Origin of the sequence: Paenibacillus sp. FSL R7-0273, from assembly GCF_000758625.1 — a bacterium.
GTDB lineage: Bacteria > Bacillota > Bacilli > Paenibacillales > Paenibacillaceae > Paenibacillus_AQ.
The window spans coordinates 6940858-7056200 of the sequence record NZ_CP009283.1 but is presented as its reverse complement, the minus strand read 5'-3'; the positions used below and the strand labels follow the sequence as shown (position 1 = coordinate 7056200).

The window sequence follows — 115343 nt, the reverse complement described above, 5'->3', positions numbered from 1 at the left end:
GCAGCGCCGTATAATATGTCCATAATCTTATTTCAGCAGGAGAGAAGGACAGCCGTATGACCGTTATTATTATAATTGCAGCGATAATTCTTGCGCTGATTGCCGCTGCTTATGCCGTCATGAGCCTGTATCCGCCCTTTGGCGGCCGGGCCTCCAAGGCCGAGCAGGAGCAGCGGAGCCGTTCGCTCCAGTACCGGCAGGGCAGATTCGTGTATCCCTTTGAAACGGCCGCACCCGAGAGCAAGACGGAGGGCGGTCTCTCCATCCTGAGGGACTTCATCAAGGGCAATCCCAATTCCAGGCCGAAGCAGCCGCTTCAGCCCCAGCCGCTGCTGACCGGCTCGATCCGGCAGGTCCGAGATACCCGGGCCACCTGGTTCGGCCATTCGGCTGTGCTGCTGGAGATGGAGGGGGCAGCTGTTTTCCTTGACCCGATGCTGGGCCGGGCCCCCTCCCCGTTTCCGTTCATCGGCGGCAAGCGCTACAGCAGCCGGCTGCCGGTTGAGCTGAACGAGCTGCCGCAGCTGGATGCCGTTGTGCTGTCCCATGATCATTATGACCATCTGGATTACGGGACAATCCGCGCGCTGCAGCAGAAAACGGCATTGTTCATCGTGCCGCTTGGTGTAGGTGCCCATCTAAGACGATGGGGAATAAGCGCGGAGCGTATCCGTGAACTGGACTGGTGGGAGGAGGCCTCCGTGGCCGGGCTGACGCTTACCAGCACACCGGCAAGGCATTTCTCGGGGCGCAGCCTGCTGGACCGCAATTCTACACTGTGGTGCTCCTGGGTTATACAGGGCGGGCAGGACAAGGTGTTTTTCAGCGGGGACAGCGGCTACGGGCCGCATTTTGCGGAGATCGGGCAGCGGTACGGCCCGTTTGATCTTACGCTGATGGAATGCGGGCAGTATGACCAGCGATGGGCGGATATCCATATGATGCCGGAGCAGACCGTCCAGGCGCAGCTCGACCTGCGGGGCAGGCTGATGATCCCGATTCACTGGGGCGCCTTCACCCTTGCCATGCATGACTGGACTGATCCTGTAGAACGGGTGCTGCGCGCTGCGCAGCAGCAGGGGCTGCGGCTGGCTACGCCGAGAATTGGCGAGCCGGTTCAAGTAGGCACTGAAATCTACCCTTCTATTCCCTGGTGGAGATGAGGCAGAAGCTTCGGGGACAGCGGTATGCTACAATAGATACTCATGGCGCATCCCCGCGCCATTTCAGATGATGCAATGCTAAGGAGTGAATGAACATAATGAGCGACAAAGTAAACGAACAAGAGCTGCTGGAGGTACTGGCCGCCAAAACCAAGGTGGACCCCAAGCTGATTAAGCTGGTGCTGAAGCATGAGCAGACCTTTATCAATAATGCCAAGGCCGACAGCAAGGGCGAGGTTGATATTGATAATGATGATCTGGTCGATTATGTGACTGCCCAGCGCGATGTAAAGCTGGACGAGCTGACCGTTGAAACCATCCTTGATGCCGAAATGGATTATCTGATGGACAAAGGTCTTGCCGGCTATATTGACTAGGAACGCACCACCGGGCCAGGGGGCTGCTGCAGAGCCGTAAATTCTGGAGTTACTGCAGCTTTCCTGGGCCGTTTTGTATGGTGTATTTAGCTCTTTGGAATTAATTATAAAGTTTATTTTGCTTTTGGAAACGTTATGTGATATGATGTTGTTAATCATAAATTTAACCCTTAATTCACATATTGTAAAAGGTTATCATTTGTGCGTATGAACCTTTTCCAATGTGTGAATTTTTATTTGTTCGTACAATACGTAAGAATAAAAGGACATGTGTTAAATAATCTATTGGAGGTAATACAAATGCAAACAGGTACAGTTAAATGGTTCAACGCAGACAAAGGTTTCGGTTTTATCGAGGTTGAAGGCGGAAGCGACGTATTCGTACACTTCTCCGCAATCACTGGCGAAGGCTTCAAGTCTTTGGACGAAGGCCAACGCGTTGAGTTCAACGTAACTCAAGGCGCTCGTGGACCACAAGCCGAAAACGTTGTAAAACTGTAATACGCTGACAAGCGAAGAAGCTGTCCTTAACATCTGTTGAGGGCAGCTTTTTTTTGAAGGATAGGATGGTATTATACTTGGGGAGGGTTTATTCATGTATTTTCGCAAAAAAGCTCAGGAAGATTTACCGCAGGAGTCTACAGCTATCTGGTCATGTACGAAAGAGGGCTGCACAGGCTGGATGCGTGACAATTTTGCGTTTCAATATGTCCCGACCTGCTGGCAATGTAATTCGCCGATGTCCCGCAGTATGAAAATCCTGCCTATGCTTGTGAACAACAATCACGAAATGAAGGCAATCAAAAAGGGCATTTCAATCAAATAAGCCGCAAACCGGCAGGCCTGTTCCTTCTGAGGAGCAGGCTTTTTGTGATGATTATTGACATTAGTGGCGTACTGGACCATGATTGGAATATGGAATATATATGATATTAATAGCAATAAATACAAATCTCGAAGGTGAACCTGCGTGCTCTCTTAAGTTAGCTAAGGAAGGGGGAGAAGCTGATGTTTATAAAGGTTGCAGTCAGAGTACTGCTGGGAATGATGATCGTATTAAATGTGGTGATGGTCAGATTCCACAATCCGCTGCTGCTCGGTAGCTCTTTGGCGCTGGGCGGGATTATTATCTGTCTGGACCTCTACCAGGAGTTTACCCGGAAGAAGCTAATCACGTACATGGCGGGGGCTGTCCTCTTAGCTGTATTGTATGTGGCGATGGACCAGGGCTGGATTACGGCGCTTACTTTTATATAAGTTCTCCGATATGTCTTTAATTAAAGGGCTGGGAGGAGAGCATGAGAAACGGAACATTTCCTCATCCTGTATAATAATCTGCTGAAAACCGTACCGGACGGCCAGCTCTTCAAGTCTGGAATCTGCGGGAATCGGGTCATGGGCAGGAAGATAGCCAATCCGCGCATGATGCTCCTTCAGGCCTTGCCTTGTGCGTGAATGGGCAATCATAAAGGCTCCGCCGGATTTCAGGCAGGAAGCTGCGTTGGCAAACAGCATATCCAGTTTCGTAAAATGGGGGATGCTGTTATAAAGCAGAACGTAATCAAAAGGCTGCCCCCCATCAAAAGGCTTCTCGAAATCGACAACCCTCAGCTCTGCTTCCGGATAGTTATGGTGTAATACTGCAAGCATAGCAGAGGAGATATCGACAGCCATATAACGGGCTGGGAGGATACCAAGCGATTGCAGGGCTGCGGGGACAACGCCGGTGCCGGAGGCTACATCGAGCAGGCTGTTACCGGACTCCAGGCCAAGCATCCGTACTACCTTTTGTGCCAGAGCAATATCCCGGTCAGAGTTGCTCCAGTCTGCTGCGAGTGAATCGAACTGTCCAGCTGCGGTTTCTTCGGGGGAGTTCATGGTTATCATCCGTCCTTACCGTTTGATATATGTAAATATGGAATTTATTATATACGCAAAAAAGCGGCCCGTCAGGTACATACACCTTGGCGGGCCGCCTTGTGTTTATAAATCAGTGAGCTGCGGCAGGTGAAGGACTCACCGGCTGCGCGTCAGCATCATGCTGGATCAGGCCGTGCTTTTCCCAGGCTCTGCTCTTCCAGCGGAAGTACATAATAACGGCTCTGACCCACTCGTCAAAGGCAGTGGCAATCCAGACCCCGGCCAGTCCCATATTCATCTGGAACACCAGCACGTAGCCGAGCGGCAGGCTCATGCAGACCATGGAGATCAGGCCCATGTACACCGGGAACTTGGCGTCGCCGGAGGCGCGCAGGGAGTTAATAATAACCAGATTGCAGGTGCGGCCCGTCTCCAGGAAGAAGCTGAGCAGGATGACCTGCGCACCCATCATTATGATGGTCTCATTATCAGTGAACAGCCCAAACAGCGGAACGCGGAATGCAATGACAATTACATCGATTACGACGGTGACGAGCAGGGCCCATTTTACACTGGTGAATACCCGGCTGTAAGCGGCCTTCGTCTGCCTGGCTCCTACCAGGTGGCCGACAATAATGGAGGTTCCCATTGACACAGCTACACTGAAAAGATAGATGTAGTTGGAGATATTCAGCGCGTACTGGCGGGTAGCCATGGCCTCGGCACCAAGATAAGTGATGTAGAGCGTGAACACGAGCTGGCAGGACTGATAAGTGATCGATTCAAAAGCGGCCGGTATACCGATTTTGAGGATTTGCATTACGTATTTTTTGGACAGGGAGATATAGTAGCTCCACTTGACCTTTACTTCCATGATCTGATAGAGCAGCAGGAAGAACAGGACAAGGCAGATCAGCCGGCTGACTACCGTAGAGATGGCAGCGCCCTGCACACCGAGTGCGGGTAAGCCGAAATGCCCGTAAATGAGAATATAGTTACCTATCACGTGGATCACATTCATCAGCAGCGAAACCATCATCGTCTGCTTAGTGAAGCCGTAGGTACGGATAGTGGTGGCCAGCGCATTCAGCAGAGCCTGCAGAAAAATCCCGCCGCCGACAATATTCATATACACCTTGGCATGCGCAAGAATATCACCCTGCACATTCAGGGCAGTCAGCAGATGGCCGCCGAATAAAAGCAGCACTGCACTGAGAACAATACCTACGAGCAGGTTAAGTGTGACGGCATTGCCGGTTACATTTGCAGCCTCCAGGGGCTTCTTGGAGCCCAGGTACTGGGAGACGACGATGGCCGCCCCGTTACCGATAACACTAAGGATCAAAATAGCCATGGTGATGATCTGATTGGCTGCTCCGACCCCTGATACCGCATCATCCGACACGGAGCTGATCATAAAGGTATCCACACTGCCCATAAGCATGAACAGGAATAATTCCAGGAAAATCGGCCAGGTTAGCTTAATAAGATTGAACTGTTGGTCTTTCGTTTTCATCTATACACCTCTTCGGATCATTGCTGTCGCACAAGTTTATTTCCAAACCTAATGTATGTTAGCACAGCTTTTATGAAATTGCAGTATTTTTCACGAAAATAATGAAAGAATTGGTGTAATTTCTTTCAATGCTGCCAGTGTGCGGGGCCGCTAGGCATCCAATAGTATCCTCCGGGTAACTACATCACGCGAAAGTGCCTACTTCCTTTTTTGACTGTATGAACTTACACTAAGTCCAGAACTTACAAAACTATACCGAAAAAGGAGCTACTATATATGAAATTGCAATTAGCGCTTGATCTTGTTGATATCGCCGGAGCCAAGGAAATCGTCTCGGAGGTTGCTGAGTTTATTGATGTGGTAGAGATCGGTACTCCGATCGTTATTAACGAAGGGCTGCATGCGGTAAAAGCGATCAAGGATGCTTTTCCTGCGCTGACGGTGCTGGCTGACCTGAAAATTATGGATGCCGGCGGTTACGAGGTGATGAAGGCGGCAGAAGCAGGTGCTGATATCGTAACGGTGCTTGGCGTATCTGACGACTCCACCATTAAAGGCGCTGTAGAGGAAGCTAAGAAAACCGGACGCGAGATCCTGGTTGACCTGATCAACGTTAAGGATATTGCCGGCCGTGCTGCCGAAGTAGATGCGCTTGGCGTTGACTATGTCTGCGTTCACTCCGGTTATGACCATCAGGCTGAAGGTAAAAACTCCTTTGCTGACCTGCAGGCGATCAAAGGTGTGGTTAAGCAGGCCAAAACAGCCATTGCCGGCGGCATCAAGCTGAGCACTCTGCCGGAAGTAATCGCAGCCGGACCTGATCTTGTCATTGTAGGCGGCGGAATTACCGGGGAGAGCGACCAGAAAGCAGCAGCAGCTGAAATGAAGCGCCTCGTTAGCCAGGGCTAATCGCTATGGATACTGCGGGCTACGCACAGGAGATTGTAGGAGAGCTGCAGCGTTCGGCGGCGGAGCTGGATGCAAGCGGAGCGGAGCAGTTCGCTGAGCTGCTGCAGCGGTCGGGCAAGATTTTTGTGGCCGGAGCCGGCCGCTCGGGCCTGATGGGCCGGGCCTTTGCCATGCGGCTGATGCATGCCGGCCGGGCGGCGTATGTCGTCGGCGAGACCGTGACTCCGGGAATCGAAGCCGGCGATGTGCTGGTGCTCGGCTCCGGCTCCGGCGAGACGAAGGGCCTGGTCGCCATGGCCGAGAAGGCCAAGGCTATCGGTGCGGCAGTCGCGCTGGTCACAATCGCGCCGGAGTCCACACTTGGCAGGCTGGCCGATTACACCGTGCAGCTGCCGGGTGCAACGAAGGAGGCCAGCGGGGAGCGGGCCACCATCCAGCCGATGGCTTCGCTCTTTGAGCAGACGCTGCTGGTGTTCTATGATTCCGTCATTCTGCGCCTGATGGAATGGACCGGCCAGACCACCACCCAGATGTTCGGCAACCACGCGAACCTGGAATAGAAATAACGCCTGTCCGGTATCCGGACAGGCGTTATTTGCTTTGTTTGGCAGACGCCGGGTGTTTAGGGCGGATGCCGTACTTTTTAACTTAATTGCACTTTGTGCAACTAAAACGCCTGTTTTTTGGCCCTTTGCCACTTTAGCTGCACTTTGTGCAGCTAAAATGGCGTTGAAAGCTGATTTTGAGCATTTTAGGCAGATTTAGTTGTACGGAATGCAGTTATGCGGCTGGTGCGGGTAAATGAGCTAGGAATAGATGTACAAAGTGCAGTTAAATGCAGCTGAGTGTAGCAAGAGCAGTACGAGTAGCTAAATGTAGTTAAGTATAGCTAAGTAGAGCTATGGTGACAGCCGCGTTACCGGATCTCTCTACGGGAGCTTGCTGAGCAACCTGAGTGGAGGTTTGCCAACGCAGGCTAACGATAATCTAACGATAATCCAACTAAATAATCACTCCCCGGAGTCTGTGCAGGACAGCGCTTTAAATCCGCTCGTTCCGCCACCCATTTCTCACTTTACTTCTTTCTTCACCTCAGCTTAACGCTTCAGCAGATCCTCGCGGATCGGTGTGAATGCATCCAGCAGCGCTGAGTCAGCCTCAAGCGCAGTAACGCCGTGCTTGGCGCCTGACGGGATAGCGATACTCTGGCCGGCTGATACGGTATGCTCTACTCCGTCGATGCGGAAGATGAAGCTTCCGCGCAGGCAGTAGCTCATCTGCTCATGCGGATGGCTGTGCTCGTAGCCCTCGGCACCCTTCTCGAAATGAACCTCCATCATCATCAGGCTCGCCGCCGCGTTCAGGATGCAGCGTTTAACTCCCGGCTCCGCCGGTTCCCATACTCCAAGGTTACTCATAATAAATTGCCTCCTTTAAGGTTTAAGGTCGGAATGATTGTATTCAGTTCAATAGCTTGGCGGTATTCTACGTCCATATTCAATTCTATTGTATTTCATACAGCAGAATTGAGAAATAGTGTTCAAATGAGCGCTGGTCAGCTTTATTGCGGAACAGCCATCCGGATTGCCCCCGGTTCAAGAATAAGGATTCCGGCAGCAGCTTCTTGTGCATGCTCAAACGCTTGAGCTGCCGCGTCTTCGCCGCCTGCCGCCGCGCCAAGCACGCGGAGCGCCGCGCCGCCCGGAACGCGGACCCGGCGGGTCCCGCCGGAGCCGTTGAGGGCGGCGACGCACCAGCCGCCGTCCGCGCGGCTGAGCTTATACAGCCGCACACCGTCAGCGGCGTCCGCTGGCTCCAGCGCCAGCGGCTCCAGCCGGAGCGCTGGTGTCCCTTCGTCGTGCGGCTGCAGCAGCACGACGAAGTCCTCGCCGGCGCGGCCGTGCACGCGGAAGTGCTGCTGCGCAGCCAGCGGGTAAGCACCGCCGACAGCGCCCTCGCCGGCAGTGACGGCCGGGCGCAGCGGCTCGGCGATCTGTGCATGGAGCCGCATGCCGCCGAGGCCGGCGGCGTCAATGGCCTGCTCCGTAATCTCTGCACCGCTGCTCAGCGTATGCAGATTCCAGACGCTCGCGGCGGCCGACTCAATCCGGTCCCAGACCAGGTAGGCATCGAAGCCTGCCTTGATGTACAGGAAATGCCGCTCATACTCGCCGGCGTGTACATCGGGGATGAGGCTTCTTGCATAATCCAGCTCCTCCGTGAAGCTGACCTCCCGGCAGACGCTTTTCAGCGGGCCGTCTGCGTAGCCGCCGGAGCCGTCAGCGAACTGGACAATATTATGCGCCGCACCGGATACATACCAGTGCCGGTCCCCGTTGTAATAGCCGCCGGTTCCGGCATCGAGGGTCAGCGGAACCCCGTTCGCCCAGATGGAGAAATGGCCCTCATCATGATGGGCGTGATAGGTCAGCGGGGATGCCTCGTAGATGGCATAATACTGCAGGTTCTGCTCCCCGCTGCGGAAGATGACATAGCCGATGCCCGGGTAATGCACGGAGCCGAGCTCCGGCATCTGCTCCGGCAGCTCCGGCTGCGGATAGAGCAGCGCGACCAGCGGCAGCGGGAACGCGCCGGTGTCCTGGACCGGTGCGCCTCCGCGCTTCCAGGTCCAGACCATCTCCGCCGCGAGCTGCGGGTCCTCCTCCGTGTAGAACGGGGCGGCGTAGCCGAGCAGGCGGAACCACTTCTCCTGCACGTTGGCATCACCGACGGCCGGGGTCAGCAGAACGGGTGCGCCGTCCGCACCGCCCTGGATCACGTCCTCTGCCGTCACGATGCCGAGCAGGAAGCGGTACATCGCCTTGACCTTGCCGCGGGCGAAATAATCAGTGCCCTTCAGCCGCTTAAGCAGCACGAAGAACAGGAAATAACGGTGCAGCACCGCGCCGTGGTACCGGACATTCTCCGGCCATGCCCCGTCCCCGTCAACCACCTCCGCCAGCTGCCAGTCCACTACGGAGCAGGCATGCTCCAGATAAGCGGCACTCTCCGGCTCCTGCGGGAAGAGTAGGGCGTAGACGCCGAGCCCGGTTGCCCGGTCGGCATTCCAGTTGCTGCGCATGCCGCCCTTCTCATCCGGAAAGGTAGGGAGATCGAACCGGTAGTAGGCGGTATCCATCATCATCGCTGCGATGTAGCGGAGATTGGCCAGCAGTGATTCCGACTCCTCGGCCGAGACTGCTGCACTTGCGGCAATCTGGTCATAGATAACCGATACGGCAGCCAAGCCCCGGCCGATATGAACCGCACCGTAGGTGTCATCGTCATGCCAGCCGTCCCTGCGGAAAATATCCATGCCCTGCCGCATATCAGCCAGCATATACTGCAGCTTACGCTTGGCCAGCCCGGCATACCGGTCTTCGCCTGTTGCCATATAGAGGTTGGCATCTGCACCGGCCGCCTCAAGCAGATAGGCCCAGTTGGTCAGCGTGTGCCGGTTAAAGAGCGGCGAGAGCAGCTCTGCGTCCAGCGGCTGCCCTGCAGCATCTATAAACACAACGCCGGCAGCAATCCCGCCGTTAACCATTGGCGCTTCCAGACTCAGCTCGGTCTGGATGCCGTAATAGTCGCCGGCCGATACCGGCAGCAGCTCCTCATAGCGCAGCACCGCCAGGCTGTCCTCCGCTTCGTTCCGGATGCGTACGCACCGGACCTCTTCCTCCGCTGCGCCGTCCGCCGGCGTTACGCCGGAGGGCTGCAGGCCGCTCCCGCCGCCGGGCAGCTGCTCCAGCCGGATATTACTGCCGATTCCCGGCTCCTGCGTCCAGCCGTCAAGCCCCTGCCGGAGGCTGCCGTTCTGAAGCGTGACCGGCAGGCCGAGCTGGGAATGCGTCAGCCGTACGCCGCCGATCCGGGCAACGCCCCGGCCCCGGATATGCACGGACAGCTTCAGCATGGCTGCCCCTGCCGGGGCCCTGAAGACGAACGGCTCGACCCGGAACACGCCGAGCCGGTGAAGCGGGGCCGCTGCCTCGCGCGCGGCAAACTGTCCCGACAGCTCCCGTTGTCTGGCGAATTCCTGCGCCGCTGCCGGCAGCTGGTCTATTCTGCTGCGGATTCCGTCCAGCTGATCGTGGTTATAGCAGCCGAAGGGGCGGGCTGCAGCTGTGCTTTTATATGCTGAGCTCATCGTTAAATGTAAGCCTCCCTTGTTCATCCGATTGTATTCGCAATCTGCTTTCTTCCATAAGTATAGCTGTACTGCGGGTTCATCAGGGATGGACAAACAGGCACAGGGGAGGGGACAATCCGACTTATTTTACAACATAAGAAAAGTGAATTTCTCCCCCTTACCGCAGTCGCTTTCTCCCTAACGGTCTTTCTGCGCAGGGACGTATCATTAGGATATAAGCGCAAGCCGAATAGACAGGAGGAACAATCAATGAATGGAACGAAACGTCAAATAAACGCCTGGACCTTTGTTGCGCCCAGCCTGATACTGACACTGATTTTTGGGGTATATCCCGTTTTCTGGGCTTTAAAGTACATGTTCTATGATTATCAGGGCTTCGGCACGCCGCTCTTCATCGGTCTGGACAATTTTGAACGTCTGTTCCGCGATAAGGATTTCTGGCATTCGGTAGTCAATACCTTTATCTACGCAGGCGGCAAGCTGATCATTACGATCCCGCTTTCGTTCATCCTGGCAGTGATTCTTAACCGGGCTCTGAAGGGCCGGCAGCTGCTGCGGGCGATTTATTTCATGCCTACCGTAATCAGTGCTTCGGTAATGGCGATTGTATTCTATGTTATTTTCAACTCCTATAACGGTATGGTGAACCAGCTGCTGCTGGGCGCCGGCATTATATCCTCTCCAATTGACTGGCTGGGTGCCAAATATGCCTTACTGACTGCAATCATCATTGCCATCTGGGGAGCGATCGGGAACTATATGCTGCTCTTTATCGCAGGCCTGCAGAATATTCCCGAGGATCTTTATGAAGCGGCTTCCATCGACGGGGCGGGCCCGCTGCGCAAAATGTGGAGCATCACCGTACCTATGCTGGGACCCGTGCTGCAGATGATTATCATGCTGGCGATCACCGTATCGCTGAAGGGCTACGAGAGCATTATGGTACTGACCGAGGGCGGACCTTACGGCAAGACGGAAGTCATGTACCTCTATCTGTATAAGCTGTTCTTCCCGGTTTCGAGCGGAGGCTCAAGCATCCAGCAGTTCGGCTACGGTAGTGCGGTCGGCTTCACAACTGCGGTTATCGTCGGGCTGATTACCCTGATCTACTTCTACGTTTCCAAGAAACTGAATGATATCTATTAAAAGAGAGGAGAATGAACAGTGAGCACATTACAAGCGGATACAAAAATAACTTCATCTCCTGCCAGTACAATCAAGTCAAAAGCGCTGTTGTCGCGGGTACTGCTGTGGATTTTCCTGCTGCTGGTTGCGGGCTTCGCCCTTTTTCCGATCATCCTTGCCTTCTTCGGGTCGCTGAAATCCAATCTGGAGCTGACCACAGGCACGACGCTGCTGCCGAAGGAGTGGAAATTTGAAAACTTCACCCAGGCCTGGACCTCGGCTAATTTTGCAAGGTTCACCTGGAACAGCATGTTCATCAGTACCTTTACTACAATAGGCACTTTGCTAATCGGAACAATGGCAGCCTATGCGGTAGCGAGAGTGGATTTCTACGGAAAACGGGTGTATGTGGTTATTCAGTCCTGCACCCTGTTCATTTCGATCGGTGCTGTTGTGCTCCGCCCGCAGTTCGATCTCATGGTTGCGCTTAATCTGCAAAAATCGCTCTGGGGCGTCATCATCATCCTGATCAGCGCCCATGCGACGGCCTTCTTCATGCTGATCGGCTTTGTACGGGCCATCCCGAAGGAGCTTGACGAAGCTGCGTTTATTGACGGCTGTAACTTCTATAGCGTATACTTTCGGGTTATCCTGCCGCTTCTGACGCCGGCCCTGGGTGTAACCGCACTCTGGACCTTCCGCGGCGCATGGAACGAATACATCCTGCCGCTGGTCTTCACGATGACCCAGCCTGCGCTCCAGACACTGACTGTAGGTCTGGCCGGACTGAAATACGGCGTCGGGGATGCGGCCCAGCCGCAGCTAATGCTTGCCGGTGCATGCTTGTCCATGCTTCCGATGATTATCGTTTATATTTTTGCCAACAAATCATTTATGCAGATGACGGCTGGCTCTGTTAAGGGCTAAGGCTGATACGGCGATTGTCCGGGCAGCCAGCCGGTGAAGGATGTGGAATCATGCTGAAGGCCTGGCTGTACCGGACCTCACTCAAAAAAAGAATATGGCTGTCATTCACCCTGCTGACCGTCTTTTGCATCTCAATAACCGGACTGGGGGCCTACTCGATTGCTTCGAGGGCGATGGAGCGCAACTCCACCGACCTGAACCGCAATGTGCTCAACCAGTCGGTCAATGTGCTTGACCAGAAGCTGAAGCAGATTATTGTGGCCTCCTCGACCATTATGCTGAGCGATGCCTACAAGCAGACCATAAGAGATATACAAGCGAATAATACAGACCGGTACTTTGCGAATTTCTCCGTGCTGCAGAACCCCTTTACCCAGGCGGAGCTGACGGAGAATTCCATTGAATCGATCCTGATCAGTACGCCCGGCGGAGATTTCTATTCCGCCGGTAATCTGCGTAGAACAGCGACTCCATTTATGGAGTCTTTGCTGTATCAGCGGATAAGGGAGAACCCGGAGTCGAACTGGGTGGAGAGCCATCCCGACGAGCTGTTTGCCGGCAAGCATCAGGTGATCTCTCTGCTGCTGCAGCCGCTGACGGAGAATTATGTGCCCGATGTATTCCTTGCGGTCAATGTGAAGGAGGATATTCTCGAGGATACCGTCAGCGGAGGCGCCAGCCTCGGCAATGCCAAATTCATGCTGTTGAACAGAACGGGAGACAGTGTCTTCGGGGATAGCGAACGGCCGGAATGGTCGCGCTCGGCTGATTTTATGGACCGCCTGCTGGAAGCAGACAGCGGCAACTTCGAGTACCCGGCGGCAGGCGGCACCATGCTGGTCAGCTATGCCGAGTCGGGTTATGCCGATGACTGGCTGCTGGTCAGCTACCTGTCCAAGAAGGAGCTGCTGGCGCCTGTCCGCAGCATCCAGTGGCTGGTAGTAATGATTATGGCCGGCTGCATCGTGATAGCCCTGTTGCTGTCCAGAACCCTGTCCGCCCTTTTGCTCGGGCCCCTGTTGAAGCTTCAGAAGACCATGTCGCGGGTAGAGCAGGAGGATTTGGGTGCCCGCTTCGAAAGCCCGTTCCAGGATGAGATCGGCGACGCCGGGCGCAAGTTTAACCAGATGCTGGACCGGATCGGCGAGCTGATCGTTGAGGTCAAGGATACGGAGAAGGAAAAGCGCAAGGCGGAGATCAAGACGCTGCAGGCGCAGATAGAGCCTCACTTTTTATATAACACACTCAATACAATCTTCTGGAAATGTGAAATGGATGAATATGAGGATGTGAAACAGATGGTGATTTCGCTGTCCGCCCTGTTCCGGCTGGGCCTGAACAACGGGCAGGAGATCACCACGCTGGGCCGGGAGCTGGAGCATGTGCGCCAGTACCTGAACCTCCAGCAGCAATGCTACGAGGGGCTGTTTGATTATACAATAACCGCCGCTCCGGAGCTGCTCGACCTGCCTGTGCTCAAGATCATTATCCAGCCGCTGGTGGAAAACTCCATTCTGCACGGCCTGAAGGAGCTGCGGGGCGGAGGGCTGATAACAGTCGCTGTGACCAGAGAGGATGGACAGCTTGTAATCCGGGTCACCGACAACGGGGCAGGCATGGACGCGGACAAGCTGAACGCAAGACTGAAGGAGCCTGTGAGCAGCGGGGGTTATGCGCTGACCAATATCTGCAGCCGTCTGCAGATCTATTACGGCAAGGAGGGCGGACTCTTGTTCCGCAGCAGCCCGAATACCGAGACCGAAGCGGTTCTCTCATTCCCATTGGAAGGTGGAGTTTATCCTGAAGCACGCTGAACCTGTTAAGTTATGCATAGTTGATGATATTCCGGCTGTTGTCCGGGGCCTGTCGCAGCGGATTCCGTGGGAGGAGCACGGTATTACAGTGGCCGCCACAGCGGCCAACGGTGAGGAGGGCCTGGTGGAGATCCGCAAGCACCGGCCTGATATTGTCCTGACCGATATCCGTATGCCCTTCACCGACGGGCTGGCGATGATGCGGACGATTCTGGCTGAGCAGCCGGAGATTAAGCTGATTTTCCTGACGGGCTATTCCGATTTCTCATATGCCCAGGAGGCGGTAAAGCTCGGGGCGTTCGACCTGATCGTCAAGCCGTTTACCCGGCCGCAGGTGCTCGAATCCGTCCTGAAGGCCAAGGAGGTGCTGGAGCGGGAACGCTCGCAGGCCGAGCAAATGCGGGGGATGGAGCAGAAGCTGCGGGAGAGCATGCCTTATCTGCGCCAGGAATACATGCGGCTCCTGATCCGTTACGGCAGCCGGCAGCAGCATCTGAGCCAGCAGTGGGATTTCTATGCGATTCAGATGAAGCGCAGCGGCTTTTGCGTGATGGTAGCGGAGATTGACTTTTTTGCCGACCGGACGGCTTCAATGCCTGTATCCGAGGTGGAGCTGATCCGCTTTGCGGTGCAGAACATTCTGCAGGAGACGATTGCCGCCTACACGGAGGGCATTGTGTTCCGCGAGCATGTGAATCAGTTCGTAATTGTCATGAATCCGCCGACTGCGCTTGATGCGGAGCAGCTTGCTGAGAAATGCCGCGAGAATGTCTGCAGGCATACCTACCAGACGGTGTCGATTGGACTGGGCGGCGGCGTTGAGGAGGCCGGACAGCTGTCGGTATCCTATGCCCAGGCCATGTCTGCGCTGACGAATACCTTTTTGACCGGGGGCAACAGCGTCTACCGCTATGTGGAATCGCCGGAGGCAGATGCCGCCCTTCCCAGATACTCCTATGATAAAGAGAAGGAGCTGCTCTACTGTCTGCGCTCGGCTAATCTGGCCAAGGCGGAGGAGCAGCTGGACGGGATCTGGAGCGAATGGGTCAGCTCTCCTGTCCTCCCTGATCCGGCTATCGTCAAAACCATGTGCCTGGAGCTGGCCCATTCTATTCACCGTGTCTTTTCCGACAAGGCCTCGGACGCTGAGGTTAAGACGCTGGAGAAGAAGCTGGCCGAGATGAACGGAGCGGCTTCCTTTGAGGAGCTGCGCAGGCAGATCCGCGATTTTTGCAGCCAGGGCTGTGCCTATGTGCAGATCCGCCAGACGAGCGATGCCCGTGTGCTGGTGGAGCGGGCGATCGCCCACATCAACGGCAATCTGCACCGCAACCTGTCAGTTGCTGATTGTGCACGCGAGGTGCATCTCAGCCCAAGCTATTTTTCCAACCTGTTCAAGAAGGAAATGGGCATGACGCTGGCCCAGTATATTATCAGCCGCAGAATGGAGAAGGCCAAGGAGCTGGTGCTTGAAGGCATGCAGGTGCAGGATATCGCTGTTTCGCTCGGTTATGAGGACCGGCCTTATTTTACTGAGCTGTTTAAAAAATATACCGGGATGACCCCCACCGACTTCCGTTCGAAGTACAGTTCAGCCGTACAGCGAGGAAACAGTGATTTCGTCTCCCCTGAATAGTTGTTTTCCCCTTCACTCACAACAGGGCAGTCATTTTATACTTTTTATATGAAATGAATGCGATTACAAACATAAAGGGAGGTTTTTTAGATGAAAAGAAATCAATGGATGCTGGCTGGTGCTTCACTGCTGCTGGCGGGTTCACTGGCCGGTTGTGCATCTTCCAATAATACAAACGCCGAGGCGGAAGAGGGTAATGCCGCTGCCGGGCAAACCAAGCTGGTCTACTGGTCGATCGACCGTCATGATTCCGATTTTATTGAGCAGAAAATCAGTGAATACGAGGGGCTTAACCCCGATGTAGATATCGAGTTCAAGGTGATGGCTGATAACTATGCACAGTCCGTGGATATTGCCTTCTCCAGTAAACAGGCGCCGGACATCCTGCGCGTGGATACAGGCAACGTGCCGACTTGGGTGAAGAAGGGCTATCTGGAATCCTTCGACGATTACATTACGCCGGAGATGAAGAGCCGGTTCGAGAGCATTCTGATTAATGAAAAGAACACCGTTGACGGTAAAATCTACACTCTGCCGAATATCGGCCAGTTCTGGCGCCTGATCTACAACGTTGATCTGTTCGAGCAGGCCGGCATTACCGAGCCTCCGACTACACTGGCTGAGATGGTTGAAGATGCCAAGAAGATTACCGAGGTTGGTAAAGCGAGCGGCGCATATGGACTTGCCGGTAACTTCAAGAGCGGCAGCGGCTTTGAGCGTATCGCTCATCCGATTACGACTCTAAGCAAGGCAGAAGGGCAGGAGGGCTTCAACTTCCAGACCGGACAATTCGACTTCGGCATGTACAAGGAAACCCTTGAGGCACTGCGCCAGATCGTTGAGGACGGCAGCATGATGCCGGGCTCGGAATCGCTTGATATTGACCCGCTGCGCGCACAATTCGCCCAGGGTAAAATCGGTATGTACTTTAACCACTCTGTAGAACCAAGCGTATACAAAACCCAATTCCCGACCGAAATCCGCTGGGCTGCAGCACTGCCGCCGACTATTGACGGCCAGCAGAACGGCGCAAGCCAGGTTATTTCCGGCAGCTACCTGGCAATGAGCAAGGATTCGGCCAACAAGGAAGCAGCCTGGAAGTTCATTGAATGGATGTACAGTGATGATGTGCAGACTGCTTACCAGGAAGGCGGATACGGCGTATCTGTTATCCCTTCTGTCGCTGCTGCTGCCAAAGCTCCGGATATCCCGGGCATCGAGTACTTCCTGCCAACCAAGTTTGACGGAATCTATCCGGCCACTCCATTCGGTGCTACTGAAGGACGTCTGGAAGGAACCAAGAAGATGGACGTGTTCAACAGATACATCTTTACCGGCGGAGACCTGGATAAGGAAATTCAGGATCTGAACACCCGCTACAACGCGGCGCTGGAAAAAGCAGTCGCTGCAGGAGACACTACAGTTGAAGCACAGCCGGACTTTAATGCAGCTAATCTGCAGGGAAGCCTGGTTATCGAGTAAAATCAGTTTATTAGACCGCAGGCCTTGAGCCTGCGGTCTTTGTGTTTGGTGAGTGTGTATGGCGATTGGTGTCTGGCAGCGGCGGGCCGGATGTCTGTGCGGATATCCGTATGGATGGCGGTGATGTGCGGGGGCCGGGTGTTTTGTAGTATGATAGGTAAGAAGGAAAGGGGGCCGCCTGCCTTGGCAACGGAAATTAAAGACCGTATTAATCTGCAGGAAATTAACTGCGAGAAGGAGCTTACGCTTGCCGTTATCGGGGGCAAATGGAAGCTGATTATCCTGTGGCATCTGGGCCTTGAGGGCACCAAGCGCTTCAGTGAGCTGAAGAAGCTCATCCCCCATATTACGCAAAAAATGCTGACCAACCAGCTCCGTGAGCTGGAGGAGGATCAGCTTGTGCTGAGAAAGGTGTATGCCGAGGTCCCGCCGAGAGTAGAATACTCTTTGACGGATTACGGGCAAAGCCTGCTGCCGGTGCTTCGGATGATGTACGACTGGGGTAAGGATTACGGGAACAATGTGGTCTGGAAGAATAACAGCCAGGCTGGAGAATAGCGCTGTTATCCGGTGAACGGGCAAGCTGTCGCGTTAGTGTACAGGATATAGATATAAATAATGGAGGGATTGTTCGAGATGCCGCAAACTGATTATCGTCCGTTATTGGACTCGTATGCATTTAGTAATGGAATTACCCTGCGTAACCGCGTGGTTATGGCACCTATGACGAATTTCTCTTCCAATGAGGATGGCACGGTCTCCGGACCTGAGCTTGAATATTATATCCGCCGCTCCAAAGGCGCCGGTATGGTTGTTACAGCATGTGTCTATGTAAGCCGGGGCGGCAAGGGCTTCCCCGGGGAGTTCGGCGCTGACCGCGACGAGCTGATCCCGAGCCTGCGCCAGCTGGCTGCGGCGATTAAGGGCGAGGGCGCCAAGGCCGTGCTGCAGATTTTTCACGGGGGACGCCAGTGTCCGCCGGAGCTGCTGCCTGACGGCCAGACCGTCAGCGCCAGCGATGTTCCGTCAGAGCTGCCGGGCGGCGGGCACGGACCTGTGCCGCGCACGCTGACTGATGAGGAGATTCAAGTGATTATCGCCGATTTCGGTGCAGCGACCCGCCGGGCCATTGAGGCCGGCTTCGACGGCGTTGAAATTCATGGCGCTAACGGCTATCTGCTGCAGCAGTTCTTCTCGCCGCATACTAACCGCCGCGAGGACCGCTGGGGCGGAAGCCTGGAGAAGCGCCTGAGCTTCCCGCTCGCCGTTCTGCGTGAAGTGAAGCGTGTGGTGGACGAATATGCATCCACCCCGTTCATTGTCGGCTACCGTTTCTCTCCGGAAGAGCCGGAAACACCGGGAATTACAATGGCTGAGACCTTCGCGCTGATTGATGCGCTTAAAGAAGAGGGACTCGACTACCTGCATGCCTCGCTGATGGAGCTGTGGTCGCTGCCGCGCCGTGGTACAGAAGATGAGCGGCCGAGAATCGAGCAGATTGTCGACCGCGTGGGCGGTGCCGTGCCGGTCATCGGTGTCGGCTCGCTGTACAAGCCGGAGGATGCACTGAAGAGCCTGGACACCGGCATTGAACTGGTGGCACTCGGCCGCCCGCTGCTGATTGACCCGGACTATGTGCAGAAGCTGGCCGAAGGCCGCGCCGCCGACATTGCGACCGAGCTGGATACGACAGCCCAGGCCGAGCTGGTTATCCCTGACCCGCTGTGGGGGGCCATCTCCCGTCCGACGGGCTGGCTGCCGCTTAAGGGATAGAGCGCTCAAGAGGCGTGCGTGCAGCGTGGCCGCTTGGGTGTTATGACAACGATGGCGGCCTGGAAGTGCACCGTTAAAGGGAAAAATCCCTTTAATGTCGCTGTTGGCGGCCCGGGAGTGTTGAATTAAAGGGAAAAATCCCTTCAATGGTGCTATTGGCGGCCCGGAACTGTTGAATTAAAGGGAAAAATCCCTTTAATGGAGCTGTTGGCGGCCCGGGAGTGTTGAATTAAAGGGAAAAATCCCTTTAATGTCGTTGTTGGCGGCCTGGAACTGTTGAAATAAAGGGAAAAATCCCTTTAATGGAGCTGTTGGCGGCCCGGGAGTGTTGAATTAAAGGGAAAAATCCCTTTAATGTCGCTATTGGCGGCCTGGAACTGTTGAATTAAAGGGAAAAATCCCTTTAATGTCGCTATTGGCGGCCTGGAAGTGTTGAATGAAAGGGGAAAATCCCTTTAATGGAGCTGGCGCCGGCGCTGGATGGCACGCTACTCTAGTCTCAGTGCAGGTGACCCGGCATAACTCTCCCCTGGTTCCTAGTTTCCGCCAGACTTAGTCTAAGCGAGAACAGGCGGAAAGAGATGGAGCCCTCCTCCAGAAAGTAAATAAGCATAAAAACAGCCCCCGGCTGAAAGCGTCCGCTTTTGCCGGGGGCTGTTTTATATCGCTAACAGGCGCTATACATCTGGAATTCCTGCAAAACTGCTGACTACCACGGCTACCATACCTGTCACAGTTACCGCGCATGCGTATCTGCTACAGCAACTGTCAGATTACTTTAACTAACCGGGATTTGGCCTGCCTGCCCTAGCTGCTGTAATTTGTGCAGCTCGCAGCAACAGCCCAAGTACTCTGGTCCACTCAACCGCCGAAGCAGTCGTAATCGCCGTACCGTCGTAACCGCCGAAGCCGTCGTAACCGCTGTAGCCGCTGTAACCGCCCAAACAGCCTCCACCCGCTTGGACTGAAACTAACTACTAATGCAATTACGGCAACATTCCCGCATCAGCAGGCGGCATCACAGCAATCTGCCGATCCCAGCCGCGGTTAGGCTTTTTCCTCAAACAGCCTGGAGATTTCTACGATTACATTTACAGCCTTGAGCATGACATCGACTGAAGCATACTCGAATTTGCCGTGGAAGTTCTCCCCGCCTGTAAAAATATTCGGCGTAGGCAGTCCCATATAGGACAGCTGCGAGCCGTCGGTACCGCCGCGGATCGGGCGGATTACCGGTGTGATGCCGAGGTTCTCCATCGCTTCGTGGGCGATATCGACGATATGGCGGACAGGCTCGATTTTTTCGCGCATATTGTAGTACTGGTCGTTCATTTCCAGCAGCACATTTTCATCGCCGTAGGTGGATTTGAACTCGTCGACAATGGCGGAAATATTCGCTTTACGGTTCTCAAAGCTTGCACGGTCAAAGTCACGGATGATGTAGGCCAGCTTGCTCTGCTCCGCCGTTCCCTGCATGGAGATCAGGTGATAGAAGCCCTCATAGCCGTCTGTGAATTCGGGTGCTTCGCCGGCTGGCAGTCTGAGATGGAAGGCCATCGCGATTTTGGAGGAGTGGACCATTTTTCCCTTTGCGGTTCCGGGATGGACGTTGACGCCTTTGAAGGTGATTTTGGCGGCGGCGGCGTTGAAGCTTTCATATTCCAGCTCGCCGAGCGGTCCGCCGTCTACAGTATAAGCGTAGGAGGCGCCAAAAGCGGCAACATTAAACTTGTGCGGTCCGCGTCCAATCTCCTCATCGGGAGTGAAGGCTACGCGGATTTTGCCGTGCTTGATTTCGGGGTGGGCAATCAGGTAGGCCATGGCGGTCATGATTTCGGCTATACCGGCCTTGTTGTCTGCGCCCAGCAGCGTGGTGCCGTCAGTTGTAATCAACGTATGCCCCTTGTATTCAGGCAGCTCCGGGAAGCTGTCCGTCCCCAGAACGATATTCAGCTCCTTATTCAGCACAATATCGCCGCCGTCATAATTTTCGACGATTTGGGGCTTCACGTTAGCTCCGGTAAAATCCGTAGCCGTATCCAGATGGGCCAGGAATCCGATTACCGGCACTTCCTTGTCAGTGTTCGCAGGCAGGGTAGCCATTACATAGGCATGCTCGTCCACGGTAACTTCCGTTAATCCCAGCTCCTGCAGCTCGTCCACCAGCTTGCGGGCCAGCTCCATTTGCCCCGGGGTGGAAGGGCAGGTATCGCTATCCTCATTGGATTGGGTATCCATCTGCGCATACGACACAAACCGTTTAATCAGTTCATCTTTCACAGGTAAGTCAGCTCCTCTTCATATAAAAACATATTAAGTACAGGGTGCCCCATACATAAGCCTGTCATTTGCCGCACAAACAGGCTGTCCGGAGTTTGCCGGTACAGCCGCTTCAGCCTGCCGCAATACTCGCAGTACTATATTATCATGTTCAGGGCGGGGACTCACCTTTTGGAGGGGAATAGCCTGAACGGACATTTCTCCTGCTCAATCCTGCCCGCCCGGTGAGCCGCTTCCGATTAGAGAGGCCGACAGCAGATAGCGTTCCGGTGCCGGACCGGCATAGCCGAACGGATAACAGGTGATCAGTGTAAGCACAGGTGTACTGCTCGGCTTGATCGCTCCCCGTTCCTCCCCGTCTACGATAATGCTGCCGGTTACCTCGTAAACGAAGGTTCCCTTCACCGTCTCTACCTCAATTAAGTCATGCTCCTTGAGCCTGCCGATTCCGCGGAACACGGTATCCCGGTGCCCGGCAAGTACGCTGTTGCCGTCTGCACCGATCGCTGCGCTTCCTGCATAATGCCCGGCGCCTTTTTTTAGCTGCGCCCGCTCTGTGCCCTCAAGAATAGCAACCCGCCGGTCCAGTGCAGGAAAATAAATCTCCCCGATAAGCTCACCATCAGCATATTTTGCCGGGGTACTCTTTGTTTGCACCGGCAATGTCACCATCCCCGGAGGCAAGGGGGTCTCATCCTCCGCTTGAATAGCAGGAGCTTGGGCTTCCTCCCTCTTTTTATCCCAATCCTCGAGCGCTTGGCTTGCTTCCGCAGGAGCTTTGACGATCTGCAGTACCGAATACAGCAGCACACACAAAGAGAGCACGAAGATCAGGCGGACGGCGGCAATGACAATCCCCGGGCGCTGCTTCATACTCTCTCCTCCAGCCTTTGTTATTTCTTTGAGTTCAGTCTGCGCAGCAGGATAATGCTTAGGATGGCAACTGCCATGCTGATCAGAATGAGGTTATACCATGGCTCAGCCGTGTCAGGCAGTTCATCACCGCCATTTGGCCCGGAGAGCGGAAGCTCTTCATCATCGATTGCGGTTTCCCCGTCAGACGAAGGGGCGGGTGTACTGCCGTTATCCGCGTTGCCTGTGTCCGGAGTCGGCACGGCTTCACCGTTATTTCCATCCTCTCCGCCCAGCGGAACAGGAGGATCTGTTACAGTCACCTCAACGGTTCCGGCCGTAGCCGATGGGGAGGCCGATGGTGAAGCTGAAGGCACCGGAGTCTGAATGCCGCCAGGATAAGCAGTGACAGCAGGTGTGGCTGTAGCTTCAGGCGTGCTGCCAGGTCCGTCAGTCGGTACCGGAGAAGCGGAGGCACCGGGTGTAGGACTGGCTTCGGCGGAAGGTGCAGGTGATGCCGAAGGCTGCGGACTAGGTCCGGCAGTAGGCTGCGGAACAGCAGAAGCCGTGAAAATAAAAGTAACACTGACGGACTTCCCCTGAAATTCATTGCCCGCCTGTATCGGGAAAATGACATCCATCTGTATGGATTCCTCAGCCTCTCCTGCTAATGAGCCGATTGCCACTCTGCCCTCAGCCTTGCTCATTACTCCCGAATAGAGCGTTACTCCCTCTTTTTGCAGCGTCATCTCCAGAATATTGTACAAATCGGCATCTCCGGATAGAAATTTGAAGTCTACAAAATAATCAATGGCCTGTGATCCCTCATTAACCATCGTGTACGCTGACGAGCTTTCATCTCCAGGCTGCATATTGTTCATCACTGCTGTGCTTGTTGAATGCGAGTTAACTGTGAGCTTGATGGTATCCTCTGCGCTTACTCCGCCGGCATGCCAGACTACTCCGGTTATAACCAGCAGGATATACACGCCAATCAGGGCGATATGCCCCTTTTTCTTCATCCGCCGACGCCCCCTTCTTCTCGAAAACCATGCTGCATGCCGCAGCTCGACAAAAAAACGCCCATAATTCGTAATTTCCCCACTGCTTGTCGAAAGAAGTGGTATTTTGAAGTACTACTATATTGGCAAGTATCTGAATACGGATTCGTTAAAAGAGTAAGGGGAGGCTAATATGATCTATGTATGTTCGTTATAACGAATAATTACAGTATAATCAATAAAGTTAACAATTAAAAACACCTTTTGAAGCCTTGTAACCGCAAAATCAGAATAAAAACGTTAATAAAACATTGTTATCGCCTAATTACTATGTATTATTAAATATTTCTTTAAAAATCATGAATTTCAGTGTGTGTTATTGAGAACGGATAATGGTTGTATTACAAAAAAACAAGACAGTTATCCGGACGGATAAAATACCCGCCCCGGTATAGCTGTCTTGCCGGGTTAATTGAAAAGATCTGCAGATTTAGTTTTCTTTGATAAGCTCAGCCACCAGCTCATACGAACGCAGGCGTGCCGTATGATCATAGATCTGGGAGGCGATGATAAATTCATCGGCCTCCGTTTCTTCGAGAATTTGCAGAAGACGTTCCTTGATAGCATTCTTATCCCCGGCAATGGAGTATTTCTGCTTATCCAGCAGAAGAGCTCTTTCCTGCGGCGACCACAGCGGCTCCATATCATCCACCGGAGGCTGAAGCTTGCCTGTGCGGCCGCGGATAATATTCAGGAACTGCTGCTGCTGTGAAGTAGCAAGCCAGCGTGCGGCGGCTGTAGTATCTGCGGCGGTAACCCCAAGTCCGACCATCACATGCGGCTTGTCGAGCACAGCCGACGGCTTGAAGCTGGTGCGGTATAAGTGCAGCGCAGGCAGCAGGTAATCCGGAGCAAAGTGGCTGGCAAAAGCAAACGGCAAGCCCAGCTGTCCGGCCAGCTGCGCGCTGAAGCCGCTGGAGCCGAGCAGCCAGATCGGCACGTTCAGTCCTTCGCCCGGTGTAGCGCGTACCCCGAGCGGGCGTGATCCGGCACCGTCCGGATCGAAGTAGGCCCTGAGCTCGCTGAGCTGCTCAGGGAATTCACTGCCGTCACTGCCCAGGCCGCGCCGCAGCGCTCTCGCTGCTGCCTGGTCAGAGCCGGGGGCTCTGCCGAGGCCGAGGTCGATGCGTCCGGGGAACAGCGACTCCAGTGTCCCGAACTGCTCGGCGATCATCAGCGGCGCGTGGTTGCTGAGCATAATTCCGCCTGAGCCGACGCGGATGCTCTTGGTTCCGGCAGCTACATGCCCGATAACGACAGAGGTCGCTGAGCTGGCAATACCGGTCATATTATGATGCTCCGCCAGCCAGTAGCGCTTATAACCCCACCCTTCGGCATGACGGGCCAAATCTAGTGTATTTTGCAGTGAATCCGCTGCTGTTCCGCCCTCTACAATCGGAGCAAGGTCCAGCACAGAAATCGGAATATCCCGCAGTTGCTTCACAATAATCCCTCCAAGTATGAGAATTAAGCGATTTATAAGCTTTCAGCAGTATTTGCAGCTGTAAATAAATCTACCCGAAAAGTATAACATGAAATAATAATATTTACACACTTTAAGTAAGTTTGTGGCGGCGGGAAAGCGGGGAATTGGTGGCGAACCGGGATTTGAATGGGGCAAATCAGAATAAGCAGGGCGTACAGAACAGGCAACTGATTTGCCAAAGAGGGCGGCCCGCTGGAATCATCCGCAGAAATCACGTGGAGAATAGCCAACATGGGTAAGCCTTTCATAAGCCCTGTATTCGTCCGTCAGCCATACTCCAGTACCACAAAGACTATTTCCCCATATTTATGTAAGCGCTTAATTTATTCTCTTGTCAATTTACGGAAGCCCTGCTATAATCGCCTTGAAAAGCTTTTCTAAAAAAAGGAAGTTAGTCCATGAAACCAACGATAAGAGATGTCGCCAGAATGGCAGAGGTATCAATCAGTACAGTATCCAGGGTCATGAATGCGCCGGAGACCGTCGTACCAAGTAAACGCAACAGGGTTATTGAAGCTATCAAAGAGCTGAAGTATCAGCCCAATGCGTTTGCGCGCGGATTGATTTACAAAAAGTCCTTTACATTAGGGCTGCTGATACCGGATATTGAGAATCTGTACTTCGCCGGTTTGATCCGCGGAATGCAGGATGCCTGTATTAAGCTCGGGTACAGTCTGATGATCTGTAATACAGACCGTGAGCTGGAGCGTACCCTGTCTTACATGGATACGTTGCATGAGAAGCAGGTGGACGGAATTGTGTTCGCAAGTGATGTGCTGTATCCGGAGTATTATGAGAAGCTTACGGATTGCCGGATTCCGTTTGTGCTGGTATCCTCTCACTCCGATGAGTTCGAGGTGCCTTCCATCGAGGTGGATGATGAGCTGGCTGCCTATGACGCAGTAAAATTCCTGATCGAGCTGGGGCATAAAGAGATCGGCATGATTGGCTTCAATCATGATAACTCAGTATCAGGACCGCCGCGTGCCGCCGGGTTCGTCAGAGCGCTGACAGAATGCGGGCTGGAGCGGAATGCCGGAAAGATTAAGTATGCCAATCACCGCTTCGAGCAGGCCTATCAGGCTGCGCATGAGCTGTTCAGCGATTATCCGGAGCTTAGCGCCGTATTCTGTGTAGCAGATGAGTTTGCAATGGGCACGATCTCGTACCTGAAGGACCGCAATATTCTTGTACCGGGGCAGGTGTCGGTTGTCGGATTCGATAATCTGCGGATGTCCGGGATGTTCATTCCGAAGCTGACAACAATTGCGCAGCCGATCTACCAGCTGGGCTACCGGGCTGCCGAGAAGCTGCATGAACTGCTGACTACAGGCAATGTTGCTGTAATGAAAGAAAAAATGAAGCATAAGCTGATTGTAAGGGAATCCTCAAGGGAAAGGTAGCATGGCTTGCATAAATTGGTATAACAACGATGCACTTACTGTATATACGTAGTTCCGGCTATCTCCATCCAATTATGAAAAGCTTTTCAAGGCGAGCTAATCCTTACCTACACAATTGAAAACGCATACACGGAAAAGGTGAATTTAAGAATCCATTAAAACCATTCAGTTTATTCTGAAAACCTTTGCAAGGAGGTGGATCAGCAGCCGGACAACGCGGATTCCGGGGAAGTTGGAGCATAATGCAATCTCTAAATATGAATATAAGGGGATGTATGTACAATGAGAAGAACTCCAGGACGCAAGCTGCCGCTTGCAATGGTGCTGTGTTTATCGTTCACCATGATGCTAAGCGGCTGCGGCGGAAATAACAGTAATAATGCGGCGCCGACTAATAGTCCGGCTGCAACGGAAGCACCAGCTGCTGATAACAACAAAGATACGACAAATAATGCAGATTCTGCAGCAACTGGATCTCCGCTCGAGCTAGCGATGAAGGGCGAATACAAAGGAACCAAGGTCACAATGTTTGGGCCGTTCGTGGATGCCGACCAGGTGAAATTTGAGAGCAGCATCAAAGAGTTTGAAGAGAAAACCGGAATCGATATCCAGTATGAGGGCTCCAAGGAATTTGAAGCGACCATAAACATCCGTGTTGACGGCGGCAATGCGCCGGACATCGCCGACTTCCCGCAGCCGGGACTGCTTGCTTCCATTGCCAAGACCGGCAAGGTGGTTGACCTGACAGGCGTGCTGGATCAGGAGAAGCTGAAGGGCAACTACAATCAGAGCTGGCTGGATATGTCCACGATGGACGGCAAGGACGGCAAAATTATGGCCGGGATCTGGAACCGCAGCAATGTAAAGAGTCTGGTCTGGTATCCGAAAAAGCAGTTTGACGATGCAGGCTACACTGTCCCGCAGACGTGGGATGAGCTGCTGGCCCTTACCGAGCAGATTGCCAAGGATGGAGATCCCGCCTGGGCTATCGGTATTGAGAGCGGTGCAGCAACAGGCTGGCCGGCAACGGACTGGGTAGAAAATATAATGCTGCGTACAACATCGCCTGAGAATTATGACAAATGGGTTAGCGGTGAGCTGCCTTTTACCTCTCCTGAAGTGAAAAATGCCATAGAGGTGATGTCGAAGATTTGGCTTAACGAGGACTATGTCTACGGCGGGACTAAATCAATTGTAACCACCGCATTCGGTGATGCTCCGAAGCCTATGTTTGATAATCCGCCAAAAGCCTGGTTTAACCTGATCGGTAACTTTATCACCAGCTTTTTCCCGGAAACGGCCAAGGTAGATGTAGATTATGACTGGTTCTACCTGCCGCCGATTGATGAGCAGTACGGCAAGCCTGTACTCGTAGCAGGTGATATCTACGCCATGTTCAACGACCGTCCGGAGGTGCGTGCGGTTATGGAATTCTTCACTACCGGTGAATCCATTAAGTCCTGGGTGCAGTCGGGCGGGGTGGTTGCTCCGATGAATGATGCACCGCTTGACTGGTACCAGTCAGAATCTGACCGCCGGATGGCGCAGCTGGTGCAGGAAGCCTCAACCCTGCGGTTTGACGGCTCCGACCTTATGCCGGGCAAGGTGGGTGCAGGTACGTTCTGGAAAGGCATGACGGATTATGTGAGCGGTACAGCTACACTGGATCAGGCACTGGAGCAAATCCAGTCAGGCTGGAATAACTAGGTCAGGTGCAGCAGAAAGGCTATTAATGACGAAGAGGGGCAGACAGCAGCGCATTGCAGCCTGCCTCTCTTTTTCTTCTTATTAGGAGGAGCTAATATGGATGCACAAATAAAAGCAAAGCCAGGCGTTACAAGTACGCAGGCCAGGCAGACAATCAGTGTCAGGGCTATTCTTTTATCACTGGGTGTGCTGCTGGCGAACATTGTGGTGAACGGGCTGATCTTCCTCTTTTTCCGTGATTCCACGCTTAACCCGCTGGTTACTGCTGTGCTGGCTGTGCTGTGGGGCGTGCTTGGCGTTTATCTGATCTATTACACCCTGACCTGGGCGGCTGAGCAATATCCGGATCACATCCGCAGGAGGGTGCTGCCGTTTGTTTTTGTCGGGCCGGCGGTGTTGATTCTGGGCTGGCTGCTGATCCTGCCTGCACTGCGGACGCTGTACCTGAGCTTTTTCAATGCCTCCTCTGAAAAGTTTGTGGGCTTTGGCAACTACGCGGCGATCTTCAGTGACCGGCTGATGGCTACCGCGCTGCGCAATAACCTGCTGTGGGTATTTGTCGGAACGCTGGCCTGTGTGTGCCTGGGGCTGCTTATTGCCATTCTGGCCGACCGCAGCAGCTACGAAAAAATTGCCAAATCCATTATCTTCATGCCCATGGCAATCTCTTTTGTGGCCGCAGGGGTTATCTGGAAATTTGTCTACTATTATCAGCCGGGCGATGAGCAGATTGGACTGCTGAATGCAATGGTCACCTTTTTTGGCGGTGAACCGCAGGCCTGGACGAGTATGCTGCAGCCGTGGAACAACTTTTTCCTCATCATCATTCTGATCTGGATGCAGACAGGGTTTGCGATGGTTATTTTCTCGGCGGCGATCAAGGGGGTTCCCGACGATATTCTGGAGGCCGCACGCGTTGACGGCGCCGGTGAGATCAAGATTTTTTTCGGCATAATCATACCGTTCATTTCTACCACCATCCTGACGGTGACCACCACCATTATTGTGTTTACATTGAAAATATTTGACGTCGTCATGGTGATGACGGGAGGTCAATACGATACAGAGGTTGTTGCGACACAGTTCTACCGGCAGTTTTTCATGTACCGCAATTTCGGGTACGGCTCGACGCTGGCTATTGTGCTCCTGATCGCCGTACTGCCTGTTATTCTCATTAATTTGCGCCAGTTCCGTAAGCAGGGGGGATTCTAAATGGTGGGGAAAAAGAAAAGAAAAGGCGGAAAAACGCTCGTTAACATCGTCCTCGGCGTAATCTGCTTCCTCTGGCTGCTTCCGACACTGGGGCTGTTTATTTCCTCCTTCCGCCCGGCGGCGGATATTCTGCAGACCGGCTGGTGGAAGGTGTTCCCCCATCAGGAATGGACGGCAGGCGAGACGCTGCAGCTGTCCAAGGAGGTGGATCTGCGCGAGCCGATTGAGGTGAACGGCAGGACCTACAGCGATGATGAGCTAAAAGCGGGCGTGAAGGCAGAGGACAGCCGCCTGATCTGGGAGAACCGCAGAGCACGTACAGTTAACGTGCAGGAGCAGGGCTGGAAGACAACCCCTGAGCTGACGCTCGACAATTACAACAATGTGCTGTCCGGCAAGGAGTATAAGCTCAAGGAAGCCGACGGCAGTGAGACAACGCAAAAGGGTACGGGCTTATCCCAGGCCTTCTGGAATACACTGACGATTGCTGTGCCGGCTACCGTTATTCCGGTGCTGATTGCCTCTTTTGCCGCGTATGCCTTTGCCTGGCTGCGGTTTCCCGGCCGCAAAACGCTGTTCGTCATCATTATTGCGATGCTGGTTATTCCGATTCAGGTTGCCCTGATTCCGGTGCTGAAGGATTACACGGCGCTGGGGCTTAACGGCAGCTATCTCGGGATCTGGCTGGCGCATACCGCCTTCGGCCTGCCGCTGGTTACATATTTCATGTACAACTTTATCAGCCAGCTTCCTAAGGATCTGTTCGAGTCGGCGTTTATTGACGGTGCCAGCCACTTTACCATTTTCAGCAGGCTGATTCTGCCGCTGTCCGTGCCGGCACTCGCTTCGATTGGTATTTTCCAGTTCCTCTGGGTGTGGAACGATTATCTGGTGTCGCTGATCTTTATCGGCAACCAGCCGTCGGTGCAGGTCATGTCGATGAAAATCGCCGATCTGGCCGGCTCGCGCGGCAACGACTGGCATCTGCTGACTTCGGCCGCCTTTATCTCCATGCTGATGCCGCTGGCGATTTTCTTCCTGCTGCAGAAGTATTTTGTCCGAGGGCTGATGGGCGGCTCCGTGAAAGGCTAACCGTGAATGGAGGAGAAGGACTGTCATGAAGATGAAGCCGTATGAGCATCCGCCTGCACTATACCCGTACCGGGAATGGAGCCTGGGCGAGGATACCTATGAGGAGGAGTATAATCAGCGCAGCGAGAGCGTGTTCGCGCTCGGCAACGGCTATATCGGGATGCGCGGGAACTTCGAGGAGGGCTATCATGGAACGGCCGGCACTACGGTTGCCGGCAATTACCTGAACGGGTTCTACGACACCGAACCGGTCGTCTATCCCGAGGGGGCTTACGGGCTGCCTGAAGTTAACCAGTCGATGCTGAATGTGACCGAGGCGCGGATCATAGAGCTGGAGATTGAGGGGTATCCCTTCCGGCTGGACAGCGGGAAGGTACACAGCTGCCGGCGCTGGCTGGATATGCAGACCGGCCTCCTGCACCGCGAGGTCGAGTGGGAGTCGCCCGGCGGGCAGCGGGTGAAGCTCGCGATCCGGCGGATGGTCTCGCTGCGGCACAAGCATCTGGCCGCAATTGATTACGCCGTAACGGCGCTGAACTTCGCCGGCACGCTGCAGTTTGTCTCCGCGCTGGACGGGGAGATCCGCCGGTCCGAGGCCAGCGCTGATCCGCGGCTCGGGTCAGGCGGTGCCCGGCCGAGCCTGCTGCTGGAGGACAGCGGCTATGAGGAAGCCGCTGGGGTATTATGGATGCGGCAGCGGACGCGGCATACGCGCTTTGTGCTGTACACGGCGGCAAGCCACAGGCTGCAGGCGGCGTCGGGCCGCGGGCTTGCGCCGCAGCTGGACGGCCAGCGCATCTCGGCCGGCTATACGGCCGGGGTGCAGTGCGGGGAAACCGTTATATTGACCAAATATATAACGTATTACACCTCGAAGGATTACCCGGAGGAGGAGCTGCAGGATCGGAGTGCTGGTGTACTGAAGATGGCGGAAGGCTGCGGGTTTAACGGACTTGCGGATGAACAGCGCGCGTATCTTGATCAGTTCTGGGCACATACCGATGTGGAAATCAAGGGTGATCCGGCGCTGCAGCAGGGCATCCGCTTCAATCTGTTTCAGCTGCTGCAGTCCACCGGCCGGGACGGTGTGACCAACATCGCAGCCAAGGGACTTACCGGCGAGGGATACGAGGGGCATTATTTTTGGGACACGGAAATGTACATGCTGCCGTTCTTCACCTACACTCAGCCGGAGATTGCCCGGAAGCTGCTGGAATTCCGCTATGCCACGCTGGATAAGGCCCGGGAGCGGGCAGCGGTGCTGTCTCAGAAAGGGGCGCTGTATCCATGGCGCACCATTGACGGAACCGAGAACTCGGCTTATTTCCCGGCGGGGACGGCCCAGGCGCACATTAATGCCGATATTGCCTACGGGATTAAGCAGTATGTGCAGGCAACAGGGGATGTGGAGTTCCTGGTCAGCCGGGGGGCGGAAATCCTGTGTGAAACCTCGCGCTTCTGGACAGACCTGGGGTACTTTAATCCCGCGCGCGGCGGAGCCTTTTGTATTAACGGAATCACCGGGCCGGATGAGTACACAGCCATTGTTAATAACAACGCCTATACAAATCTGATGGTCCAGGATCAGCTTATTTATGCTTATGAGACAGTCCTTCTGCTCCAGCAGGAGTATCCGGCAGATTACGCACGGCTTCGCCAGTCCATCGGCTTGACTGAGGGGGAGGCGGAAATGTGGAGGGAGGCCGCTGACCGGATGTTTATCCCGTTTGATGAGCAGCTGGGCATTTACGCTCAGGATGATACGTTCCTGAGTAAGCGGAGATGGGATTTTGAGCAGACGCCTGCAGATAAATACCCGCTGCTGCTGCATTTTCATCCGCTGGTCATCTACCGCCATCAGGTATTGAAGCAGGCGGATCTGGTAATGGCCATGTTCCTGCTCGGAGACAAGTTCCGTCTGGTCGATAAAATCCGTAACTACCAGTACTATGAGCCGCTGACGACTCATGATTCTTCGCTGTCGCCCTGCATACACAGTATTATTTCGGCGGAGATCGGCGACCTGGCTGCAGCTTACGGCTACTTCGACCGTACGGTACGGATGGACCTGGATGACATTAACCGCAACGCAAAGGACGGGCTGCATATGGCTGCAATGGCCGGTTCCTGGATGTCGATTGTGAACGGGTTCGGCGGCCTGCGGCAGGTTGACGGTACGCTGTGCTTTGATCCGGCACTGCCGGAGCAGTGGCAGAGCTTCCGCTTCAAGGTTACCGCCCGCGGCCAACTGCTCGACGTCTGCATCGGCAGCGAAGCGGCGGTTTATACGCTGCTGGAAGGCAGCGGGCTGCAGATCAGGCACCGCGGCCAGCCTGTGCTGCTACAGCCGCAGCAGCCGGTAAGCCTGCTGCTGGCCCGGCAGCTGGAGGCTGTGATCTTCGATCTGGACGGCGTAATCGCCGGTACCGCCGGACTGCATGATCAGGCCTGGCAGGTGCTGTCCGATAAAAAAGATGCCGGCTGCAGGCAGCTGCTGGAGCAGCTGACGCCAGCCGATCTCCTGCCGGGAATCCTGGAGCTGCTGGATTCCCTTGCTCAGCGGGGCATCGCCTGCGGGCTGGCCTCGGCCAGCCTGAATGCGCCGCTGCTTCTGCAGCGGCTCGGTATCGGCAGCCGGTTCCAGGCCATCGCCGATCCGGCGGCGCTGCAGAAGGGCAAACCCGATGCGGAGATTTTCCTCACCGCAGCGGAGCTGCTTGGAGTCCCGCCGCAGGGCTGCATCGGCATTGAGGCTGCGGCGGCAGGCATCGCCTCCATCAAAGCCGCCGGCATGCTGGCCGTCGGCATCGGCAGCCGGGAGCAGCTCGGCGCAGCCGACCTGCTGCTGCCTTCTACCGCGGAGCTGACGGTAGAAAAGCTGCTGGCGCTGTTCGGTAGGAAGGTATAGCAAAGAGTCCCTCTTTACCCGCCAGACGGGGTGCAGAGGGATTCTTTGCTTTCTTCCGGAGTTGATTTGACTGGAAATTCTAACGGGAACAGCTGGTTTATGCTCTGCTGGAATACTGTGGCTGCCGCCAACGCCCCCGTCCATTTAGGTGGAAATACGCCACCTAAAAACGGAATTTCCGGGCTATATCAGTTTTAGTTGGATTTTTGCCATCTATTTCGGAGTTAATCTCCCTTTGATAAAGGGATGTAAGGTATTAGCTTGCTATTTTCCACTTAATCTCTAATTCTAGGGGTAGTCTGAATAATTAGGTTGCGGAAATCCGCTTAATTGCCCGTGAGGTTATCAATTTGACTAAAATGCAGGAGTCGGGCGGATCTATTTCGGAGTAATTAAAAGACACGGATATTAAGGCAACCACTCCTAATAATTAGGAGTGGTTGCTCGGTGTACGACTAAAGATCGTATGCTGTCGAAATAAACAGCAAGGTGTCAAATACTCGGTTACTCCCGATCAAAAGCGCTCATGAGCTGCAGGGACGGATATCCGGCGTATTCAAGCATAGCATTCGATTAATAATAGGCATTACAAGCGACAGATCTGCTCTGCTGCCATCAACGCCCCGCTGCCATCATCTCTAACCGTTACCCGGCTGCATCATCCCTTAGGCCGTCTCCCCTGCCTCTAACTCAACCGGCAGCACGTACTTGGCGGAGACCGGTGCGCCGTGCACCTGGCGGAGAATCAGATCGACGGCCAGCTTGCCCATGGCCTCGATGGGCTGGCGGATGGTGCTGAGCGCAGGCCCGAGCATGCTGCGCAGGGCGATGCCGTCATAGCCGACAATACGCACATCCTCCGGCACCCGCCGGCCATGCTCCCGGCAGGCCTTGAGTGCATACGCCGCGATGATATCACTGCCGGCAAAGATGCCGTCCGTGCCGGGCTGCTCGCGGAACAGCTGATCGAGCAGCCGCTCATAGGCCCCGACATCGAAGCTGTTGTCATCCGTATGCAGCAGCGTATACGGGATATGCTGCGCCTGCGCAGTAGCGGCAAACGCCTCAAAGCGCAGACCGGACAGGATATTCAGGCCGGGATGGCCGCCGATATGGGCAAGCTGCCGGCAGCCTTTGTCAATCAGGAGACGGGTGGCCAGCACGCCGCCCTGATAGTTGTCGGAGCAGACGTAAGGAATGGCGGGCGAAATCTGCCGGTCAAAGGTGACCAGAGGCAGATTCATCTGCTGGTAGGCCTCCACCTCCAGCGTGTGGCTGCCCATAATGATCCCGTCAACCCGGCTGGCGCGCAGCATATCGATATACTCCAGCTCCTTTTGCTTATCCTGCTGTGAGTTGCAGAGCAGGAGCTTGCAGCCGCTGTGGTAGGCGTGCTCCTCAATATAGCCGGTAAGCTCCCCGAAAAAAGGATGGGCAACGCTGGGGATAATCAGTCCGATAATATTCGACCTTGAACGGCTGAGCGAACGGGCCAGCTCGTTAGGGCGGTAATTCAGCTCGTCCATGGCCTGCAGTACCTTTTTTTTCAGTTCCTCGCTTAAATATCCCCTGTTGTTCAGCACCCGGGAAACGGTGGTGACCGAGACGCCCGCTTTTAGCGCCACGTCCTTAATTGTAGGCATGGTAAGCCTCCTGTCCTGAGCGGTTCTTAGCAGCTTTATTTTATCGTGCTGCCGGTGCCGGTGTCTATTTACGGGCCGCTTTCCAGCGCTGTTGATACATAATATAGATTGTCCGCAGATTCTCCCGTTTTTTGTATATTTTCTAGTTCTATATATCTAGCTATTTACGCTATTCTTTATTTCAAAAATTAGTGTTTCACCCTATAATTAAATATAAGAAAGTCACCGGTTACCGCAGAATTGATCTACTCCCATAAGCCTATACATAAGCAGCATGTCCCGAACTGAGCAGCATTTAACATTTTCCCGAGTGAAAGAGAATGGGGAAGGGGCCCGCCCGAATGAATTATTGTCGAAGCCTTCCGTTTTTTAACTTTGAGATGGATGAATGGGAGTGTGAACATGGACGTAAGACAAATCAATCTCAAGGTGTTTAACTGGCTCGTGCTGCTTATTTTGCTCTGCGGAGTGTTCGGTCAGCCTGAACAGGCAAGGGCAGAAGAGCTGCCGCCTCCCAATGTGCTGGTGCTGCACTCGTATCACAAAGGATTTGCCTGGACGGACGAGCAGGGAGCCGGCATTGAGCAGACGCTTAAGAATGCGCCCGCACAGCCGCTGATTTACAGTGAGTATATGGACTGGAAGCGTTACCCCGGCCAAGACAATCTGGAGCACTTCTATCAGACCATCAAGCTGAAATACCAGTCTGTCCATATCGATGCGATCATGGTTACGGATGATGCTGCGCTGAGCTTCGCACTGAAGTACCGCGGTGAAATTCTGGACAATGCACCGGTCATCTTCAGCGGTATTAATGAGCTGGGGGTGGAGAGCCTGGGCGATCCCGGCAACATTACCGGTGTAATTGAAGAGATTAACCCTGTCAAGACCATCGAAATGGCGCAGGAGATCAATCCTGATATTAAAAAGGTATACATTTTATATGACAATACAGAAAGCGGGCTGTCCACCGGCACAATGGTCAAGGAGCAGCTGTCCGCGCTGGACCCGGAGCTGCAGCTGTATCCCATGAACCGCTTCTCCAAACAGGAGATTATCGACCAGGTATCGGCTCTTTCGTCTGACAGTATCGTGCTTATGACTACATATTATAGCGATTCGACGGGGCGCACAGTAGAGTTTGACCGCTTTTCAGGCGAACTGGGTGAGAGCAGCAGTGTTCCGGTATATCATATCTATGATTTTGGCCTGAATCACGGTGCCTTCGGCGGCAGCCTGATCAGCGGCATGATCCAGGGGGAGACTGCAGCCGGTCTGGCCGTACGGATTCTGGAGGGCGAAAGGGCTGATGCGATCCCTGTGGTGGATAACAGCAGTGTCCGTAATGTTTTTGATTACAATGAACTGCAGCGGTTCGGAGTTTCTGCCGCACAGCTTCCGGAGGGCAGCGAGATTATTAACAAGCCGTTTTCCTTTTACGAAACGTACAAGGTGCTTGTGCTGAGTATTATTGCGGCCTTTGCCGTGCTGTTATCCTTTATTCTGATACTGCTGTTCTATGTACAGCTTGTGAAGAAGATCCGCAGCAATCTGGAAAAAAGCAATGAGCGCTTCGCGGTGGCGACCTACGGCTCGGATGCAGTGATCTGGGATGTCGATATGTCGAGTATGACCTATTATTTCTCGGACAGCTGGTATGAGCTGCTCGGCTACGAACGGGATGAGCTAAAGGAGGCCCGGAAGGGCTGGATGGAGCTTGTCCACCCTGAGGATGCCGATGATGAAAGCCGGCAGCGTGCCAATCATCTGGAAGGCCGCAGCTCCTATTACTACAGTGAATTCAGGATACGGAGCAAATCTGGAGAGTACAAGTGGCTGCAGACCAGGGGCAAGGTGCTGCGCAACTCCGGCGGCGGCTTCGTCCGGTTTGCCGGCTCCATGGTTGATGTGACCGACCGCAAGGGCTATGAGAGCAAGCTGCAGATGAGCTATCAGGAGCTGGAGTCCACCTATGAGGAGCTTACCGCCCTGCAGGATGAGCTGCTGGAGCAGTACAACAAGGTTGTGGAGAATCAGTCGCTGCTGCAGACGAGTGAAGAGAGGTACCGGATGCTGGCCTACAACGATGTGCTTAGCGGACTCCCGAACCGGCTGTCGCTGACGGAGGCGCTGGGTCAGTTCATCAAGGAGCAGACCGGCGGTCATGCTGCCCTGTTTTTTCTCGATATAGATAACTTTAAATATATAAATGATACACTGGGGCATACCTTTGGCGATGAGCTGCTTGTAAAAGTAGGGGAGCGGCTGCTGAAGCTGGGGGATGGCCGCAGCAAGCATTTCCGGTTCGGCGGAGATGAATTCGTCATTCTGTTCCAGGATAACAGGGGCTTCAGTGAAGTTGTTGCTTATGCAGAATCCCTGGTGCAGGGCTTCAAGGAGCCGTTCGAGCTGCATGCCAGCGTTGTGCATATTTCGGCCAGCATCGGCATCGCCCAATATCCGGAGAACGGGGGAAATGCGGAGGAATTACTGAAGAATGCAGATATAGCCATGTATAAGGCAAAGGAAGCCGGCAAAGGAACCTATGTCGTCTACGGACGGGATATGCAGCAGCATTTCGACGAGCGGATGGTTATAGAGACGCATCTGCGCGGCGCGATCACCAATCAGGAGCTGTCGCTGCATTATCAGCCGCTGGTGGATACGGCTTCCGGTGAAATCTGGGGGTTTGAGGCGCTGATCCGCTGGAACAGCCCGGTGCTCGGCTTTGTTTCACCGCTGTCCTTCATCAAAATTGCCGAGGACTGCCGGCTGATTGTCCCGATCGGGGAATGGGTGCTCCGGACAGCCTGCCGCTTCATAAAAGAACTGAACGGCAAAAGCCATGGAGGCTACCATGTCTCTGTGAATATTTCCGTTATCCAGCTGATGCTGGAGGATTTCACGGATATGGTGCTGGGCATTCTGCAGGAGACGGGCCTGCCGCCGGAGTGCCTGGAGCTGGAGATTACAGAGTCGATCTTCATGGAGTCGTTTGAGGAGATCAGCTCCAAGCTGGAGGCGCTGAAGACAAGAGGAATCGGCATCGCGCTGGATGATTTCGGGACAGGCTATTCCTCCCTCAGCTACCTGAAGCAGCTGCCGATTACAACACTCAAAATCGACAAATCGTTCATCGACAGCATCGATACACCTAACAATATGTCGCTGGCCCGCTCAATTGTCACCATCGGGCATGACATGGGGCTGGGCGTCACGGCTGAAGGAGTCGAGACACCGGAGCAGCTCGCTTTCCTGGAGCGGACCCGCTGTGACAAGATTCAGGGCTACTTCATCAGCAAGCCGATCCCGCAGAAGGATGTGGCTGAGTGGGTGAAGGAGCGGCGGGTAGGTTAGGCACGGGTTAAATGAAAAGGCTGCCGTCTCCGGGAAGAGACGGCAGCCTTTTATACATGCGTGACTTTAGAAGCTATGCTATAGCTATGCAGCAGCTCTAGAGGGATTGAGGTGCAACCGCCTCGGCCTCGATCTCAATCAGCAGCTGGGGATCAATCAGCGCCTTGACCTCAACCATGGTGGCAACCGGCTGGATGTCACGGAAGAATTCGCCGTGTGCCCTGCCGTATTCCTCCCACTTCGAGATGTCCGTAACATACATTCTGGTCCGGACCACATGGTTCATGCCGGCCCCGAGATCAGCCAGCGCCTGCTCAATGGTCTGCAGAATGAATTTGGTCTGCTCATAGGGATTGCCGGCAAAGGCAACTTCTCCATTCCGCATAGCGGTTGTACCGGCTACCTCTATCCGGTCCCCGATTCTTAAAGCCCGGCAGTAGCCCACGGATGATTCCCAGGGTGAGCCTGTAAATACCTGCTTGCGTTCCATTCCTGCATTCCCCGCTTTCCGTTCAATTGCGTTATAATCCAGCTACTTCAAAAGCCTGCGCACCAGACTGACCTTGTTGCCGTAAGGCGGATAGACGATGCCCGGATCAATCTTCGCGCTTCGTTTCACAACACTCTTGCGGTGTGAGAACAGGTCAAAGCTATGCTTGCCGTGGTAACCGCCGATACCGGAATTCCCCACACCGCCGAACGGAAGACGGGAGCTGGCGACATGGCTGATCGTATCGTTCACACAGCCTCCTCCGAAGGAGACATTGTCCAGCACCTTCTGCTCCGCCTGCTTGTCTTCGGTGAATAAATACAGCGCAAGCGGCTTCGGCCGCTCCTTAATATCGCTGATTGCCTCCTCCAGCGATTCATATTCCAGAATCGGCAGCACCGGCCCGAAAATTTCATCCTCCATGGAAGCATCGCTCCAGACAGCCGGATAGATCAGAGTCGGTTCAATATATAATTCTCCGGCATCCGCTGCTCCGCCCATAATCACCTTAGAGCGGTCCTTCTCAATCATCCCGGCTATCCGCTGGTGCTGCCGTTCATTGACGATCCGCCCGTAGTCCGGATTCTTCAAGGCATCCTCTCCGTAAAAGGCAGTAATCTGCTGCTTCATCAGACTGATCAGCTTTGCCGCAACCGAACGGTGAACCAGCAGGTAATCGGGCGCGATGCAGGTCTGGCCGGCGTTGATCAGCTTGCCCCAGACAATCCGCTTTGCCGCTGTTTCCAGATTGGCGCTTTGGTCAACAATGACCGGACTTTTGCCGCCCAGCTCCAGGGTTACGGGTACAAGCTGCTTGGCGGCAGCCTCCATAACGATTTTGCCGACCGGAACGCTTCCTGTGAAGAAAATATAGTCGAATTTGGCGTGAATCAGCAGATTGGTCGTTTCCTTCTCGCCCTGGATAACCCGGACATAACCGGGCTCAAAGGTTTCCCTGATCATGTCTTCAATAACTGCCGCGACGGCCGGTGTGCTCTCTGACGGCTTCAGGACGGCACAGTTGCCGGCGGCGAGTGCCCCAATCAGCGGCTCGATCAGCAGCTGGAACGGATAATTGAACGGGCCGATAATAAGCACGGTGCCGTAAGGCTCGCTGAGGATCAGGCTTTTGGAGGGAAACATATGCAGCGGTGATTTGACCCTGGCGGGCTTGGCCCAGCGGCGCAGATGCTTCATCATATAGCTGATGCTCTCCAGCGTGAAGCCGATCTCCGTAGCATAGGCCTCGAATTCGCTCTTGTGGAGATCCTTGCGGAGCGCTTCTATAATTTGTGGCTCATACCTGCGGATAGCGTCCTTCAGCTTCTGCAGCTGGGTGACCCGGAAGGCAGGGTCTTTCGTTGTTCCTTTATCAAAAAACTCCTTATGCTCAGCCAGTATCCGGCCGATGCTTGATGCAGTTGCTTCAGACATTGTGTATCCCTCCATAATATGTATCCGGATGGTTATTTGTCCGGGCCGGCGTTCTGGCTGTCGGTACGGATAAAGTCATGCATCGCCTTCCGGTTAAGCAGCGTTATGCGGCTGCCCTTGAATTCGATCCAGCCCGTGTCGCGCAGATAGCCCATTTCACGCGAGAGTGACGGACGTGCGGTGTTCAGATGCTCCGCCCATTCCTTGCGGCTGAACGGCAGGCGGATATGGTCTGAGGCCTGCTGCACTGCCTGCTCCAGCAGGAAATAAATCATCCGCCGCCGCAGGGGGCCTGCGGACAGCATCTCGATTTTGCGGTTGACGAGCACCAGCCGCTCGGACAGATTCTCAATAAAACGGGTCAGGATGTCCGTATCGGCAGAGAACAGCCCCAGCAGCTCCTGCTTGCTGATGAACATGATCGCGCAGGGGCCAGTGGCCGTGACGGTGGCCGGAACGAGATTCTCCTTGCGGAACAGCACGGCTTCACCAATGGTCTGTCCCGCACTCAGATGAGCGATGGTCACACCGCTGCCGGTCGGATGGGTTTTCTGTACCTCTACCCTCCCCGAGAGGATGATGCCGATCCGGTCTGCAGTATCCCCTTCAGCGAAGATCAGCATATTTTTCTGGTAGGAAGCTACCGTATAGATCATTTTGTGCAGGAGGAGCTCCAATTCTTCCGCGGACTTGCCCCGGAACAGCAGACAGGACTGCAGGACGGCAGGATCAGGTATCATTGGCTTCCTCCAAATTTAAATTTAATCGGTAACATCCGTTACCGATTGTATGGCGAAAGTCTACTACAATATTCAGTAACTGTAAAGGCGGGACGAACGGTGCCCTGCCAGCGAGACAATACTAATATTGAGGGAGTGAGCGCCAAGTGAGCAGCATGTTTTGTTTTCAATGTCAGGAAGCGGCGAAGGGAACAGGTTGTACCATTCAGGGAGTATGCGGAAAGACCAGTGAGGTAGCCAATCTTCAGGACCTGTTGATTTACACGCTCAAGGGAATCTCCATTTTTGCACGCAAAGGCCGGGAGCTTGGCATGACTGATTCCGTTACCGATAAATTTATTATAGAGAGTCTGTTTGCAACAATAACTAACGCCAATTTTGTACCTGAAGCCTTCACGTCCAGTGTCCGCAGAGGGCTTCAGCTCCGTGAACAGTGGAGCAGCCGGCTGAAGCTGGCCGGAGCGGCAGCAGAGCTTGCTGATCATGATGCGGCGACCTGGACGGCTGAGACAGATGAAGAGCTGATTGCCAAGTCAGAGACCGTAGGCGTTCTGGCGACAGAGCATGAGGATGTGCGTTCCCTGCGCGAGCTGCTGACCTACGGGCTGAAGGGGATGGCGGCTTATATGGAGCATGCGGCGGTGCTGGGCTTCGGTGATACAGGCGCACATGCTTTTATGGAAAAAGGCCTTGCTGCAACGCTGGATGACAGCCTGAGTGCCGGTGAGCTTACCGCTCTGGTTCTGGAATGCGGCAAATTCGGCGTCGATGTAATGGCTCTGCTTGATCAGGCTAATACAACCACCTACGGCAACCCGGAAATTACCAAGGTTAACATAGGCGTAGGCCGTAATCCGGGCATTCTGATCAGCGGTCATGACCTCAAGGATATGGAGGAGCTGCTGAAGCAGACGGAAGGTACCGGGGTCGATGTGTATACGCACAGCGAGATGCTGCCGGCGCACTATTATCCTGCTTTTAAGAAGTACAGCCATTTTGTCGGCAACTACGGTAATGCCTGGTGGAAGCAGAACGAGGAGTTCGCCAGCTTCAACGGTCCGATTCTGATGACTACGAACTGCATCGTGCCGCCTAAGGACAGTTATAAAGACCGTCTGTATACAACAGGCAATACCGGCTTCCCGGGAGTGCAGCATATTCCGGCTGGTGAGGACGGCAAGAAGGACTTCTCGGCGATTATCGCCCAGGCCAAGGAATGCGCTGCTCCGACAGAAATCGAAACCGGCGAAATTGTCGGCGGCTTCGCACATGCGGCGGTTATGAATGTGGCGGATCAGGTGGTTGAGGCGGTGCAGACCGGGGCAATCAAGCAGTTCTTCGTAATGGCGGGCTGTGACGGCCGGATGAAGAGCCGCAATTACTACACCGACTTTGCTTCCGAGCTGCCGGGTGATACTGTTATCCTCACCGCAGGCTGTGCGAAGTATAAATATAACAAGCTGGATCTCGGCGCAATCGGCGGAATTCCGCGTGTGCTGGACGCCGGCCAATGCAATGACTCCTATTCCCTTGTTGTTATCGCCCTCAAGCTGAAGGAAGTGTTCGGCCTGGACGATGTCAACGACCTGCCGATTGCCTATAACATTGCCTGGTATGAGCAAAAGGCTGTGATCGTGCTGCTGGCCCTGCTGCATCTGGGCGTAAAAAACATCCATCTCGGACCTACACTGCCGGCCTTCCTGTCGCCTAACGTGGTTAAAGTGCTGGTCGATAACTTCGGTATCGGCGGCATTACAACGGTTCAGGAGGATATGGAGCGGTTTATGGCCGTTGTATAATTCATAGTTATGTAAAAAGCCTATAGCAGCCCCGGCCGGAATCCGGCGGAGCGGAGCTATAGGCTTTTTGGTGTCTGCTCTTACGGCAGACGGTAGAATGCAAACGGCTCGCCGCTGCGGAACGGACGGCTCACCTGCTCCAGCCGCTCCAGGGTCTCCTTGTCCAGCTCCAGGACGGTGCTGGACAGGTTCTGCTGGACCTGACCGGCCCGGGTAGCACCGACAATGACGGTGGATACGGCTGGCTGGTGCATGAGCCAGGCCAGTGACAGGGCGGTAGGTGTGGTGCCGAGCTCGTCAGCTATCCGGCTAACCTCATTGCCCAGCTCAATCCGTCCGGGGCTGAGAAAACGGCTGAAGTTCGGATCGGTCTCTGCGCGCGAACCGGCCGGAGCCCCGCCGCTGTATTTGCCGGTCAGAATCCCGCCGGCAAGCGGGAAATAAGGGATGATGCCCAGTCCCTGGTCCTGACAGAGCGGAAGCAGCTCGTTCTCGGGCGTGCGGTCAGCGAGTGAGTAGCTGCACTGGATCGAAGTGTATCTCATATAGTTCCGCGCTTCACTGATGCCCAGTGCCTTCATCAGCTCCCAGGCGGCATAATTGGAGGCGCCGATGTAGCGGACCTTGCCTGAGGAGACCATATCATCAAGGGTACGCAGTGTTTCCTCAAGCGGGGTGTAGGGGTCAAAGGTGTGGATCTGATACAAATCCACATAATCCGTCTTAAGCCGGCGCAGGCTGCCTTCCAGCTCCAGCATCAGGTGCCGGCGCGAGGAGCCGCTGCTGCCGTCTGCCCGCGGCAAGCCTGCCTTGGTAGCCAGCACCGCGTCCTGGCGTCTGCCTTCCAGCGCCAGCCCGATAATCCGTTCTGATTCGGTACCGGCATAAATATTGGCAGTGTCGATAAAGCTGATGCCCTGATCCAGGGCGGTATGGATAATCCCAATCGAGGTTTTTTCATCGGCACGCTTGCCGAACGCGTTGGTTCCAAGGCCCAGGGCGGATACCTGCAGCCCGCTGTTGCCTAAACGGTTGAATTTCAAGACAGTCACTCCTTTGAATGGTTTAGTGACGGGTTCAGCCCGCCGTCTTCCGCGAACAGCTCCAAAGCAGTATCAATCAGCAGCCTGACGGCAATCGAGGCTTCCTCCAGTGAATGGACGGCAATATGTACATCGCGGTGGGCATCCGGTGAGAGCTCACGGACGATGACATTGCCGGGCGGTGCGAGCAGCGAAAGCTCTGAGAGCACTCCGACAGCCAGCCCCTCCTTGATCATGTTCAGTGCCGTACTGTAGCTGTTGACCACATATTTTACATTAAGCTCGCTGTCAGCCCGTTTGAACAAATCAATCACAGGGGGCTCATAGCCGGCCCGGCAGATCATCATCGGCTCCTGCTCCAGATCCTTTACATGGACAATGCTGCTGTGACCCAGGGGATGGCCTTCAGGCAGCACGGCATAGAGCTTCTCCCGGAACAGTGGTATCGTCTCGAACTCCTCCAGCGGCGGAATAATCAGCCCGACATCAATCTGGCGGGTCTCCAGCCACTCCTTCACCTCAGCTACCGAGCCCTCATGGACAGAAATGTCTATACCGGGATACCTGTCCGTAATGGAACGGATGATCTTCGGTACAAAGTACGCAGCGGCAACCGGAAAGGCGCCGATCCTGATGAGGCCCTTTTCCAGCCCCTTTTCTGCTGAGACCTCCTGCTCCACTTTGTTGAACCCGCCGAGAATTTCCCGGAAAATGATCAGTACACGCTTGCCCACCTCGGTAAGCATCAGCCCGCTGCGGCGGTCACGCAGCAGCAGCTTGACATCAAGCTCGGTCTCCAGGGCGGAAATGGCCCGGCTGACCGCCGGCTGGGTCATGTTCAGCTCCTGGCCGGCCTTGGTGAAGCTGCCGGTCTCGGCAATTTTGACAAATAAAAGAATCTGGTTATTGTTCATAACAAATATGGTATGCCCCTCATGATTATAATGCATTTCAATTATGAATACGGATATTGTATCATTTGGATTGACTAAGAAACAAGAGGTGAACGCAATGCCGCAACGCAATAAAACAGTTATACTGCTTACTTTTCTGGTGATCGTCTGGGGCATCAACTGGCCGCTGTCCAAAATCGCCTTAACCTATGCGCCGCCGCTGCTGTTCGCCGGTATCCGTACCGTAATTGCCGGGGTCATCCTGATTATAGCCGCACTGCCCAGATGGAGGCAGCTTGAGTTCCGGCGGCTGTGGCCCGTCTATCTGGCTTCAGCTGTGCTCAGCATTGTCTTTTATTACGGATTCCAGACCATTGGCCTGCAATATGTTCCCTCCGGCCTGTTCTCGGCCATAGTCTTTCTGCAGCCTGTACTGCTGGGCATCTTCGCCTGGATCTGGCTGGGTGAGAGCATGTATGGGCTGAAAATATTCGGCCTGCTGCTTGGCTTCTCCGGGGTAGCAGCGCTTAGCATCGGCGGATTTACCGGCAGCATCTCGGCAGCCGGGGTGCTGCTGGCACTGGCCAGCGCACTGTGCTGGGCCCTCGGTACCGTGTATATGAAACGGAATGCTGCCCGGGTGGATATGCTGTGGCTGACTGCCATGCAGATTATGCTCGGGGGACTGATCCTGCTGGCTGCCGGATCGGTTACAGAGAGCTGGTCGGCAATTACCTGGAGCAGCGCCTTTATTGTAAATACGCTGTTTATCGCCGTATTCGTTATCGCACTCGGCTGGATGGTTTACTTTAAACTCATTAATGAAGGAGAGGCGGGAAAGGTAGGCTCGTATACCTTTCTGATTCCGCTGATTTCAATCGGCTCAAGCGTGCTGATCCTGCATGAGCATGTTACGCTCAACCTGATCGCAGGCATGCTGCTTATCGTCAGCAGTATCCTTCTGGTGAATGTGAAGCTGGGGCGCGGCAGGAGAAAGCGGCCGGCAGGCGGGGAAGAGCTGCACCAAACCGCAGGATAACGTAACTAAATAACTCAGCAAAGTGTGGTCTTACGGGACCACGGTCCTTATTAATAAACAAAGGAGCCTGCAGGCTGCCCTCCGGGGCATTCTGCAGGCTCCTCTCTTATTAGCTCTGATTTCTTAACCGCAGGCTCTGGGCGGTAAATACGCCCGCCTCCGCCGGTTCATCAATTTCTGCGGTATAGCCGCCAATGTGGATGCTGGTGCCCGAGATTTGCCGGGCAGTGACCTTAAGCCCGGCTGTCAGCTGCGTTTTCTCCCCGCCGAAGGACTCGGCCAGCTGCAGGGTGATGGATTGGCCGGCCTCTACCTTGGAGCCGCAGCATACCGACTGCGCCATGAGAAATCCGACATTACCCGCTGCCAGCAGGGTGCTGCCTGCAGCGCTTTCCCCGTGAATATAGAGGCTGCCTCCCGACTGGAGCAGACTGTCCTCTGCCCCGGAAATATCAATCCGCACATTTCCTTCATGCATATGGAATACTCCATCCCGCAGCTCCTCCAGCAAATCCAGAAAAGTTCCGATTATATCATCGTTAATAAATTCGGTGAACTGCCGGGAGTGCAGGAATATCTCCAGCATATGCTTCAGCTGGCCGGTATCCACAGGAGCAGCCGGCCTGTCGCCGGCAAGAAGCCCCTGCAGCCCGCGTATCATGCCTGGAAGATGGGCATATTTGCCCTCCAGGAGGAGCAGCACAACCAGACCGTATTTCACCGGCTGCTGCCGGGAGCGGAGATTCTCCTCCAGCATCCGTGCGGCACTCCTGAGCAGATTAAGCTCTGCTATCAGCTGATCGGGGGACTGGTACAGCCGGTGCTGTCTTGCCCCGCAGTCACCGCAGTAAATATGGCTGTCCGTAACCTTGCCGCGGATGACTATGCTGCCGGTGGCGGCAATGACGGCATGGCGGACGTCGCCCGTTATGTATATGTTTCCTAATGCTTCTATAGTGGAATGCTCACTGATTCCCTGCGGCGCAATGATATCTCCAGCAAAAACAAGCGTCCCGTCAGCAGTTGTAGTACTTTCCGATATAACGTGAGTGTCCGGAAAATCAATCCGCATAGCCGGAGTGTCCCAGCCTGTAAACCGCGGGCGGCCCTCGCGGTTCGCTACAATATCCCCGCCCGGAAGCAGAGAGAAGCAATCGGAGGGGAGAAGGGTGATATCCTCCGGCTGCAGGGGCGGGAGAACACCGCCGAACACATCGTAGCCGGGCATTCCTTCCTGCGGAGGCAGCTTGCGGGCCAATATTTCGCCTGTCCGGACCTGGAAGACTGCGGCTGCGGGACAATCTGCATCAGGCTCCGGACAGTCTGCTCCGCTTGTGCCGGAGGCCTCATTTAAAGAGAGCCGGGCCACAGGCTCAAGCCGGCCGTTTCTTCCCGGCAGCGGAGCTTTACCCATAGCGATACAGACCGGCAGATAGGTCGGGTTATTCAGCTCTGCGTATAAGGCAGGGATATTCAGATTCGGCATGAAATAGCTTTTGGAGAAGTCGGCTACAATCTGATTAACGGTCAGCTTCGAGAGCAGCAGGTTATAGTTCGGTTCAGCCCGGACACAGACCTCAGCCGAGGCGGGGCAATTGACCAGCTTCCAGGCATATTTCTCTACACGGTAAAGGGTAAAATATGCGCTTAGCCCGTCCTCGGATACGGTAATCTGATACTGCGGCTTCTCGCTGATCTCCCAGCTCAGCTGGTCAGCTGGAGTAACCGCGGCTGGCTCGGTTGCTTTAATCCGGTTAATTCTGAGGACAACAGGGTGAATGGCAGAGATGACGGCAGCTTTACCGCCCGGTAAAGGGGGAGTGATAAATATCTGATCATTCTGCACAATAATTCGCCCGTTCTTCTCCTCTTGCCCGGCGGCTCCGCTTGGCTGCCTGGAGGTGAAGGAGGAGGATGCAGGATCAGAGGCACTGAAGGCAGGTACGGCGCTGAACGCATGCCGTGGCTGATCAAGAGTGTGGTGCGGCATAGTTATAACCTCGCTTTTTTCGATTATCAGAAACCGGCAGCCTGGCAGCCATAAATGCGGAGCACGCATCCTTAGGCCCATTGCTTTGCGTCCTGCCCTTTCGGACAGTTTGCCCTTATACATGAGACCATGATAAACATTCAGTATGAGGTCCTTTATTCGACCACGCTCGACAGAGAAGAATTTATTACTGGTACTATAGTACTGAATTTTAGAGGTTGCTGCAAATAAACTTAATTCTAATACTTGTGCAGCGGGTTATCAACTGTAAATTTGTCTAAAAATCACAGCCGGAGTAGGGTGTAATAGCAGACCGTGGGGCTTTATCTCCAATAGATACCGGGACACAACAAAAAACTCTCCCCGGCTTACAGCTTGTGGGAGAGTTTTTTGTTGACAAGGGGGAGGCTGCTGGCAGCCTTGCTTCTCGCCGGCAGGGGGCTGGCAGAAACAGCGACATAACCGGCTTGTTCAATAACATCCAGTACCCGGTTCAAATGGGAGAATACAGCGCCCAGATCGCGGATTGCTGTAAGTGGACAGTGCCCCTGCAGCTCCGAGAACCAGGACAGCTGAAGCTCCCGGGCCTCCTGCAGGCATTCCGGAAGCGGGCGTCCGGCTTCAGCGTCTGACAGCACCTTGGCCCCGTACAGGGCGATGCAGTCGGCGGTAGCTGCCATAACCTCGTTCATCCGGTCGGCAGCGGCATAATGTGCAGGCAGCAGGGAGAGCTCTTCGGCAATCTCCTGGACATAAAAGTGAACCTTCTGCAGATGTGCAGTAGCCTTGGCCAGCCCGTTCATCTCGTTGCGGCAGGGATAATGCGACAGAGTGTACAGCAGCTCCTTCTGCAGGCTGCTGCTCTTTGCCAGCAGTCCCGCAGAGCGCTTCAGCGTGTCACCGGCCGGTTCCCCGGTTCTGCGTCCTGCAGCGAGTCCGCTGAGCGAATCAGCGAGCAGCAGGCTGCCTTCGAGGGCCAGGCCCTTTACCTTGGCGAAGCCTTTGGGAGGAACAATAATCATATTAATCAGCAGGGCAATTAATACCCCGATCAGAGTCTCGGCTAATCTCCATACAACATACTGATCATGGTAAAAGGTAAGCGCGAGCACTGACGTTACCCCGACCTGGGAAACGGCCTGAACATTAATCCGGCAGGCGGTCGCAATACCGATGCCGAGCAGCAGGATCAGCAGAAGCGAGACGATGCCAATGTCCAGGAAGCGGCCCACGATCAGGCTCACCGCTCCGCCAAGCACAATGCCGAGCAGCCGGTAGCAGCCCTTTTCCAGTGAGGCTTTGACTGTGCCCTGTGTAATCAGAATGGCGGCCAGCGGTGCGAAGTATAAATACTCGTCGCCGTACAGGCCATGGACAGCCAGCCAGGACAGGGAGGCAGCCAGTGTAATCCGTATCATATATAGGGATAATCCGAATTTTTCAAGGCGGTCTTGTAACCCCTCGTTCATCTCAGTCATCTTCTTTCGTAAAAAGAGAAATTTGCAGGCTGTTTTCAGCCGCTTTCATTATAGCATCTCAGGCCGGGCGTGCAGGCGCTATATTTTACGAACTTGTTAAGTTTACGGCTGAGTTTTTACAATGTACGTTATCGCATATATGGGATTCATCCGATATGCTATATAATATGAAATGTTGTCGAAGCAGGGGCGGAATTGTCGGTGCGGGCGGAGCTTCGCCGGAGGACGCCGATTGCGCCCTGTGAGATGAGGGTAAAATAGGTTGTATTACATAAGGTAAGGAGGTTGTTAGCTATAGCTACCCCGGAAGGCACTATTATTTCTTTTGACCAGGTTACTAAGCAGTATGATGATGAGGAGGCCGTGTTAAAAGGCGTCAGCTTCGAAATCGAACGCGGCAAATTCTATACACTGCTGGGCCCGTCGGGCTGCGGCAAGACCACTATTCTGCGTCTGATCGCCGGCTTTGCCGAGCCGACCGAAGGCTCCATTTATCTGAACGGTAAAATGATCAACCACATTCCCGCCAACGAGCGGCAGGTTAATACTGTATTTCAGGACTATGCCCTGTTTCCGCATCTGAACGTGTTCGAGAATGTGGCCTTTGGACTGCGGATTAAGAAGCTCAAAAAGGATGTAATTACGCAAAAGGTTCAGGAAGCGCTGCGCTTCGTTAACCTTGTCGGCTATGACCAGCGTGCGATTAATGAAATGTCCGGCGGCCAGAGACAGCGGGTGGCGATTGCCCGTGCGATCGTCAATGAGCCGCAGGTGCTGCTGCTGGACGAGCCTTTGTCCGCGCTTGATCTGAAGCTGCGTACTGAAATGCAGTATATCCTGCGGGAAATGCAGCAGCGGCTCGGAATTACATTTATCTTTGTCACGCATGACCAGGAGGAAGCGCTGGCGATGTCGGACTGGATCTTTGTCATGAACAAAGGAAAAATCGAGCAGAGCGGCACACCAAACGATATCTACGATGAGCCGATCAACCGCTTCGTTGCCGACTTCATCGGGGAGTCGAATATTGTACCGGGTGTTATGATCGAGGATTATCTGGTGGAATTTAATGGCCACCGGTTTGAATGTCTGGATGCCGGGCTGCGGCCGAATGAAGCAGTGGAGATTGTCATCCGTCCGGAGGATCTGGAAATTTCCACGCTGGAGCAGGGCAAGCTGAAGGTGCGCGTAGATTCCCAGCTGTTCCGCGGCGTGCATTATGAAATCAGCTGCTACGATGAATCCGGCCACGAATGGCTGGTCCACTCTACCCGTAAGGCGGAGGTAGGCAGCGAGATCGGGCTTTATTTTGACCCGGAAGCGATTCATGTTATGCGCTTCGGCGAAACGGAGGAAGAATTCGACAGACGTCTGGAAGCTTACGGCGAGGTAGAGAGCCATGACCAATAAGGGCCGGTCGTATTATCTCATCCCTTATTACTTATGGATCGCCTTGTTCGTCATCGCACCGGTGCTGCTGATTATCTATTATTCCCTGTTTGATCTGGACGGGAAGCTTACACTGGATAATTACGTGAACTTCTTTACACCGGTATATATGAAAATGATGCTGAACTCCTTCTGGTATGCGTTCCTGATCACAGCGTTCTCGCTGCTCGTTGCGTATCCTGCAGCTTATCTGCTGACCCGCACGAAGCACAAGCAGCTGTGGCTGCTGCTGATTATCCTGCCTACCTGGATCAATCTGCTGCTGAAGACGTATGCGTTCATCGGTATTTTTGGCACCTTCGGGCCGGTTAACAGCCTGTTTGATGTCCTGGGCATCGGGGAGCAGCAGATTTTGTTCACCGGTTTCAGCTTTGTGTTTGTATCGGTGTATATCTTCATTCCATTTATGATTCTGCCGATCTTCAGTGCCCTCGAGGAGCTGAATCTGTCACTTGTAGACGCTGCCCGCGATCTCGGCGCCTCCGGGTGGACAACGTTCCGCCGGGTTATTTTTCCGCTGACAATCTCCGGGGTGCGCTCCGGCTGTATGGCGGTATTCATTCCGGCGCTGTCGCTGTTTATGATTACGCGTCTCATCGCCGGTAACCGGGTGATTACGCTTGGCACTGCCATTGAACAGCATTTTCTCGTTACGCAGGACTGGGGCATGGGCTCGACCGTTGCCGTATTCCTGATTGTCATTATGGCGCTGTTCATGCTTCTGACCGGCAGCTCGCGGAAAGGGGTGCGGCATGAAAAATAAAAACGGTCTCGCCAATATCTATCTGGTGCTGGTCTTCGTTGTCCTGTACGCACCGATTTTCTATCTAATGTATTATTCGTTCAACAGCGGCGGGACGATGCATAAGTTCGAGGGCTTTACGCTCGATCACTACCGGGAGGTGGTGCAGGATACGCGCCTGATCATTATTGTGATCAATACGCTCGTTATCGCGCTGCTCTCCTCATCCATCGCCACTGTTATTGCGGTCATAGGTGCATTAGCTATTCACCGCAGCCGCAGACGGCGCTCGAAGAACGCTTTGCTTTCGCTGAATAATGTCCTGATTGTCAGTCCGGACGTTATTATCGGGGCTTCCTTTCTGATCCTGTTCACGATTGCCGGCATTCAGCTCGGCTTCACCTCGGTGCTGCTCTCCCATGTGGCGTTCAGCATCCCGATTGCCGTGCTGATGATTCTGCCGCATCTGCAGGAGATGAGCCCGACGCTGACCGATGCCGCCCGCGACCTCGGGGCAAGCCGGATGAGTGTGCTGACCAAAGTGATTCTGCCAATCATTAAGCCGGGGATTTTCAGCGGATTCTTCATGGCGCTGACCTATTCGCTGGATGACTTTGCGGTAACGTTCTTCGTCACAGGGAACGGCTATGCTACGCTCCCTGTCGAAATCTATTCCCGGGCCCGGCAAGGGGTATCGCTGTCGATCAATGCGCTGTCGACCCTGATTTTCCTCTTTACCATTCTGCTGGTTATCGGCTACTACTTCCTGAACCAGCGTAAGAGCAAGCCGGCCGCTGCTGTAGCGGAGCCTGTGGCGGAAGCGGGGGTGCCGAGATGAAGCAGCTGGTAAATGCTTTTCTGGCGATTCTGCTGGTTGCCTTCGGCCTGATGTTCCTGGCCTCGCGCCTGAACTCGGCGGAAGGATATACCGGGGGGAATACGCTGACGATTTACAACTGGGGCGATTATGTGGATCCTGAGCTGCTGGAGCAGTTCCAGGAGGAGACGGGAATCACGGTCATTTACCAGACCTTTGATTCCAATGAAGCGATGCTGACCAAGGTGGAGCAGGGCGGAACGGTCTTCGATGTGGTAATCCCATCCGACTATGCCATCGCCAAGATGCGCGAGGAGAATCTGCTGCTGCCGCTAGATCACAGCCTGATCCCGAATCTGGCCAACATCGATTCCCGGTTCATGGACTTGTCCTTCGACCCGGGCAACGTGTACTCTGTGCCGTATTTCTGGGGAACGGTAGGTATTATCTTCAACCCTGATCTGACCGGGGATATTGATTTCAGCAGCTGGAATTCCCTGTGGGACAGCAGGCTGCATAATGATATTTTCCTGCTGGACGGAGCACGTGAGGTCATGGGCATGGCGCTGAACAGTATGCACTACTCGGTCAACGATACCGACGAGACGCACCTGCAGGAGGCGCTGTCCAAGCTGAACAAGCTCTCGCCTAACGTGAAGGCGATCGTCGGTGACGAGATCAAGATGCTGCTCGCCAATGAAGAAGCAGCTGCCGGAATCGTCTGGTCCGGCGATGCCTCAGAGATTATGGATGAGAACGACAAGCTTGATTATGTAGTCCCTGAGGAAGGGTCGAACAAATGGTTCGACAACATGGTCATTCCGAAGACGGCAGCCAATGTAGAGGGGGCGCACCAGTTCATCGACTTCATGCTCCGGCCTGAGGTCGCTGCCCAGAACGCCGAATACGTGGGGTATTCCACCCCGAACGTTCCCGGACTGGCACTGCTGCCGGAGGACATCTCCGGCGACGAACGCTTCTACCCGCCCGCCGAAATCACCGACCGCCTGGAGGTCTACGACAACCTCGGCAAGCGAATGCTCGCCCATTACAACGAGCTGTTCCTGAAGTTTAAGATGAACAAGAAATAAGGACTGGATCAACAGGCGCCTGATCGCGGTATAACCGCGGTTGGGCGCCTGTTTTGGGTAGGCGGGACTGGGAGCTGGGGGGGGAACCCCGGAAGCCCGGAAGCCCGGAAGCCCGGAAGCCCGGAAGCCCGGAAGCCCGGAAGCCCGGAAGCCCGGAAGCCCGGAAGCCCGGAAGCCCGGAAGCCCGGAAGCCCGGAAGCCTGGAAGCCTGGAAGCCTGGAAGCCCGGAAGCCCGGAAGCCTGGAAGCCTGGAAGCCTGGAAACCTGGAAACCTGGAAACCTGGAAACCTGGAAACCTGGAAACCTGGAAACCTGGAAGCCCGGAAGCCTGGAAGCCCATACCCCGTACCCCCGTATCCCCTCCCTCCCATTGCTTATTTAGTTGGAAAAAGTTCACTTAATTAGCCAGTAAACAGCTCTCTGAAGAGATTAGTTGGAAAAAGTACATCTAATCTAGCCGTATAAGCAAGAAAGATGGAAAGTAGCCGGATTAGGTTGCTTTTTTCAAACTAATTGTCCAAAAATCGCAAAAAGCAGAAAAATAGATTACCTTTTTACACTTAATGCTCCCCAGTGGAGGGTGATGCGGCGCCGAAAGTAGTGTGTTAAAGAATGTGTGCTCCACGTGAGCCGGATGATTGTGATGTTGTTGAAGCCTCGCTATCTAGATAGTGGCAGTCAGCTGGGCAGAAGGATTAGTTGGAAAAAGGTCACTTAAATAGCCAGTAAACAGCTCTCTGAAGAGATTAGTTGGAAAAAGTACATCTAAACTAGCCTTATAAGCAAGAAAGAGAGGAAGTAGCCGGATTAGGTTGCTTTTTTCAAACTAATTGTCCAGAAATCGCAAAAAGCAGAAAAATAGATTACCTTTTTACACTTAATGCTCCCCAGTGGAGGGTGATGCGGCGCCGAAAGTAGTGTTATGGATGTGTGCGCTCCCCTGTGGAGGGTGATGCGGCGCCGAAGGTAGTGTGTTAATGGATGTGCGCTCCACGTGAGCCGGCTCTGGTGTGATGTTGATGGAACTTCGCTATCTAGATAGTGGCAGTCAGCTGGGCAAAAGGATTAGTTGGAAAAAGGTCACTTAAATAGCCAGTAAACAGCTCTCTGAAGAGATTAGTTGGAAAAAGTACATCTAATCCGGCCGTAAATGCCAGAAAGAGAGGAAGTAGCCGGATTAGGTTGCTTTTTTCAAACTAATTGTCCAGAAATCGCAAGAAGCAGAAAAATAGATTACCTTTTTACACTTAATGCTCCCCTGTGGAGGGTGATGCGGCGCGAAGGAGTGTGTTAATGGATGTGCGCTCCACGTGAGCCGGCTCTGGTGTGATGTTGATGGAACTTCGCTATCTAGATAGTGGCAGTCAGCTGGGTAGAAGGATTAGTTGGAAAAAGGTCACTTAAATAGCCAGTAAACAGCACTCTGAAGAGATTAGGTGGAAAAAGTGGATCTATTCTAGCCGAATACGCTGGAAATAGGGAAAGTAGCCGGATTAGATTGCTTTTTTCAAACTAATTGTCCAGAAATCGCAAAAAGCAGAAAAATAGAGTACCTTTTTACACTTAATGCTCTCCTGTGGAGGGTGATGCGGTGCCGAAAGTAGTGTGTTAATGGATGTCTGCTCCACGGGAGCCGGCTCTGGTGTGATGTCGATGAAACTTCGCTATCTAGATAGTGGCAGTCAGCTGGGCAGAAGGATTAGTTGGAAAAAGGTCACTTAATTAGCCAGTAAACAGCTCTCTGAAGAGATTAGTTGGAAAAAGTACATCTAATCAAGCCGTATAAGCAAGAAGGATGGGAAGTAGCCGGAATAGGTTGCTTTTTTCAAACTAATTGTCCAGAAATCGCAAAAAGCAGAAAAATAGATTACCTTTTTACACTTAATGCTCCCCTGTGGAGGGTGATGCGGTACCTAAACTAGTGTGTTAATGGATGTCTGCTCCACGTGAGCCGGTTAGTTAAAGTAATCCAGAACGCCATGGGCCAGCTCGTAACGGACCACCCGCTCCTGATTGCCTCTGCTGGAAGGGAGCAGCCAGCCTTTATCGCAGAGACTGCGCAGTGTGCGGACTGCAGATTTGTAATTTACGTCGAAATGCTGCTCAACGTCCCGGGGGCGGATGCTTCCGGTCAGCTGGATGGCGAGGCGGAGGGTCTCCTGCTCCATAAGCTGCAGACGTGAGGCGGGAGCATCAGTAGTCTGATATCTGCCCAGGAACATCTGGAGCAAGGTCATGCATAGCTCGGGATGCTGATCGACATCATCATACGCAAAGGAGATAACGCGGTACCCCATCGCCTGCAAAAAGGTTTCGCGGTTAAGCTCGTTACAGTATTTAACGCGGTCCATGTCACGCACATGGGATGCATAGCCCTTGATCTCGATGAGCAGCTTGATGTAACCGGGAAGCCAGGCGAAGTCGGCAAAATAAGATCGGCCGCGCCAGTCCGTTACCTCATATTCAGGATGCAGCTTGGAAAAATCGCCTCTCAGCGGCCACCACACATTGCGCAGAAACAGCATTTCCGCATGCTGATGTCCCCGTTCCAGCCGGCCCCGCCGCTCTCCTGAGGGCCTTTCAGCCAGATGGTTCCCGATAAATTGCCGGTGTGCGTCTTCAAATAACAATAAGCTCACTCTCCCCGTATAAATAGAAAACGTCCCGGCTCCCCCAAAAAGGGTTAAGCCGGGACGTTCTTCGTCTCGTTGCAGTCAGTATAAGCTAATTTGCAGCTTTTGGAAAGGATAAAGCGGATAAATACAGGAATTATTTGATACCGAGCCTCATCCGGTAGCTGATCATGACTGGCAGAGTACGGCCGTTGAAATAGGCTTCGACTGCAGCGGTAAAATCGGCGATACCCTCGTTCAGCAGGGTGGACCCCAGCTTAAGTACGGTTTGCAGCCCGCCCTGGCTGAGCATCAGACCAACATAGCGCGCTGCGTCGCAGGCCTCGGTATTATGGAAGACAATCTCCCGGGCAAAGGTAAAGCGGCCGCTGCCCTGAATTCGCGCCAGATGCCCTTCCTTGTCCCATTTATGAGCGCGTTCGCCCTCAGGCTGAAGCTCAGCCAGCAAACTGTCGGCGGAGGTAATAAGGCGGTTGTATCTGTTCTCGATATCGGCCTGCAGGACCAGCGGCCAGTCACAGTCGTAAGCCGCAAAAACACCGCCGGGACGCAGACAACGGGCAATCTCCTGCAGGGTGCCGGACGGCTCCATCCAGTGAAAGGACTGTGAGCAGGTGATGATGTCGACGCTGCCGGCCTCAAATGGCAGCTCGGTGGAGTAGCCTTGCTGAAAAGAAACGGACTGTATGCTGCTGTCCAGCTCCAGCTTCTCTATGGCCTTACCGAGCATGTCGGGATTGGGCTCAATGCCGACTACAGCATCTGCGGCGTCCCTCCAGAGAAACGTGGATAATCCCGTTCCGCAGCCGATGTCGGCGACGGTGGAGGGCTTTCCGCCCAGATAATTGCTTAATAAGCTTACTATAATTGGCGGAGCCTCCGGACGGTAACGGTCGTATTCATTTTGAAAGCCTAAGAAACGGTCAATATTCTGCTTGCTGTTGCCGGCAGGAATCATTAAATCCTCTCCTATCGATAATGAATACATGAATTAAAGACTGTTAGATCAGGCGGTGCACATGAGCCGGTTCTGCAAAAGGGTACTGCAAAATAGTGCAGTAACCGGTGCGGATAGGCAGTGCAGACAGGCTTATCTGCGGACTGCGCATTAGGCTGGCTGCAGATTAACGCAGCAGCTCCGGAGCAACCGCAGGTACAAGCCCTTCGGCAGCTGCGCGGTTCAGCAAGGCAGAGATCGCGGCATAGCCTTCCTCGCCGAGGTCCATGGAGAACCCGTTTACATACAGGTCGATATGCGACTTGGCCACCTCGGGCGATAACTCCTGGGCATGGCTGAGTACAAATTCGCGGCAGCCGCTGTCAGCAGGATGATCCCAGGCGAACTGCAGCGAGCTTCTGATCCAGCCGGCAATGGCTTCGTCATCAAGATCGCGCCGGGCAATGATTGCTCCCAGCGGAATTGGCAGTCCGGTATCGCCTTCCCACCAGCTGCCGAGATCGGTCAGCAGGTTCAGGCCGTAGGAGCTGTAGGTGAAGCGGGCTTCGTGAATAACAAGTCCGGCATCAATCCGCCCGTCCCGGACTGCCGGCATGATCTCATCAAACGGCATGACGACAATCTCGCCGGGACCGCCCGGCACCTGCTGTGCGGCCCATAGCCGGAACAGGAGATAAGCCGTGGAGCGTTCGCTCGGTACGGCTATGCGGCGGCCGGACAGGTCCTCCGGCCGGCGGATCGTACCCTGGCCTCCGGCTGTGAGCACCAGCGGGCCGCAGCCGCGGCCGAGTGCGCCGCCGCAGGGCAGCAGCTTGTACCGGTCGAGCACCCAGGGGAGGGCGGCGTAGGAGATTTTGAGCACTTCGGGTCCGGTGCCGTCGGCGGCCAGCCCGTTGGTAATATCAATATCCGCAAAGGTCACGTTCAGCTTAGGTGCGCCCGGCACCAGCCCGTGCGCCAGAGCGTAGAACACAAAGGTGTCGTTCGGACATGGGGAAAAAGCAATGTTCAACTGATCTGTTGTTGCTGGCATTACAGCACCTCCAATAGTATAGCGGCGGCTGCCGCTAGCGCGTCCAGCGCTGCAGGGATTTGCCACGCGGCCCGGTCGCGCGGGCCGACCGGGTTCGAGATCGCGCGCAGCTCCAGCGCCGCGATCCCGAACCGCTGGGCGGCCACGGCGACCCCGTGGCCTTCCATCGCCTCCGCGACGGCACCGGGATGCCGCGCGGCAAGGGCGGCGGCCGTTCCGGCGGTGCCGGTCGCCGTCGATACGGTCAGCACAGGACCTGTGCTGACCGTAAGGCCGGCCGCTGCAAGCGCGGCCGCAAGGGCCAGGGCCGTGCCGTGCGCCGCCGGCACGGTGTTGCTGCCGAAGCCGAGCTCGGCAGCGCTGCGGAAGCCCTCCGGCGTCTCGGCCCCGAGGTCGGCGGCAATCATCTCGCTGGCGACGGCCAGCGACCCTAAGGGCGCCAGCCCGGGGAACCCGCCGCCGATCCCGGCGCTGATGACGCAGCCGTAGGCACCGGCTGCAAGGGCGGCGGCCGTGCCGGCCGCTGCCGCGGCGGTGCCGGCGCCCGCCGCAATGACCTCGAACCTGGTGCTGCCGCCCAGGCCGCGCAGGACCGCTTCGCGCTCAGCCTCGACTGCCGTCACGATCAGCACGCGCGGCGCAGGGGGTTGTCCTGCCGCTGCCTGGCCTGCGGCAGTTCCGGAATGGGATTGAATAGATCTGTTCAAAAAGAGGACTCCTTCCATATAAGCGAAATAAGCAAATAAGAGGTATGGGCAATTTCCGGTTATTTAATGTATAGGTACAGCGGGCTTCAGGCTCCGGTCTGCAGCAGCCTGCACATCACTGCCGTTTCCAAAAGGATACGCCGTTTTGAAAGGCAGGTCAAACGAGTCTGTTTTATTTTGCAGCAGGCTGTTGACAATAAGAAGTAGATGGGTTATATTTATCTCAACTTAAAGATAATTAACTTAAAGATAAGCGGGCTGGAGTGATCGACCTCCGGGCGGCTGGCAGCATGAACAGATTGGAGGTGTACATGATGAGCGATTACAATGAACTTATAAGCCGTACAACCGGCACTGCTGACCTGGATCAGGCGGCCTCACTGAAGCTGTTCGTTGTGTTATCCAAAGCCTATAAGAGCCTGATGGATCACGCGGTGAAGGATATGAAGAGCCACGGCCTGGCATCGGCTGAATTTATGGTGCTGGAGGTACTGTACCACCGGACACGGATTCCGCTGCAGCAGATTGGCGAGAAGATTCTCGTAACCAGCGGGAGCATTACCTATAACATCGACAAGCTGGAGAAGCGCGGGCTTTTGAAGCGTGTACCCTGTGATGAGGACCGCCGGGTGACTTATGCCGAGATTACGGAGGCGGGCCGCGAGCTGTTTGACGATATTTTTCCCAAGCATGTTGCCTCCATTCACGGTCTGATGGGCGGGCTTAACGAGGAGGAGAAGCGGCAGACAACGGAGCTGCTCAAAAAGCTTGGCAAAGGCGTGTAGAAGGATCAAGCCTCTAACGGGGAACGGTCTTATTAAAGCTTTTGCCGGGCAGCCCTGATTATATAAAAAGAGATAAGCAAAAATTTTTTATCATATATCTTAAGGTTAAGATAATTAAATCGAAGAGAATGGAGCGTGTTTAATATGGTTAGTGTAGGATTATTGTTACTTAGATTGGTAATTGGTGTTGCTTTTATCGGGCATGGTGCGCAAAAGCTGTTTGGCTGGTTCGGAGGATACGGTCCCAAAGGAACGGGCGGCTGGATGGAATCGATCGGTATTAAACCTGGGGTAGCAATGGCAGTGGCAGCCGGAATCATGGAGCTGGCTGGCGGGATTATGTTCGCAGCAGGTCTGCTGACCCCGGTGGCGGCAGTGCTGATTGCAGCTACAATGCTCGGTGCGATTATTAAGGTTCATGCGCCGAACGGATTCTGGTCAACCGCTAACGGCATTGAGTTTCCGCTGACAGTATTGGTAGTTGCAGTAGCCGTTGCGTTAACCGGGCCGGGGGCGATTTCGCTGGATGCACTCTTTTTTAACTAAAAACTAACCTATAAGGAGCTGGATATAATGACACTTCAAACCGCTGGAATTCACCATATTACCGCTTTTGTCAGGGATGCGCAGCAGAACGCTGATTTTTATGCCGGAATTCTTGGACTGAGACTTGTAAAAAAGACGATTAATTTCGATGTGCCTGAGGTCTACCATCTCTATTTCGGGGATGAGCAGGGCTCCCCGGGTACCATTATCACCTTCTTCCCCTGGGCAACCGGACGCAAAGGCAGAATCGGCGGCGGCCAGGTTGGAGTAACCACCTATGCTGTGCCGGCCGGCTCACTCGGCTTTTGGGAGCAGCGGCTGGCTGATTACCGGATCCCGGTGACCAAGGTAACGCGGATTGCGGAATCGTATCTCTCGTTCGCGGATTATGACGGCCTGCGGATTGAGCTGGTGGAACGGGAGGAGGGTGCACTCAGCACCTGGTCCTTCGGGGGTGTGCCTGCCGGGCATGCGATTAAGGGCTTTGGCGGGGCTGTGCTCTACAGCACCAATCCTGAACGGACAGCCGATACGCTGACCCGCACGCTTGGCCTTGAGCAGATTGCCGAGGGCGACGGTTATATCCGTTACCGTTCCTCCGCAGACATCGGCAACATTATTGACCTGAAAAGTACCCCGGTGCCGCAAGGCGGCGGAGGCACAGGCACCGTGCATCATATCGCCTGGCGTGCCAAGGATGATGCCGAGCAGCTTCAATGGGGGAATATCGTGCAGCGCCACGGCTATCAGCCGACCCCGGTGCAGGACCGCCAGTATTTTAATGCGATTTACTTCCGCGAGGAGGGCGGCATCCTGTTCGAGATTGCGACCGATCCTCCGGGCTTTGCCCGGGACGAGGAAGCTGATAAGCTGGGTGAAAAGCTGATGCTGCCGGCGTGGTTTGAGCCAAACCGTGCGGTAATTGAAGCGAAGCTGAGTCCATTCGAGATCCGTGAAGTGGAGGTGAACCGGGTATGATTCATATTTTTAAAAAAGGTACAGATGCCAGCCAGCCAACTTTAGTCTTATTCCACGGTACGGGGGGCAATGAGCACGATCTGCTTCCGCTGGCGGAGATGCTGTCTCCCGGCTCTTCGGTGCTGGGCATCCGCGGGAATGTGCTGGAGAATGGAATGCCGCGCTACTTCCGGCGGCTTGCCGAGGGGGTATTCGATGAGGAGGACCTCATCTTCCGTACCCATGAAGTGAAGCAGTTCCTGGACAGCGCTGCGGAGCAGTACGGCTTTGACAGCAGCAAGCTTGTAGCAGTCGGCTACTCCAACGGAGCCAATATCGCCGGCAGCCTGCTGTTCCACTACGGGCCTGTTTTCCGCTCCGCAGTGCTGCTGCATCCGATGGTTCCGCTGCGGGGGCTTGACCTGCCTTCCCTTGCAGACACTGCAGTCTTCATCGGCGCCGGCACCAATGACCCGCTGATCCGGGCTGAAGAGACCCGGGAGCTGGAGCAGCTGCTGCAGGGAGCAGGGGCTGAGGTTGCCACCCACTGGGGCAATCAGGGCCACCGCCTGAGCACAGCCGAGGTCGAAGCAGCCAGAAGCTGGCTGGGGCAGCAGGGCAAGGGCAACTAAGCTCGGGTGAGCAGGATGCTTGCGTAGAATGCTGCGGTGCAGCACCAGTAGTTCCAGTAACACTAGTAACACCAGTAACATATTGCTTATGACACAACTGCCTGCGGGGCCGCCGACATGAGGATTTGAGACTCATGGGAGCTCCTGCGGGCGGTTTTTGCATATGGGATCTTTGAATGAAAAGCCTGAGTAACCCCGCTACCGAAGCCCCCAAAGGGAATTTTCCCACTAACAGAGCACAATTAGCCCATCGCTGCTGCCAGTAAGGGGATTTTTCCCACTAACGGAGCACAATTAGCCCACGGCCGCTGCCAATAAGGGGATTTTTCCCACTAACAGAGCACAATTAGCCCACGGCCGCCGCCAATAAGGGGAATTTTCCTACTAACGGAGCATATTTAGCCCACGGCCGCTGCCAGTAAGGGTATTTTTCCCACTAACGGAGCATATTTAGCCCACGGCCGCTGCCAATAAGGGGATTTTTCCCACTAACAGAGCACAATTAGCCCACGGCCGCCGCCAATAAGGGGATTTTTCCCCTAACGTAGCACATTCAGCCCACTCCTCCAACTTCCCCAGCCTGCTATAGGCATACCCGCAAGGTCGGTCCCGCTGCTCCTCTTTCTGGACCCGTACCTGAGCATGAACATCCCCCGGTAGCATTTTGCCCAAGACTCTGCTATGATTTTAATCGTAACAATTACTATTAAATTAAAATCAGACTGTAAGTCTAAGGAGCATACTATAAAGTGAACAGCAGCAAAAAAAACAACAGCCAAGCCCGGCTGCCCCGGGCCAAAGGCCTTGATATGGCGAGTGTGTACACGCCGAAGGAATGCGCACGGAAGGCGAAGCACATTGTGCTGAGCAGACAGAACCGTAAGATCGTGGATGAATTCATTACGATTCTCGGCATGAAGGAGCGGTTTGCCGCGGCTGACGTGCCCCTGCCCAATAAGCTGGTGATGTTCGGCCCTCCCGGCACGGGCAAAACGCTGACAGCCTTTCACCTGGCCCGCCAGTTGGACCTGCCGCTGGTGCTGGTCCGTCTGGATACGGTGATTCACAGCCATTTAGGGGAGACGGCCAGCAATGTGCGGAAGGTTTTTGACTATGCTGCCGGGGTGCCGTGCGTGCTGTTTCTCGATGAGTTTGATGTGCTGGGGCGGATGCGTGACTCCGGGGATGAGGTGAAGGAAATGGCCCGTGTCGTGAATACGCTGCTGCAGTGTCTCGATGAATTCGCCGGGGATAGTGTGTTCATTGCCGCAACGAATCTGGAGGAGGAGCTGGATCCGGCGGTGTGGCGGCGCTTTGACACAAGAATGACATACTCTGCTCCTGATGAGGAGGGCAGGCGGGAATATGTCGGTCTGCTGCTCAGCGGTGAGCAGGATACGCCCGGGCTGGCGGAGAAGACAACGGAGCTGCTGGCCGGCTGCAGCTTTGCCGATATCGAACAAATGGTGCTGAAGGCCAGACGCAAGGCGATTATAGGAGATGCTGCATTGGATTACGGCCTGATCCGTGAAGCTTACGGTGAATACAATCTCGTCAGGGTAAAATAAGCGTTCGTGAGAACCGGCAGGAGGATATGACATACAGTGTAATTTCCCTAAGACCCCCTCGAGGGTCTTTTTTGCGGATTTTGTGTGGCAGGCAGGGTTCGGCTCGTGCGCTTCCCGGAAAATAGCATTGAACACTCCGGCTCTCATCAGTTAGTATGAAGATTACTAAAAACAGGCCGTAAAGGCTGCTGCAGAAAGGTTGGCGTCACTGTAACATGATTAGAGAAAAAATGGATGGCCGCATGCTTGCGGCAGAAGGCCCCTCCCGCAGCCAGCGGCTGCAGCTGGCTGTTATTCTGGGTGCGATTGCTACAATCGGCCCGTTGTCAATCGACATGTATCTGCCGGCGCTGCCGGAGCTGGCCCGGCATTTCGAAACCAGTGCAGCGCTGGTGCAGCTTAGTCTGACCTTCTTTCTGCTGGGGCTGGCCTCAGGGCAGCTGGTAGCCGGACCGCTTAGCGATGTGCACGGACGCCGGGGTCCGCTGCTGATCGGCATGCTGATTTATACCATAGCCTCCCTGCTGTGCGCCTTCAGCCCGTCCATCGGCATGCTGATTGTGCTGCGTTTTATCCAGGGGCTGGCCGGCTCGGTGGGCGTGGTTATCTCCCGGGCTGCGGTCCGTGACCTGTACAGCGGCTCGGAATTAACCAAATTCTTTTCACTCCTGATGATTGTGAACGGGCTTGGGCCGATTCTTGCGCCGATTATCGGCGGGCAGCTGCTGAGAGTAACGACCTGGCAGGGCGTGTTCGTGGTGCTGTTTGCAGCGGGGCTGCTTTTTTGTGCAATGATTGTGCTGCGCCTCCCGGAGACACTGCCTAAGGAACGCCGTGTAAAAAGCGGCCTGAAGGGCACGCTTCTGACCTTCCGCAGCTTGCTCCGCAACGGACGGTTTATGGGCTATGCGCTGTCCCAGAGCTTTGTAATGGCGGCGATGTTCGCCTATATTTCCGGGTCTTCCTTTGTGCTGCAGAATATGTTCGGAGTATCACCGCAGATGTACAGCCTGATCTTTGCCGTGAACGGCCTCGGCATTATTGTTACCGGTCAGATTGCCGGCAGATTATCCGGGAAATACGGTGAGCGTAAGCTGCTGGCCAGCGGCCTGCTGCTCTGTGCGCTGGGCGGGGCTCTGCTGCTGATTGCAGTTCTTGCCGGTGCGGGTCTATGGCCGATTCTTATCTGCCTGCTGGCTGTTGTCTCCAGCGTCGGGATGATCAGCACAACGACCTTCTCGCTGGCTATGCAGGATCAGGCGGAGACGGCCGGCAGTGCATCGGCGCTGCTTGGACTGCTTCCGCTGCTGATGGGCGGCTGTGTCGCTCCACTGGTCGGCCTCGGCGGTGAAGGGACGGCGGTGCCGATGGCTGTTGTCATCGCCTCGGCCGGCCTTTTGTCGGTCCTGTCGTATCTTCTGCTCTGCAGAGGCGGCAGGGGAGGGCGGCGATGAGCCGTAAGGATTTTACCGTACTGCTGCTGCTGGCCTTTGCCTGGGGCGCATCGTTTCTGTTTATGCGGATTGCCTCGCCTGAGCTTGGACCGGTGTTTACGACCGAGCTCCGTGTAGCGCTGGCTGCAGCGGCTCTGCTGCTGTATGCCAGGATAACCGGCCGGCAGCTGGGGCTGCTCCGGCACTGGAAGCCCTTCCTGCTGCTCGGCGCCCTGAACGCCGCACTGCCGTTCACGCTGATCTGCATGGCCGAGCTGGAGCTGAATGCTTCACTGGCAGCGATTCTTAATGCCACTACCCCGATGTTTGCAGCGCTTGCCGCCTGGGGCATCAAGAATGAGAAGCCCGGTCTGTCCAAAACGGCCGGGCTGATTATCGGCCTTGCCGGCGTAGCCGTGCTGGTCGGCTGGAGTCCGGTGCCGCTTGCCGGCAAAACGCTGCTATCCGTGCTCTATTCGCTCGGCGCTGCGCTGGCCTACGGCTTCGGCGGCTTGTACGCCGCGCGTGTCGGACGCGGACTGGCACCGCTGACGCTGGCTGCCGGCCAGCAGCTTGGGGCCGCGATCGTGCTGCTTCCGCTGGCGGTCATCTTTGCCCCGCGGCAGCTGCCGTCCGCTGCTGCCGTCTACTCCGTCCTCGGCCTTTCCCTCGTCTGTACGGCTGTTGCCTACCTGCTGTATTTTTACCTGATCCAGAGTGTGGGTGCGGTAAAGACGGTCAGCGTTACCTTTCTGGTGCCGGTGTTCGGGCTGATGTGGGGCGCCATTTTTCTGAAGGAGCCTATTTATGTGAACACACTGGCAGGACTTGTGATCATTCTGCTGGGTGTCATGCTGATTAACCGTAAATCCCGGCCGGCTGCGGCTCCGGATATAGAGAGAAGGGCGTAGCCGCCCGCTCAGCCTCCCCTCATTTTCAGCAAACTTTCAGCCCGCTTTAAGCTTACATTTTGGCAGGGGGTATATAGTGAAAGGTGAAAGGGGGACAGGCATGAATATTTCATCCGCAGCATCCACAGCTTCCGCTTCCTACACCACCTCCGGCGCTACTGATACCAGTGCTCTCGAGAAGCAAAAGGCGAAGCTGGAGGCTGACCTCGACAAGGTCGAAGCCGGCAGGGACGACGAGAAGACGAAAGAAACCAAAACGAAGCAGCTTGAGCAGCAGATTAAGCAGATTGAAGCCCAGATCGCCCAGAAGTCCAAAAGCAGCAGTTCTTCTGCGGCTGCCGGAAGCTTACCTGCTGACAAGCCCTCAGACACCAATCTGCTGAAGGCTGCCAGCGCAGCACAGATTGCCGCAGCTACAACCGACAGTGCAGGCAGATTCGATATTCGGGTCTGAGCAGGCACCTGCACCACATTAAGCTATTTCAGAAAAGAGGACATCCTTTGCCGTGAGGGAGGTCCTTTTTTTTTGTGTAATGTTTTTTGTTAACAGTAAAATACAATTTTGTCCTCAGATGTGGATAAGTTGTGCATAACTCTGAGGATAAATGACCTGAACCTTACCCTCTCCAAAGGGAAGCTATGCAGTATCCTTTGCAAATGTTAAAATTATGCTGTGAAAAAAGTTACGATCTGCAAGGATTTAGCAAGTGCCACAACGAGCCGGACTGGGTCCGGTGCTCCATTTAACTTCCAAGCATTAACTTAACAGGACGATACGGCAAAAAGGGGCTGAGTCTATGGACATGGCGGTTATGGATATTATTGAGAAACGCAGGTCGGTTCGCACCTATGAGACAACTCCGATCGGGGCGGATGTGCATGCTTCTGTTATGGAATATCTGCAGCAGGAGGATAACAGGCGCGGACCCTTCGGCGGGACCTGCGGCATTGAATGGGTGTGGGCGAAGGGGGGAGGCGATGACGGGAAGGCCGTCAAGCTTGGTGCCTATGGCGTCATCCAGAATCCGCAGGCCTATCTGGCGGGAGTGGTCCGCAATGACCAGACGGCGCTGCTGGAGTTCGGTTATATTTTTCATAAGCTGATTCTGTATGCTACAGGGCTTGGCCTCGGGACGTGCTGGATCGGCGGGACGTTTAACCGCAAGTCATTCGCACGCGAGCTGGCGCTCCAGCCGGGGGAGATTATTCCCTGCATTACACCGCTCGGCTACCCGCGGGAGAAGCAGAGGCTGCTGGATGCGACTATGCGTTACGTGGTCAAAGCCGACCAGAAAAAGCCGTGGCGGGATTTATATCATGATGCCGGCTTCGGAAGCCCGCTGGCCCCGGAAGCCGCCGGCAGGCTGGCCGCTGCGCTGGAGATGGTCCGGCTAGGCCCTTCGGCCTCCAATAAGCAGCCGTGGCGGATTGTGCTGTCCGGAGACCGGCAGCAGGCTCATTTCTACTTGCAGCATACGCCCAATTACAGCGGGAACAAGCTGGGGTTTGAAATGCAGCGGATTGATATCGGCATTGCCGCCTGCAATTTCGAGCTGGCCTGCCGCGAGCTTGGCATAGCGGGTGCATGGACAGTATGCGATCCGCAGCTGGGTGCCATCGACCAGCATACGGAATATATGCTGAGCTACAAGCTCAGCTGACCCGGGAGAGCCACCACAGCCCGGCCGCCACTAGAACAACATAAGCCAGCGCCCTCGTATCCGCAGAACGCCAGCTCAGCGGATACGAGGGTGTCCTGGCTTTTTTCGGATCGTAGCCGCGCGAATCAACAGCGGTAGCCAGCTCATCCCCCATACCGATGACCAGGATGAGAAGCGGCACAATCAGCATGCTGATCTGCCGCGGGGTCCAGCGTGTAAGGCCGCGCTGCGGCTTGCCGCGCGACTTCAGCGCCAGCTGCAGCTGGCTGAGCCTGCCGAGAATCCAAGGCACGAACTGCAGCGTGACCGATGCAGCCAGCGACCAGCCGCGGGTACGGATGCCAAGCCGCTTTAGCGGAGTAAATGCCCACTCCAGCGCTTCACGCAGCGGTGCGCCGGAGGTGGTCTCGGTGAACAGAAAGCCGAGGGCAATCAGCAGCAGAAAGCGCAGCACGCTCTGCCCGCCGCGTACTATTCCCTCAGTGCTGAAGCCGACCGGTCCAAGCGTGAGGTCCGGGGAGGTCCAGTCCAGGGCGGACAGCAGCCACAGGAAGAGGAACATCAGCAGAAAAGGGCGGAAGAACCGCAGCGTCCGGCTCCAGGGAACCGCCGCTGAGCCAATCAGCCCGGCGGCCAGGACGGAGGCCAGCAGCAGCGGAAGCGGGCTGTCCATGCCCAGCACGACCAGCGAGCCGAGCAGCATCCCCAGCCACTTAACCCGGGGGTCAAGCTCCTGCCAGTATAATTGGCGGCGGGGAATGGTCCGGCTGCCAGGCCGGGCAGTCCCGGCGGCGGCTGCGTCAGGAAGCGGGATCAAGCTGCCGGCAGCGGCTCGTGAAGACGGAACGGGCGGAATGCTGTCTCCGCCGGGAGCGGCCAGCGGCAGCTGCTCCAGCTCTGCCAGCAGCGCATCCAGGCTGTCCGGCTGCTCTGCCAGCAGCCCCTGCCGGCGGAGCCGTTCCCCGATGCGCGAATAGGCAGGCGGTTCCAGCCCGGCCGACCGGAGCAGCCGGTGATCTGCCGCAAGCGGCGCTGCGGGTCCCTTATAGCAGACGTACCCGCGGTGCATTACGACGGCCTGGTCAGCCAGCGGCAGCAGGCTATCCAGCTCATGCGTGCCGATAATCAGGGTGATGCCTCCGTCCCGCAGCTGCTGAATCAGCTGCAGCAGCGATTGTGCTGCTGCTGGATCAAGTCCGGCAGTCGGCTCGTCAAGAATCAGCAGCTCCGGCTGCAGGGCAAGGGCGGCGGCGATGCACAGCCGCCGCTTCTCCCCGCCGCTGAGCAGAAAGGGCGACCGCCCGGCGTACACCTCATAGGGCAGGCCGACTCTGGACAGGGCACTGCGGACACGCTGTGCCCGCTCTGCCTTCGGGACGCCGTGCTGCTCCAGACCGTATTCTATTTCTTTATGTACACTGCCGGAGAATAGCTGGGTTTCAGGCTGCTGGAAGACTATAGCTGTGCTGGCAGCAGCATCTGAAGCCCCGCTGTAAACAATGCTGCCTGCAGAAGGCTCGGCCAGCCCGGCCAGCAGCCGCAGCAGTGTCGACTTGCCGCTGCCGGTGACACCGCACAGGACAGTCAGTGTGCCGCTTCGAATCTCCAGGTTAACATCCTGCAGAGCTGCGGCGGCATCATACAGGAATGAGACCTTTTCGGCTGTTATGTTCATAGCACAGCCTCCAGTTCCTGCTCGTTAAGCGGCAGCAAGCTGAGCGGCCAGCCGCGTGACTGCAGCAGCCGGCCGATGCGGACAGCCGGCGGCGGCTCCCAGCCCAGCAGCTCCGGGAGTCCGGAGCTGTAGAACAGGGTGCGGGGATCCCCGTCAAAGCGCAGTATCCCCTCCTCCATCACGGCGACCCTTGGGCTCTCCGCGAGCTCCTCCGGCCGCTGGGTAACCCACAGCACCGTTGTCCCCTGCTGCCACAGCTCCCGGGCCAGCTCCAGAATATGAATCCTTCCGGCAGGGTCCAGCATAGACGTTGCCTCATCAAAGATAATCATATCCGCCTGCAGGGCCAGACAGCAGGCCACAGCAAGCCGCTGCCTTTCTCCCCCGGAGAGGGTGACGACATCATGGCCTGTCTTATGGGCAAGGCCCACCTGCTGCAGCACGCGGCGGATCTGGGCATCCATCTCATCCCGGGCCAGCCCGCGGTTCTCCAGCCCGAAGGCAACATCCTCATAGGGGGTGGAGCCGATGTTCTGGGATTCGGGATTCTGGAATACAAGCTGGATATGCTGCTTCACGGCTGTGCGGTTCGCCGCAGACCGGAGATCAAGACCGGCTGCGTGCAGGCTGCCGGCGGACGGTATATTGAGGCCGTTGAACATCCGCACCAGAGAGGACTTGCCGCAGCCGTTCGCTCCGGTCAGAGCGACCCATTCGCCGCGGGCGATATGTATGGAAATTCCCTGCAGTACCGGAAGCCTGCGCTGGCCGTCCCGGTATGAGAAGGTTATATTTTGCGCTGTAATCATCGTTATACCTGCTTCCTTGACACCGTTAGTCTGCAATTGCTCTTGATTATAGCAAAAATATAAACATTGATGTATACAGACCGGGATGTTAAAATAACCCCACAAAGCGGGGCCTCTTATGGCTGCTGTGTCAGGACCTTTGCAGGGACCCCCGAAAACCTATACATTCATTACTTCTAAAAAAAGTGGGAGGACCTACCGCCAATGAAAAAATGGACGACCCGCGGCCTGATCTTCAGCGCATTATTTGCCGGAGTCATGATTGCACTCAGTTTCCTCAAAATCTATCTGCCGATTTCGGCTGTGCCGATTACGCTGCAGACACTGGCAGTGATGCTGGCGGGTGCGGTGCTTGGAGCGCGCTACGGAACGCTGGCTGTGCTTATTGTTATCGGCCTTTGTGCAGCCGGATTCCCGGTTATGGGCGGCAGCGGTGGAGTAGCCGTACTGGTGGGGCCGACGGCGGGCTATATTTTCTCCTGGCCGGTTGCCGCCTTCCTGATTGGCCTGTGCTCCCAGCGTATGAAGCAGAATAAATATACGTTTCCCAAGCTGGCAATTGCCAACATTGCATTTGGCGCACTGCTGGTCTATCCCGGCGGTGTATGGTGGCTGGCGCATTCTACAGGAATGGATTCCTTCTCCAAGGCGCTGACTGCAGGAATGTGGCCGTTTATTCCGGGCGATCTGGTCAAAGCGGTCCTCTGTGCAGGCGTTGTAACAGCTGTACGTCAGGTGTATCCGATCGAGCGGATCCTGAACAGCGGCAGCGAAGGCTGGGCTGAGGGCGACCATCCGACGGTCAGCCGCTAAGTGGAGCTTTGAGCCCGCAGGGCTTACCGGATCACAAATAGAAGCGGCCGCCGTCCCGATCAGGACGGCGGCCGCTTCTGTTTCGTTATTAATGCTTTTCTGCGCTGTCAGCGCTCTGCTCCTGCTCCGCATCCTCCTGGTCCGGCAGCGCCCAGACGGATACACTGCCGCCGTTTACCGGAAATACGGCCCAGCCGTCCTCACCGATGGTTATAGTCTCCTCGCGGTTACGGGTGACATCCTCCCAGACCTCCCCGGCCCGTTCCTCACCCAGGAACATCCGTTTCTCACCGTTATCGCCGTTTGAGATCACTACTGCACAGCCGGAGCCGGGCAGCTCCTCCACACCCCGGCGCACCCAGCCGATGGTGTTGGGATGATCGAAATAATCATCCTGATCGCCGTAGGCTTTGTGATACCGGGTATAGAGCAGCGGATCAATGGCAGCCTTCTTCGGATCAACCGGAGTCGGGCCGCCAATTCCATAGTAATCGCCATAGAAGACAACAGGGTAACCGTCACGGCGGAGCAGAATGAGCGCGTACGCGCTTTGCTTGAACCAGTCGCCAACCCAGGATTCCAGCGCCTCATGAGGCTGTGAATCGTGGTTGTCCACGAATGTTACGGCATTCAGCGGATGGGTCTGGACCAGCGTATCCTCAAAAATTTTCGTCAGATCAAAATCCCGGCCCGCCAGTGAAGCGGAATAGAGCTTGTAATGCAGAGATACATCGAACAGATCGATCTGGTAATCAACTGTATTGAGGAATTCGCGGCAGGCTTCAAGATTTGAATTCCAGAACTCGCCGACGATATAGAAGTCCTCGCCGCGCTTTCTTTTCATTTCCTGGGCGAACTCTTTAATAAATTCATGGTTGATATGCTTAATGGCATCCAGCCGGTAACCGCTGCACTGCAGGGTATCAACCAGCCATTTCCCCCAGTTCAGCATCTCCTGTTTAACATCCTCATGGAGGTAGTCAATGTTGGCGAACATCAGGTAATCGTAATTTCCGAATTCATCGTCCACATTCTGGTTCCAGGCCCTGTTCTGGCCGTTGATCCGGAATACGCCGGTCCGGCCTTCTTTGGCGTCAAAGTCGGTGCCGTTAAAATGGGTGTGATCCCATTTGAAGGCGGAATACTCCTCGCCGCGTCCCGGGAAGGTGAACTTGGTCCAGCCCTCAATCTCAAAGGGCTCAGAGATATCCTTGTTGCGGTCATTCGGGTCCACCTCAATGACCTCGAACACCTCTGTCTCATCTGCACCGGCTTTATGATTCATGACGAGATCCACATAGACCGCGATGCCGTTCTTCAGACACTCGGCGATCGCCTCGACCAGCTCCTGCTTTGTGCCGTATTTGGTCCGGATCGTGCCCTTCTGGTCAAACTCGCCCAGATCATAGAGATCGTATACGCCGTATCCGGTATCCTCGCCGGAGACGGCTTTAGTTACAGGCGGAACCCAGACCGAATCAATATAGGCCGCCTTGAGATCCGGGGCCATCTCAGCCAGCCGCTTCCAGTGCTGCCCGTCCGCTTCCACATGCCACTCAAAAAACTGCATCATCGTATGGTTTCTCTTCATCTCTATAACCTCCTATATATGTAGACCGGTATTCAGTTAAACAGGTCCAGCTGAAGCGGGGCCAGGCCGCCGTCAATGCCGAGCAGCGACTGCAGCTCTTTGGCATTGGGGGTAGCGTCACCTGCGGAGTTATTGTTGAAGACCACGTACAGCTCGCGGCAGCTTTTTTCCAGCTCCAGCAGGCGGTCCCGCCATTCCGTCAATTCTTCTGTGCTATAGCGGTACAGGTAGCGCAGCTTGCGCCAGTCGGGGTGGCTGCTCTGGTTCCAGCCCTGGACATTGCGGCCGTGCAGCCGGATATACGTGATATCGGGATGGGTTGCCGCAGGCACGATGGGGATGGAGCCTGAGCCCGCCTGCGGCTCATCGGCTACGGTATGAATCCAGCCTTCACGTTCCAGAAAGCCTAGTGTTCTGTCGCGCATTTCCGGGCTGTACCAGGACTCATTGCGGAATTCCACCGCTGACGGAACATCCAGCATTCGCTCTTTGACCTCGCGCAGGAAATCTACATTTTCCTTGGTGCAGTCAAACCAGGGCGGGAACTGGAACAGGGCCATAGCCAGCTTGCCGGCCTCCCGCACAGGAGCGATGGAATGATGAAACGCTTCGTACATCTCACCGGTGGAATCATAGTAGTTCTTTTTACCGCGCAGATGCCCGGTCATTCCCTGGTAGGCTTTTACGATAAACTGGAAGTCATCCGGAGTCTGTGAGGCCCACTTCACATAATTCCGGACCGGCTGTACCGCATAAAAGGAGCTGTCGATTTCCACGATGGGAAAATGGGCGCTGTAGGCAGGAAGGCGTTCTGCGGGCTTGATTTTGCCGTACAGCTCATCGTGGTCACCGAAGCCGGTTAGCCCGATCTTGATCATCGCATGGTCCTCCTTGCAGTGGTCTTGTTACAGGAGTGAGGAGATTAGCTAGTTCTTATTAAACTGAAATTGTCCTGCTGCAAACAAGCGGGCTGATTAATGACTGTAAATGAGGCAGCATGAAGGCAAATGGGGCGGCATAATGCCGGTATCCGGTATATCGCTATGGGTGCTGTTATCGCCAAAAGATTGCAGGGATATACTCCGCGGGCTGGCCCGGATTCAGCTTGAATATTGTTACACAGGAGGAAGCGTTGAATGGAACACAGATTTGACGCAGGACAGCCCCGTTCCAAGTGGAACGGGGCTGTCCTGCGTCATGCCTGCGGGCCTGCTTCTGTCAGGGTCTGAAATGTGTAATTGCCGCTCCGCTGGACAGGTGCACAGCGTTGCGTCCGGCACGCTTGGAGGTGTACAGGGCATGATCGGCTTCAGAGAGCAGCTCCTCCAGAGACAGGGCCGGCGGACAAGCCTCCACTACGCCGAAGCTGGCTGTTACATTAATCTGGCCTGATACTGTGTACATCGGGCTGCGCTCCACATCACTGCGGATCTGCTCGGACAGCAGGGCAGCCTGCTTCAGCGGAGTATCCGGCAGGCACATTACAAATTCTTCTCCCCCGTACCGTCCGAATACATCCCCTTCACGGATATGCCGGGCACATACGCCTACAACATGCTGGAGTGCCATGTCGCCGTACTGGTGGCCGTAACGGTCATTGATGCTTTTGAAAAAGTCGATATCCAGCAGAATAATGGAAAGGGGACTTGTCCTGTCCAGCGCCTGTGTCAGCAGCCCGCGGCTTAGCTCCATGAAATGAGTCCGGTTATAGATATTGGTAAGGCTGTCGATTGTGGCAAGCTGCTGGAGCTTCTCCTGAAGCAGGGTCCGTTCGGTTACGTCAATCAATACGATCATCCGCCCGGCAGGCTGGCCGTCCTTCTTGAGCACCGGAGACGAGCGGACCTGATAATAGCAGTTGGTTCCGCCTATATTCCAGGCCAGCTCCCGTTCCTCGCTCAGCAGCGGGTCGGCATTCATCACGTAATCTACGGCATCCTTGCCGGCAGGAAGAAACAGCTGGGCCAGAGAACGCCCGATTGCAGAAGAGTCCAGGCCCTCCATCATCCCTGTGGCAGCCCGGTTATAGTCAATCAGCAGATCAAAGCGGTCGGTAACGAGCACCCCGTCACGCATGCTCTCGAATAAGTTTTCACGGGCAATGGGGGCGGCGGTCAGCATCCCTCTGGACAGAATAGCCCAGAAATACAGGGTTGAGGTCACGCTCATAATGACCGGTACAGGGTCCATGCCGTAAGGGGTCTTGTCTATTAAATAGAGGAATGCGCCGAGGGCCGGCAGAAACTGCCCGATGAAGATGGTGATCATCTGCCGCCGGTATACCCGCTTCATCCGGTTCCACTGCCAGAGGATCAGGAGCATTCCGGCAAGCATAGAGCCGAAGGTTACGCTGCCCTGCACGATATACCAGGGGCCCATCACGATATCAATCAGAGGAGAAGGCGCATCCTCCCGGAAGATCATCGATTTGTAGAACAGATGATGATACTCGTTGGTCCATACCAGCAGGACGGAAATGATGGGGACGGCGAAGAGCGGAATCAGCAGCTTTTTGTTAATCAGGCGCTCCAGTCCCACGAAATGCATAATCATGAGAAGACTGCAGGGGGCAATAAAAGGCATTCCCAGATATTCGACCTTGATCCAGAATCCGATTTCCTGCATGGAGTTACCCGACAGCTCAAGGGCAAAGCCGAAGGTATAAACGGCAGAGAAAAAAGAGCTGCATATAAAAGCTCGGATCCCGGCAAAATCGGTCTTCTTATAGTAAGCGAACAATGCAAGGAGTGCATTCAGCACTCCGGATATAGAAACAAAAATAATATAATTTGATATTAAAGATCCCATGCTGCAGGCCTCCTCACAGGGTAGGCGTCAATTGCCGGTTCTGCTACAGCGGGCCGCAGCCGTTAGTAAAAGGAATGAACACCGGCGAATTTTCTCCTATATTATCAAGGACGTACATAAATAGTATCACAGTTGGCTGCGGTTGACATTCAGCCTTCAGGAGTGAAATGCCCCACTTCATTATATCGGCACAAACCGCAATCTTTAATAATCCAAATTGCCGCCTAGACAAAGTGACGGAATTTCACAGGTGCTATTTTACTTTTTGTCTAGTGAGTGTCCGGGAAGTGGAGTGTATTATGTTAGTTAATCCTACACGGACGCTTAATTCGTTTCTCTAAATTAAATATTATGTTATGTTAATTAACACTAACTAATCCGATTCAGGAATAAAGGGGGAGCTGGACATGTCACTTGTAGCGGCAAAGATTCCTGAAATACAGCTGGAAGATGTCGAAATGCGTTATCAGACAGAAACGGCAGATGTGCTGGCGCTGCATCAGGTAAGCCTTGATATTGCCAAGGGGGAATTTGTTTCTTTGCTGGGCCCGTCAGGCTGCGGCAAAACAACACTGCTGAGACTTATGGCAGACCTCCTGACACCGACTGCGGGCAATGTCACTGTAGCAGGAAAAAGTGCCAAGGAGGCGCGGCTGGCCCAAAAATACGGAATTGTGTTTCAAAGCCCGGTGCTTTACGACTGGCGCAAGGTGAAGCACAATATCACCCTGCCGCTGGAGCTGATGGGTGTCAAAAAGGCGGCCCGTGAGGAAAAGGCGCTTGAGCTGCTGGAGCTTGTCGGGCTGCAGGGCTTCGCTGACAAATATCCGTGGCAGCTGAGCGGAGGCATGCAGCAGCGTGTGGCGATTGCCCGTGCCCTCTCCATGGAGCCGGAAATTCTGCTGATGGATGAGCCGTTCTCGGCGCTGGATGAGTTTACCCGCGAACGGCTGAATGAGGAGCTGCTCTCTGTCTGGGCCAAGGTGCAGAGCACCATCGTATTTGTAACCCATAGTATACCGGAATCGATTTTTCTATCGGACAGAGTGTTCGTGCTCTCGCCGCATCCGGGCAGGCTGTCTGCTGTTGTGGATATACCGCTGCCGCGTCCGCGCACGGCAGAGATGCGAAACAGCCCACAATTTTTTGAGCTGATCGCCCGGATCCGCGACAGCTTTGAAGGGGTGTAGGGATGAAGGCGAACAGCTTGCTGCGCAGCCGTCACCTGCCGCTGCTTGTATGGATCTGCGGCCTGCTGGCGGTCTGGGAGGCGGTCTCCTGGCTGCTGCTGCATGTGGTGCAGACGCCGCTGGCCCAGTCGAAGCTGCCCTATGTCCATGAAGTGGCAGCAACCTTATGGAAATATAGCGGAACGCTGCTGAAGGAGGGCGGAGCAACCTTCGGCAATGCGGGCATAGGCTTTCTGATTGGTGCCGCCGCCGGCGTGCTGCTGGCTGTGCTGATGAGCCTGTCCAGGACGATCGAGCGGCTCGCCTTTCCCTACGCGGTTGCTTCGCAGATGATCCCGATTCTGGGCCTTGCCCCGATTATCTACGGAATCGTCCGCGATGAACAGGTGTCGCGCGTTATTATCTCCGGGTATATCACCTTTTTTCCGGTTGCGCTGAACATGCTGCGCGGACTGCGCAGTGTCGATCTGTCGGCGGTGGAGCTAATGCATTCCTATGCAGCCCGGCCTTGGGCCGTATATTGGAAGCTGAAGCTTCCGGCTGCGCTGCCGGGATTGTTCAGCGGCCTCAAAATCGCCGCCCCGCTCGCCGTAACGGGAGCTATTCTGGTCGAGCTGATGGGTGCGCAGCACGGTATTGGTGTCATTATGCTGCGCAATCTGTATTACGGGCCCTCCCACACTTACATGTTCTGGTCCACAGTGGTGGTCGGTGCACTGCTGGGTATCGCCAGCTACTGGCTGATAACGCTCATTGAACGGCTGATAGCGCCATGGCAGCCTGAATTCCGGTCAAAGGGAGGCGACCGCTGATGAGGAGCAGTTCAGTGCAGGAGCCCTCGTATCTGGCTGCTGCAGGAGGAGACAGTCCGGCTTCATCTCTTATAACAACGAAAGAAAATGAGTATTTAGCTTCTAAGAAGCAAAGAGGGCGGCGGTATTTGTTCAAATGGCTTAATCCCGGAGTGATTTTACCGCTGGCCGCGGGTGTAATCTTCCTGCTCCTGTGGGAGCTTGAGATGTTTCATAAACTGTTTGATCTGAAAAAATACCAGCTCCCGCTCCCGTCGGCGATCTGGGAGGCGATGCGTGAGAATTACAGCCTGCTGCTGTCCTACACCGGCTATACCCTGACTGAGGCGGTGCTGGGTATGCTGATCGGCTCAGCCTGCGGCTTTCTGATTGCGCTGGCGGCAACCGCCTGGCCGCGCTGGGGCGGCGGCAGCTTGACCCTGGTGGCGGCGCTTAATGCAGTGCCGATTGTGGCACTGGCGCCGATTATGAACCTGTGGTTCGGCGACGGCATCGGCTCGCGGGCGGCTATCGTTACCGCAACCACAATGGCGGCAATGGCAATCAATGCCTACAAGGGGATGTCGGCGGTAGATCCGCTGGCGCTGGATCTGATGCATTCCTATGCGGCCGGCAAGCCTGCGGTATTCCGGCATTTGCGGATTAAGAACAGCCTGCCGTATGTATTCACGGCGCTCAAGATCAATGCGACCGCAAGTATGATTGGAGCTATTGTCGGCGAATTTTTCTTTTCCTCGCGGGGGCTGGGTTATCTGCTCTCCAATTCCATCAAGGTGGCCAAGATGCCGCTGGGGTGGTCGTGTATTGTGCTGGCGGCTGTTGCCGGTGTTATCTTCTATCTGGCTGTGGAACGGCTGGAAAAGGTGTTTATCAAATGGCATCCTTCCCAGCGTTCATAGCGTCCTTCAAGCTGTTACATCCGGAATCCGCGTAAGGGAGACAGAGAATCTGCACGCGGACCGTATGCATATAAGCACCAAGATAGTAACCATCCTGTGCTGTGTGGTACTACAAACTCAAATGGGTAGGGGGAGTTGCGTGTGAAGAACGGGAAAAAGGGTAGGTTTCGCGGCGGACTGCTGCTGGCTTCAATGATCATGATCCTCTCTCTGCTGGCAGGCTGCGGAGGCGGCAACAATACGAACGCGCCGGCGGCAGGAGCAAATGGAGCGGCGGAGGCCTCTGCATCTCCGGAAGCGGGAGCGCCGGCCGCGCCGGCGGCAGAACCGGTGACAGTTAAGCTGCAACTGAAATGGGTGCCCCAGGCACAGTTTGCCGGTTATTTTCTGGCGCAGGATAAGGGGTACTATGCTGAAGAGGGGCTGAATGTTGAAATTTTGCCGGGCGGGCCGGATATTGTACCTGAACAGCAGGTGGCCGGGGGTTCGGCAGACATTGGTGTGGACTGGGTAGCAAGTCTGCTGACCAGCCAGGAGCAGGAAATGCCGCTTGTGCAGATTGCGCAGATCTATCAGAAGAGCGGGCTGGTGCTGGTGTCGAAGAAGGATGCGGGTATTAACGGCCCGGCAGACCTGAAGGGCAAAAAGGTCGGGAACTGGATGGGCGGCAATGAGTTCGAGCTGCTGGCGCTGTTTGACAAATACGGGCTGGATTCGAATAAGGATCTGAATTTTACGAAGCAGGGCTTTACGATGGACCAGTTCCTCGGCGGTGAAATTGATGCGGCTTCAGCCATGACCTACAACGAATATCAGGTTGTGCTGGAGTCAGGCATTAAGGCCGAGGAGCTGAATGTCATCGATATGAACAACGAAGGGGTGGCCATGCTTGAAGACAACCTCTTTGCCAATTCAGAATGGCTGGAGGACAACAAGGAGACGGCAGCCAAGTTCGTCCGCGCCTCGCTGAAGGGCTGGAAGGATGCGATTGCTGATCCGGAGGCTGCCGTAGACAGTGTTATGAAGCTGGCTGAGGAAGGCAGTACAACCCGTGAGCATCAGCTGACGATGATGACTGAGGTCGCCAAGCTGATTCAGCCGGAGGGCTTTGATATTGCCAGGCTGGGGTATACCGATGCTGCGGCCTTCCAGCAGACGGCAGATATTGCCCTCAAGTTCGGGGTAATCAAAGAGGCTGCCGATGTAAGTGCAGCCTATACGAACGAAATTGTTGAAATGGCAGCGCAGTAAGGCTTCCGCTCATAAATAACCCGCAGATGACCGCCTTACCGGCGGTCATCTATTATCATCAGGGATAAGATCAAAGGAGAGGTGAGAGGCGATGTCTCTGGTATTGAGGCAGGCGGAGAAGGTCAGGAACTATGTGAACGGGATATGGACGGTATCAGCCTCCGGGAAGGAAGAGGAGGTGTTTAATCCTGCTACCGGCGAGGTGATCGCATATGTCCCGCTATCAAGCAGGGAAGAGGTGGATGCTGCGGTGCAGGCAGCGGCAGAAGCGTATAAATCATGGAAGAGGATAGCTGTCCCCCGGAGGGCCCGCTATTTCTTCCAGTACCAGCAGCTGCTGCAGCAGCACCGGGATGAGCTGGCGGAGCTGATTACGCTGGAGAACGGCAAGAACAGGGAAGAGGCGCTGGGTGAGGTGCAGCGCGGCATTGAATGCGTGGAGTTCGCCTCAGGAGCTCCTACGCTGATGATGGGCAGCCAGCTGCCGGACATTGCATCCGGAATTGAATCCGGAATGTACCGCTATCCCTTAGGGGTGGTCGGCGGCATCGCCCCGTTTAACTTTCCGATGATGGTGCCCTGCTGGATGTTCCCGCTGGCGGTTGCCTGCGGCAACACCTTTGTTCTGAAGCCGTCGGAGCGGACGCCGCTGCTGGTTAACCGGCTGGCGGAGCTGTTCGCCGAAGCGGGGTTCCCGCCGGGCGTGCTGAATGTGGTTCACGGTGCGCATGAAGTGGTGAACGGCCTGCTTATGCATGAGGAGGTAAAGGCGGTGTCCTTTGTCGGCTCACAGCCGGTGGCGGAATATGTCTATAAGCAGGGGACGGCTTATGGCAAGCGTGTGCAGGCGCTTGCAGGTGCCAAGAATCACTCGATTGTGCTGCCGGATGCCGACCTGGACAATGCTGTGAAGAATATTACTGCGGCTGCCTTCGGCTCAGCAGGTGAACGCTGTATGGCCTGCTCTGTTGTGGTTGTGCATGAAGCCGTCGCCGATGAGCTGGTCAGCCGCCTGCTTCAGGCTGCTGACAGCCTGAAAATCGGGGACGGCAGGGAAGAGGGCGTGTTCCTTGGTCCGGTCATCCGTGAGGCGAATAAGGAGCGGACGATCCGCTATATCGAAACCGGCATCAGTGAGCAGGCTATGCTGGTACGCGACGGCCGGAAGGATAGCGCAGCAGCAGGTGCAGGCTATTTCCTGGGGCCGACGATCTTTGACCATGTGCAGCCGGGGATGACCATCTGGCAGGATGAGATTTTTGCTCCGCTGCTGTGCGTTGTGCGCGTCAGGGATCTCGCAGAAGCGATAGAGATCACGAACCGCTCGCCGTTTGCCAACGGCGCCTGCCTCTATACGGACAGTGCCAGGGCGGTCCGTGAGTTCCGGGAAGAGATTGACGCGGGAATGCTTGGGGTTAATCTCGGAGTGCCAGCACCGATGGCCTTTTTCCCTTTTTCCGGCTACAAGAAATCCTTCTACGGTGATTTGCATGCCAACGGGCGTGACGGCGTGGAGTTCTACACACGCAAGAAAATGATTACTGCACGTTATTAGCGTTCAATCAAAAACAGGATTTGGAGAGGAGTGCCTGTCATGCAGAGCCTGGGTAAAGAGAGCGAAGCGATCCTCAAGAAGGATCAGCGTTATTTATGGCATAACATTACACCCTACAGTGAACAGAGTCCCCCGATGATTGCGGCTTCGGCCAGCGGGTCGTGGGTTACTGATATAGACGGGAATAAATATCTGGACGGCATGTCCGGGCTATGGTGCGTAAATGTCGGATACGGCCGTAAGGAACTGGCCGAGGCTGCCTATAATCAGCTGCTCAGCCTGCCTTATTTTCCGCTCACCCAGAGCCATATGCCGGCGGTTGCGCTTGCCGAGAAGCTGAATGAGTGGCTGGAAGGCTACTATGTGATCTTCTTCTCCAACAGCGGCTCGGAAGCGAATGAAGCAGCCTTCAAAATCGTCCGCCAATACCACCAGCAGACCGGGCAGCATTACCGGAGCAAATTCATTGCCCGTTACCGCGGCTACCACGGCAGCTCGCTCGGAGCGCTGTCGGCAACAGGGCAGGCGCAGCGCAAATACAAATATGAGCCGCTCGCTGCCGGCTTCCTGCATGTGGCTCCGCCGGACAGCTACCGCCGCCCCGCAGGCATGTCTGTGGAGGCGTTCAATCTGCAGTGTGCCCAGGCCATTGAGGACACGATTGTGTGGGAGGGGGCAGAGACGGTTGCTGCAGTAATCATGGAGCCGGTTATTACCGGCGGCGGCGTCATTGTGCCGGAACAGAGCTATCTGGACCGGGTGCAGGAGATCTGCCGCAAATATGGCGTGCTGCTGATAATGGATGAGGTCATCTGCGGCTTCGGGCGCTCCGGACGTAAATTCGGCCATCAGAATTTCGGAATTAAGCCGGACATCGTCACTATGGCCAAAGGGCTGACCAGTGCTTATCTGCCGCTGTCAGCAACTGCGGTACGCAAGGATATCTATGAAGCCTTCAAGGATAACAGTGACGGCTATGGTCATTTCCGCCATGTGAATACCTTCGGCGGCAACCCGGCGGCCTGTGCACTGGCCCTCCGTAATCTTGAGGTTCTGGAGCAGGAGCAGCTGGTGGAGCGTGCCGCTATTCTGGGCCAGAGGCTGCACAGCGGATTGTCCGGTCTGCTCGGGCACAGGCTGGTCGGGGATATCCGCAGCTTCGGGCTGATAGCCGGCATTGAGCTGGTTGCGGATAAGAGCAGCAAACAGCCTGCTGATCTGGATATTGTCAAAGGCATTATTGCTGAATGCAAGGCTAAAGGTCTTATAATCGGCAAGAACGGAGATACCGTAGCCGGCTTCAATAATGTACTGACCCTGGCGCCGCCGCTTTCCTCCACAGATGAAGATATACAGTTCATTATTGATACGGTCACAGCTGTGCTGAACGGGGGCTGGGGAGCGTAAGCTTCTCCGGATACAGCAGCTGGTAGGCACGCAAGGCAACCTGTATGGAGATGCGGTTCTCGGGCAGCATGAAGTCCTCGCCCAGCAGCTCGGTGATTTTGTCCAGCCGGTAGTATAGCGATTGTCTGACAATGAACAGATTGCGGGCGGCAATCTGCTTGGACCCGTCATGGTCGAGGAATACGCGCAGGGTCAGCATAAGCTCGCTGCCCTTGGACTGGTCATGGTCAATCAGGGGGCCCAGATAGCTGCGGATAAAGTTCTCCAAGGTTTTGCCGTCATTGAGGTTGAGGAGGAGCTGGAATACGCCCAGTTCCTCATAGAACAGCACAGGCTTCTGATAACAAGAGTAAAGGGACAGTGATTGTACGGCTTCCTGATAGCCGGCATACGCCTGCTTCAGGCCTTTATGGGACTTGCTGACTCCGGTGACGAGCTGCAGGTCCTTCAGCTTTTCGTCGGCCCGGATATGCTGCAGTGCGTCAAGCGCCTGCTGCAGCCGCAGCTTGCCGGGGAGTCTGGACTGGATGTCGAGTGCGATTACAGTAAGGCGGTTGTTCTTGAGGGTGATCAGCGGCCGCAGGGAGTATTTCTCGAAGAGGGATCTGATGATAAGCGAAAGGTGGAAGGTGATGGATTCCCAGTCGTTCTCCGAGCTGTTCCATTTGACATCGCGCGGGTTCTCGATTTCGATCAGGCAGACCCGGTAGCTCAGCTCGTTCACGACATTGAAGTCCGGCCCGACCAGGCCTTTGAGCCGGTTATCATCCTCTATGCGTCCGCTGATCAGCTCATCGACCCACAGATTCTCAGAGAACAGCTTGCGTTCCTCCATATACCGGGTGCGCAGCAGCTCCTGGGCGATTGAAAGGGAAGCGGAATCAAGCAGCAGGCAGTCAAATTCCTGCGGCTTGTGATTGCTGACCATCATGATATATGCCCAGGTCTGGTCGAGCGCGCCTACCGGCTTCAAGGCAATCATCCGGTGTCCGAATTCACGGGTATAAGGTGCGGCGTCCGGCTGTACGCCCTCAAGCTCCTCTCCCAGCGATTCGAAGAAGCCCAGCAGCGGGAGCTGCTCATCCGGGGGAAGTGCAGGGAAGAACAAAGGCTTGCCCTGCAGCTGCATGTAGACGATTTGGGTGCGGGTGCTTTTGCATAACAGCTGCAGCACCTTCAGGGTGCCTTGGGAGGTCAGGGTTAGCCGGTGGAATTCACGGGAGATGCTCTCAAGCTCCTGAAGCATCCGGTGGTGGCGGTTGATAATGAGGGAGTGCAGATCGAGTGTAATGTCTACGAAGCGTACTGTGCGGGTGAATACGATCAGCGGAAAATCGTGGCGCCCGGCAAGGTCGATCATCTCCTGCGGAATTATGCTGAAGTAAGCACCGAGCTCGATGCACAGGCAGGCCGCATTTTTGTGAATCAGATTGTGCATAAAGGCCAAGGCTGCGCCGGTATCCGCGCTGGCACCCATGCCTGTAGTCAGAATCATCTCCTCGCCATGGATCAGACTCTCGAAGCTGGCGCTCTCCAGTACATGCACCCAGCGCACTGCCCGGTTCAGCCCGTTTTTTCCGCCGATAATCTCGGCCTCTGCGAACAGCGGCCGTCTCAGCGCGTCGCGGACAGTAAATACAAGTTCCCAATCCATATGCTTTCCCCCTCGCTTATATATCCTGCTAATGGCTCCGGCGTAAAAAATACACTTTTGAAATTAGACAATGTGTCTAATGTAACAAAAAAACGAAATGGATATAGTTTGAATATAATATGTCAGGAAACATGACCTAATATAATGGGCGTGAACAGTTTTATCAGGTTTTAAGTATATTTTACAGCATTTCGTCTAAAGTGTAAGCAGAATTTTAAGGAGATTATCGTAATAATGTTAATAAATATAACATCAATGGATACCAAGGCTATTATTCAAAGGGAGGGATAACTGATGGAGCACACTTCTCCGTTAACTGCATTTACACCTGATATGTTCATGCGCAATTTCGCCGAGGCGGAGCCGGGACTCAGCCGCAAGGGTGCGGTCGAAGAGTCTAACCGCTGTCTCTATTGTTATGATGCGCCCTGCATCAAGGCCTGCCCTACCGGTATTAATATTCCTTCTTTTATCAAGCGGATTGCCACTGACAATCTCAAGGGCTCAGCTATGACCATTATGGAGTCTAATCCGGTAGGTGCCAGCTGTGCGCGGGTTTGTCCGACTGAAGAGCTCTGTGAGGGGGCCTGCGTGCTGAATGATGCCTCGGCGCCGATACAGATCGGGCTGCTGCAGCGTTATGCTACGGACTGGGCCGTCAATAGCGGTGCTCAGCTGTTCAAGGCCGGTGTGCCTAACGGTAAAAGGGTCGCTGTGATCGGCGGCGGTCCGGCCGGCTTATCTGCTGCCAGAGAGCTGGCGCGTGAAGGCTTTGCTGTAGTGGTGTATGAGGCTAAGCAGCTGGCCGGCGGGCTGAATACGCACGGCATCGTCTCCTTCCGGCTTCCGCAGTCCATATCGCTGTGGGAGGTGGAGCAGGTGGAGAAGCTGGGTGTGGAGATCCGTACCGGGGTCAAAATCGGCGTTGATGTTACGGCAGAGCAGCTCAGGGGTGAATATGACGCCATTGTGCTTGCTGCCGGAATGGGCTATGTCCCGCCGCTCGGGATTGAAGGGGAGAAGCTGTCCGGTGTCTATGATGCCATTGAACTGGTGGAGACGACCAAGACGGGTATCCCAACGCTGGAGCTGATGGGACAGCGCGTTGCAGTTATTGGCGCAGGCAACACTGCGATCGATGCGGCGACCTGCTCGGTGAGGCTCGGGGCAGCTAATGTCAAAATGGTCTACCGCCGCACCCGCAGCGAGATGACCGCTTACGACTTTGAATACGAATTCGCCAAGCAGGAGGGCGTAGAATTCAGCTGGCTGACACTGCCGAAGCGCATTGTCGGCGATGAGCTGGGCAATGTAACCGGGCTTGAATGCGTACAGATGAAGCTGACCGGGGAGACGGGCAAGGACGGGCGGCTGACACCGATGCCTGTTGAAGGCTCGGAATTCATAATGCCGGTCGATGCTGTGGTCATAGCAATCGGGCAGAAGCGGCGGACCGGTCTGATTGAATCCCTCGGCCTGGAGCATGACCGAGGCGTGGTCAGCATTGACCCGAAGACGGGCCGGACCTCAGATCCGATGATTTATGCGGCGGGCGATATCGTCTTCGGCTCAGGCAACGGTGAGGCAATGGTGGTATCGGCAGCCCAGCAGGGTAAGGATGCGGCCTACGCGATAGTGAAGCAATTATCCGGTCTGCAGGACAGCGTGGTCGGTTCTGCGGTATAACCGCTGCCGCCTCTGCCTCTGCCGGACAGACAGGAAGGAATATGCAGTGCAGGCCCGGCGGCTATCCCCGGACTACATATGACAGGGAGGGAACAACTATGGCAGATCTGCGAATTGATCTAGCAGGAATTAAATCACCCAATCCGTTCTGGCTGGCCTCAGCGCCGCCTACCAATACGGGCTATCAGGTCCAGCGGGCTTTCGAGGCCGGGTGGGGAGGCGCGGTATGGAAGACGCTGGGTGATCCGATTATCAACACCTCGTCGCGTTTTGCAGCGGTTCATTTCAACGGGCAGCGCGTGGCAGGATTCAACAATATTGAGCTGATTACGGACCGTCCGCTGGAAGTGAACCTCAAGGAAATTTACGAAACAAAAAAGAGATTCCCTGATCATGCGGTGATTGCCTCCCTGATGGTGGAGCCGAAACGGGAGAAGTGGCATGAGATTGTAAAAAGGGTGGAGGCTGTCGGGGTTGACGGGCTGGAGCTCAACTTTGGCTGCCCGCACGGCATGGCCGAGCGCGGCATGGGCGCTGCCTCCGGGCAGCAGCCTGACCTGGTGCAGGCACAGACGACCTGGGTGAAGGAAGTGGCGACTACACCGGTAATTGTGAAGCTTACGCCCAACATTACGGACATTACCGTGGTTGCCCGTCATGCAGCAAAAGGCGGCGCAGATGCGATCAGCCTGATCAATACGATTAACAGCCTGGCCGGAGTGGACATTCACAGCTGGAATACCATTCCGCATGTCGGCGGCCAGGGCGCTCACGGCGGCTATTGCGGCCCCGCAGTCAAGCCGATTGCCCTGAGCATGGTGGCTGAATGTGCCCGCGACCGCGGTGTCGGCATACCGATATCGGGGATCGGCGGCATTTCCACCTGGCAGGATGTAGTCGAGTTCATGCTCATGGGTGCAACCGGCATCCAGGTCTGCACGGCGGTGATGCATCACGGCTTCCGGATCGTGGAGGAAATGATAGACGGCCTCAACAACTATCTGGATGACAAGGGGCTTGCTTCGGTAACAGAGCTGACCGGCAAATCGGTGCCGAAATACTCTAACTGGGGTGACCTGGATCTTAATTATAAAGTCGTTGCGCGAATCAATGAAGACAATTGCATTAACTGCAACAAGTGCCATATTGCCTGCGAGGATGCCTCGCATCAATGTATTGATATGCTCACGAATGCTGACGGCAAGGCGGTTCTGCAGGTGCGTGAGGAGGACTGTGTAGGCTGCAACCTGTGCTCGATTGTCTGTCCGGCTGACGGTGCGATAGATATGATTGCGCTGGACAGCGGGGCAGCGCCGATGACCTGGAACCAGCGGCAGCAGGTAATCAGCACCCTGAACGGCTCATATTCAGAAGCGGAGGTGGTCTAGGATGGCGAAAATCATCAAAAACGGCACTATCGTCACTGCTGCAGATACGTATACTGCGGATATCCTGATTGAGAACGGAATTGTAGCCGGGATCGGCCTGAATCTGGAAGTGCCGGGTGCTGAAATTGTGGATGCTTCCGGCTGCTATGTATTCCCCGGCGGGATTGATCCGCACACCCATCTGGATATGCCTTTTGGCGGAACGGTTACCGCCGATGACTTCGAGAGCGGGACGATTGCTGCTGCCTACGGCGGTACAACAACCGTAATTGATTTCTGCCTGACTACCAAGGGCCAGCCGCTGCAGAGCGCTGTGGATACGTGGCACAACAAATCGCAGGACAGGGCTGTGATTGACTACAGCTTCCACCTGATGGTATCCGAGCTGAATGACCGGGTGCTTGGCGAGCTGCCGCAGATTATCGAGCAGGAGGGCATTACCTCGCTGAAGGTGTTTATGGCTTATAAGAATACCTTCCAGGCTGATGACGGCGTGCTGTTTAAGACGCTACAGGCCGCCAAGCGGGAGGGTGCGCTGGTAATGGTCCATGCCGAGAACGGGGATGTCATTGAATACCTGGTGGAGCAGGCGCTGGCTGCCGGAAACACAGACCCGATCTATCATGCGCTGACCCGGCCGCCGGAGCTGGAAGGTGAAGCTACCGGGCGGGCTGCTTATTTGACAGAGCTGACGGATTCACAGCTGTACGTTGTGCATGTAACCTGCGCTGAAGCGGCGTGGAAAATTGCCGAGGCCCGCAAGAAGGGGCTGCGCGTCTACGGCGAGACCTGCCCGCAGTATCTGGTGCTGGATCAGACGGCGCTTGAGAAGCCGGACTTTGAGGGTGCCAAATATGTCTGGTCTCCGCCGCTGCGTGAGCAGTGGAATCAGGATGTGCTGTGGGATGCGCTGTGGAACGGCTCGCTGCAGACGATCGGCTCGGACCAGTGCTCGTTCGATTTCAAAGGGCAGAAGGAGCTTGGACGCGGTGATTTCTCCAAAATTCCGAACGGCGGGCCTACCATTGAGGACCGCTTCAGTCTGCTGTACTCGGAGGGGGTGCAAAAGGGCCGAATCTCATTGAATAAGTTCGTCGATATTATCTCTACCTCCAGCGCCAAGCTGTTTGGCCTGTTCCCGCAGAAAGGGACGATCGCCATCGGCAGTGATGCCGACATTGTCATCTTCGATCCGTCTGCAGAAAGAACCCTTTCGGCTGCAACCCATCATATGAAGGTGGATTACAATGCATTTGAAGGCCTCGAGGTCAAAGGTGAGCCGGTCTCTGTCCTGAGCCGCGGCGAGTTTGTCATCCGTGACAAGCTGTTCGTCGGGCAGGCAGGGGCAGGCAAGTACCTGCACCGCAAACGGTTCGAGGCAGAAACGGCGTTTCCCGTCAAAGCAGAAATCAGTGGAGGAGTGGTCTGATATGTCAGCATATGAGGAGTTTGATAAGGAGCGCCGGGCTGTTGACGGACTGCTGCAGCGGGGCTATGGAATTATGAATATCACAGAAGACCTGGACGGAGCCGAGGTGACTTTTGTCCGTAACGGCTCGGAAGGTAATCCCGTGAAGCTGCTGCTGCTGACTGCGGATGCGCGCAAGCATGTGGCTACAGTCGTTTTTGCCGGCGGCAAGCCAGCAGCGCTGATTGAGGCGCCGATCTGAGGGAAGAACTGGGAAGCTGCCGTTTCCATCCACACCCGGGTGCGCCGGAAACCGGCAGCTTCTGTATGTAAGTAAGGCCTATTTCGGCTCGCCGGCTTGCTCCTCGTACTCTTGCCTCAGGATGGACATAATGACCATGGAGTCAAAGGAATCCCCGTGTTTAACCGCTTCACGCAATATCCCTTCTACTTTTAAGCCAGCAGCCTCATACACATGCCGCGCCTTAGAGTTGAATTCTTTTACATCCAGCCATAGACGGTGCGTCTCCGTATTGTTGAAGATCCAATCCTTGAGCAGTGCGAGCGTTGAAGTGCCATAGCCGCAGCCCTTTATATCAATGACGATCCGCAGGAGGCATACGGACAGATTAGGGTCCTGCAGCCCGGTGAGAATAACATAACCGGCCGGCTGCCCGGTTTTATCCTGGACAATCAGATGCAGGATGTCTTTATCGGTAATAGCTGCAGAATGCTTGTCCCTGCCCCATTGTCCGATATAGCGTTGGTTAGGCTCATCTTGCTCAGCGGCCAGCACGAAGTCCAGATCCTGCTGTGCAGTCAGGCGGAGATCCATCTGTTGTGAAGTGATTAGCATCTGTACCTCTCCTCTCATATAAGGTGTAAGGCTAAGGTGTAAGCCCGAAATATAAGAATACAGTACAGGAAATTCACAGGCATGCCAACACGCAAAAAAAAGGCCTTTCCCCGCCCGGAGGTACAGAACGGAGAAAAGCCTGATTAGTCATGATACAATCCGGTTATATAAAATAAATAGGATTCCGGGCAGTTATACATATGATCCATTTTGCTATATTAAGCCAGGCGGTTAGCCTTGGCACTGGAGCCCATCGAGTATACGGAAACTTGGGGAGTAGGGACAATAGCTACCGGTTCGGAAGCGAGTACAGTGATGTCCGGAGAGTAGAGATAAAAGCTGTTGCTGGCTTCTGACGTTCTGATCCGGGTGAACTCGTTGGCCAGGCTGATGGTTGAGGAGCCGGCAAGTGTATGCTCCTTCACACGGAGCTTAAAGGTAACCAGAGTCTGATCCACAGCGGGGATCTGGGCCTGCTTCGAGTTGGCTTCCACCTGGATATCGATTCCGCGCATGGTGGTGTTCATTCCGAAGTAAATCCCGCCGTCGACCGGGTTCACAAAATTATACTGAAAAATATTGCCGACCTCGTTGCCCGGTGTAAAGGCGGAGTCGCTGTAAGCCGATTGCACGAGATACTCTGCGTTATCAAAAACCGCACTGTCATACTGTACGATAAAATTCATATAACTATAACCACGGTCATTCGGAGCGAAATTCCGCAAATTCACGAGTACCGTCACTTCGTCCCCTGGCGCATAGGCGGTCTGGTCGGTTGTAACCTCAACAGACATAGCAGGTGGTGTATTGTCTATGGTAACCTCGCGCATCATGGAGAACATAAGGGTGAGAAAATTCGATCCTTTAAAAGCTTTCTTGAAGCCCAGCCATCCGTTCATGTAACAACCTCCATATACTCGTGTGATACTTCCGGTGTGTGATCATTGCTGTGTAAATCAATGGTACTATTTGTCACTGATAAAACACTGATAAAAAGTCGAAGTTTGACGTAAACAATCGAAATGATACCGCTTTATACGAATAAATAGCGAAAAAAACAGCCCGGCAGGCAACTGCCGGGCTGTTTTGCAAAAAAATATGAGAGCTGTAAGCCTGCTGCTGATAGCTGGCTGATAACGCAAGAGCTATGTTCCAAGGCGCTGATAAGCCTCAAGGAACCACTCCGGAAGCTCTCCGCCCATTTCGTTTCTGTACGAGTCGCGGAATTGAGTAAAGCGCCGCTGGGCCCGCAGCGGCTTGCCGATCTCATAATAGAGGGCAATAATCTGCAGGGCATAGCTCTCCTCCAGCGGCTCAAGCTCGGCCAGCCGAAGAGCGTATTCTTCCGCTTCATACTGTCGGCCGGAGTGAATCAGTCCTTGCGTAAGCTGCTCCAGCAGCTTCAGATAGAGCTGGCGGTACTTATCCCGGACCGGATAGATCCAGAGACTGTCCAGAGCCTGCAGAAGCTCCCCCTTATACAGCGAAGAAGCATCACGCAGGCTGTCCAGGTTATTATCCTGCAGCGCTGCAAGCGCGGCCTCCTGAAAGAGGTCGGCATCCCCCTCGATGCCCCTGGCCTCCAGGCGGTAATTTTCCCGGTCAGAGGTCAGCCCGATCATGTCGCCGAGGGCGGCGGTTTTTAAGGTTTTGCGGATCTGGTAGACGGTGGTATGCAGATACTGCTTGCCCTTCTCGTAATTCCACTGCGGGAAAACATCATTCAGAATAACACTGACACTGCCTTGCCGGTGAATCCATAAATAGGCGAACAGCTCCTCTGCCTTGTGTGTGCTCCACTTAACGATACCTAGCGGACCGGTCAGAATGTGGCCGCCAAGGGATCGGAAATGCGCGCTTGGGCTGGTCTGCCCGGGCTGCCCGGACTGCATCCGCTTGGACAGGAATTTGGACCAGGTCTTGAGCAGCCTGGGCGGGTCTACCGGCTTCAGCAGATAATCGGCTGCTGAAAGGTCGAAGGCCTCGACGGCGTAGCTCCGGTAGGCGGTAACGAATACGATCTCTGTATCCGGCGAGAACGGCAGAAGATTCTCGGCAAAGGCAAGCCCGGACAGCTCGGGCATTTGGATATCAAGAAAGATCAGATCAGGCTTCAGCTCCGCGGCGGCAGTAAAGGCCTCCCTGGGATTATCAAAAACATGGATTGAGGCAATGTTTTCACATTGCTGCAGAAGCTCGCGCATCTGTTCCAGCGCCGGCCATTCGTCATCTACAACCATTACAGAATAATTCAGGAGACCTCACCCTTCCACGGTATTCTTATGCGCACTTCAATTCCGCTGTCTTCGCCGCGGGTAAGCAGCAGCGGATGGCCGAATTGCTTCAGCAGGCGGCGGTTAATATTTTTTAGCCCGATCCCTGTACCTTGACGCGGGGATGAGCGGTAATCGTCTAACATCCAGGAGGCCAGCTGCTCGTCGCTCATGCCCTTGCCGTTGTCGGAGACGGTAATGACTATATATCCGTCCTGCAGGCTGGTGCTGAGGACGAGGGTGCCTCCGCCGATTTTTTCCATTAGTCCGTGCCGGACAGCATTCTCCACAATCGGCTGTACAATCAGCGGCGGCAGGGTAAATTCGGAGATCTCAATATTGTACTGAACACTCAGGCGCTTGCCGAACCGTGCCTGCTCCAGCGACAGATAAGCTTCGATCAGCTCCAGCTCCTTCTCAAAGGGAATAGCTGTTTCCTGGTTGCTGAAATCAAAGCTTCCGCGCAAAAAGTGGCTGAGGTCATACAGCAGATGCCGTGTCTTCTCGTTATCCCGTGTGCTCATCCATATAATAGTGTTGATGGAGTTGTACAGGAAATGGGGTTTTATCTGCGCACGCAGCATGGCGATTTCCGAGCTGAGCCGCTCTGCCACCGACCTTCTCAGCTCAACGAGAGTTTTAACCCGGCCCTTCAAATCGCTCCAGGCATAGGGCTTGTGGATAAAATCATTGGCTCCGGCCCGGAAGGCGGATTCATTGAAATGGAGCTGCTGTCCGGCAGTGGCCATAAGCACAGGCAGATCCAGCGGGCTGAAGGTCTGGCGGATGATTCTGCACAGCTCAAGACCCGACATTTCCGGCATCATCACATCGATAATACACAGGTCGAAATTACGGTCGCCGGCAAGAAGAGCCAGTGCCTCTTTACCGCTGCGGATGCTGGTGATCATATAATTCTCCAGTGACAGCAGATTGGTCAGTGCCTTGAGGTTGGCGTAATCGTCGTCCACGACCAGTATCCGCGGAGTATCCGGGCCTGCCTCCCCGCTCCAGCCGGGCGGGGTCAGCGGGATGACCGGATATTTCCAGTCGTCGTCCATAGCTTCCGGAGACGGCTTGACCGGTGTGAGCAGCAGCTCACGGTTATCCGGCTCTGCCGCCGCAGCTCCAGGCTGGCTGACCGGGATAGAGAAGGTGAAGGTGCTTCCCCGCCCGGCTGACGACTGTACCCTGATGCTGCCGCCGTGCAGCTCGACAAGCTTGCGGGTAATGGCCAGACCCAGACCAAGCCCTCCGCTCTCCAGCGAGTCCGCTTCATTGACCTGCTCGTAATCGCGGAATATACTTTCCAGACGCTCCGGCGGTATTCCTCTGCCTGTATCGGTAACGGAGATGGAGAGGGTACCCGACTGCTGCTCCGCTTCAAATACCACACTGCCCCGGTCGGTGAATTTGAGGGCATTGTCGAGCAGGTTGTACAGAATCTGCATCAGCCTGTGCTCATCTGCCTCAATCAGATAGACGCCGGGCGGGATGCGGTTTTTGATGCGGATATCCGGCTTTATATTTAGGAACTGGAAGACTTCAATAACGATATTGGCGATTCCCTGAATATCGACCTGCTTCCAGTGCAGGGTGATCCGCTGCTGCTTAATCTGCTCATAATCGAGGATATCCCTGACCATGAATGCCAGCCGTCTGCCGGTTCCGAGAATCAGGCGCATATCCTCGCGCTGTGAGGAGCTTAGCGGGCCTCCGCTGCCCTCATAGAGTGATAAAGAGATATTAATGATGGCATTCAGCGGTGTACGCAGCTCGTTTGAGGTTTTTAGCAGGAACTCATCCTTGTCCCTGTCCTTGCGCGCAAGCTGCTGGGACAGCTGCTTGATCGTCTCATAGGCATGGGCTTGCCGCGCGGAGAGAAACAGGCCCTCGGCAATGATGAAGATGGGTCCGGACACCGGAGGGATGGAGTAAAATCCTGTACCCAGCATAAGGTTGCTTGATACCGAGAGCGTGAACATGATGGCGGCAATAACGCCAATCATCAGGTAAAAGGAGCCGGTTTCCCGCTGCAGCGCCGCTCTGGCCATAACATAGAAGGTATAGATAATAGAGATCATACTAAAGATAATCAATATATCAGAGGCTCTGGAGTAAAAGCGGACAGAGCTTACCAAAGTGAGAAGGCAGAAGCCGATGGAATAGATAAAGGTGATCCTGCGGAATAGCCGTGAATACAGTGCAGGAAACAGGGAATAGGTATAGCTGGCTACGAACGAAAAGCCGACCACGCCGGTTATCAGCTGTAATTTGCTGAACCATTCATAGGAGATCGAGGGGTAGATGTCAAAGAGCAGCTTTTCGCTGTGTGTAAGCATATAAAAGGTAATCGTGAAGCAATACATCGCCAGCAGCAGCGAGGAATAGTCTTCTTTGCGCTGCAGGCCCTGTCCCAGGAAATAGACTCCGATAAAAGCGAAGCCTGCCACCAGCACAATATCATATATCTTGTTGCGCTGATCCAGTGCTGCTACAGCTTCTGGTGATCCGATACGGATGGACTCTGCAATTGCCCCGCTGTTATACGTGAAATTGGAGGCGTGAATAATGACTTCCGCCCGGCCGGTATCGCTGCTGAAGGTAACAGTGTAGGGCTGGTTGCGGGGCTTCGTGGCCTGCTCTGACTGTCCGGCAATCCCGCTGCCTCCGAGCGGCTCGCCATCAATAAAGAGCTGGCTGGCATTGCGGATATTGTTCACCTTCATGGCGAAGCCGGTGCTGTTCAACGGCAGCTGCAGCTGCAGGCGGTAGGAAGCAAAGCCGTAACGGCTGAACTCCTTCTGATTCCATGTTCTCCAGCTTCCGGGAACGGAAATATAGCTGACATCATCCTGCGGGGAGTCTGAGGGCTGAAGCAGCTGATTCCAGTGGAATTCCCATTTGCCGTCCAGCTTATAGGTTGAGGTATTATCAAAAGTACAGCCGGATAAATCTATAATGCCGGGTTTTGGCTGAACGCACGAAGCATTGCTGCTGCTAAGCAGGGGATATACTGCTGAGGCTGCGAGCAGGCAAATGCACAGCAGGCCCAGGGCTCTTGTGGCCAGCAGCCTGAAATCAAACAGTTTCATATAGACCTCACTTGGTAGGATGGAACTTTTCGTAAATTCCGCATCATTCGTCAATAATTTCATCATAGCCCTGCCGGCTTCCGCTTGTCCAGTCACAAGCACCAAGAAAAGTGTTGTATAATTGAAGCTCACGGCTTGAGAAATTCAGCGTTAGATGAGGAGAGGGCAATTGATGTATTTACTGGATGTGTCGTCATGGCTGACGGAGGAGAGGCTGCGGATTCTGCTGGAGCAGTACCGGACGCTGGGGCCGCTGCCCGGAATCGGGCTGACATTTATGAAATCCTTCGTTCCGCCGCTGCCGACAATCGCGATCGTTGGGCTGAACGGGGCGGTATACGGCTTATGGCTCGGCTTTTTATATTCGTGGCTGGGGCTGGTGGCAGGCTGTACGGTAACCTTTCTCATTATCCGCAAGATCGCCTCTCATCCCTACCTGCAGAAATGGTCACGCAGGCCAAAGGTAGCCAAAAGCATGACCTGGGTGCGCCAGAGCGGCTTCAGTTATGTTTTTCTGCTCAGCCTGTTCCCGGTCGGCCCGTTCGTGGTGATTAATATGACCGCCGGGCTTGCCGGAATGCGCCTGCGCTCCTATCTGCTGGCGATATGTGCGGGGAAGGCGATTATGGTGTTCGCTGTTTCTTATATCGGCAATGATGTGCAGCGGTTTATCCGTAACCCGTGGGAGATCATCTATGTGGTGCTGTTTATTGCGGGCTCCCTCTGGTGTGTAAAGGCTATCGAAGCCCGGTTTGCCCGGGCCGCGGCAGACCGGTTACACCGAGAATAGGCTCCGGACCGCAGCCTCTGTCTCTGTCTGGCCTGAACGATGAACCCAGCTGTTCGTTGCGGCGGTATAGCTGTAATCGCTGCTCCATTCCATCCCGGATTCAGTCAGGCTCTGCACTGCTGCTACCATTCTGTCAATTTCGGCATCTGTCATTATGGGGTGGAGGGAGAGGCGGACCCAACCGGGCTTGGAGGACTGGTCACCGGCATGCAGGTCCTGGACGATCTGCTCCGACTGCTTATGGTCAAGCCCCAGCAGATAGTGGCCGTAAGGACCGGCACAGGAGCAGCCGCCGCGGGCCTGGATGCCATAGCGGTCATTCAGCAGCCTGACGGCAAGATTATAATGGACCTTTTGTAAGGTGAAAGACACAATGCCATGACGCTCGGTCTGTCCGCCGGCCAGGATGGAGCAGCCGGGAATTCGTGCAAGTCCGGATAAGAGCCGTGTGGAAAGCTGCTGCTCCCGCAGCTTCATCCATTCACCGCTGCCGTTCATCCGTTCCTTCAGCTGTATACAGAGCGCTGTGCGGATGGCTTGCATAAACCCTGGTGTTCCTCCGTCTTCACGGACCTCAACGTCAGCTATGTAACGGCGCCCGCCCCAGGGATTGACCCAGACGACTGTTCCGCCGCCGGGCTCATCCGGAAGCCTTCCGCTGCAGAGCCCGGCATCAAACAGCAGCACTCCGCCTGTGCCGGGACCGCCGAGAAACTTGTGCGGAGAGAAGAAGATGGCGTCAAGCTTCTCCAGCGGGGAAGAGGGGTGCATATTAATGGCTGAATAAGGTGCACTGGCGGCAAAATCAACAAAGCATACCCCGCCGTGCCGGTGCATTACGGCGGCGAGTTTGTGATAAGGGGTCTCTATGCCTGTTACGTTTGAGCAGGCGGTGAATGAGCCGATTTTGAGGCGGCGGCCCCGGTAGCGGGCGAGCAGCACTTCAAGGGCGCCGGGGCTGATGTTGCCGTCCGCCCCGGCCGGGACGGTGACGACATCGCCGATGCCCTCCTGCCAGGGCAGGAGGTTGGAGTGATGCTCCATATGACTTACGAAGATGACCGGGCGCTCCTCCGGGGGACAACGGAAGCTCTGGCGCTGCCATTCGGGCAGCTTCAGGCCCATCAGCCGCTGCAGCTTGTTGACTGCACCGGTCGTGCCGTTGCCGCAGAAGATGAGGCAATCATCCTCATCAGCATGAACATGCTGCCTAATCATGCGCCGTGCTTCATTGTAAGCCAATGTCATGGTCAGACCCGTGGTGTTGGAGTCGGTATGCGGATTGCTGACATAGGGGCCGAATGATTCCTGAATCCGGCGTTCGATCGGCTCGTATAGACGCCCGCTGGCAGTCCAGTCGGCGTATAGCAGCGGCTTTCGTCCAAAAGGTGTATTGATCTGATGGCAAATGCCGATGGTATGCTCACGAAATACGGCAAAATGTGCCGCAAGGTTAGCAGGGGCCTCCTCCAGGAAGGCATGGTTATTGCTTGGCACGGACAATCCCTCCATCTAAAGCCGGTTATTTCCTGCTGACACCGGAGCCGGAGACGTGCTCCGGCTGTGTCACTACGGCTCAGTATATGCCCGGCAGAGCAGATAGGTTAAAGCCCATGCCCGTTAAATAAACAGCTGCATGTCGCTTTCCAGCGCATCCTTCAGGTAGGACGAGGCATCCATGATCTCAACCTCCGGCAGCAGCTCCTCCGGCTTGAAGCCCATAATCTCCAGGGACAGCTTGCAGGCGTAGAATTTGATTTTCTTTTTGCGGGCGCCCTTCAGAAAGTGGATCAGCTTCGGTGCGCCTTTATCCTCCATCATCTCCTCCAGCATCAAGCGGCCCAGGCCGCTGAAATTCATGTGCGAGAGCGGAAGCTGCTGCGGCCCTTTTGGAGTCATCACATCCATCAGCTTCTCATACAGGCTTTTATCCTCCAGCGTCATTTTTTCCGGGTCCCGGACAAGAAACAAACCCCAGAAGGCAAAAAACATCGTAACCTCAACCTCAATATCCCGCGCGGCATTAGCCAGAATCAGTCCGGCCATCGCTTTGTCATATTCACCGCTGAACATCAGCAGGTTTAATTTTTTGGTCATCCCTGTGTACCTCCGCTGTCTTAGAATGTAACTAGTATGCTTGCAGCGGCTGCGGCCTATGCCCGCCGTCACAAAGATGTACCTTGCAGGCAGGTGCTTAGCGGGCCGCAGGGCAACAAAAAAAGCTCCCCGGCGGGAGCTTGATAACAGAGCTGCGTTAATTACTCTTGGGAGCTGTCCTGTACAGCGGTATCGCTCTCAGCAGGACGGCGCATGTCATAGTGGCGTGCGGCCCACCAGATGCTGCCGGTGAACAGCACAATCAGTCCGAGGATAATGGCAAACCGCCAGTCGCCGGCTTTGAAATTCAGCTGCAGGACGGTCAAAACCAGTGCAACCTGTGTCCAGACCAGTGTTCTTTTACGGAAGGCCGTTATATTTCCCTTCATGGCGGGCATGCCGCGAATAATCCGGTAGGCAAGAACGGCCAGAATCAGCGCAAAGATGATTGTACCGGTCAGCTCTGAGTTGGTAAACGCATTCATTTTTCTCGAAATCCTTTCGGGTTAACTTCCTGCTGCATCGCGCAGCCCAAGCTTATTATAGCGGTAAGCGGCCGTTTTACCAAGAGGAAAGGCAGACCAGGGCTAATAAAAAAAGCAGACCGGCTACAGAGCCAGCCTGCTGACGATTTCCTCGGCCGGCAGCGGCGGGGAAAAGTAGAAGCCCTGAATATGCGGGCAATTATGGCTAATGAGGAATTCCAGCTGTTCAAGCGTTTCTACACCCTCGGCAATCAGGTCGTAGCCCAGCTGTGAGGCCACATACACAATGGATTTGATAATCGTCTCGTCAATGGAGCTGACGCCGATTCCGGTGATGAAGGTGCGGTCGATTTTAATCTTGTTAACCGGAAAGTGCTTAAGATAGTTGAGCGATGAATATTTGGTGCCGAAATCATCGATGGAGACAATAATGCCGTGATCGCGCATCTGCTGCAGCAGCGGATAATGCTCCTCCAGCAGTGCCGTGCTCTCGGTGATTTCGAATTCGAGCACCTCGGTGTCCAGGCCGTAACGGTCAAGCACGGACAGCAGATTCTCGATCAGGTTGCGGTTGTAGAACCAGCTGTTGGATATATTGATTGAGGTCCGCAGCAGCGGCATGCCCAGCTTCCGCCATTCACAGAGCTGGCGGCATACCTCGCCGATAATCCAGTCTGTCAGCTGGATCATCAGCCCGGCCTCTTCGACGGCGGCGATGAACGTACCGGGGCCAATCAGCCCCTTCTCAGGATGCTTCCAGCGGACCAGCGCCTCCAGGCCGATCGTTTTACCGGTAACCGCGTTAATCTGCGGCTGGTAATGCAGCACGAATTCCTCCCGCTCCAGCGCAGAATGCAGGTATTTCGCAATCATAGTCTTCTGCTCGAGCTTCTCGCGCAGCTCCCAGTCAAAGATGAAGTAATTGCGATCCTCCTGCGACTTGGCCTGATACATTGACATGTCGGCGAACTTCAGCAGATCATCGGTGCTGGAGGAATGCTCCGGATAGAGTGAAATGCCGATGCTTGTAGACAGGCTCAGATGTGCCCCGGCTATCAGCAGGGTCTGTGAGATCAGGGTGCTGATCTGCCCGGCGATTTCCGGAATGCGCTCCTGCGGCAGGTCGGAGAAGACCATGACGAATTCGTCGCCCCCGGTACGCGCGAACAGCTGGAAGGGCAGGCGGGCAGCTTTAAGCCGGCCGGCCAGCGTCTTGATCACCTGATCACCGATGGAATGCCCTAGCGTATCATTGATTTCCTTGAAGCGGTTCAGGTCAAAAAAGAACAGGGTATAGGTCTGCGTCGGCTCCGAGCATTGCAGCAGCCGTTCGAATTCGTCCATAAAGTAGCGCCGGTTCGGAATGTCGGTCAGGCTGTCATAATGGGCGAGCTTCTCGTAGAGCTTCTGGGAAATGCTGAGGTCCCGGGTCCTGAGATTGACTACACGCTCCAGCTCATGGTTGAACCGGTTCTGATGCCAGTAGAAATACAGGATAAAAGCGACAATAAGCAGGCAGGCGAGATCTATCCAGAGGATGCTTCGGAATATCTCCCATTTTTTTTGTGCCGGAAACAGGGTCCCCATCAGCCAGTGCTGGTTATAAATATCAATCGGAGTGCTCACGACTTCCCCGGCAGCCTCATCCTGCTGTCCGAACAGCAGAGCCTGGTCAGTGTTCATAACGTAGATGGAAGAATCGAGCGACTGGAGCTGGTCAGCAATGTCCTCAACGGTTACTGTAGCTGAAACGATGCCGTGAAAAGTGTTGCCGTTATATACGGCCTGTCTGATGACCATGCCGTACTGGCCCTGAGCCAGTGTACGGGGCCCGTCAATGGTGATGCTGCGAGTGCGGATGGTTTCCTGGATCATGCCGGAAGAAGAGAGGGCAGAATCAAGCAGCAGGCTTTTGTTCAGAATCGAGGTGTTGCCCGAGAGCGGATAGAGATAACGGATGACCCCGTCCGGCGCAATCATAAGGTTAAGAACATTCCGGCTGGAGTTGTTATAGGCTGTATTCAGGTATTGGTTGATAAGAGCGGGCTCTGCGTCAAAGCCTACCGTTTGAATGAAGGAGCTTATTCCTTTGACAATCGATACTTTCTCTTCAAGATTTGAGGTTAGCGTGACGGCTTGTGAGGATAAATCGGCTTTTTCAGCCCGGTATTCCCGTTCTACCGATATGGAATAGTAATAGAAGAGAGAAAGCTGCAGCACGGCCAGAAAGCCGAGGATGATCGTTAAAGGCTTTTTATTAATGAAAGCCATGGAGTGCCTCCGATATAAGAAAATTCAACATTCTATAGCAATTTGGGCAAAGTGGTTCCTGCACCACCGTCAAATGTCGAGATATGTCGTAGGTGTCTCTATAGCATGTCATTTTTTGTGTATTTGTGCAAGGAAAAACCTTATAGCCTGGCGGTAAAACAACAAAAACGGATAAATACGGTCCGCCTAAGGGCAGCTTGTATTTATCCGTTGCTCTTGCAGGTGTTGCTATATAAATTTCAGTAAAGGCAGCGTCAGCTTATTTCTTGAAGATACGCAGGGGTGCGCCGACCGGCAGGAAGGTGCGTCCGAAATGGGCGTTGAGCACGGAGGCCCCGCAGCCGTAGAAGGAAACCGCAGCAATTGCCATTTCTGATACCGCAGCAAGCTTGTGGAAGAATTCTGCACCTACGCCGAAAGCATCCATGGAAAGGCCGAGGAACAGGAAGTCAATGAGAATAAAGATGATCAGCAGGACCCGGTTGGCTTCAACTGCGCCGATGGTCATGAACAGGGTGAAGATCAGATATCCGAGGAAAACAAAGCCGAGCTGCTTAGGGTCTACACCTTCAGCGAGCGTGGCGCCGAATACGCCGAGCTTGATCAGCCAGCTTGCACCCATGCCGAACCAGAAGAAGGCGTAAGCGCCGAAGGCGGTCATGCCAAAGGTGTTATTGTGCTTGGCATCCTGGATGGAGGCAAACAGCTGGGCGAAGGCTCCGAGGAAGATGGCCCACGGAATAGCGTAGCTGAGTCCTGTTGTAATTTCTAGCTTTTGTGAAGAAGCGACCAGGGTGACGATAGCAAGTCCGAACAAGCCGATGGCGCTGGGATCGGCGGTGACGATTTTGACGGATTGCGTGGATTGGGATTGCGCTGACATAGCAATTAAAGCCTCCAATTTTCAAAAGTGTTCGCATAGGATAACAGCACCCGGTCCGGGTGCTGTTATCAGCTTGCCTATCATATCATATCGCCAGGAGCTTGCCTATAAAAGAAGTATTGATTTTTGGGCGCTATGCTCCGTATTCAGGCTAAAAATGCATAAATATTCACAGCTTGCAGAGGCTTGCTGATATAGTAGCCCTGAAGCTCGTCGCTGCCCAGCCTGCGAAGCAGATCGAACTGCTCTTTAAGCTCGATTCCCTCAGCCACTACCTTCAGCCCGAGATTGTGGCTAAGCTCGATGATGGTCTTGACGAGCACATCTCCCTGAGGCTCAAGCGTCATCTCCGAAACGAAGGAACGGTCAATCTTGATGATATCCACCGGGAAGCGGCGCAGATAGCTCAGTGAGGAGAAGCCGGTGCCGAAATCGTCCAGCGAGATGCGGAAGCCGTAGCCTCTGAGCTCCTGAAGGGAGGACAGAATATGGTCCCCTGACACGAGCACGCTCTCGGTGATTTCCAGCTCCAGGCTGGAGCTGGGCAGCTCAAACTCTTCGAGCAGGGCCAGCAGCAGCTGGGACAAGCCGGGCTGCATCAGCTGCACTGCTGAAATGTTGACGGCTGCCGTCAGCTCCAGCCCGTCCTGGCGGAAGCGGCGCAGGTCAGAGCAGACCTGGCGCAGTACCCAGCTGCCGATGCTGATAATTGAGCCGCTCGTTTCGGCGAGCGGAATGAACTCGGCAGGGGAGACCGGGCCGTAGGAGGGGCTGGTCCAGCGCAGCAGGGCTTCCAGCTTGGTGACCGTCAGGCTGTCTGCATCCAGGATCGGCTGGTAATGCACTTCAAATTCCTCATTCACCGCTGCGGACAGCAGCAGCTGGGACAGCACCTTCCGGCGCCGTATGCTCTCCTCCAGCTCCTCCGAGTACTGGAGAATGTTGTTGCGGCCGGATTCCTTCACATGGAACATCGCCAGGTCGGCCTGCTTGACCAGATAATCAGCGTCTTCACCGTTCTGCGGGTATACGCTGACGCCGATGCTGGCTGTATTGTAGAGCAGATGTCCTTGTATGCGGTGAGGCATGGAAAGAGCCTCCTGTATACGGGACAGCTGGGCTTTCAGGCTGTCCGGGTCAGGGGCGTCGGCAAGCAGTATGGTGAACTCATCCCCGCCGAGCCGGGACACAACATCATGCTTGCCGATGACCCTGGAAATCCGGAAGGCAATCTCTTTTAGCATTGCATCACCGAAATCATGGCCCAGCGTATCATTAACAGTCTTGAAATGATCCAGATCAATGAAGACAAGTCCGATCTGTCTGCCGGTGTCCCTGGCTGAGGCAATGGCTTCATTGAGCCGGGCAAAAAACAGCGAACGGTTAGGGAGCTGCGTCAGCGGATCAAGCATGGACTGCAGCTGCAGCTCCTCCTGCGCCTGCTGCAGGGAGTCAATCATCCGGTTAAATTCATGCTCGACCTCGCTGAATTCATCGTCTCCCGAGCTCTTCACCCGGATGCTGAGGTCCTTGCTGCTGCCGATGGCCCTGATATTCCGGACAAGCACAGACATTCTGCGGAGAATGAAGTGTCTGACGAAGACCAGGCTGGTAACGCACATCAGCAGCGTCCAGAGCAGGAAGAACTTCCGGAAGCTGAGCACAGATTTCAGGCCGCTCTCATAAATCTCCCGCGGCTGCTGCAGTGTGATTTCAAGCGCCGGATTGCCGAACAGGTCGCTGACCACGGAATGGATGGACATCATTTTGTCTGAATCCAGACGGGTCCATATCTGTTCGCCGTTGCTCTCTGCCGGCGCTGAAGAATCAATAGCCGTCATCCGGAGGGTGGACCGTGCCTCGTCCCAGATCCGCGATATCTCCTCCTGATGCAGCATCCGCCCGGCTAAGGCAGTGCCGATTACCGGCTTATCCCCGCTGTTGTTAATGATGGGGGACAGAGTGAGCAGCATCGGGCCGCTCTTAAGCAGCACAATACCGGAGCGGCTGTCATTGCCCTCCGTGAAGCCGGCCAGCCGGCTGTTAATAAGTCTTAATAGCTCAAGGTATTCCGGAGTCAGCCCGGAGACTGCACCGGTATCCGCATTATAGACGCCCCCGTACCGGAGCTGGCCGGAAGTATCGAGCAGGGCAGCCATATCAAATTGATTCACTGCGTAGGTTGCCGGACTGAAATTGCTCTCCAGATAAGCCTGCTGTTCTTCTTCTGCCGGTGGCGCCTCCTGCATGAAGCGGTAAGTATCATCCCAGGTTGAATATTTCAGCAGCCCCGTCTTCATCGTCTGCAGCTCGCTCTGATAGGAAGAAATCACGTTATCCAGCTTACTCCGCAGCGCTGCTTCATCCAGCTCCTCAAAGCGGTTAAGCAGAATAAAGTGCAGGAGCATATAAGTGACACCTAATCCGAACAGGCTCACAGCAACGATGAAGATTATTATTTTTCTGCTCAGCTTCATGTTGCTCCCCTTTAGTAGTTATAGACTTTTATAGGAAATAAGTACCACCTTATCCAGTGTACCATGATTAGGTAATATTTTGCAGCGTATTTATCGCTCAAGTGTCGAAATTTGATGTATAATATTCTTGCAATAAAAATAATCACATATATTTATAGAAGGAGATTTCTTTGGGCATGGATAAATGGTTACTATTCAAGAAGATTACACGGTTTGGGACGATTCCCGTGATGCTTATTCCCGTAGTTCTGGGGACAGTTGGAGCATTCGTATGGGATGGGAGCTTCCATCCGTTTTTGTTTGTTATAACACTTATCGGCGCTGTAGCCGCGCATTTGTTCTCCAACATGGTGAATGATCTGTGGGACTTCCGCAATGGAACCGATACGGAAGCGAAGAATACGCCGGGAATGGTCTCGACGAATTCCGGTTTTTTGTCAGGCGGACTTATGAAGGAATCGCTGTTTGCTCTAATGACCTGGGGACTTCTGGCACTGGCCGTGGCCTGCGGTCTGATTCTCAGCATTGCCAGCGGCTGGGAGACGCTCTGGTTCGTAGCGGCCGGGGCGCTGATTGCTTACTTCTATGTAGCGCCGCCGCTGCGTTTCGGATACCGGGGCAAGGGCTACAGTGAGTTCGCGATTTTTATCGCATTCGGAGTAATGCCTGTACTGGGCTCCTATTTCGTACAGACAGGCGAATTCAGCCTGAAGCCGGTGCTGCTGTCCGTTCCGGTGGGGCTGCTGACGACGCTGCTGCTGTTCAACCACCATTTCCTGCACTGGAGAGCGGACAAGCAGGCCGGCAAGCGAACGCTGGTTGTGGTCTGGGGCGAGCGCAGAGCGCTTGTATTCTCCCGTGTACTGCTGTTTCTCTCTTATGGCTCGCTGTTTATCTGCGTCCTGTCCGGCGTCCTGCCGGTTTACGCGCTGCTGGCGCTGCTGACTGTGTTCACGCCTCTGCAGGTGTACCGGGGGCTGGAGCCGCAGAATGCTTCCCTGGCATATCTGCCGCTTATGGGCGCTTCCCAGCAGGCTTCCGTACGCTGCGGTATAATTATGGCGCTGGCACTGCTGGTTCAGGGCCTTATCTAATCTTTTACCCAATCTGATTACAGAAAGCGGGATTGAATATGGATAAAAATAAACAAAATGCTGAACAGCTGCAGCTGGTTCCGGGCAGCCAGACTGTACTTGGTGATTTTCATACTATTCTGTCGGAGGGTAAGGTGTGGAAAACCGGCGGCTTCGCACTGCCTGACGGCTCCTTCTGGGCTTACCGTGAGCCTGAGGCTGTAGTTATTGTACGTAACGGCTATCTGTATGTACGGGCACAGCTCAGCCGCCAGCATAACCAGGTGCAGATCCTCGATAACGCCAAGCATATGTATTATTCGGCGCAGCCGGTGGAGATTCCGGAGGAAGGCGAGATCAGCTTTGAGCTGCAGATCCGTGCCCGCACACAGGGGACGGCCCCGGGGGATTTATATGACGGGTATGTCTCGCTGAATCTGCTTGACTTCACGACTGGCGCTGCGCTTGATTTCTTTGCCGGCAATGACAAATATGCCAGTGTGTACGGCATTCTGCCGTTCCCGGGTGTTCAGGTGCCCGATACGGGCGGAACCAAATACTTCTGCATCTTCACAGAGGCGGAGGACTTTAAGCCGCGCGAATTCAACACCTATCGAATTACGTACCACCGCGGCAATGACGAGGCTGTGTTCTATGTCAACGGCAAGGAGGTGCGCCGTGAGCAGAATGTACCGGTCAAGTTCAACAGCTTCACGGTGGCTCTCGGCATTATGACAGAGAAGGATCTGACTCCGGAGGGCAGCGTGTCGGCACACGGCCAGACCGTTATTGCCGAATGGTCCCCGGTGACCGTTACAACAACTGCGCGATAAGCTGTATTTTTGAAAGGATAAGGATGGGTTGCGGTGAATGTAAGGAGCTTTCTGCGATTTGTTGAGCTGCCGACAAAGGTGGCCAGTATGCTTCCGTTCCTGCTGGGGACGCTGTATGCGCTGTACCGGTTCGAGGATTTTTATGTTCTGCGGTTTCTTCTGATGCTGGTGTCCCTGCTTAGCTTTGATATGGCGACGACAGCCATCAACAATTACTATGATTTCAAAAAAGCGTCCAAAAAGCACGGCTACGGCTATGAGACCCATAATGCGATCGTTCACTATAAGCTAAAAGAAGGCACCGTGGTCGCAACCATTGCAGTCCTGCTCCTTCTGGCGGCAGGCGGGGGAATTGCCCTCGTCTCCCAGACGGGGCTGCTGGTTTTTCTGCTGGGCGGACTGTCGTTCCTGATCGGTATCCTGTATTCGTTCGGGCCGATTCCGATTTCGCGGATGCCGCTGGGCGAGCTGTTTTCCGGGCTGTTTATGGGCTTTGTCATTATCTTTATCTCGGCATACATCCATTCAGACCAGAGTGTGGTTACGCTGCTCCTGCGGGACGGCTGGATTGATCTGCACGTTAACCTTATTGAGGTGCTGTATATCTTCTGGTTCTCGGTCCCTGCAATTCTCGGGATTGCCGGCATTATGCTGGCCAATAACATCTGTGACATCGAGGATGATCTGGAGAACCGCAGGTACACCCTGCCGGTCTATATCGGCCGCAGTAATGCACTGCTGCTGTTCAAGCTGCTCTATTACGCTTCTTTCCTGGATATGGCTGTTCTGCTGATCCTTGGGGTCCATCCGGTGCTGGTGGCGCTTCTGCTGATCACGCTCGTTCCCCTGCGCCGCAACATTGCCCTGTTCCATGAAAAGCAGGAGAAGGCGGCAACCTTTATACTGTCTGTCAAAAATTTTGTGCTGATGAGTACGGCAAGGATTGTTGTGCTGGCAGCTGCTGTGGTCCTGGGGCTATTGAATATTGGATAGTAACGCAGTTAGTGATGATCCTTAATCTATGATATGGTGTCAGTAGATATATTCACATTCTTACTCTTATTCTTATAGAAGGAAGGTGTGCATCTATGACGCAGAAGCTTAGATGGGGAATACTCGGCTGCGCCCAGATTGCTACAGGCTCTGTCATGCCGGCGATTCAGGAATCAGAGACTGGAATAATAGAGGCGGTAGCCAGCCGGGGGCTTGAAAAAAGCAGCAGGGTGGCAGCAGAATTCGGCATCAGCAAGGCCTATGGCAGCTATGAGGAGCTGCTGGCTGATCCCGGGATTGATGCAGTATATATTCCGCTGCCCAATCACCTGCACCGCGAGTGGGTGATCCGAGCAGCGGAAGCCGGCAAGCATGTGCTGTGCGAAAAGCCGATAGCGCTCAGCAGCGCCGAGGCGGAGGAAATGGTGGCGGCGTGCCGCACCGCAGGGGTGCACCTGGCTGAGGCCTATATGTACCGGCATCATCCGCGGATTGCCCAGCTGCAGGAGATTATCGCCCGTGGCGACATCGGTGAACTGCGCGGAATCCGCGGTGCCTTTACCTATAACGATGCCGGGGATAACACGAATATCCGCTTCAAATCGGCGTGGGGCGGCGGCTCGCTGTATGACGTCGGCTGCTATCCGCTCAGCGCGGCGAGGCTGCTGTTCAACGCAGAGCCGGAAGCTGTAACAGTGCAGGCGGTGTTCTCGCCGGAGCATGATAACGTGGACATGATGGCCTCCGGGCTGGTTGAGTTCCCCGGGGGCGTGGGCCTGACCTTTGACTGCGGGATGTGGGCCTACAACCGCCAGCTGCTGGAGGTGCTCGGTACCGAAGGAATGATCGAGGTTCCGATGCCGTTCAACGCCAGGTTTGAGGATGCTGATTTCCTGGTGTACAAAGGAACGGAGGTAAGCCGGTTTGCCGCAACCGGCGCGAACCCGTATGTAGCCCAGGCGGATCACTTTGCTGCCGCCGTCAATGGCGGCCGGCCGGTTGTAGCTGATAATGATCCGGTGCTTAGCATGAGGCTGATTGAAGCCTGCCTCGACTCCGCCCGGCGGCGTCAGCGGGTCAGCCTGCTGTAGTCTTGGGTGTACATTAAAAACCCTCCGTATTCCGCGCTTTCAGCGGATACGGAGGGTTTTTTGGCGAGTCGGGTCTGTTTACACGGGACTGAGCAGAACGTCATCCCCGTCGTCATCGCGGTTGAACGCCTCGCGGTCGAATTCGCCTTCGGAATTCGCCACCAGCAGCGCGGTAACGGATGTTCCGGTAGCGTTCACTGCTGTGCGGCCCATGTCGATGAGCGCTTCAACACCGGCAACGATGGCCAGGCCTTCAAGCGGCAGTCCCAGTGCAGTCAGGACGACTGTGGTGGAGATAACAGCCGGACCGGGAACGCCGGCTACACCGATAGACGAGATAATGCTGACCAGCACCAGCGTTATGTAATCCGTTAAAGTGAGCTGAATGCCGTACACTTGTGCAGTGAACACCGTGACAATTGCGGGCCAGACGCCGCCGCAGCCGTTAAAGTTGACGGATGCGCCGAGCGGAGCTACGAAGCTGGCAATCCGCGGTGAAACGTGCAGCCGCTTGGTGATAACCTCCAGGTTGACCGGCAGCGTGGCATAGCTGCTGCGGGTTGTGAAGGCGACGGTAATCGTCGGATAGACCTTGCGGAAGAAGCGCAGCGGGTTAACCTTAACCACCAGCAGCACCAGACCGCCGAATACGAGCACAAAGTGCAGAATCAGCGCCACATAGGAAGCGACAATGACACTGCCAAGCTCCTGCAGCGTCTCCCAGCCGTAGCGGGCTGTAATTCCGGCAATCAGGGCGAACACGCCGTATGGGGTCAGCCGGATTACGAATTTGACAACCTGATGAAGCACTGCGGTCAATGATTCAATCAGATCACGCACCGGCTTGACGGCTTCGGGCTTCTTGGAGCCTACCTTAATGATGGCAACTGCCACAAAAATCGCAAAGATCAGCAGGGGCACGACCTTGCCTGTTGCGGCCTCATTGACCGGGTTGGAAGGCACGAGATCCAGAATGACCTGGGAGAAGGTCGGGATTTCCCGGGCGGTGAAGCCTTCAGGTACAGCCTGCTGGATGCCTTTACCGGGATTGAAGATAAGAGCAATGACCAGCCCGATGACGGAGGCGATACCGGTTGTTCCAAGGAACCAGGCGAAGGTTTTGATCCCGATTTTGCGCAAGGCCTCCAGGTTGGTTAAGGAAGCGATGCTGTTGAGAACCAGGACAAAGACCAGAGGGACGACGAGCATGCGGATCAGACTTACATAAATACTGCCGAACGTCGTGATTGCATTTGTTTCGAATTCAAAGTATTGAAAGAAAATACCGGTAACCAGTCCGATAACCAGTCCAATGATAACCCGGGTACCGAAGCCGACGCGTTTGCGCGCCAGCAGGAAAAGCACTGCGAACACGGCAAGGGAGACGACCAGGCCGTACCAGTTCGTCTCAAGCGCAGACAGCAGATTGTTGTCAATATCCTTCATTGTAAACCAAGACCTCCTAAACCGACTTTTTTGATGTGATTAATGTATATAGGAATGTTATGATTGTCAATGTAATAATATGTAAGAAATTTTTTAATTCCGATAATACCAGTATGAAAAATAAAATTTTAATTGACAACGGATGACAGCATGAATATTATGGAACTTAATTGCAAGCGAATTGGAATCGACTGGACCGCCGGAGATTCAGCATGAGACGCAGCTACGCGTCTGTATGCTGGATCTTTTTTTATTGCGGAATAAGGGGGGAGCTGCAGTAAGGATATATTGAGTCTGCTATAGAAATGAATCGACTGGACCGCCGGAGATTCGGAAGAAAGACGCGAGCGTCTATTCTTTCGGGTCTTAATTTTTAGGAGAAAAGGAAGGTTAACTATGAAAAAACTAACGATTGCTATTGTTGCTGGAGCCGTAGTGTTCTCGGCACTTACGTTTGTAGCTGTGTCGGCTAAAGATGAAACCTCTGCAGCCGCTACAACTGACACCGCTGCCGCAGTTGCAGCAGTTGCCGCTCCGGCGGCAAGCGCCCCTGAGGCTTCGGCTGCCCCGGCCGCTGAGCCGCAGGCCGCCGCCGAGGCTGCGCCGGCAGAGAGCGCGCAGCCGGTAGCAGCTGCCGCAGCGCCGCAGGCGACTGCCGCTCCGGCTGAAGCAGCCGTGGCCGAAGCAGCAGCGTTAGCCGCTCCGGCGGCAACGGCTGCACCGGCAGCTGCTTCAGTGAAGCAGGCCGCGGCAACCGCAGCGCCGCAGGCCGCCCCTGCAGCAGCAACACCGGCTCCGGCGAAGCCTGCCGCAACCGCTGCCCCTGCAGCAGCTGAAGCCGTGAAGCCGCAGACAGCCAAGGCCCCAGCCGCAACCGCAGCCGCTGCTGCAAAAGTAACAGCACAGCCGGCCGAGCCGGCCGCAACCGTTGCTCCTGCAGCGGCACCTGAGACAGCCCCTGCTGCTACAGCTGCTCCGGCGAAGACTGTTACGTTCTCCACGACGGAAGTCGTGAAGGCCAAGGCAAGCGCAGCGCCTGCTGCCGCTACGGCACAGTCAAGTACCGTCAGCGCCCCGTCAGCACCTGTGAGCGCGCCTGCCGCCGAACCGGCCCCGGCTGCCCCTGCAGTTGAGGAAGAGATCTGCCCGTAAGCAGCTCTTCCTGCTTACGTTCTGAATTCTTGCCCGGCTGCTGATCAGCCCTAATCCAATCCCGAATGATGAGGTGCATACATGATACAACCATTGAAAGCAAAAAAGATCCTGTCGCTGCTGCTGGCCGCCGCACTGTTTGTCGTGCCTTTGCAGGCAGCCAAGGCAGAGCCTGCGGCCCAGGCGGAAGCGCTCCTGAACAGCGGGGCTGCAGGGCAAATCAGCCATTATAACTATTTTGATAATGTGTATGAGCACCTGAATGATGCTAACCATGTTTTTAAAACAGCAACCTATGAGGATATCGTCCATCTATTTGAGAGCGAAGGCAGCTATGCTGTGCTGGTAGGCGGAGCTTGGAGTGAGCAGACTCAGGGTCAGATCAAATTCATCAATGAGGCAGCCAAGGAATACGGCGTATCGACGGTTTATAATTTTGATACCCGGCTTGATGGTGACAGCCTTAATATCGCAGACAGCTCAAATAAGTACGCCTATAAATATGTGGATCTGGTCAATAAATATCTGAAGAATCTGAATCTTTACGATAAAAACGACCCGGACCACAATGTCAGCTACGTCAATAAGGCGGGTGAGGCTGTTACTGTAAACAAAATCGATTCCCCGTTCCTGTTCATCTACAACAAAAACCATGTGGATGCAAACGGAAATAAAGCGCCGGTTGTTGCTTACCTGAATGAAAGCAAGTCGTGGACTGATTTCCAGACCGGCGGCTCGCTTGATCAGGCCAAGGTAAATGCTTATAAAGCGCAGGCGGGCAAGGTGTTCAGTACGGTCAACGCTTACAGCGTGATTGATGAATCTGCCTATATTAAAGCAGCCTTCAATTTGAACTATGAGGGGGAGAATGAGGGCAAGCCGACGATCTTCAACGAGGCTGACGGCGGGCTTGTGTTTGAGCATGTGACCTATCATCAGCTGAAGCAGATCCTGGGCAGTGAAGGCAATTATGCCATTCTGCTGGGCGGCTCCTGGTGCCCTAACACACAGGCAATTATCAAGTACATCAACGAGTATGCCAAAAAGCACAATATCGATAAAATATATTTCTTCGATACCAAGCTGGATTCCGGTGTGACCGTTGCCGAGTCCGGCAATAACAGCGGAACAAAGGGCAATGCTAATCCGCATAACAACAATGAGCTGCAGATCCGGACCAATAATCATGCGTATGCCAAGCTGTATGTGGATCTGGTTAAAACCTACCTGACCAATATCAAGACGGAAAACAACACGGCAGCCAAGCCTTCGGTTATCAGCTATGTCGATGCGAACGGCAATACCGTTACCGGTGACAGGCTGCAGGTTCCGTATCTGTTCACGTACAACAAGGATAACAAGGATGGGGACGGTAATAGCGCTCCGATTCTCGGACATGTGGAGCTGATGTATAGCTGGGAAAATATCCAGCCGGCCTTCGTCGATCCCAGAAACACTGCTTATCCGGTTGGACACAGATACAACAACGCGGTTAAAGCGCTGAATAGTATCTTCTCCAGACTCGAAGCCGTTCCTTCCGGTCTGACCGGGGTTGCTCCTACTTCAGTTACAGCCACTGACGGCCGGATTACCGGTACGCTGAACAAAGCGCTGGAATACAGAAATGTGACTGATGCAGTGTATACAGCTGTAACCGCTGAAGGGATTACCGGCCTGGCGCCGGGATTCTATCTGGTGAGATATGCCGCGCTGGCCGGATATCAGGGACCGACTAATATTGACGGTGCAACAGCAATTCCCTATAGCGCAGGACAGTCTGTCAGTGTAGAGGTTCCGGAATACGGTACACAGGCTGCGCCAACAGGTCTTGCCGGCATTGCCCCGACAACGGCTGAGAACAAGGACGGCCGGATTACCGGGACAACATCGGCCCAGGAGTATAAGCTGTCCACTGTGACGGAATATGTATATGCCACAGCTGCAGAAATTACCGGACTTGTTCCGGGAACCTATGAAGTCAGATATGCAGCCAAAGAGGGCTACGGCGCCAGCCGGATTACAGAGGTGGTTGTACCGGCGTATGCTGCAGAGCAGGAGGCTCCTGCAGGCTTGACGGGCATTGCCCCGACAACGGCTGAGAACAAGGACGGCCGGATTACCGGAACGACAACAGCCCAGGAATATAAGCCGGCAACGGCTACAAGCTACGTGTATGCAACCGGTCAGGAGATTACAGGCCTTGCTCCGGGCACCTATCATGTAAGATATGCAGCCAAAGAGGGATACAAGGCAGGTAAGACAGCCGATGTAGTGGTTCCGGCCTATACAGCTCCAGCTCCATCCGGCGGAGACAGCCCGGGTAGCGGAGCGTCGGCCCCGGTCACAACACCGGCCCCGGTTACAACTACTTCCGGCAACACAGTAACGGCAATAGCCAAAGCTGCAGTATCTACGGATGAATCTACTGGTGTTACGACGGCAACACTCACTGCGGCCGAATTGCAGCAGCTTGCGGACAGCGCCAAAAAGGCTGAAGCTGAAGGCAAGCAGGCTGTTCTGGAGATTGAGGTAGCCTCATCAGCCAAGACACAGACAGCAGAGCTGACACTGCCAAGAAGCGCCTTTAATGCCATTGCCGATAGCACAAATGCAGTTATCAGGATCAAGTATGCGAATGTAGGTACAATTACGCTTGATGCCCAGTCTGCAGCAGCGATAAGCGGAGCAGCGGATACAGGCGATATCAGCATTATCATTGCCAAGGTATCCCTGAATGACGAGGGAAAGGCTGTGCTTGGCGACAGACCGGTGTATGATCTGGCGGTAAAAGCCGGAGATAGCAATGTGGCTGAATTCGGCGGAGGCAAGGTCAAGGTCAGCCTGTCCTATACTCTGCTGACAGGTGAGGCTTCCCATGCAGTTGTTGTCTACTACATTACTCCTGACGGCAGTCTGGAGACTGTACGCGGGAACTATCAGGCTGCAGCAGGGACAGTGGATTTTGTAACCACCCATTTCTCGCAGTATATTATCGGATATAACCCGGTCAGCTTCACCGATGTAGCTGCATCCTCCTGGTACAGCGAGGCCATCGGCTATCTGGCAGCCCGGAGCATCACCTCCGGTACCGATGCCGACAGCTACAGTCCGAATGCAGCGCTTACAAGAGGGCAGTTCACAGTTCTGCTGCTTAAGGCATACGGTATCGCACCGGGGACTGCAGGCGCGGTTAACTTTGCAGATGCCGGCAATACCTACTACACCGGCTATCTGGCTGCGGCCAAAGAGCTGGGTATAGCAACAGGCTCCGGGGATAACCGGTTCAAACCGGATGACCGGATTACAAGACAGGAGCTGTTCACTCTCCTGTACCGCTCGCTGAAGATCTTGAATGAGCTGCCGGAAGGCGCTGCAGCAGCCGGATTGTCCGGTTACAGCGATGCTTCGCTGGTTGCAGGCTATGCCCAGGAAGCTTTGCAGGCTCTTACCGCAGGCGGAATTGTTGCAGGAGATAACGGTAAGCTTGATCCGCAGGGATTGTCGACAAGAGCCCAGGCGGCCCAGGTCATCTACAACCTGCTGGCACGATAGAATTAACTGTAATACAGCACAGCAAAGGCGGCCCCCGGGCCGTCTTTTTTGATACAGAAGAAGATATTTGTAATAGATTGAGGTAGTTGAATTTTGGTAGAATAGGGTGAATGATGGAAAACCTGCTTTTACATTCCCTATTACAGCTGCTGAAAGGAGCTTCTATACTTATGAGTCTGGTGAAGGAGCCGGTTATTTCTATAGCCGGGTTATGGATGCGGTATAGCGACAGAATGGTTCTGAAGGGCATTGACCTTGAGGTATATCCCGGTCAGATTATCGGCTACATCGGCCCGAATGGTGCAGGCAAGAGCACAACGGTCAAAATCATGCTGGGGCTGGTGGAGGGCTATACAGGCACTGTGCGGATTTTCGGGCAGGATATTGCTGACGGCAATGCTGACTATAAAAAAAGAATCGGCTATGTTCCGGAGATTGCTGAGCTGTATGACAGCCTGACGGCCAGAGAATATCTGGGCTTTATCGGCGAGCTCTATGGCATGAAGCATACGGATGCGGAGGATAAGGCGAAGCGCCTGATGGAGCTGCTTAATCTGGAGCAGGCGTATGATATGCGGATTTCCTCGTATTCCAAGGGGATGAAGCAGAAGGTGCTGCTGATCGCCAGCATGCTGCACAATCCGGATATCCTGTTCCTTGATGAGCCGCTGAGCGGGCTGGATGCCAACAGTGTGATGGTGGTGAAGGAGATTTTTGCTTCGCTGGCTGCACGCGGCAAGACCATATTCTACTCCTCGCATATTATGGATGTGGTTGAGAAGATCAGCAGCCGGATTATTCTGATTAACGGCGGAGATATTGTGGCGGACGGAAGCTTTGCCGAGCTCAGGGAGAAGAGCCGTGAGGGCTCACTTGAGGCGATTTTTAATGAGCTGACCGGATTCGACCGTTACCGGGATATTGCCGGTGAATTCGTTGACGTTATCGGAGAGGGTGATTCCGGTGACTGATTTTTACGTGCTGAGGCTGCTGGACAGGCTGCAGGGAATTTTCCGGAGAATCGGGGTTAATTATCCGGTGCTGCGGAGTATTCTCCAGGTCAAGCTGACTATGGACAGCAGGCGTACGCCGACGGTGCTTGCAGGGGGGAAGGACAGCAAGGAGGCGGGTACTGAGGGATCGCCATTGCGTATACAGTGGATCTATTTGCTGCTTGGCCTGATGCTGATTCTTTTTGTGGTGCAGGACGGCAACTATATGTATTCCATGAGCATCAACTTCGGTATCCTGATGTTTATGATCAGCACGACACTGATCTCTGATTTCTCTTCGGTCATGCTGGACTTACGGGACAAAAATATCCTCTTCTCCAAGCCCGTAGACCGCAGAACGCTGAATATGGCCAAAAGCCTGCATATCTTCATTTATCTGCTCATTTTAACCTTGACGATTACAGGCCCGTCGCTGATAGTTTCCTTGTTCAAACAGGGGCCAGCGTTCTTCTTCATTTATGCAGCAGGCATTATACTGATGGACTTCCTGATTCTTGTATTTACGGCGCTGGTCTACTTGCTGATTCTGCGGATTTTTGACGGGGAAAAGCTGAAGGACCTCATTAATTATGTTCAGATTATTTTGTCCATCGGAATTGCAGTCGGCTATCAGCTGATCGGCCGCCTCTTTAACTTTGCAGACCTTACGTTAACCTATGAGCCGGCCTGGTGGCAGTATCTGATTGCGCCGGTCTGGTTTGCTTCACCGTTTGAGCTGCTGCTGGGCGGAAACCGTTCTGCCGGTCTGGTAGTCATGGCCGTTATGGTTCTTGTTCTGCCGGTTCTGCTGCTTGCAGTATACATCAGGCTGATGCCGCTGTTTGAACGGAGCCTGCAAAAGCTGGCTGAGGGGAATGCCGGCGGAAAGGACAGCGGACGCCTGGCCCGCAGACTGTCGGGACTTGTCTGCGGAAGCAGGGAGGAGAAGCTGTTCTTCCGGTTTACGTGGTCCATGATGCGGAATGAACGGGACTTCAAGCTTAAGGTTTATCCTACCTTCGGGCTTTCGATGGTTTTACCGTTTATCTTCATCTTTAATATTTTGTGGAGCGGCGGCGGCCTGGAGGACTTCCGCAGCTCGAACGGCTTCCTGTTTATCTATTTCTGCGCGCTGCTCATGATGACAGCGGTGCAAATGCTGCGGTATTCTACAAGCTATAAGGCTGCCTGGATCTATAAGGCGGTTCCCCTGCCGGGTATGTCCCCGGTCTATAGCGGAATGCTCAAGGCATTGATTCTCCGCCTGCTGCTGCCGCTTTTTATAATCGAGAGCGGGATCTTCCTGTGGTTATTCGGTACACGTCTTTTCCCGCATCTGCTTGCCGTGCTGCCGGCTCTGCTGCTGTATTCGGTAATATGCCTCCGCCTTTTGCCACAGTCGCTGCCCTTCTCGGAGCCATACAGTGCTTCCAGGCAGAAGGAATTTACGGGAATCTCCTTTATTCAGATGTT

93 protein-coding genes and 1 riboswitch (1 of these 94 running past the window's edge) are annotated in these 115343 nt (G+C 54.7%); of the genes, 55 read left to right on the top strand and 38 right to left on the bottom strand.

Going from position 1 to position 115343, the window contains the following annotated elements; genetic code table 11:
- Positions 1-56 precede the first annotated feature (56 nt).
- The 5 genes from R70723_RS30315 to R70723_RS30295 all read left to right on the top strand — a co-directional run bounded on the left by R70723_RS30315 (position 57) and on the right by R70723_RS30295 (position 2797).
- Positions 57-1163 carry an MBL fold metallo-hydrolase gene (locus tag R70723_RS30315; protein ID WP_039877830.1) on the top strand — a complete coding sequence of 369 codons (1107 nt, stop codon included), beginning with the start codon at positions 57-59 and terminating at the stop codon, positions 1161-1163.
- 98 nt (positions 1164-1261) lie between these two features.
- Entirely contained in the window at positions 1262-1540 is a 279-nt protein-coding gene (locus tag R70723_RS30310) for a hypothetical protein (protein ID WP_039877828.1), read from the top strand.
- Positions 1541-1840: 300 nt separating this feature from the next.
- Entirely contained in the window at positions 1841-2041 is a 201-nt protein-coding gene (locus R70723_RS30305; RefSeq protein ID WP_036722718.1) for a cold-shock protein, read from the top strand.
- A gap of 94 nt (positions 2042-2135) precedes the next feature.
- Positions 2136-2366 (top strand): cold-shock protein, encoded by a 231-nt coding sequence (locus R70723_RS30300; protein ID WP_039877826.1) that lies wholly within the window; start codon positions 2136-2138, stop codon positions 2364-2366.
- 182 nt (positions 2367-2548) lie between these two features.
- The gene (locus R70723_RS30295; RefSeq protein WP_039877825.1) at positions 2549-2797 is read left to right on the top strand and encodes a hypothetical protein; all 249 of its coding nucleotides are present in this window, start codon (positions 2549-2551) and stop codon (positions 2795-2797) included.
- Here R70723_RS30295 and R70723_RS30290 read toward each other — a convergent pair.
- Together R70723_RS30290 and R70723_RS30285 are read right to left on the bottom strand one after the other, a co-directional pair.
- Positions 2738-3418, bottom strand: coding sequence for a class I SAM-dependent methyltransferase (locus R70723_RS30290; RefSeq protein WP_052421526.1), 681 nt, complete (start codon positions 3416-3418; stop codon positions 2738-2740). The two genes, R70723_RS30295 and R70723_RS30290, sit on opposite strands and share 60 nt — an antisense overlap.
- A 112-nt stretch (positions 3419-3530) precedes the next feature.
- Entirely contained in the window at positions 3531-4916 is a 1386-nt protein-coding gene (locus R70723_RS30285) for an MATE family efflux transporter (RefSeq protein ID WP_039877824.1), read from the bottom strand.
- 276 nt (positions 4917-5192) lie between these two features.
- On the opposite strand from R70723_RS30285, the gene hxlA reads away from it, so the two are divergent.
- Entirely contained in the window at positions 5193-5825 is a 633-nt protein-coding gene (gene hxlA / locus R70723_RS30280; RefSeq protein WP_039877823.1) for a 3-hexulose-6-phosphate synthase, read from the top strand.
- 5 nt (positions 5826-5830) lie between these two features.
- Positions 5831-6385, top strand: a complete 555-nt coding sequence (gene hxlB, locus R70723_RS30275) for a 6-phospho-3-hexuloisomerase (RefSeq protein WP_039877822.1) — start codon at positions 5831-5833, stop codon at positions 6383-6385.
- 537 nt (positions 6386-6922) lie between these two features.
- On the opposite strand, the gene R70723_RS30270 is transcribed toward hxlB, so the two are convergent.
- Both R70723_RS30270 and R70723_RS30265 read right to left on the bottom strand, forming a co-directional pair.
- Entirely contained in the window at positions 6923-7243 is a 321-nt protein-coding gene (locus R70723_RS30270; RefSeq protein WP_039877821.1) for a cupin domain-containing protein, read from the bottom strand.
- A gap of 143 nt (positions 7244-7386) precedes the next feature.
- On the bottom strand, positions 7387-9975 hold the full coding sequence (locus tag R70723_RS30265; RefSeq protein WP_039877820.1) for a heparinase II/III domain-containing protein: 2589 nt from the start codon (positions 9973-9975) through the stop codon (positions 7387-7389).
- Between the two features lie 252 nt (positions 9976-10227).
- Between R70723_RS30265 and R70723_RS30260 the strand changes: the two genes are divergently transcribed.
- The 7 genes from R70723_RS30260 to R70723_RS30230 all read left to right on the top strand — a co-directional run bounded on the left by R70723_RS30260 (position 10228) and on the right by R70723_RS30230 (position 18735).
- A complete protein-coding gene (locus R70723_RS30260; protein ID WP_039877819.1) occupies positions 10228-11124 on the top strand; it encodes a carbohydrate ABC transporter permease in 897 nt (298 codons plus the stop codon).
- Between the two features lie 87 nt (positions 11125-11211).
- On the top strand, positions 11212-12030 hold the full coding sequence (locus R70723_RS30255; RefSeq protein ID WP_167336673.1) for a carbohydrate ABC transporter permease: 819 nt from the start codon (positions 11212-11214) through the stop codon (positions 12028-12030).
- A gap of 50 nt (positions 12031-12080) precedes the next feature.
- Entirely contained in the window at positions 12081-13844 is a 1764-nt protein-coding gene (locus R70723_RS30250) for a cache domain-containing sensor histidine kinase (protein WP_039877818.1), read from the top strand.
- Positions 13819-15480: a response regulator gene (locus R70723_RS30245; protein WP_052421525.1), complete on the top strand. Its 1662-nt coding sequence runs from the start codon at positions 13819-13821 to the stop codon at positions 15478-15480. Before R70723_RS30250 ends, R70723_RS30245 begins: the two co-directional genes overlap by 26 nt.
- Before the next feature lie 90 nt (positions 15481-15570).
- Complete coding sequence (locus R70723_RS30240) at positions 15571-16962, top strand: ABC transporter substrate-binding protein (RefSeq protein WP_039877817.1); 1392 nt, start codon at positions 15571-15573, stop codon at positions 16960-16962.
- Positions 16963-17145: 183 nt separating this feature from the next.
- Positions 17146-17520, top strand: a complete 375-nt coding sequence (locus R70723_RS30235; protein ID WP_039877816.1) for a winged helix-turn-helix transcriptional regulator — start codon at positions 17146-17148, stop codon at positions 17518-17520.
- Positions 17521-17598: 78 nt separating this feature from the next.
- The gene (locus R70723_RS30230) at positions 17599-18735 is read left to right on the top strand and encodes an NADH-dependent flavin oxidoreductase (protein WP_039877815.1); all 1137 of its coding nucleotides are present in this window, start codon (positions 17599-17601) and stop codon (positions 18733-18735) included.
- A 782-nt stretch (positions 18736-19517) separates the two neighbouring features.
- On the opposite strand, the gene R70723_RS33660 is transcribed toward R70723_RS30230, so the two are convergent.
- From R70723_RS33660 to R70723_RS30210, 5 genes are all read right to left on the bottom strand, one after another.
- Positions 19518-19679, bottom strand: coding sequence for a hypothetical protein (locus tag R70723_RS33660; protein ID WP_156123859.1), 162 nt, complete (start codon positions 19677-19679; stop codon positions 19518-19520).
- Positions 19680-19782: 103 nt separating this feature from the next.
- Positions 19783-21015, bottom strand: a complete 1233-nt coding sequence (gene pepT, locus R70723_RS30225) for a peptidase T (RefSeq protein ID WP_039877814.1) — start codon at positions 21013-21015, stop codon at positions 19783-19785.
- Positions 21016-21222: 207 nt separating this feature from the next.
- Positions 21223-21888, bottom strand: coding sequence for a sortase (locus R70723_RS32480; RefSeq protein ID WP_052421524.1), 666 nt, complete (start codon positions 21886-21888; stop codon positions 21223-21225).
- Positions 21889-21908: 20 nt separating this feature from the next.
- The gene (locus tag R70723_RS30215) at positions 21909-22889 is read right to left on the bottom strand and encodes a hypothetical protein (RefSeq protein WP_039877813.1); all 981 of its coding nucleotides are present in this window, start codon (positions 22887-22889) and stop codon (positions 21909-21911) included.
- Between the two features lie 469 nt (positions 22890-23358).
- Positions 23359-24375: an LLM class flavin-dependent oxidoreductase gene (locus R70723_RS30210; RefSeq protein ID WP_039877812.1), complete on the bottom strand. Its 1017-nt coding sequence runs from the start codon at positions 24373-24375 to the stop codon at positions 23359-23361.
- Positions 24376-24812: 437 nt separating this feature from the next.
- Between R70723_RS30210 and R70723_RS30205 the strand changes: the two genes are divergently transcribed.
- From R70723_RS30205 to R70723_RS30185, 5 genes are all read left to right on the top strand, one after another.
- A complete protein-coding gene (locus R70723_RS30205) occupies positions 24813-25817 on the top strand; it encodes a LacI family DNA-binding transcriptional regulator (protein ID WP_039877810.1) in 1005 nt (334 codons plus the stop codon).
- 282 nt (positions 25818-26099) lie between these two features.
- On the top strand, positions 26100-27524 hold the full coding sequence (locus R70723_RS30200) for an ABC transporter substrate-binding protein (RefSeq protein ID WP_039877808.1): 1425 nt from the start codon (positions 26100-26102) through the stop codon (positions 27522-27524).
- A gap of 96 nt (positions 27525-27620) precedes the next feature.
- Positions 27621-28736, top strand: a complete 1116-nt coding sequence (locus R70723_RS30195) for a carbohydrate ABC transporter permease (RefSeq protein WP_047171276.1) — start codon at positions 27621-27623, stop codon at positions 28734-28736.
- The gene (locus R70723_RS30190; protein ID WP_039877807.1) at positions 28737-29828 is read left to right on the top strand and encodes a carbohydrate ABC transporter permease; all 1092 of its coding nucleotides are present in this window, start codon (positions 28737-28739) and stop codon (positions 29826-29828) included.
- A 25-nt stretch (positions 29829-29853) separates the two neighbouring features.
- A complete protein-coding gene (locus R70723_RS30185) occupies positions 29854-32736 on the top strand; it encodes an HAD-IA family hydrolase (protein WP_039877805.1) in 2883 nt (960 codons plus the stop codon).
- 665 nt (positions 32737-33401) lie between these two features.
- Here the strand turns inward: R70723_RS30185 and R70723_RS30180 are convergent.
- Entirely contained in the window at positions 33402-34379 is a 978-nt protein-coding gene (locus R70723_RS30180; protein ID WP_039877804.1) for a LacI family DNA-binding transcriptional regulator, read from the bottom strand.
- 402 nt (positions 34380-34781) lie between these two features.
- Between R70723_RS30180 and R70723_RS32475 the strand changes: the two genes are divergently transcribed.
- On the top strand, positions 34782-37736 hold the full coding sequence (locus R70723_RS32475; RefSeq protein ID WP_052421523.1) for an ABC transporter substrate binding protein: 2955 nt from the start codon (positions 34782-34784) through the stop codon (positions 37734-37736).
- A gap of 97 nt (positions 37737-37833) precedes the next feature.
- Here R70723_RS32475 and R70723_RS30165 read toward each other — a convergent pair whose 3' ends face one another.
- From R70723_RS30165 to R70723_RS30155, 3 genes are read right to left on the bottom strand one after another with little or no spacing between them, the layout of a single operon-like run.
- Positions 37834-38226, bottom strand: a complete 393-nt coding sequence (locus R70723_RS30165; RefSeq protein WP_039877802.1) for a RidA family protein — start codon at positions 38224-38226, stop codon at positions 37834-37836.
- Between the two features lie 42 nt (positions 38227-38268).
- Positions 38269-39660, bottom strand: coding sequence for an aldehyde dehydrogenase (locus tag R70723_RS30160; protein WP_039877801.1), 1392 nt, complete (start codon positions 39658-39660; stop codon positions 38269-38271).
- Between the two features lie 32 nt (positions 39661-39692).
- Positions 39693-40400 carry a Crp/Fnr family transcriptional regulator gene (locus R70723_RS30155; RefSeq protein WP_039877800.1) on the bottom strand — a complete coding sequence of 236 codons (708 nt, stop codon included), beginning with the start codon at positions 40398-40400 and terminating at the stop codon, positions 39693-39695.
- Between the two features lie 155 nt (positions 40401-40555).
- Here R70723_RS30155 and hcp point away from each other — a divergent pair, with 155 nt between their 5' ends.
- Complete coding sequence (gene hcp / locus R70723_RS30150) at positions 40556-42199, top strand: hydroxylamine reductase (protein WP_039879495.1); 1644 nt, start codon at positions 40556-40558, stop codon at positions 42197-42199.
- An 80-nt stretch (positions 42200-42279) separates the two neighbouring features.
- On the opposite strand, the gene R70723_RS30145 is transcribed toward hcp, so the two are convergent.
- Together R70723_RS30145 and R70723_RS30140 are read right to left on the bottom strand one after the other, a co-directional pair.
- Positions 42280-43242, bottom strand: a complete 963-nt coding sequence (locus R70723_RS30145; RefSeq protein ID WP_039877799.1) for an aldo/keto reductase — start codon at positions 43240-43242, stop codon at positions 42280-42282.
- 5 nt (positions 43243-43247) lie between these two features.
- On the bottom strand, positions 43248-44156 hold the full coding sequence (locus tag R70723_RS30140) for a LysR family transcriptional regulator (RefSeq protein ID WP_047171275.1): 909 nt from the start codon (positions 44154-44156) through the stop codon (positions 43248-43250).
- 97 nt (positions 44157-44253) lie between these two features.
- Between R70723_RS30140 and R70723_RS30135 the strand changes: the two genes are divergently transcribed.
- On the top strand, positions 44254-45174 hold the full coding sequence (locus tag R70723_RS30135; protein ID WP_039877798.1) for a DMT family transporter: 921 nt from the start codon (positions 44254-44256) through the stop codon (positions 45172-45174).
- Between the two features lie 109 nt (positions 45175-45283).
- Here the strand turns inward: R70723_RS30135 and R70723_RS32470 are convergent, their stop codons facing one another.
- Positions 45284-47164 carry a flagellar assembly protein A gene (locus R70723_RS32470; RefSeq protein WP_063837777.1) on the bottom strand — a complete coding sequence of 627 codons (1881 nt, stop codon included), beginning with the start codon at positions 47162-47164 and terminating at the stop codon, positions 45284-45286.
- Between the two features lie 32 nt (positions 47165-47196).
- Positions 47197-47288, bottom strand: a riboswitch (cyclic di-GMP riboswitch).
- Positions 47289-47532: 244 nt separating this feature from the next.
- Positions 47533-48633 carry an FUSC family protein gene (locus R70723_RS30120; protein WP_039877795.1) on the bottom strand — a complete coding sequence of 367 codons (1101 nt, stop codon included), beginning with the start codon at positions 48631-48633 and terminating at the stop codon, positions 47533-47535.
- Positions 48634-48927: 294 nt separating this feature from the next.
- Between R70723_RS30120 and R70723_RS30115 the strand changes: the two genes are divergently transcribed.
- From R70723_RS30115 to R70723_RS30100, 4 genes are read left to right on the top strand one after another with little or no spacing between them, the layout of a single operon-like run.
- Entirely contained in the window at positions 48928-50052 is a 1125-nt protein-coding gene (locus R70723_RS30115; protein ID WP_179088106.1) for an ABC transporter ATP-binding protein, read from the top strand.
- On the top strand, positions 50042-50854 hold the full coding sequence (locus R70723_RS30110) for an ABC transporter permease (protein ID WP_039877793.1): 813 nt from the start codon (positions 50042-50044) through the stop codon (positions 50852-50854). Before R70723_RS30115 ends, R70723_RS30110 begins: the two co-directional genes overlap by 11 nt.
- Complete coding sequence (locus tag R70723_RS30105; protein WP_039877792.1) at positions 50844-51671, top strand: ABC transporter permease; 828 nt, start codon at positions 50844-50846, stop codon at positions 51669-51671. Before R70723_RS30110 ends, R70723_RS30105 begins: the two co-directional genes overlap by 11 nt.
- Positions 51668-52741: an ABC transporter substrate-binding protein gene (locus R70723_RS30100; RefSeq protein WP_039877789.1), complete on the top strand. Its 1074-nt coding sequence runs from the start codon at positions 51668-51670 to the stop codon at positions 52739-52741. The genes R70723_RS30105 and R70723_RS30100 overlap by 4 nt, the downstream gene beginning before the upstream one ends.
- A 1955-nt stretch (positions 52742-54696) precedes the next feature.
- On the opposite strand, the gene R70723_RS30090 is transcribed toward R70723_RS30100, so the two are convergent.
- The 4 genes from R70723_RS30090 to R70723_RS30075 all read right to left on the bottom strand — a co-directional run bounded on the left by R70723_RS30090 (position 54697) and on the right by R70723_RS30075 (position 58090).
- On the bottom strand, positions 54697-55380 hold the full coding sequence (locus R70723_RS30090; protein ID WP_305954259.1) for a DUF559 domain-containing protein: 684 nt from the start codon (positions 55378-55380) through the stop codon (positions 54697-54699).
- A 130-nt stretch (positions 55381-55510) separates the two neighbouring features.
- Entirely contained in the window at positions 55511-56332 is an 822-nt protein-coding gene (locus R70723_RS30085) for a class I SAM-dependent methyltransferase (RefSeq protein ID WP_039877784.1), read from the bottom strand.
- 166 nt (positions 56333-56498) lie between these two features.
- Positions 56499-57344 (bottom strand): 1,4-dihydroxy-6-naphtoate synthase, encoded by an 846-nt coding sequence (locus R70723_RS30080; protein ID WP_039879490.1) that lies wholly within the window; start codon positions 57342-57344, stop codon positions 56499-56501.
- Between the two features lie 20 nt (positions 57345-57364).
- A complete protein-coding gene (locus R70723_RS30075; RefSeq protein ID WP_047171274.1) occupies positions 57365-58090 on the bottom strand; it encodes a futalosine hydrolase in 726 nt (241 codons plus the stop codon).
- A gap of 296 nt (positions 58091-58386) precedes the next feature.
- On the opposite strand from R70723_RS30075, the gene R70723_RS30070 reads away from it, so the two are divergent.
- The 9 genes from R70723_RS30070 to R70723_RS30030 all read left to right on the top strand — a co-directional run bounded on the left by R70723_RS30070 (position 58387) and on the right by R70723_RS30030 (position 66565).
- Entirely contained in the window at positions 58387-58857 is a 471-nt protein-coding gene (locus tag R70723_RS30070; RefSeq protein WP_081957528.1) for a MarR family winged helix-turn-helix transcriptional regulator, read from the top strand.
- 144 nt (positions 58858-59001) lie between these two features.
- Positions 59002-59403 (top strand): DoxX family protein, encoded by a 402-nt coding sequence (locus R70723_RS30065; RefSeq protein WP_039877782.1) that lies wholly within the window; start codon positions 59002-59004, stop codon positions 59401-59403.
- A gap of 27 nt (positions 59404-59430) precedes the next feature.
- Positions 59431-60381, top strand: coding sequence for a ring-cleaving dioxygenase (locus R70723_RS30060; RefSeq protein WP_039877780.1), 951 nt, complete (start codon positions 59431-59433; stop codon positions 60379-60381).
- Positions 60378-60992 (top strand): alpha/beta hydrolase, encoded by a 615-nt coding sequence (locus R70723_RS30055; protein ID WP_039877779.1) that lies wholly within the window; start codon positions 60378-60380, stop codon positions 60990-60992. Before R70723_RS30060 ends, R70723_RS30055 begins: the two co-directional genes overlap by 4 nt.
- Before the next feature lie 749 nt (positions 60993-61741).
- Positions 61742-62560 (top strand): AAA family ATPase, encoded by an 819-nt coding sequence (locus R70723_RS30050; RefSeq protein ID WP_039877777.1) that lies wholly within the window; start codon positions 61742-61744, stop codon positions 62558-62560.
- A gap of 215 nt (positions 62561-62775) precedes the next feature.
- Positions 62776-64014 carry a Bcr/CflA family multidrug efflux MFS transporter gene (locus R70723_RS30045; RefSeq protein WP_231574798.1) on the top strand — a complete coding sequence of 413 codons (1239 nt, stop codon included), beginning with the start codon at positions 62776-62778 and terminating at the stop codon, positions 64012-64014.
- Positions 64011-64904: a DMT family transporter gene (locus R70723_RS30040; protein ID WP_047171272.1), complete on the top strand. Its 894-nt coding sequence runs from the start codon at positions 64011-64013 to the stop codon at positions 64902-64904. Before R70723_RS30045 ends, R70723_RS30040 begins: the two co-directional genes overlap by 4 nt.
- A 100-nt stretch (positions 64905-65004) precedes the next feature.
- Positions 65005-65358: a FlxA-like family protein gene (locus tag R70723_RS30035; protein WP_039877774.1), complete on the top strand. Its 354-nt coding sequence runs from the start codon at positions 65005-65007 to the stop codon at positions 65356-65358.
- A gap of 343 nt (positions 65359-65701) precedes the next feature.
- Complete coding sequence (locus tag R70723_RS30030) at positions 65702-66565, top strand: nitroreductase family protein (protein ID WP_039877772.1); 864 nt, start codon at positions 65702-65704, stop codon at positions 66563-66565.
- Here R70723_RS30030 and R70723_RS32465 read toward each other — a convergent pair.
- Positions 66558-68240: an ATP-binding cassette domain-containing protein gene (locus R70723_RS32465; protein WP_052421521.1), complete on the bottom strand. Its 1683-nt coding sequence runs from the start codon at positions 68238-68240 to the stop codon at positions 66558-66560. The two genes, R70723_RS30030 and R70723_RS32465, sit on opposite strands and share 8 nt — an antisense overlap.
- A complete protein-coding gene (locus tag R70723_RS30020) occupies positions 68237-69049 on the bottom strand; it encodes an ATP-binding cassette domain-containing protein (RefSeq protein ID WP_039877768.1) in 813 nt (270 codons plus the stop codon). Before R70723_RS30020 ends, R70723_RS32465 begins: the two co-directional genes overlap by 4 nt.
- A gap of 204 nt (positions 69050-69253) precedes the next feature.
- Here R70723_RS30020 and R70723_RS30015 point away from each other — a divergent pair, with 204 nt between their 5' ends.
- A complete protein-coding gene (locus R70723_RS30015; protein WP_039877764.1) occupies positions 69254-69862 on the top strand; it encodes a biotin transporter BioY in 609 nt (202 codons plus the stop codon).
- 88 nt (positions 69863-69950) lie between these two features.
- On the opposite strand, the gene R70723_RS30010 is transcribed toward R70723_RS30015, so the two are convergent.
- From R70723_RS30010 to R70723_RS30000, 3 genes are all read right to left on the bottom strand, one after another.
- Complete coding sequence (locus R70723_RS30010) at positions 69951-71453, bottom strand: alpha-amylase (RefSeq protein WP_039877762.1); 1503 nt, start codon at positions 71451-71453, stop codon at positions 69951-69953.
- Positions 71454-71485: 32 nt separating this feature from the next.
- Positions 71486-72331, bottom strand: coding sequence for a DUF72 domain-containing protein (locus R70723_RS30005; protein WP_039877758.1), 846 nt, complete (start codon positions 72329-72331; stop codon positions 71486-71488).
- A gap of 340 nt (positions 72332-72671) precedes the next feature.
- Positions 72672-74261, bottom strand: a complete 1590-nt coding sequence (locus tag R70723_RS30000; protein WP_039877756.1) for a histidine kinase N-terminal 7TM domain-containing diguanylate cyclase — start codon at positions 74259-74261, stop codon at positions 72672-72674.
- Between the two features lie 407 nt (positions 74262-74668).
- Between R70723_RS30000 and R70723_RS29995 the strand changes: the two genes are divergently transcribed.
- The 6 genes from R70723_RS29995 (at position 74669) to R70723_RS29970 (ending at position 81375) form a co-directional block, all read left to right on the top strand.
- A complete protein-coding gene (locus tag R70723_RS29995; protein WP_039877753.1) occupies positions 74669-75451 on the top strand; it encodes an ABC transporter ATP-binding protein in 783 nt (260 codons plus the stop codon).
- A gap of 2 nt (positions 75452-75453) precedes the next feature.
- Positions 75454-76263, top strand: coding sequence for an ABC transporter permease (locus R70723_RS29990; protein ID WP_039877751.1), 810 nt, complete (start codon positions 75454-75456; stop codon positions 76261-76263).
- Positions 76263-77162, top strand: coding sequence for an ABC transporter permease (locus tag R70723_RS29985; protein ID WP_052421520.1), 900 nt, complete (start codon positions 76263-76265; stop codon positions 77160-77162). The genes R70723_RS29990 and R70723_RS29985 overlap by 1 nt, the downstream gene beginning before the upstream one ends.
- Positions 77163-77303: 141 nt before the next feature.
- Entirely contained in the window at positions 77304-78413 is a 1110-nt protein-coding gene (locus R70723_RS29980; protein ID WP_039877750.1) for an ABC transporter substrate-binding protein, read from the top strand.
- A gap of 91 nt (positions 78414-78504) precedes the next feature.
- Complete coding sequence (locus tag R70723_RS29975) at positions 78505-79968, top strand: CoA-acylating methylmalonate-semialdehyde dehydrogenase (RefSeq protein ID WP_039877748.1); 1464 nt, start codon at positions 78505-78507, stop codon at positions 79966-79968.
- Between the two features lie 39 nt (positions 79969-80007).
- Entirely contained in the window at positions 80008-81375 is a 1368-nt protein-coding gene (locus R70723_RS29970) for an aspartate aminotransferase family protein (protein ID WP_039877747.1), read from the top strand.
- Here R70723_RS29970 and R70723_RS29965 read toward each other — a convergent pair.
- Positions 81341-83029 (bottom strand): PucR family transcriptional regulator, encoded by a 1689-nt coding sequence (locus R70723_RS29965; protein ID WP_039877745.1) that lies wholly within the window; start codon positions 83027-83029, stop codon positions 81341-81343. The genes R70723_RS29970 and R70723_RS29965 overlap by 35 nt on opposite strands.
- A 294-nt stretch (positions 83030-83323) precedes the next feature.
- On the opposite strand from R70723_RS29965, the gene R70723_RS29960 reads away from it, so the two are divergent.
- The 4 genes from R70723_RS29960 (at position 83324) to R70723_RS29945 (ending at position 87773) form a co-directional block, all read left to right on the top strand.
- Positions 83324-84715: an NAD(P)-dependent oxidoreductase gene (locus R70723_RS29960; RefSeq protein ID WP_047171271.1), complete on the top strand. Its 1392-nt coding sequence runs from the start codon at positions 83324-83326 to the stop codon at positions 84713-84715.
- 98 nt (positions 84716-84813) lie between these two features.
- Positions 84814-86103 (top strand): NAD-dependent dihydropyrimidine dehydrogenase subunit PreA, encoded by a 1290-nt coding sequence (gene preA / locus R70723_RS29955; protein ID WP_039877743.1) that lies wholly within the window; start codon positions 84814-84816, stop codon positions 86101-86103.
- Position 86104: 1 nt separating this feature from the next.
- Entirely contained in the window at positions 86105-87532 is a 1428-nt protein-coding gene (hydA, locus tag R70723_RS29950; protein ID WP_039877742.1) for a dihydropyrimidinase, read from the top strand.
- A gap of 1 nt (position 87533) precedes the next feature.
- Positions 87534-87773, top strand: coding sequence for a hypothetical protein (locus R70723_RS29945; protein ID WP_047171270.1), 240 nt, complete (start codon positions 87534-87536; stop codon positions 87771-87773).
- A 78-nt stretch (positions 87774-87851) separates the two neighbouring features.
- Here the strand turns inward: R70723_RS29945 and R70723_RS29940 are convergent, their stop codons facing one another.
- The 4 genes from R70723_RS29940 to R70723_RS29925 form a co-directional block, all read right to left on the bottom strand.
- The gene (locus R70723_RS29940) at positions 87852-88367 is read right to left on the bottom strand and encodes a GNAT family N-acetyltransferase (protein ID WP_039877740.1); all 516 of its coding nucleotides are present in this window, start codon (positions 88365-88367) and stop codon (positions 87852-87854) included.
- A gap of 218 nt (positions 88368-88585) precedes the next feature.
- Entirely contained in the window at positions 88586-89266 is a 681-nt protein-coding gene (locus R70723_RS29935) for a cohesin domain-containing protein (RefSeq protein WP_039877739.1), read from the bottom strand.
- Between the two features lie 246 nt (positions 89267-89512).
- On the bottom strand, positions 89513-90607 hold the full coding sequence (locus tag R70723_RS32460) for a response regulator (RefSeq protein ID WP_052421519.1): 1095 nt from the start codon (positions 90605-90607) through the stop codon (positions 89513-89515).
- Between the two features lie 11 nt (positions 90608-90618).
- Positions 90619-93735: an ATP-binding protein gene (locus R70723_RS29925; protein WP_179088049.1), complete on the bottom strand. Its 3117-nt coding sequence runs from the start codon at positions 93733-93735 to the stop codon at positions 90619-90621.
- A 172-nt stretch (positions 93736-93907) separates the two neighbouring features.
- Here R70723_RS29925 and R70723_RS29920 point away from each other — a divergent pair, with 172 nt between their 5' ends.
- Entirely contained in the window at positions 93908-94525 is a 618-nt protein-coding gene (locus tag R70723_RS29920; protein ID WP_039877736.1) for a TVP38/TMEM64 family protein, read from the top strand.
- Here R70723_RS29920 and R70723_RS29915 read toward each other — a convergent pair.
- The 6 genes from R70723_RS29915 to R70723_RS32450 form a co-directional block, all read right to left on the bottom strand.
- Positions 94511-96037, bottom strand: a complete 1527-nt coding sequence (locus R70723_RS29915) for an aminotransferase class V-fold PLP-dependent enzyme (protein ID WP_039877734.1) — start codon at positions 96035-96037, stop codon at positions 94511-94513. The two genes, R70723_RS29920 and R70723_RS29915, sit on opposite strands and share 15 nt — an antisense overlap.
- A gap of 108 nt (positions 96038-96145) precedes the next feature.
- Positions 96146-96622, bottom strand: coding sequence for a DsrE/DsrF/DrsH-like family protein (locus R70723_RS29910; RefSeq protein WP_039877733.1), 477 nt, complete (start codon positions 96620-96622; stop codon positions 96146-96148).
- A gap of 161 nt (positions 96623-96783) precedes the next feature.
- Entirely contained in the window at positions 96784-97107 is a 324-nt protein-coding gene (locus R70723_RS29905) for a hypothetical protein (RefSeq protein WP_047171268.1), read from the bottom strand.
- 123 nt (positions 97108-97230) lie between these two features.
- The gene (locus R70723_RS32455) at positions 97231-99378 is read right to left on the bottom strand and encodes a bifunctional diguanylate cyclase/phosphodiesterase (RefSeq protein ID WP_052421518.1); all 2148 of its coding nucleotides are present in this window, start codon (positions 99376-99378) and stop codon (positions 97231-97233) included.
- 259 nt (positions 99379-99637) lie between these two features.
- Positions 99638-100261: an acetate uptake transporter gene (locus R70723_RS29895; protein ID WP_039877731.1), complete on the bottom strand. Its 624-nt coding sequence runs from the start codon at positions 100259-100261 to the stop codon at positions 99638-99640.
- A gap of 146 nt (positions 100262-100407) precedes the next feature.
- The gene (locus R70723_RS32450; protein WP_052421517.1) at positions 100408-102738 is read right to left on the bottom strand and encodes an EAL domain-containing protein; all 2331 of its coding nucleotides are present in this window, start codon (positions 102736-102738) and stop codon (positions 100408-100410) included.
- A gap of 176 nt (positions 102739-102914) precedes the next feature.
- Here R70723_RS32450 and R70723_RS29885 point away from each other — a divergent pair, with 176 nt between their 5' ends.
- The 4 genes from R70723_RS29885 to R70723_RS29870 all read left to right on the top strand — a co-directional run bounded on the left by R70723_RS29885 (position 102915) and on the right by R70723_RS29870 (position 106728).
- The gene (locus R70723_RS29885) at positions 102915-103832 is read left to right on the top strand and encodes a prenyltransferase (protein WP_039877730.1); all 918 of its coding nucleotides are present in this window, start codon (positions 102915-102917) and stop codon (positions 103830-103832) included.
- Between the two features lie 38 nt (positions 103833-103870).
- Positions 103871-104644 carry a DUF6081 family protein gene (locus R70723_RS29880; RefSeq protein ID WP_047171267.1) on the top strand — a complete coding sequence of 258 codons (774 nt, stop codon included), beginning with the start codon at positions 103871-103873 and terminating at the stop codon, positions 104642-104644.
- A gap of 33 nt (positions 104645-104677) precedes the next feature.
- Positions 104678-105637 carry a 1,4-dihydroxy-2-naphthoate polyprenyltransferase gene (locus R70723_RS29875; protein WP_039877729.1) on the top strand — a complete coding sequence of 320 codons (960 nt, stop codon included), beginning with the start codon at positions 104678-104680 and terminating at the stop codon, positions 105635-105637.
- 95 nt (positions 105638-105732) lie between these two features.
- Positions 105733-106728, top strand: coding sequence for a Gfo/Idh/MocA family protein (locus R70723_RS29870; protein ID WP_039877728.1), 996 nt, complete (start codon positions 105733-105735; stop codon positions 106726-106728).
- Positions 106729-106806: 78 nt separating this feature from the next.
- On the opposite strand, the gene R70723_RS29865 is transcribed toward R70723_RS29870, so the two are convergent.
- On the bottom strand, positions 106807-108174 hold the full coding sequence (locus R70723_RS29865) for a dicarboxylate/amino acid:cation symporter (protein WP_179088048.1): 1368 nt from the start codon (positions 108172-108174) through the stop codon (positions 106807-106809).
- Between the two features lie 396 nt (positions 108175-108570).
- On the opposite strand from R70723_RS29865, the gene R70723_RS29860 reads away from it, so the two are divergent.
- The 4 genes from R70723_RS29860 to R70723_RS29845 form a co-directional block, all read left to right on the top strand.
- On the top strand, positions 108571-109326 hold the full coding sequence (locus R70723_RS29860; RefSeq protein WP_052421516.1) for a hypothetical protein: 756 nt from the start codon (positions 108571-108573) through the stop codon (positions 109324-109326).
- An 81-nt stretch (positions 109327-109407) separates the two neighbouring features.
- A complete protein-coding gene (locus R70723_RS29855) occupies positions 109408-112878 on the top strand; it encodes an S-layer homology domain-containing protein (protein WP_076418398.1) in 3471 nt (1156 codons plus the stop codon).
- Between the two features lie 170 nt (positions 112879-113048).
- Positions 113049-113849 (top strand): ABC transporter ATP-binding protein, encoded by an 801-nt coding sequence (locus R70723_RS29850; protein ID WP_039877726.1) that lies wholly within the window; start codon positions 113049-113051, stop codon positions 113847-113849.
- Positions 113842-115343: the 5' portion of a hypothetical protein gene (locus R70723_RS29845; protein ID WP_039877725.1), read on the top strand. It continues 142 nt past the right edge of the window; 1502 of the gene's 1644 nt are visible here — the first part of the coding sequence; the start codon lies at positions 113842-113844; its stop codon lies beyond the right edge, outside the window. The genes R70723_RS29850 and R70723_RS29845 overlap by 8 nt, the downstream gene beginning before the upstream one ends.

Bases quoted from the DNA above. Each gene is read 5' to 3' on its own strand.
- R70723_RS32480 (WP_052421524.1), bottom strand. From the start codon at position 21,888: ATGAAGCAGCGCCCGGGGATTGTCATTGCCGCCGTCCGCCTGATCTTC.
- R70723_RS30065 (WP_039877782.1), top strand. From the start codon at position 59,002: ATGGTTAGTGTAGGATTATTGTTACTTAGATTGGTAATTGGTGTTGCT.
- R70723_RS30295 (WP_039877825.1), top strand. From the start codon at position 2,549: ATGTTTATAAAGGTTGCAGTCAGAGTACTGCTGGGAATGATGATCGTA.
- R70723_RS29965 (WP_039877745.1), bottom strand. From the start codon at position 83,029: ATGGATTGGGAACTTGTATTTACTGTCCGCGACGCGCTGAGACGGCCG.
- R70723_RS30140 (WP_047171275.1), bottom strand. From the start codon at position 44,156: ATGAACAATAACCAGATTCTTTTATTTGTCAAAATTGCCGAGACCGGC.
- R70723_RS30060 (WP_039877780.1), top strand. From the start codon at position 59,431: ATGACACTTCAAACCGCTGGAATTCACCATATTACCGCTTTTGTCAGG.
- R70723_RS30215 (WP_039877813.1), bottom strand. From the start codon at position 22,889: ATGAAGAAAAAGGGGCATATCGCCCTGATTGGCGTGTATATCCTGCTG.
- R70723_RS29940 (WP_039877740.1), bottom strand. From the start codon at position 88,367: ATGCTAATCACTTCACAACAGATGGATCTCCGCCTGACTGCACAGCAG.
- R70723_RS32460 (WP_052421519.1), bottom strand. From the start codon at position 90,607: ATGGTTGTAGATGACGAATGGCCGGCGCTGGAACAGATGCGCGAGCTT.
- R70723_RS29975 (WP_039877748.1), top strand. From the start codon at position 78,505: ATGTCTCTGGTATTGAGGCAGGCGGAGAAGGTCAGGAACTATGTGAAC.
- R70723_RS30165 (WP_039877802.1), bottom strand. From the start codon at position 38,226: ATGGAACGCAAGCAGGTATTTACAGGCTCACCCTGGGAATCATCCGTG.
- R70723_RS30180 (WP_039877804.1), bottom strand. From the start codon at position 34,379: ATGCCTACAATTAAGGACGTGGCGCTAAAAGCGGGCGTCTCGGTCACC.
- R70723_RS30085 (WP_039877784.1), bottom strand. From the start codon at position 56,332: ATGATTCCTGCCGGCAACAGCAAGCAGAATATTGACCGTTTCTTAGGC.
- R70723_RS30195 (WP_047171276.1), top strand. From the start codon at position 27,621: ATGGATGCACAAATAAAAGCAAAGCCAGGCGTTACAAGTACGCAGGCC.
- R70723_RS30015 (WP_039877764.1), top strand. From the start codon at position 69,254: ATGAAAAAATGGACGACCCGCGGCCTGATCTTCAGCGCATTATTTGCC.
- R70723_RS30100 (WP_039877789.1), top strand. From the start codon at position 51,668: ATGAAGCAGCTGGTAAATGCTTTTCTGGCGATTCTGCTGGTTGCCTTC.
- R70723_RS29935 (WP_039877739.1), bottom strand. From the start codon at position 89,266: ATGAACGGATGGCTGGGCTTCAAGAAAGCTTTTAAAGGATCGAATTTT.
- R70723_RS29865 (WP_179088048.1), bottom strand. From the start codon at position 108,174: ATGAAGGATATTGACAACAATCTGCTGTCTGCGCTTGAGACGAACTGG.
- hxlB (WP_039877822.1), top strand. From the start codon at position 5,831: ATGGATACTGCGGGCTACGCACAGGAGATTGTAGGAGAGCTGCAGCGT.
- R70723_RS29970 (WP_039877747.1), top strand. From the start codon at position 80,008: ATGCAGAGCCTGGGTAAAGAGAGCGAAGCGATCCTCAAGAAGGATCAG.
- R70723_RS32470 (WP_063837777.1), bottom strand. From the start codon at position 47,164: ATGCCGCACCACACTCTTGATCAGCCACGGCATGCGTTCAGCGCCGTA.
- R70723_RS30185 (WP_039877805.1), top strand. From the start codon at position 29,854: ATGAAGATGAAGCCGTATGAGCATCCGCCTGCACTATACCCGTACCGG.
- R70723_RS30200 (WP_039877808.1), top strand. From the start codon at position 26,100: ATGAGAAGAACTCCAGGACGCAAGCTGCCGCTTGCAATGGTGCTGTGT.
- R70723_RS30270 (WP_039877821.1), bottom strand. From the start codon at position 7,243: ATGAGTAACCTTGGAGTATGGGAACCGGCGGAGCCGGGAGTTAAACGC.
- R70723_RS30105 (WP_039877792.1), top strand. From the start codon at position 50,844: ATGAAAAATAAAAACGGTCTCGCCAATATCTATCTGGTGCTGGTCTTC.
- R70723_RS30300 (WP_039877826.1), top strand. From the start codon at position 2,136: ATGTATTTTCGCAAAAAAGCTCAGGAAGATTTACCGCAGGAGTCTACA.
- R70723_RS30155 (WP_039877800.1), bottom strand. From the start codon at position 40,400: ATGATACCTGATCCTGCCGTCCTGCAGTCCTGTCTGCTGTTCCGGGGC.
- R70723_RS29920 (WP_039877736.1), top strand. From the start codon at position 93,908: ATGTATTTACTGGATGTGTCGTCATGGCTGACGGAGGAGAGGCTGCGG.
- preA (WP_039877743.1), top strand. From the start codon at position 84,814: ATGGCAGATCTGCGAATTGATCTAGCAGGAATTAAATCACCCAATCCG.
- R70723_RS30265 (WP_039877820.1), bottom strand. From the start codon at position 9,975: ATGAGCTCAGCATATAAAAGCACAGCTGCAGCCCGCCCCTTCGGCTGC.
- R70723_RS30315 (WP_039877830.1), top strand. From the start codon at position 57: ATGACCGTTATTATTATAATTGCAGCGATAATTCTTGCGCTGATTGCC.
- R70723_RS29905 (WP_047171268.1), bottom strand. From the start codon at position 97,107: ATGAATGCGTTTACCAACTCAGAGCTGACCGGTACAATCATCTTTGCG.
- hxlA (WP_039877823.1), top strand. From the start codon at position 5,193: ATGAAATTGCAATTAGCGCTTGATCTTGTTGATATCGCCGGAGCCAAG.
- R70723_RS30045 (WP_231574798.1), top strand. From the start codon at position 62,776: ATGATTAGAGAAAAAATGGATGGCCGCATGCTTGCGGCAGAAGGCCCC.
- R70723_RS29885 (WP_039877730.1), top strand. From the start codon at position 102,915: ATGGATAAATGGTTACTATTCAAGAAGATTACACGGTTTGGGACGATT.
- R70723_RS29995 (WP_039877753.1), top strand. From the start codon at position 74,669: ATGTCACTTGTAGCGGCAAAGATTCCTGAAATACAGCTGGAAGATGTC.
- R70723_RS30020 (WP_039877768.1), bottom strand. From the start codon at position 69,049: ATGATTACAGCGCAAAATATAACCTTCTCATACCGGGACGGCCAGCGC.
- R70723_RS29860 (WP_052421516.1), top strand. From the start codon at position 108,571: ATGAAAAAACTAACGATTGCTATTGTTGCTGGAGCCGTAGTGTTCTCG.
- R70723_RS30285 (WP_039877824.1), bottom strand. From the start codon at position 4,916: ATGAAAACGAAAGACCAACAGTTCAATCTTATTAAGCTAACCTGGCCG.
- R70723_RS30230 (WP_039877815.1), top strand. From the start codon at position 17,599: ATGCCGCAAACTGATTATCGTCCGTTATTGGACTCGTATGCATTTAGT.
- R70723_RS30000 (WP_039877756.1), bottom strand. From the start codon at position 74,261: ATGGGATCTTTAATATCAAATTATATTATTTTTGTTTCTATATCCGGA.
- R70723_RS30005 (WP_039877758.1), bottom strand. From the start codon at position 72,331: ATGATCAAGATCGGGCTAACCGGCTTCGGTGACCACGATGAGCTGTAC.
- R70723_RS30260 (WP_039877819.1), top strand. From the start codon at position 10,228: ATGAATGGAACGAAACGTCAAATAAACGCCTGGACCTTTGTTGCGCCC.
- R70723_RS30240 (WP_039877817.1), top strand. From the start codon at position 15,571: ATGAAAAGAAATCAATGGATGCTGGCTGGTGCTTCACTGCTGCTGGCG.
- R70723_RS30135 (WP_039877798.1), top strand. From the start codon at position 44,254: ATGCCGCAACGCAATAAAACAGTTATACTGCTTACTTTTCTGGTGATC.
- R70723_RS29960 (WP_047171271.1), top strand. From the start codon at position 83,324: ATGGAGCACACTTCTCCGTTAACTGCATTTACACCTGATATGTTCATG.
- R70723_RS29910 (WP_039877733.1), bottom strand. From the start codon at position 96,622: ATGACCAAAAAATTAAACCTGCTGATGTTCAGCGGTGAATATGACAAA.
- R70723_RS30305 (WP_036722718.1), top strand. From the start codon at position 1,841: ATGCAAACAGGTACAGTTAAATGGTTCAACGCAGACAAAGGTTTCGGT.
- R70723_RS29945 (WP_047171270.1), top strand. From the start codon at position 87,534: ATGTCAGCATATGAGGAGTTTGATAAGGAGCGCCGGGCTGTTGACGGA.
- R70723_RS29855 (WP_076418398.1), top strand. From the start codon at position 109,408: ATGATACAACCATTGAAAGCAAAAAAGATCCTGTCGCTGCTGCTGGCC.
- R70723_RS29985 (WP_052421520.1), top strand. From the start codon at position 76,263: ATGAGGAGCAGTTCAGTGCAGGAGCCCTCGTATCTGGCTGCTGCAGGA.
- R70723_RS29895 (WP_039877731.1), bottom strand. From the start codon at position 100,261: ATGTCAGCGCAATCCCAATCCACGCAATCCGTCAAAATCGTCACCGCC.
- R70723_RS30120 (WP_039877795.1), bottom strand. From the start codon at position 48,633: ATGAACGAGGGGTTACAAGACCGCCTTGAAAAATTCGGATTATCCCTA.
- R70723_RS30205 (WP_039877810.1), top strand. From the start codon at position 24,813: ATGAAACCAACGATAAGAGATGTCGCCAGAATGGCAGAGGTATCAATC.
- hydA (WP_039877742.1), top strand. From the start codon at position 86,105: ATGGCGAAAATCATCAAAAACGGCACTATCGTCACTGCTGCAGATACG.
- R70723_RS29850 (WP_039877726.1), top strand. From the start codon at position 113,049: ATGAGTCTGGTGAAGGAGCCGGTTATTTCTATAGCCGGGTTATGGATG.
- R70723_RS29990 (WP_039877751.1), top strand. From the start codon at position 75,454: ATGAAGGCGAACAGCTTGCTGCGCAGCCGTCACCTGCCGCTGCTTGTA.
- R70723_RS30310 (WP_039877828.1), top strand. From the start codon at position 1,262: ATGAGCGACAAAGTAAACGAACAAGAGCTGCTGGAGGTACTGGCCGCC.
- R70723_RS29925 (WP_179088049.1), bottom strand. From the start codon at position 93,735: ATGAAACTGTTTGATTTCAGGCTGCTGGCCACAAGAGCCCTGGGCCTG.
- R70723_RS30070 (WP_081957528.1), top strand. From the start codon at position 58,387: ATGAGCGATTACAATGAACTTATAAGCCGTACAACCGGCACTGCTGAC.
- R70723_RS30110 (WP_039877793.1), top strand. From the start codon at position 50,042: ATGACCAATAAGGGCCGGTCGTATTATCTCATCCCTTATTACTTATGG.
- R70723_RS32475 (WP_052421523.1), top strand. From the start codon at position 34,782: ATGGACGTAAGACAAATCAATCTCAAGGTGTTTAACTGGCTCGTGCTG.
- R70723_RS30250 (WP_039877818.1), top strand. From the start codon at position 12,081: ATGCTGAAGGCCTGGCTGTACCGGACCTCACTCAAAAAAAGAATATGG.
- R70723_RS30160 (WP_039877801.1), bottom strand. From the start codon at position 39,660: ATGTCTGAAGCAACTGCATCAAGCATCGGCCGGATACTGGCTGAGCAT.
- R70723_RS32450 (WP_052421517.1), bottom strand. From the start codon at position 102,738: ATGAAGCTGAGCAGAAAAATAATAATCTTCATCGTTGCTGTGAGCCTG.
- R70723_RS29880 (WP_047171267.1), top strand. From the start codon at position 103,871: ATGGATAAAAATAAACAAAATGCTGAACAGCTGCAGCTGGTTCCGGGC.
- R70723_RS30075 (WP_047171274.1), bottom strand. From the start codon at position 58,090: ATGGAAGGAGTCCTCTTTTTGAACAGATCTATTCAATCCCATTCCGGA.
- R70723_RS30035 (WP_039877774.1), top strand. From the start codon at position 65,005: ATGAATATTTCATCCGCAGCATCCACAGCTTCCGCTTCCTACACCACC.
- R70723_RS30010 (WP_039877762.1), bottom strand. From the start codon at position 71,453: ATGAAGAGAAACCATACGATGATGCAGTTTTTTGAGTGGCATGTGGAA.
- R70723_RS30040 (WP_047171272.1), top strand. From the start codon at position 64,011: ATGAGCCGTAAGGATTTTACCGTACTGCTGCTGCTGGCCTTTGCCTGG.
- R70723_RS30055 (WP_039877779.1), top strand. From the start codon at position 60,378: ATGATTCATATTTTTAAAAAAGGTACAGATGCCAGCCAGCCAACTTTA.
- R70723_RS32465 (WP_052421521.1), bottom strand. From the start codon at position 68,240: ATGAACATAACAGCCGAAAAGGTCTCATTCCTGTATGATGCCGCCGCA.
- R70723_RS30190 (WP_039877807.1), top strand. From the start codon at position 28,737: ATGGTGGGGAAAAAGAAAAGAAAAGGCGGAAAAACGCTCGTTAACATC.
- R70723_RS29915 (WP_039877734.1), bottom strand. From the start codon at position 96,037: ATGGAGGGATTGTCCGTGCCAAGCAATAACCATGCCTTCCTGGAGGAG.
- R70723_RS32455 (WP_052421518.1), bottom strand. From the start codon at position 99,378: ATGGCTTTCATTAATAAAAAGCCTTTAACGATCATCCTCGGCTTTCTG.
- R70723_RS30030 (WP_039877772.1), top strand. From the start codon at position 65,702: ATGGACATGGCGGTTATGGATATTATTGAGAAACGCAGGTCGGTTCGC.
- R70723_RS29870 (WP_039877728.1), top strand. From the start codon at position 105,733: ATGACGCAGAAGCTTAGATGGGGAATACTCGGCTGCGCCCAGATTGCT.
- hcp (WP_039879495.1), top strand. From the start codon at position 40,556: ATGTTTTGTTTTCAATGTCAGGAAGCGGCGAAGGGAACAGGTTGTACC.
- R70723_RS30290 (WP_052421526.1), bottom strand. From the start codon at position 3,418: ATGAACTCCCCCGAAGAAACCGCAGCTGGACAGTTCGATTCACTCGCA.